Genomic DNA, 113,732 nt, shown 5'->3' with positions numbered 1-113,732 from the left:
GGCGGCGAACAGCTCCAGCGGCAATGTGCCTACAAGATCGCGGGCGGCTTTCCCACCGCCCGGTTCTGGACGCTTTATGCCGCCGACCAGTCGCTTGGCGTGGTCGAGACCGGCAAGCCGAGGCCGGCTGCGCTGCAGTCCTATCAAGTGCTGCGCCAGGCCGACAATTCGGTGGTCATTTCCGTCGGCAGCCGCCCAGCGCCCGGCAACTGGCTGCTGACCAGCGGCGCCGGCAAGATGTACTTGGTGCTTACGTTCTACGACACGCCGATCGCCAGCAGCACCGGTCTCTCGGACGTCACGCTGCCACAAATCCAGAAGGTCGGCTGCAATGCGTAGCCTGCTGCATGCCGTGCTGCTCGGCCTGCTCGGCGCCGGCATCGTGCACATCATCGTGCTGCTGCTCGTCCCCGAGTTCTCCGAACGCGACGCCTGGTCGCGATTGGCCATGGCTTCGGATCTCTACAAGATGACCAGGCTCGACGCGGAAGCCGGCGGCGCGCCGGTGGTGAAATCGGTCGATCCGCTATTTTATGCGGCGGCATGCCGTTTCGATCTTGCCGAGGGGATGGTGCGGGTCAAGGCGCCGGGCAAGGTGCCGTTCTGGTCGATATCGGTCTATGACCGCGGCGGCCACAACATCTACTCGTTCAACGACCACAGCGCGACCGCAGGCATGCTCGACACCGTTGTGCTGACGCCGGCCCAGATGATCGAGGTCCGCAAGGATCTTCCCGAGGAACTGCAAGGGGCCATCTTCGTCGAGGCGCCGATAGAGGAAGGCGTATTCGTCATCCGTTCGTTCGTGCCCGACGACAGCTGGAAGCCGATCGTCTCGCGGTTTCTCGAACAGAGTTCCTGCGAACTGCAGGATTTTTAAGCCGGTTCCGATGCTCAGTGATGCGGTACCGGCAATGTTCCCGAAGGTCCCGGCTTGTCAGGGCCGGCCGGCCGCGTTTCGCCGGTCTGCGGCCGCTGTTCGTAGCGCACCCCGGGAAAGATGATCACTGCCGCCGGCGCGGTTTGTTGTGCTCGATTGGTTGCCGCCGTTCGCGGCACGAAAGACAGTACCATGCCCATGGTTCGCGTATTCCTCTCGGTTGCCCCGGAGCACAACGCAACGCCTCCATAGTCGATTAAGAAGGCAGTAGGTTAACGGAGCGCTAACGGATCGCCGCTAAATTGATCTTTGTTCTTGGGAAACGCGAAACCGGTACAGCCCGGCAGAGCGCTGTCCAGATCGTGTCGAGTGTCGGGCGTATCCTTCGTGTCAGCTTCGGATTTCAGGCAAATCGCAGCAGGAGCTGAATCGGGAAAGGCCGAAAGGCTGTTTCGCGCCGCGGTATCGGCGTTCTGCTCGCTCACCCGCCCTTCGCGCCGGGAGATCGCGCAGCTCGAAGACCTGACGCTGCCGCTTTTCGAGAATGTCTCGGTCGAATCGCGCCGCTACGTCGCGGCAGCCCTTTCCGAATGCGAATATGCACCCGCCGCGCTGGTGCGGCGGCTTTGCCAGGAGCGGGTCGACATCGCCGCTCCGCTGCTCATCCGCTCGCGCGCCCTCAGCGACGTCGACCTGATCGCGCTGATCGGACGTCACGGCCTGCCGCATGCCCGTGCCATTGCCCGCCGCAAGGATCTCAATCAGACGATCGCGGATCTCATCAAAGTGCTCGAAAGGCCGACGCTGGTGCGGTCGCAGCAGCAGCCGGAAACAACCGCCAAAGCCGCGTCCGAAAACGCCGAAGTGGTTGCGGGCGAGGTCAACAGGCAAGAGGCTTCCGATGCCGCTGAAACTGTACGCCGCCGGTTGCGATCCATGATGCGCGCCGAGAGCGGCGCCTCCATCAGTCCGTTCGTCGAGCCACAAACCTATGTCAAGCTGCGCGAGACCGCGCTGACCGGCAATGCGGCATTCTTCCAGACAGCGCTCGCCGATGCGCTCGAAGTCGATTTTTCAACGGCGCGGACGCTCACCGCAAGCCACAATTACACATCGCTGCTGGCCGCCTTGCGCGCGCTCGACCTCAGCGAAGACAAGGCGTTCCTGATCACGGCCGCCATCTATCCGACCGAGTTTCCGCACCCGCAGGCGATCCGCATCTTCCTCGACCGCTACCGCCTGCTGCACCGCGACGCGGCGTTGGACAGGCTCCGCGGCTGGAAGGCCGAGACCGTGTCGAAAATCGTTCGCAAGCCTGGGCGCGTCGCCGCAAATGCCGACCTGCGCAAGCCGAACAGCGCCGATATGACCGCCACCCCAAAGGCGCGTCGCGTCTGAAGGGCTTGCCGTTAAGACGCCTTGACCGAGATAAGCTCCTCGACGCGAATGGCGCCCGCCTCGATCTCGACCACCCAGATATCCGGATCGAATCTCTTCTCGCGCTCCAGCCGCGCGTCGAAGATGGCGGCATCGTCGCCTTCGCCAAGCAGGCTGAAAAAACGGTCGTCCGGCCTGGCTGAATCGTAACTCGTCTGCGGCGCCGGCCCGAACAGCGCCATCTCCCCTTGCCTGCCCCGCGCCAGCACGAAAACCGCGCCGGCTTCCGTCGCGCCGCGCTTGACCACGGCGGCAAAGCCGCCGGCGCTGAAAACCCGGCGCAACAGCGCCGACACCCACAGATCGGTGGTTACCCGCATGGAGAAGTCCTGGACATGCGGCGGTCCTTACAGCATTGGCCGGAAGACCGTAACCGGTCTTTGCGAGGCGATCGGCGAGCGGCCGTTTCGACCCTTAGTTGGTCAGGCCGATCTCGCGCATCTTGACGTAGACGATCTCGTCGGGCTCGCCGGTCTCCGGCAAGCCGAACAGCGCCTGGAATTCCTTGATCGCGGCCTTGGTGCGCGCGCCGACGACGCCATCCAATCGCATGTCGTCATTGCCGAACGCCTTCAGTCCGGCCTGGATCTTGACGATGCGGGGATCAGGTGTTTGCGCCACCGCATTTGCCGGTGCGGACGCTGGAATGGCGGTTGGAACAGCGGCCGTTTCGACCGGCCGCGGCACCGGATGCGGCACCACGGCTGCGGTCGTCGGCGTGGCACCCAGTTGATCCAGCAAAACGCTGTCGATCTCGCCGGAGGCATTTAATCCGACCTTCTGCTGATAGGCCTGGATGGCCTTGCGCGTATTCGGTCCGGGAATCCCGTCGACGGTGCCGGAATAGAAATCGAGATCCTTCAATATGCCCTGGACCTGCTCGACGACCGGGTCGCTCTTCATCGGCGCAGCGGCCGGACGCACGATATTGATGGTGGTTTCGGGCTCGTCGCTGTCCGCCCGGGGAAAGCGCTCGATACTCCTCGTGGCGAAAAACGCGCCGGCATGCGGAAAAGGCTGGTACCAAAGCGCGTTCGCCGAGACGTAGAACAGCGTCACCAGGAACGCGGTGGAGCCGCCGACCACAACAGGATTGCGCGAGATCAGGCTGCCCAGCGCCATCGCTCCGTGCCCGAAGGCATTGCCGCGGCGTTTGACCGCCCTAGGCTGTTTTGCGGAGCGACCCATTGCTCTCCCCTTTGCCACCGTCCGCCTTGGCTTTGACTGCGGACATCGGCACCACGCCGGCCTTCTCCGCCGAGCGGCCCGTCGGGCCGTTCACGGGAAGGCTGATCGTCACCGTGGTGCCCTCGCCAGGCATGCTTTCGATCGACATGGTGCCCTCGTGCAGCGCCACCAGCCCCTTCACCAGCGAAAGCCCGAGGCCTGTGCCTTCGAAACGGCGGGTATAGTCGTTCTGGATCTGCATGAACGGCTTGCCGAGATTGGCGAAATCTTCCTCGGCGATGCCGATGCCGGTGTCCCGGACCCAGAAATGCAGCCGCGAGCCGATGCGCTTGGCGCCGATGACGACATTGCCGCCTTCGGGCGTGAACTTGATCGCGTTGGAGACGAGATTGATCAGGATCTGCTGCACGGCGCGACGGTCGGCATTTATTTCGCCTGCGTCCGGCGCGATCTGGGCCTGCAGATCGATAGCCTTTGCCTCGGCTTGCAGGCGCATCATCGATTGGCACATCTCGACCGCTTCGCGGAAGCGGAACGGTTCCGGTTCGGTCGCGTAAGCGCCCGATTCGATCCGCGATACGTCGAGTATCGAGGTGACGACGGCAAGCAGGTGCTGGCCCGAATCCCTGACCAAGCCGACATATTCCTTCTGGCGAGGATCCTTGAAGCTGCCGAACATCTCGTGCAGCAACATGTCGGAAAAACCGATGATGGCATTGAGCGGGGTGCGCAACTCATGGCTGACGACGGCAAGGAAGCGTCCTTTCGCCACCTCGGCGGAGGCAGCCGCCTCATTGGCAGCGGCAAGCTCCTGGCGCAGTCCGGCCAGTTCGTCGTTCTCGCGCAGAAGAAGCGTGAAGACAGTCTCCTGCCCCGGCGCGCGCATCATCTCGAGCGAGAACGGCCGGTAATTGTCGGCCGTCACGCCGCTGCTCTGCGGCAGCCGGACGCGAAGGTCGAGCCGGTGCGACAGGGCGCCATCGCGCATATCGGCCAGCGCACTGAGATACGGGACGCGGTCGGACAGATGGATGCGATCGAAAAGTCCGGTGCCGAAAAGCAGCTCCGGCGGCAGCCTCAGCATAGTGCGTGCCTTAGCCGAGACGTCCAGAACCTCACCATGCGCAGCGATTCGCAGCACGACGGCGTCGATCAGGTCTTCGAGCCGGTGGCTGCCGGCCGGATCGAGCTGTGCGTTGGCGGCGCCGCGAAGCGGAGCGATACGCGGAATGAGCGTGAGTGCCCAGGCCAGTGGTACCAGCCAGTGCCATGCGGCGATTTCGGTCTGGTGGGCGAGCAAGACTGAACCGGCTAAAGGCTGCAGCAAGACTGCGACAAAGGCCGATATGGCGCCCCAGACCACGGCACGGCGCGATTGGCCGATCCACCACGCTTCAAACGGCAGCGCCACTGCGAGCAAGGCAACCGGCGAGGCCACACCGCCGGCGGCAGCGATAAGGGCACCGAGGGCAACGCTGCCGACGACCAAGGCGAGTTGGCCGGCCAGGGTCATCTTGCCCGAGGCAGCCACCAGCAGGGCGGCGAACCAGCAAAGGCCGAACGCCGCAAAGATCGCAGCCACAGTCACGGCCGCGCCCATTCCCGACGTGACCAGCGTCACCGCTGCACCCGCGCTGAAGAAAGGCGCCGCCAGCATGACGCCAATGAACCGGCTGTGGCGGCGACGATCGCTCTGGCCGAGTACGGACGGATGAACCATCCGTTCGCAACCGGCGGCTATCGCGCCCGGCAACTCGGCGTATCTGGCCTTGATCGCACTCAACTCAACGCACCCGGTCGTGAAAGGCCCTGCTTTGCAGGCGGCTTTTGTCGATCCGAAACTCGCATCCAGCGTTTAAGGAATGGATAAGGCTGGGCTGATCGTCCCCCGGCTGGCTGCAAATATCGGGATACCGGCGGGGAAAAACCGGGGCAATTGTCGCCATAGTAAACGGAGCGTTATCCACACCGCCCGCGCCTGCACCTGCGACCAATGGCATCAACTTGTCGCCGATTAAGAAAATGATCATGAAAAACAATAGGTTGGATAGTTATTATTTGCTGAATAAAATCTGAACCGTTCGAGGCAAATGAACTTCAAAACGCTTCGTTTCGAATCTGCCTAAAATTTGAGGAAAACTGTTGCTTTCGGGACAAGCCGTCCTTTGCGCGTCTGTGTCAGTATCGCGGTACAAGGGTCGTGCGGTTCGGAGGCATGACCGTCATAAAGGACAGACAGATGGGCTTTCTGATAAGAGCTGCTTTCTGGTTTTCGCTGGTGCTTCTGGCGCTGCCGCTGGGTGTCGGCGCCGATGATGCGGGCCGCGAAAGCGTCGGGCCGCTCCAGGCGCTGTTTGCGGCGCGCGAAGCCGTCGGCGATATCGCTGGCATCTGCGAGCGCAAGCCGGACGTGTGCGAGACCGGCAAATCGGCAATGCATACCATCACCGCCCGGGCAAAGGAGACCGCCAAGATCGCGGCTGCCATGCTGGACGACAAGGCCGCTGAACCCGATACAGTGACGACAACCGGCAGCGTGCCCGGGGAAATCGTCTTGCCGGCGAAAGTCGATCTGCCGGCGAAACTGCACTTGCCGGCGAAGAACTGAGACTGTTTCGGCCGAATTCATCGCCGGACCGCAAGGCTCCCCATGCCCGGCGCCTGCGGCGTTTCTCCTCTTTTTCCGTGACGTGACAGCGCTGGATGACTATATCCGGGGGCATGACGACGACGATCCAGACCATCCGTGACGACTTTTCCCTGCTCGACGAGTGGGAAGACCGCTATCGCTATGTGATTGAACTGGGTGAAGCGCTGCCGCCGTTTCCCGATGAGCAACGCATACCGGCAAACAAGGTGCCCGGCTGCGTCAGCCAGGTCTGGTTGACCACCGAACAGGGCGGGGGTGCCGACCCCGTTATCACCTTCAAGGGCGATTCCGACGCCCATATCGTGCGCGGCCTGGTCGCCATCATGCTGGCGCTGTTTTCGGGACGGCCGGCCAGCGAAATCCAGAGGACCGACGCCGAGGCAACGCTAAAGGCACTCGGGCTTGACGAGCACCTGTCGCCGCAGCGCGCCAATGGCCTTCGCTCGATGGTCAAGCGCATCAAGCGTGACGCCGAGGCAGCGCTGAAGCAGACCGCCTGACCGCACGGCAGTTGCCGGCGGCATGAAGAACTGGCGGCCTGAGCTTGGTCTCCCCCCAATGCGAAAACGGCTGCGAAAACGGCGCCCGCAGGCGCCGTTTGAGTATCAAACCGGAAGAGCCGCTTGTCAGCGTCCCTTGCGCTTGCGGCCGAGACCCATCTTCTTGGCGAGCTGCGAACGGGCGGCCGCGTAATTGGGCGCAACCATCGGATAGCTCGGGTCCAGGTTCCACTTTTCGCGATACTGGTCGGGCGTGAGATCATAGTGGGTCATCAAGTGACGCTTGAGCGACTTGAACTTCTTGCCGTCTTCGAGACAGATGATGTAGTCGTCATGCACCGACCGCTTCGGATTTACCGCCGGCTTCTGCTTGTCGGCAGGCGGCTGCTCGGCGGCCCCGCCGACACGCCCGAGAGCGGCATGGACATCGGCGATAAGGTTCGGCAGTTCGCCGACCGGTACGGGATTGTTGCTGACATAGGCAGCCACCACATCGGCGGTGAGCTCGATCAGCGCGTCACTGTTTCTGGAAGGTGTTTCGGTAATATCCATGGCGTTCAGGTCCCAACGAGAATTGTTTCTGTCTACGCCCTATTTTTGGCAGGCAGGGCATCGCGCGAACTTGTGCAGGAAAAAGCCTCCGCGATTCGCGTCGCGGCATCTTAATGAGCCTGAGCGCCAAGTAAGTCAATTCGCTTCTTGCGGTCTATTCAGCGATACAAGTCAAATATTCCTCATTCAGCTTCACTCTTTCGTGCAAAGTGTAACTTTGCCGTTTTTTCTGGTCAGACCAGCATCGACTGACGCCGCGGCAAGCAGCCATTACACAAACGGCAGCAGGTAAATAGAGCTCGATGCTTGACCCTGCCGGCGGCATTACAGCCTGGATGATCGGCGGTTCAGTAAAATCATAGGTTGCGCTGTGTTACTGTTGCTCGTGAGCCGTCGCCGGAGCGGTGCGCTGTGTCATTGAAATGGGGTAGTGTATTTCCCTAGACCCAGCCATATCGGCCACTTGCCAAGCCGCGAAGGCAGTTGCATGAGATTGACCGGCACTGGCAGGGTCATCGCAGCGACCGCGAGAACCGCGGCAGTCCGAGAAGAAATATTCGTTATCCGCTCCTCCAGCCCGTCCTCTCGAGCCACCACGACAATAGATCATAGCCCTTGAACCCGCGCTGCTCGGCGTGTTCATTCGCCATTCAAGTAGCTTCCACAGCGAGACGCAATGACCAGAACCCCAGTGTTTCCGACCGCCACGCCGCCGCAGCCGGAGAGGCGGCCGATCTTCGACACGCATCACGGCATAACACGGACGGACGATTATGCCTGGCTGAGGGCCGCCAATTGGCAAGAGATGTTCAGGGATCCGTCCCTGCTCGACGGCCAAATCCGCGCCCACCTCGAGGCCGAGAATGCTTATCAGGCGGCGCTGATGGCCGATACGGTCCAATTGCAGAAGCAGCTTTTCGCGGAAATGAAGGGACGCATCAAGGAAGACGATTCTTCCGTGCCGATGAAGGACGGACCTTACGCCTACGGCTCCTCCTTCAAGCTTGGCGGCCAGCAGCCGCGTTATTTCCGCACGGCGCGTGACGGCGGCGACAAGCAGATATTGCTCGACGGCGATGCCGAGGCCGAGGGCAAGCCCTATTTCCGCCTGGGCGGCGTCGATCATTCGCACGACCACAGCAAGCTGCTCTGGGCCTTCGACGACAAGGGTTCCGAATTCTACACGCTGCGCATCCGCGATCTGGCCGGCGGCAACGATCTGGCGGACAGGGTCCCGGACACCGGCGGCGGCGGTGTGTGGGATGCCGGCAATGACGGTTTTTTCTACACCCGCCTCGACCCCAACCACCGTCCTTCCAAAGTGCTGTTCCATGCGCTTGGCGACGGTCCTGAAAACGACCGGCTGATCTACGAGGAGACCGATCCCGGCTTTTTCATGGATGTCGGCGGCACGCGCTCCAACGAGTGGATCATGATCGGCATCAACGATCATGAGACCTCGGAATACCGCATCATGAGCGCCAACGATCCGTTCGCAGAGCCGAAGCTGGTTGCGGCGCGCCAGACGGGCCTGCAGTACGAACTCGAGGAAGGCGGCGACATCTTCTTCATCCTCACCAATGCCGACGGCGCCAAGGACTTCAAGATCATGACGGCGCCGGCCCACGATCCGGTGCGCGCCAACTGGCAGGAACTGGTGCCGCACGAAGCGGGCCGGTTGATCCTTTCGGTGATCGGCTTCAAGGACCACATGGTCCGGCTCGAGCGCAAGGAAGGCCTGCCGCGCATCGTCGTACGCGACCGCAAGAGCGGCGAGGAGCACCTGATCTCCTTCGACGAGGAAGCCTTCTCGCTCGGCCTGTCCGGCTCCTACGAATACGACACCGAGATCATGCGCTTTTCCTATTCGTCGATGACGACCCCGGCGCAGGTCTTCGATTACAACATGCGCACCCGCGAGCGGATGCTGCTCAAGACCCAGGAAGTGCCGTCCGGCCACAACCCGGAGCACTACGTCACGCGCCGGCTGATGGCGCCTGCCGCCGACGGCGAACTGGTGCCGATCTCGCTCCTCCATCACCGCGACACGCCGCTCGACGGGTCCGCACCTTGCCTGCTTTACGGCTACGGCTCCTACGGCATCACCGTCCCGTCCGCGTTCAACACCAATCTGTTTTCGCTGGTCGACCGCGGCTTTGTCTACGCGATAGCCCATGTTCGCGGCGGCAAGGACAAGGGCTATGGCTGGTACGACGACGGCAAGCGGGCGAACAAGATGAATACGTTCACCGATTTCATCGCGGTCGCCCAGCATCTCGTCGCCGAGCGCTATACACAGCATGACCGCATTGTCGCGCAAGGCGGTTCCGCCGGCGGCATGCTGATGGGCACGGTCGCCAACATGGCGCCGCAATGCTTCGGCGCCGTCGTCGCCGAGGTTCCCTTCGTCGACGTGCTCTCCACCATGCTCGACGCCAGCTTGCCGCTGACGCCGCCGGAATGGCCGGAATGGGGCAATCCGATCGCTTCGGCGGAGGATTACCGGACCATCGCCGCCTATTCACCCTACGACAATGTCGCCGCGCTCGACTATCCGCCGATTCTGGCACTGGCCGGCCTGACCGACCCGCGCGTCACCTATTGGGAGCCGGCCAAATGGGTGGCGCGGCTGCGCGACCGCAAGACGGGTGAAAATCCGGTGCTGTTCAAGATCAACCTGGATTCAGGCCATGCCGGCGCCTCCGGCCGGTTTTCAAGACTGGAGGAAATCGCCTTCACCTACGCTTTCGCGCTCAAGGTGACGGGCAAGGCCGAGCTTGCGGCGTGAACATCGGCGGATGAGCGGTCATTGCCTTCCGTCCCGCGACGTGGCTTCATTGACGGTGAGAGTTGCGGAGCCCACCAATGATCGATCTCGCCACGTTGATAGCTTATGTCGCGGTTGTGCTTGGCTTTGTCTTCATCCCGGGTCCCGCCACTCTTCTGACGGTGGCGCGGGCAACCAGTTCCGGAACCAGGGTGGGCATTGCGACCGGCGCCGGGATCGCGGCCGGCGACGTGGTTCACACCTTCATGGCGATCGTCGGCATTTCGGCGATCATTGCCACGTCGGCGGCGCTTTTCAGCATCGTGAAGTACATCGGCGCAGCCTACCTCATTTATCTCGGCATTCGCGCGATCATCGAGAAAACGCCGGCCTATCCGGCCGCCGGCGCACTTGCGATCCCCGCTGCCAAAGCATTTCGGCAAGCTGTTTTGACCGAGGTTCTCAATCCCAAGACCGCGCTTTTCTTCCTCGCATTTCTTCCGCAGTTCGTGCGGCCTGAAAACGGATCGGTGATGCTTCAACTGGCGATATTGGGCGTCATCTTTGTTCTGTTGGGCCTCGTCAGCACGGTGGTTTTCGCCGTGGGTGCGGGCGGCCTCGGCGCTTTCCTGCGCCGAAACCCGACGGTGCTGAGATGGCAAGGCAAAGCTGTCGGCGGTATCTATTGCGCCTTAGGCATCCGGCTGGCGCTGCAACAGCGCTAGGGTCTCGACAAACGACGCCGTATGAGGCTTCGGATACTACGCAGGCACAGTTGATTTTCCGCTCGCAATTGCAAAGGCCGCGCGCTACCCAGTGCGCGGCCTTTTCACGGTCGCCGCCAACACTCAATCACGCAGGGATCTGCCATGTTGCTCGTCGATGTCTATCTCGACAAATCGCCCATCCAGGGCATCGGCGTCTTTGCCAAGAACCACATTGCCCGCGGCACGCTGGTCTGGAAGCTCGACCCGAAATACGACCGGCGCATCGAGGTGGCGGCCTACGAGCGGGAAACCGGGCCGGTCAGAACCTATCTCGACCGCTACGCCTATCCGGACCGGCGCGACCCGAATTACATCGTCTTCGAAGCCGACGATGCGCGCTACATGAACCATGCCGACAGCCCGAATTGCGACGTCTCGCAGCCGGAGGAGACCTATGCCTTGCGCGACATTGCGCCCGGCGAGGAAATGACCTGCGACTACAATCACTTCTTCGAAACCGGCTTCGACTTTCTCGGCGACCGCTGACGCAACAGCTGTCAGCTCGCCGGCTTCTTGCGCGCCGGATAGCCGTTGGGATGCGGCGGCACGGCTTTCAGGTAGGCGGCGATCGCCGAGCGGTCCTCCGGGGTCAGCACGGCCATGTTCCGCTGCACGTCGACCATAGCGCCGCCGACCGTATCGAAATCCGGCGTGAAGCCGGTTTCGAGATAGTTGGCGACGTCGGCCTCGGACCAGTCCGCGATGCCGCCCTCGCCCGACGTGATGTTCGGCACGATGCCGCTGCCTTCGGCGGCGGCCGCACCTGCCAGCCATTGGCTCTTGCTGGTGCCGCCGGCAAGATCCCGCGGCGTGTGGCATTCGCCGCAATGGCCGGGGCCTTCGACCAGATAGCGGCCTGTCAACACCGGATCCGGTGTGCCGTCGGGAAAGGAAACGACCGGCTGGTCACTCAAATAGAGCAGCTTCCACAAGCCAAGACCGCGTCGGACGTTGAAGGGAAATGCCAGCGAATTGGCGGGCGCCTTGCCGGCGACCGCGGGTAACGTCTTCAGGAATGCATAGAGATCGGCAATGTCGGCCGGCTTCATGCGCGCGTAGGAAGCATAGGGAAATGCTGGATAGAGATGCTCGCCCGACGGCGACACGCCCTTCAGCATGGCGTTGGCAAGATCCTCGACCGACCAGGCCCCGATGCCGTCCCTGGTATCCTGCGATATGTTCGGCGGCACGAAGCTGCCGAACGGCGTCTTGAGTTCAAGGCCGCCCGCCAACTGAAGACGGGCGTCGCCTTGCGAGCCAGGCTTGGCATGACAGGATGTGCAGCCGCCGGCGTAGAAGATGCGCTTGCCCCTGGCGGCGTCGCCAGGACCAAGCTCAGCCAGCGTTGCGGCATCGAGCCTGACCGGAGCCGACAGGAACCAGCCGGCAATCGCGGCCGCGCCGCCCAGAACGAGGGCGGCGCCGACAAGTTTCTTCAGCAAGCGCATTGCCCGCTATCAGCCTTTTTTCACCCTGTAGTTTTGATGACAGTTGCCGCAGCCGCCGCCGATGGTGTTGAACTGCGCCTTCAACGCGTCGGCATCCGCAGGTGCTGCGGCGACCGCCGCCTTGACGTCGGCGAGGTACTTGCCTTCAGCCGTCTTGAAGCCAGCCATGTCCTGCCAGATTTTTGGGGACGCCGTGGTGTCGCCGGTGTCGCTGCCCGCCGGGAAAAGCGTGTCGACGCCGGCATGGAATTTCTCGGCATTGACCTGCAGTGCCTGCAACGCCGTCAGCACCGAAGCTGCGTCGTAGGGCGTCTCGCCCTTGACCACTTTCGACAAGCCGGCGGCGATCTTGCCACGTTCCTTCATCAGGGCCTGCCGGTCGGCTACCGGGTCGGCAAATGCCGCCGAACCGGCGAAGGCGAGCATCGAGATGGCGAGGATAAGCTTTCTCATTCACTTGGCTCCATGTTGAAGGCAATTCAGGATGCGGCCCCACTCCCATGACAAACGGCAAGGATGGCTTAAAAATTCCGACGCTTCGCCTCACGCTTGCGTGAAATTTTTGCAGCTGTCGTTCTGATGCTGAAAAAGAAAAGCCCCGGTTCTGCCGGGGCTTTCTGGAACGGATCAGGCCTTTTCGTAGAGTTCGAGCACATAGTCCCAGTTGATGAGACTGTCGACGAAGGCTTCGAGGTATTTCGGCCGGGCGTTGCGGTAATCGATGTAATAGGAATGTTCCCAGACATCGACGCCGAGGATCGGCGTCGCGCCATGGACGAGCGGGTTCTCGCCATTCGGCGTCTTTGAGATCGCCAGCTTGCCGTCCTTGACCGAGACCCAGGCCCAGCCCGAACCGAACTGGGTGGTGCCGGCGGCGATGAAGTCGGCCTTGAACTTGTCGTAGCCACCAAGATCGCTGTCGACCGCCTTTTGCAACGCGCCGGGCAGCTTGTTGCCGCCGCCGCCCTTCTTCATCCATTTCCAGAAATGGATGTGATTGTAGTGCTGGGCGGCATTGTTGAAGAGGCCCGCATTCTTGCCGAAGGACTGTTTGACGGCCTCTTCGACCGACAAATCGCCCATGCCCGCCTCGGCGGCCAGCTTGTTGCCGTTGTCGACATAGGCCTTGTGGTGCTTGTCGTGATGATATTCCAGCGTTTCCTTGGACATATAAGGCTGCAAAGCCTCGTAATCATAGGGCAAGGCGGGCAATTCAAAAGCCATCGGTCGTACTCCCTCGTGGAAAAATCCGGTGTCGATACCGGACTAACATAGGACTGGATTGGTCTGGAACAACTCCGGAAACGAAGCGCCGGCCGCTTTTTAGCGGGTCAGCCGGGCGAAGTCGAATGCGCCCATTCCCAATAGAGTTCGCGCGCCTTCTTGGCCACCGGTCCGGGCTGCAGATTGCGATCCTCGATACGGGTGACCGGCACGACTTTCGAGTGGTTTCCCGTCGAGAAGATTTCGTCCGCCTCTAGGAAATCGCGGATCGATAGCGTCTTTTCCGTCGTCGTGAAGCCGTATTCGCCTAGCAGGGCCATGGTGCGCGCGCGGGTAATGCCGGACAGGAAGGTGCCGTTCGGCGCCGGCGTCAGGACATGGCCGTCCTTGACCAGGAAAATATTCGAGGTGCCGGTCTCGGCGACATTGCCCAGCATGTCGAGCACGAGCGCATTGTCGAAGCCGCGCATCTTGGCTTCGAGGATGGCACGGCCGTTGTTGGGATAAAGGCAGCCAGCCTTGGCGTTGGTCGGCATGGTCTCGATGGTCGGGCGCCGGAACGGCGACACCGTCACCGAAAACCCCGCCGGCGAGATCATCGGCGATTCATAGAGGCAAAGGCAAAAACGCGTCGAGGCCGGGTCGGCCGGCACGCCCATATAGCCGCCATGCTCGGCCCAATACATCGGCCTGATGTAGACTGCCGTCTTGCCGTCGAACTTATTCAGCCCGTCCCAGGTCAGCCCGACGATCTTGTCGGTGCTCATCGTCGGCTTCAGGCCGAGCGCGATCGCCGAGGCGTTTACCCTTGCTGCATGGCGATCGAGATCGGGGGCGACGCCCTCGAACCAGCGGGCGCCGTCGAACACACTGGTGCCGAGCCACATGGCGTGGCTGCGCGGCCCTAGAATGGCAACATTGCCCTCGTACCAGTCGCCGTCGACGAAGGTCCATGTCGCGGATTGCGCCGCAGTCGCCAGTGTCATTGCCAGGTTCCGTTCGATGCTTGTTGCGGCGCATTGGAAGATGCTTTGGCGGCCGCCGTCAACCGGCTTGGCTGAGATTTGTTGAGGCCAGCGGGCTGGCGGACTGCAATCAGCGCTTGCGCCTTGCCTTACGCGGCCTCAAAACTGTCGAATGCAGTTCGCGGCTTACGTTTTCGACGCCTATGGCACGCTGTTCGACGTGCATGCGGCCGTACGCCGTCACGCCGACCAGATCGGGCCGGACGGCCAGTTGCTGTCCGATATCTGGCGCGCCAAGCAGCTGGAATATTCCTGGGTCAGGACGCTGATGGGGGCCTATGCCGATTTCTGGCAGCTCACCGAGCAGGCCCTCGACTTCGCCCTGCGCAAGGTTCCATCCGCCGATGCCGGGCTGAGGGCGAAGCTGCTCGAGGCCTATTGGCGGCTGGACTGCTATCCGGAGGTACCGGCCGTGCTCAAGGCGCTCAAGGCATCGGGGGCAAGGCTGGCGATCCTGTCCAACGGTTCGCCTGAGATGCTGGAAGCGGCCGTCAAATCCGCCGCGCTCGACCAGGTCCTGGACGACATCTATTCCGTCGACAGCGTCAAGCGCTTCAAGACCGATCCGTCGGTCTACGACATGGTCACCACGGGCTGGCGCCTCTATCCGGGCGCTGTCTCTTTCCAGTCATCCAACCGCTGGGACGTCGCCGGCGCCACCAAATTCGGCTTCAGGACGGTGTGGATCAACCGCGCCAATCAGCCAGAGGAATACCGGGATTTTCCACCGGCCCTGATCCTGCCGTCCCTTGAAGGTCTGGTCGCCGGGGGGTGACACCGGAATGTTGCGTCGGCGCAACAGTGACGATCCAGTCACAGCTTTGCCTTTGTTTGTCCACCCTGCGGCCAGAATTGGAACCGCCTATCGCGCCGGGCATTGCTCGGGCAACCGCGCGCAACCGGGCGCATTCATGCTTTGTTGCGATTTGAGACTTAAAAAAGGCAATCATGTTCACACCCCCATCGTCCTCTCTGCGCCTGAGCCGTCGCGGTTTCCTCAACGCAGCAGCCCTTGGCGCCGCCTCGGTCGCGGTCTCCAGTTGCACCACGCTGTCGCAACAGCCGGTCGAGCCGCCGCCGCCGACCTATGTCGAGCCGGCGCTTGGCGACTATGTGACGATGTATGGGCCGATGTCGGATGGCGGCTTCGAGCTGCCGGCCATACCGGTCGACAAGATCGACCCGCAGTTCCTGCGCCAGATCGTTGACGATCCGACCGGGCAGCAGCCGGGCACCATCGTCGTCGACACCACCAATCACTTCCTCTATCTGGTGCGCCCGGGCGGCCAGGCGATCCGCTATGGCGTCGGCCTCGGCCGCGCCGGCTTCGAATGGTCGGGCGATGCGGTGGTCCAATGGAAGCAGAAATGGCCGAAATGGACGCCGCCGGACGAAATGATCGCCCGCCAGCCCGAACTAAGACCGTACAGCGCCGACAATGGCGGCATGCCCGGTGGGCTCAAGAACCCGCTTGGCGCGCGGGCGCTCTATCTCTTCCAGGGCAACCAGGACACGCTCTACCGCTTGCACGGTTCGCCGGAATGGCGGTCGATCGGCAAATCGGTGTCGTCGGGCTGTGTTCGCCTGATGAACCAGGACATTATCGATCTCTACGACCGAGTGCCGAACAAGACCCCGGTCGTGGTGACGGCCGATATCGGCCAGCCGATGGTGGCGACAGCAAACCGCAAAGCCATCCCGATCGACGCCGGCGTGCCGGAAGGATCGATCCTGCTCGGCCCGGTCAAGGCGATCACAGACTCGATCTTCTGAGCTGACGGAAGCACAGGCGGGATTGCTCACGGCTCCTGCTGGTTTTGCCGAGCGTCGGCTTGCCCGTGCCGGTGCCCGCCTTTGGATTTGATGCTTACGTTGAGGCGGACTTTGCCGCACCTGTGTGCAGACGCCACCAGTGACAGCTCATGACCCCGGAGCGGACATTTCGCGCTCAGAAGGGATTATCACGGTGATCGGAGGGATACCCCTCCTGTCATCCTGACCGTATTTGTGCTGGATGCGCTCTGACAGGTGCGATGCCGTGGCAGGTTTTTGTAGACCTTGGCGCGAAGGAATGATCCAAAATGTAACCCTGGCCATGCCAATTGCTTCAACGATCGATGCAATCCACTCAGAGCAGGTTGATCGCAATTTGCACGTTGCCGCGCGTCGCTTTCGAGTACGGACAAATGTCGTGCGCCTCGTCGATCAGGGCTCGTGCGGTATTGTACTCCACGCCAGGCAGGCTGACGTTGAGCCGAGTGCTGAGAGAGTAGCCGTCGTCCCCGAGATTTAGATCAACCTCGGCATCGATTCTCACTCCGGCCGGCAGCATAATTTTTTGTTCGTGAGCCACAGACGCAACCGCGCTTGCGAAGCTGGCCGACCAGCCGGCTGCAAGCAGTTGCTCCGGGTTGGTGCCGATGCGCGCCGATCCGGGTATGGAAAGCCTGATGTCCAGAAGGCCATCAGAGCTGCGCGAGGCGCCATTCTCGCGGCCACCTGTGGTTGCGGTCCTGGCCGTGTAAACAACCCTTGCGATCGGGTTCATAGGCATTCTTTTGGTGGTTGTCGTACCTGCCGGAGGGGCGGCGCCGCGAACTCGATCACGCGTCGACCTCGACAACGGCGTCGGCAAAGGCCTGTGGTGCTTCCTGAGGTAGGTTGTGTCCAATGCCGCCCATGACTACCCGGTGGCTATATCTGCCTGAAAACATCTTGGCGTAAGCGCTGGCGTCCGGATGCGGCGCGCCATTGGCGTCGCCCTCGAGCGTCATCGTGGGCACGGAGATGACGGGTGCCTGAGCAAGCCGCTGCTCCAGTGGATCATATTGCACCTCGCCTTCTGCCAGGCCGAGCCGCCAGCGATAATTGTGGATGACGATCGCGACGTGATCCGGATTGTCGAAGGCCGCAGCACTCCGCTCGAACGTGGGCTCATCGAAATTCCATTGCGGCGAGGCGAGCTGCCAAATCAGCCTGGCGAAATCGCGCGTATATTTCTCGTAGCCGACACGGCCGCGATCGGTAGCGAAGTAATATTGGTACCACCATTGCAGCTCGGCCTTCGGCGGCAGCGGCAGTTTGCCGGCTTGCTGGTTGCCGATGAGATAGCCGCTCACCGAGACCATCGCCTTGCAGCGTTCCGGCCACAGGACGGCGATGATGTTCGCCGTCCGAGCGCCCCAGTCGCAGCCGGCAATCGTCGCCTTCTCGATACCCAGCGCATCCATCAGCGCGACGATGTCGGCAGCGATGGCCGACTGCTGACCATTGCGCATCGTCTCGTCCGACAGGAACCGCGTCGTGCCGTATCCGCGCAGGTAGGGCACGATCACGCGGCGGCCTTTCGCCGCCAGAATGGGCGCAACGTCGACATATGTGTGGATGTCGTAAGGCCAGCCATGGAGAAGGATAACGGGCGGACCGTCGGCAGGGCCGGCCTCTGCATAGCCGACATTAAGGACACCGGCATCGATCTGCCTGGGTTCGCCGAACGAGTTCTTTGCCGTGTGCATCGCAGACGCCGTCGTCTGGTCGACTCCAATGGGCGCCGCCTTCGCTGTCGCGGTCATGCCGAGTTCGGCAAGCGTCATGCCCATTGCGGCTGCACCGATCAGGCGACGGCGGCGCTCATCGATTTTGTCGCAAACACTGATCGTGTTCATAGTGATGTCTCTTTGTGATGAGGCAATGTGCTTTGTTCCTGCGTAGTCACGAGACGAGCTGCTGGCCGCCGTCGAGGTCGTATGTCGCGCCCGTCAGCGCCGTGTTGCTCATGATGTGAACGGCGAGCGCGGCGACATCAGCCGGTCCGACGACACGTCGGATTGGCAGCGTCGCGCGCAGTTCATCGCGCCGCTTGTCGAGGTTGTCGCCGAGCAGCGACGCCGACAGTGGCGTGTCGACGAAGCCTGCGGCGATCAGGTTGACGCGTATCGGCGCGAGCTCGAGCGCGAGATTGGCGATGAGCGCGGGGAACGCGACGGTAACCGTCGAGACGATCGCGAGGCCTGGTTTTGGGCGGCGTGCGCCCGTGCCGCCCATGAATATCAGTGAGCCGGCCGACCCGACCTTGCCAGCGGCGCTGCGTGCCACATTGAGCGCGAGCAATAGGTGGTCCGTGAGATCGTGTCGTGCCTCCTCGGGAGGAATTTCGAGGGGAGAGCGATAATGGGGAGCGCCGGCAGTAACCATCACATGGTCGATCAAGTCCGGCAGATCTTGAAAGAACGACTTCAGCTGGGTCGCATCATTGGGGTCGAAGGCGGCGGTGCCCTCAGCGCTAATCTCGCACGCTGCTTGATCGAGGCGGTCGCGATTGCGTCCGGTGAGGATGACGCGGGCGCCTTCGGCGCGGGCACGCCGGGCGGTCTCCAGACCGATGCCGGCGCTACCGCCGATGACGACGACGGTCTGGCCAAGAAGTTCAGGTTCGCGCTGAGTGGGGATGGCTGCGGTACTCATGATTTCCTCCGATAAAGGCCGTCAGGTCGCCACGATCTCCGCAGGCCGCGAACGAATACGGCGCCAGTGTGCCGCCGTCTGGAAGCTCTTCCTACTGCGGCAGTTCCTCGCCAGACTGCTCGGCCACTATGTATTCGGCGTACCAGTCCGGCCAGTTCTCGTCACGCTGGCCGCCGGTCCGCTTCTCGTGCTCTCCGTGGGCGACCGACGCGCGCCGCATTGCGGCGGCCAGGTCGCCCTCGGAGGCGAAGCTCGTCGCCTTCGAGTCGATCCGGCCCGGAAACCGGGTGGTGATCTCCTGGAGCAGCCAACCGTTCCCGTCGGGATCGCTGAACGTTGCAAAGGAGACGTAGCTGCGTCCCTCCGGGTCCCGACCATTGACAGCAGGCTGTCCCGGACCGGCACGGTGGAACACTTCGCTCACATCTGCACCGTGAGCGATGAGCTCGGCGCGCGCCGCTACGATGTCGGACACGATGAGATAGAGACCCTGTGTCGACCCCGGCGCGGCCGAGGTGACAGCCTTGCCGAAGTGGATCGAGCCAGGCGAGCCCGGAGGCGTGAACTGCACAACCCGGAACATGTCGCCGACCGCGAAGTCGGCATCGAGCCGCCAGCCGAGGCCCTCGTAGAACTGCTTGGAGCGGTCGACGTCTGCGACCGGAATAACGACAACCTCGAACTTCAGGTCGACGGGACGTGCGCTTGCGGTGTCGGAGGTCTTTTCGCCCTGACGGGCCGTTGCGATGTCTGACATGGTCGTTTTCTTTCCAGTTGGGTGGGACCTGGTCCTGCCCGATCGTTGCCACGTAATGACCGAGCCTGTTCTGGATCTCTCTGCTGCATGTCGGCCAGAGCCAAGTTCTCTTCGACGTATTTTGACGCGTCGAGCGCACGGAAACGGTCCGCCGGAGTGCAGAGTGAGATGCGCACGGTTGGCCATTCCCTCGCGTGTGAGATCGATCATCACCTACGCCTCGGCGGCCGAGGTCTGGACGGCAGAAATCGAGTCGATGATTTGGTCTGTCGTGACAATCGCGCTGGCGTAGTTCGGCATGTTGATGTCGAGAGCCGCGTGCATCTCCTCATCCGAGTAGTCTGCCGTCGCGTCCCTCACCATGGTTACGTCGTAGCCGAGCTCGGCGGCGAAGCGAACGGTCGCTTCGACGCAGGTGTGTGCGATCAGTCCGATGACAATGAGTTTCTGGATTCCGTGCCTTTTCAGCTGCAGATCCAGATCCGTATTGGCGAACCCACTGGAACACCAATGTTCGGTCGCGACAGTTTCGCCTGGCTTGGGCTCGAACTCGGACCGAATCTCGCCGCCCCAGGTGCCGTATTCAAAGCTCTTGCTCTTCCATGCTCTCTTCTGGACGGGCGCGACGTAAGTCCATGTCTCATAGTCGCCCGGACGGTATCGATGATGCATTGCATAGAAGACGCGAAGCTTAGCTTGACGCGCGGCATTCAGGACTTGCAGCATGTGAGGCACGCAGCCGTTCGCCTCTGCGACAGCCCGGATGCGGGGCCATATCTTGCCCCCATCGGAAATGAAGTCGTTGTACGGATCGATCACCAAAAGTGCGGTGACCTCCCGGTCATGTGCGTGCCTCGTCATTGTGCCTCCTCCATGGAGCGGCTACATCACAAGAAAGATGCTGCCGCTCAGTTCCTGAGCGCGGCTCGTTCGATGCTGGCCGCAAAAAGCGGCGTCTCGCCCTTGTTGTGAGCGATCGACATGGGCTGGCGCTGTGACCGAAGCACCTCGAACGGGATGCCCTGGCGCTCGAAGAAGGCCATGAATTCCTTCGTGGCCCAGGACCGGACGTGGTTGGTAAACTCACATCGGCGACTGTCGATAGCCTTGACGCTCAGCTCCCAACGCACATGGATCGTGGTGCGGCCCGTAAGCGTGAAGAGGTCTGAAACCGACTCCAGGATGAGGTGATCCTTGCGGCCAAGCGTCTCGACATAGTGTTGCACCATCAGGCTGCCGCCGATGATCTCGACATTGATCGACATGCGCTTGCCATCCGGCGCCGTCGTGAAACCCGCCGCTATGTGGGCAGGCGAACACCCCTGATATTCATGTTCGGACAGCGCGAAGCACCAGTTGGGAATGTCAATCTTCTCGATCGGCGCGTTGATGATAGCCGTAAAGCTTGAATCGACGATTTCATGGTCCTCGACGGGGGCTGCCATCTTCGTGATGGGTTCGTGCGATGCGGAAGAGTGCGCGATTGCTGACATGGCGTTCTCCTTTGTCCCGGGTTCAATCGGGTTGCCTTGGACAGTCGAGCAGGTGTGACTGCAAGCGGAACCCTGTGAGGGGTTCAGATTTGCTGGCGCAGCGGACGAAATGCCGTCCGGAGTTCGGCGGTGAAGGCCGCGGGCTGCTCCCAGGCTGCGAAATGGCCGCCCTTGGGGAGCCGGTTGTAATGGATAAGCTTCGGATACGCCTTTTCAGCCCAGGTCTCCGGCGCCTGGTAGATCTCGTCCGGGAAGGCGCTCACAGCGACCGGGATCTTGATGCCCCTGGGGTCGAAGAAGCCTCCCGTCGGGTGGTGCGCGTTGTCCCAGTAAAGACGCGCCGAGGAGATCGCCGTGTTGGTCAGCCAGTACATCGTGACATTGTCCAGGATATCGTCCTTCGTCAGCCCTTCCGGCTGCCCGTCGAAGACGCGTGCGATCAGCTCGTAGCTGCGGATGTCGTGGTCGAGCATCCAGGCTGCGAGACCAACCGGCGAGTCGACGATGCCGTAGAGCGTCTGCGGGCGATTGTTCATCTCGATCGCGTAGCCCAGCCCGTTCTTGTAGAAATCGTCGAGCTGGTCCCAGGCGCGCTTCTCGTCGGGCGAGAGGCCGGCGGGCGCCCGGCCGCCGGCGGCAAGCGCCTTCGAGATGTCGGCGGGCACAGTGGCAGCCATGTTGGTGTGGATGCCAAGCAAGCCCGGAGGCTCTTGCAGCGCCATCGTCTCCGACACGGCGTTGCCCCAGTCGCCGCCCTGCGCGACGTATCTCGTGTAACCGAGGCGTTGCATCAGCATCGCCCACGCTTTGGCGATGCGGACAGGTGTCCATCCCGGTGCGGTCGGCTTGCCTGAGAAGCCGTAACCAGGCAGCGAGGGGATCACCACATGAAATGCGTCCGCTTCGCTCCCGCCGTTGGCGGTTGGATTGGTGAGCGGCTCGATGACCTTCAACTGCTCGATGATCGAGCCAGGCCAGCCATGCGTGATAATTACCGGCAATGCATTCTCATGCCTGGAGCGGACATGGATGAAGTGGATGTCCAGCCCGTCGATCTCGGTGATGAACTGCGGCAGGGCATGGAGCCGGGTCTCCATCTTGCGCCAGTCGTAATCCGTCGCCCAGTACTTCGCGAGCTTCTGCATTGTGGCGAGCTGCACGCCCTGGGTGTCGTCAGCCACATTCTCCTGGTCCGGCCAGCGGGTCGCGGCGACGCGTCGGCTAAGCTCGTCGATTTCCTCCTGAGGAAAGCTGACCTTGAAGGGCCGGATCGCATCGCCCGCGGCTGCGGCGACCGATGGGAGCAGGCTGGCAGTACCTACGGCGGCAATGCCCATTGCGGCCGTGCTCAAAACCAGGCGGCGGTCCTGATCGATTAGTTCGGGAGTCTTGGTCGTATTCATGGGTCTCTCCTGGGGGGTGCTCGGTGCTGCCGAAAACTTACGCCCGCAGGACGAGAATCGCCCGTTATGTGTTGTGAGCCCCCTGTTAGTGGCTGTCAGCGCTGGTGGCTCCGGGCAGCGGGGTCCTGCCACCGTTCGCCTATGGTGCAGGTGTTGTACTTGACTTAGACTATCGGCTTGGTGGCGGGCGGCTCCGAGAGAAGCGCCATGACGATAGTGGCAGGTCAGGCCAAGGACGGACTGTCGTTCGGTCCTTTCCATCTGGTTGCGCGCGAAAGGCTCGTCACAAAAGACGGCGCTCCCTTGGCGCTGGGCTCGCGTGCACTGGACATTCTCATTGCCCTGATCTCCACGCCGAATGAAATCGTCGGCAAAAAGGATCTGATGTCGCGGGTTTGGCCCGATGTCGTAGTCGAGGAAGGCAGCCTGCGGTTTCACATGACCAGGCTCCGCAAGGCGCTGGGTGACGGAAAGGACGGCGCACGATACATCGCGACACTACCAGGGCGGGGTTATTGCTTCATCGCGCCCGTCTCGCAGATCGGCGGTCCGCGCGATGAAGAGCCTGCAGCTGCCGCCAGTTTTCCGCACGCGAATCTTCCGAGCCGCTTGGGCCGAATGGTTGGCCGGGACGACGACGTTCTTCAGCTGTCGGCTCGACTGAATGCGTCGCGCTTCGTCACAATCGTTGGCGCGGGCGGCGTCGGCAAAACCACCGTCGCGATCGCGGTCGGACATCACCTCATTGACGGCTTCGCGGGCGCTGTGCTGTTCGTCGACCTGGGAATGCTCGGCGATCCCGACCTGGTGACGACAGCCGTCGCCTCCATGCTTGGGCTGTCGGTTCAATCGAGTGACGCGACGCCCAGTCTGATCGCCTACCTGCGCAACAAGCGGATGCTTTTGATCCTCGACACCTGCGAGCATCTCGTCGATGCGGTGGCGCCTCTGGCCGCAAGCATCATCGACGCGGCGTCGCAGGTCCACATTCTGGCAACAAGTCGCGAAGCGCTTCGGGTCGAAGGCGAGCATATCTACCGATTGGATGCCCTTGCCTGTCCGCCAGACGACCCAAGGCTTACGGCGGCGGTTGTCCAGACGTTCCCGGCCATTCAACTGTTCGTGGAGCGCGCGGTGGCAAGTGGCGCGCGCTTGGATGTCAGCGATGCGGAGGCCCTGATCGTCGCAAGCATCTGTCGAAAGCTTGGCGGTGTGGCGCTTGCAATCGAGTTGGCGGCCCGGCGGGTCGAGTCTTATGGATTGCAACAAACCGCCGCGCTTCTCGATCAACGTCTGACTTTGCTGTGGCTGGGATCGCGGACCGCGCCACCGCGTCAAAAGACCCTGCAGGCCACGCTGGATTGGAGCTTTGGGCTACTTACCGACCTGGAGCGCGCAGTGCTTCGCAGGCTCGCTGTATTCCTTGGCCATTTCACGCTCGATGCGGTCTTGGAAGTCGTCACAAGCGCTGCCCTCGACAGATCGACGGTTCTTAATGCCATGGATAGTCTTGTTGCCAAGTCGATCATAGCGACGCGCCCGCTCGGAGCGATGATGCGCTATCGGCTCCTGGATACCACGCGCGCCTACGTCCTCGATATCAGCATAGATGACGCCGAGGCCGCCGATCTGGCGGTGCGCCACGCCGCCTACTATCGAAGATGGCTTGAGCAAACAGGTATCGAGTGGCCAGGTCTGGCGACCGGCGAGGAGCGGGCTCCTCACTTCGCCGCCATCAACAATGTGCGGGCCGCTCTGGAATGGTGCTTCGGCGAGGGCGGAAACGCCGATATCGGCATCGGACTTGCCACTGCTGCCGCGCCTGTTTTCCTGGCGATGTCCTTGTTGCCGGAGTGTCATCGCTGGTCAGAACGCGCGATATTCGCTCTCGACGATGCCGCTCTTGGCGGACTTGACGAGATGCATCTCCAGGCAGCCTTGGGTGTGTCCCTGATGTTCATGCGGGGAGGGCGTGATGCGGCGCGCGTCGCCCTGGAGAAAAGCCTGGCGATCGCCGAAGAACGCGGTGATACGTTGGATCAAGTGCGCCTGCTGGGTCCGCTCAACATGTTCCACCTGCGGACAGGCAACTTCGTGACCGCCCTCCAGTTTGCAAAACGCTGTTCAGCCATAGCCGCGACCCTGGAGGATCCGGTCGCGATTGCGTTGGCGCATACCATTCTGGGGATATCGCTTCACCTTCGTGGTGACCTGGCCGAAGCCCGCGCGGAGCTTGAGGCAGCGCTGGATCGTGGGCCACGCTCTCAGCGAACCACAACGGTCTATCTCGGTTTCGAGGGCAAAATCCTGGCCAAGGCTATCCTGGCGAGGAACCTTTGGCTGCAAGGCCATCCGGACCAAGCCATGGAACGTGCTCGACAGGCCGTCGAAGAGGCCGCCGCCATGGACCACTCGCTGACTCTGGCGATCGCCCTGATCTGGGGAATATCGGTGTTCCTGTGGGCCGGGGAACTGGAGAGCGCGGAGGCACACATCGACATGCTGATTTCCCGCGCCGAGTCCCATTCCATGGCCCCTTATCTGCTGGTCGGTCGGGGATTCAAAAGCGAAGTCGCAATCCGGCACGGGGATGCGACAGGTGGGGTCGGGGGCCTCCAGAGTTCTCTCCAAAACCTCCACGCAGCACCTTACGAATTGCTCACGACCGAGCTCAACCTCTCGCTGGTTAGAGGACTATCCGCGATCGGTCGGGTCGACGAAGCAGTCGCGCTGATCGGTGATTCAGTTGGTCAAGTCGAAAAGAACGGTGACCAATTGTACCTTCCGGAGTTGCTGCGGATGAAGGGAGGCCTTCTTCTCCAACAACTGTCGGAACGCAATCGCGACGAGGTCGGCGCATCCCTAATGCAGGCACTGGAGTTGAGCCGGAGTCAAGGCGCGCGGGCATGGGAGCTGCGAACCGCAATTGATATGGCAACGTTGATGGCTGGGCGAGGCGAGATCGACGGCGCTCGCGAGCTCTTGCAATCGGTTGCGGAGCATTTCGTAGAAGGCGCGAGTACGGAAGATTTGAAGGCTGCCGCGCGCCTGTTGGCGACGCTGAACTAGCTACCGCCGATACGCGTTTACACTTTTGCAGACGGTCCGACGGCAGCTATGGGCGCATAGCCGCCGTCCGCTGTCCTTCAGATCTGGCCACCGGCACTTGATGTGCAAGACAGAATTTGCCAACACAGATGCCCGCCCTTCGGTGCGATGCCCCTCACCTGCCCCTGGACAAGCTCCCCAAAATCCCGCGGACGATCGCCCGTCCGACCGACGAGCCGACCGAGCGCACGATGGATTTGATCGCCGCCTCCGCAACGGTCTGACGGTTGGAGGGGCGCGGCGCGCGGCGGCCGCCGGTCGGCTGGGGATCGTCATTGCCGAAGCCGGGAATGGTCCAGCGCGAACGGCCGCTTTCCTGTTGCTGCGCCTGTGCCTCCTGGGCGTCCTTGGCCTTCTTCTGCAGCATCTCGAAGGCCGATTCGCGGTCGATGGTCTGATCGTATTGTCCCGCAACCGGGCTCTCGGTGATCAGCTTGCGGCGCTCGTCGGGCGTGATCGGGCCAAGGCGCGATGACGGCGGGCGGATCAGCGTTCGCTGCACCATGGACGGCACGCCCTTGGCTTCCAGCGTCGAGACAAGCGCCTCGCCGGTGCCGAGCTGCGTGATCACGGTTGCGCAGTCGAAGTCGGGATTAGGCCTGAACGTCTCGGCCGCCGTCCTGACGGCCTTCTGTTCGCGCGGCGTGTAGGCACGGAGTGCGTGCTGCACGCGGTTGCCGAGCTGGGCCAGCACCGTTTCGGGGATATCCAGCGGATTTTGCGTGACGAAATAAACGCCGACGCCCTTCGAGCGGATCAGCCGGACCACCTGCTCGACGCGGTCGACCAACACCTTCGGGGCGTCGTCGAACAGAAGGTGCGCCTCGTCGAAGAAGAAGACCAGCTTCGGCCTGTCCGGGTCGCCGACTTCCGGCAGTTCCTCGAACAGTTCCGACATCAGCCACAGAAGGAACGTCGCATAGAGCCGCGGATTCATCATCAGCTTGTCGGCGGCGAGCACGCTGATGGCGCCGCGTCCATCGCGCGTGGTGCGCATGATGTCGGATATCCGCAATGCCGGCTCGCCGAAGAAATTGGCAGCGCCCTGCTGCTCCAGGACCAGCAGCGTGCGCTGGATCGCGCCGACCGAAGGCTTCGTCACATTGCCGTAGCGGGCGCCGATCTCTTCGGCGCGGTCGGCGATATTGGCCAGCAGTGACTGCAGGTCCTTCAAATCGAGCAGCAGAAGGCCTTCCTCGTCGGCGATGCGGAAGGCGATGTTCATGATGCCTTCCTGCGCCTCGGAAAGGTTCATCAACCGCGACAGAAGCAGCGGCCCCATCTCCGAGATGGTGGCGCGGATCGGGTGGCCCTGCTCGCCGAACAGATCCCAGAAGATGACCGGGAATTCCTGGAATTCATAGGGATCGAGCTTGACCTGCTCGGCCCGCTTGACCAGGAAATCCTGCGCTGTGCCCATCATAGCGATACCCGACAGGTCGCCCTTGATGTCGGCGCAGAATACCGGCACGCCGGCATTTGAGAAACCCTCGGCCAATATCTGCAGGGTCACCGTCTTGCCGGTGCCGGTCGCGCCGGTGACCAGGCCATGACGATTGCCATATTGCAGCAAAAGCTGTTCGGGCCGCTGATAACTGTCGTCCGGCTTGCGGCTGGCCCCTATGAAGATACTGGTATCGTCGGCCATGTGTCCGGTCTCTCCGCAAACCTATAGGGTTGAATGCCCTGATCCCTTGAAGAAAAGGGAGCCCCGCCGCAGGTATAGTGAGGCCATTGCGCAGCGACAATGGGCACCGTCGAAAATGGCTTTTGGAGCTTGCGGAACCTGCCCATGTTTGGCAATCGGTTGACGGTCACCGTCACGGAAGGCGAGTTGCACCGCATGTGTGCTGCATTGTGATATCGGGCCGGGGACCGTAGACTGACATAGTCGGCCGCTGCGGCCGCTAGAACGAGGAGAACCGATGGGCGCCGGTGCCTTGACCCAGGATGCCGAACTTCCGAACGTCGACCGGCAACGATGGCTGGCGCTGGCGGAGAAGGCGCTGGCCGGCGGGTCCTTCGAGGAAAAGCTCGTCTCGCATACGGACGACGCCATCCGCATCGAGCCGCTCTACGAGCGTTCGGTAACCGCCGAGCCTGTCGTGCGCGCCAACCCGGGATCACCGTGGATCGTCAGCCAGCGCATCGACGATCCGGACATAGGCCGCGCCAGTGCGCAGGCGCTGGAAGACGTCGCGCAGGGTGCCACCGGACTGTCGCTTGTCTTCGAGGGTGCGCCGAACGCCTTCGGCTATGGCTTGCCGAGGACGGCGGAGGCGCTGGAGGGCGTGCTCGACGGCGTGCCGCTCAACCGCATCCAGATCCGCATCGACGCCCATCCCTGGAGCCGTGCCGTGGCCGACTGGCTGGTGGCGTTTTTGACCAAGCGCCGCTCCGACCCGGCAAAGCTCAACCTCTCCTTCGGCATCGATCCGGCGGCGATCTTTGCCGGGACCGGCAGGCTGCGCATGTCGATCGAGGCTTTGCAGGCTTCGATGCCGCAATCGCTGGCGCATTTCTTTTCGATGGGTGTGCCCGGCGTGCTGCTGGAGGCCGACGGGCGGGTATTCCACAATGCCGGCGCCACCGAGGCGCAGGAGCTTGGCACCATGCTCGCCTCGGCCGTCTCCTATTTGAGGCTGTTCGAGAAGGCGCGCCAGCCGCTCGTCTACGCGGCGCCGCATATCGGTTTTGCGCTCAGCGTCGACCAGGACCAGTTCGTTTCGACGGCCAAGGTCAGGGCGTTGCGCAGGCTGTGGGCGCGTGTCCAGGAGGCCTGCTCGATACCGCCCTCCACCGCCAGCATCCATGCCGAAACATCCTTCCGGATGATGACGGCGGCCGATCCGGAAACCAACATCCTGCGCACCACCATTGCCGCTTTTGCCGCTGCCGCCGGCGGCGCGGATTCGATCGCCATCCTGCCGCACACGATCGCGCACGGCCTGCCCGCGGGTTTTGCCCGCCGCGTTGCCCGCAACGCGCAACTGATCATGGCCAATGAAAGCAATATCGACCACGTCGCCGATCCGGTTTGCGGTTCGGGGGCCGTCGAAGCGCTGACTGCGGAGCTCTGCGCGGCGGCCTGGCAGGAGTTCCAGCAGATCGAGGCGGAAGGCGGCGTGCTGGCCAGCCTTGAGCAAGGCCACATCCAGAGGCGCGTCCAGGCAGCTTCCGCCCGCCGCAACACAGCCTACCAGGCGGGCGAACGGGCGATCGTCGGCACGACGCTGCACCCGTCGAAGACCGAGCGTCCGGTCGAGACGCTGGCGGCGGAGCGGCGGCCTGCCTTCACCGAAGGCGTTGCGGTGTGCGAGCCGCTATTTCCGATCCGCATCGATCAGTCGATCGGAGCCGTGCCATGATCCCGGATTTCAGCCAGATCGCCTGGTCGCCGCCACGGCGGGCGCCGGTCGAGATCAAAGGCCAGCGGATGACGCCGGAAGGAATCGCCGTCAAGCATCTCTACAACCAGGGCGATCTCAAGGGCTTGCCGCACCTCGATACCTATCCAGGCCTGCCGCCTTTCGTGCGCGGCCCCTATCCGACGATGTATGTCCAGCAACCCTGGACGATCCGGCAATATGCCGGCTTCTCGACGGCCGAAGAGTCCAACGCCTTCTACCGGCGCAACCTTGCCGCCGGCCAGAAAGGCCTGTCGGTCGCCTTCGATCTCGCCACGCACCGCGGCTACGACAGCGACCATCCGCGCGTCGCCGGCGATGTCGGCATGGCCGGCGTCGCCATCGATTCCATTCTCGACATGCGCCAGCTGTTCGACGGCATCCCGCTTAACGAGATGACGGTATCGATGACGATGAACGGCGCGGTGCTGCCGATCATGGCGCTCTATATCGTCGCGGCGGAGGAACAGGGCGTTGCGCAGAAGGACCTCACCGGGACCATTCAGAACGACATCCTGAAAGAGTTCATGGTGCGCAACACCTACATCTATCCGCCAAAACCTTCGATGCGGATCGTGTCGGACATTTTTTCCTACACGTCGAAGCACATGCCGAAGTTCAATTCGATCTCGATCTCCGGCTATCACATGCAGGAGGCGGGAGCGACGGCGGATCTCGAGCTCGCCTACACGATTGCAGACGGTATCGAATATGCCCGCGCCGGCGTCGCGGCCGGCCTCGACATCGACCGTTTCGCGCCGCGCCTTTCCTTCTTCTGGGCGATCGGCATGAATTTCTTCATGGAAGTCGCCAAGCTGAGAGCAGCGCGCGTATTGTGGGCCAGCCTAATGCTGAAGAACTTTTCGCCGAAGGACGAGCGCTCGCTGTCGCTGCGCACCCATTGCCAGACTTCGGGCTGGTCGCTGACGGCGCAGGATCCCTACAACAACATCATCCGCACCATGATCGAGGCGATGGCCGCCACTCAAGGCCATACGCAGTCGCTGCACACCAATTCCTTCGACGAGGCAATGGCGCTGCCGACCGACCATTCGGCCCGCATCGCCCGCAACACACAGCTCATCCTGCAGAAGGAATCCGGCACGACGCGCATTATCGACCCGTGGGGCGGCTCCGCCTATGTCGAACGGCTGACACATGATCTGGCGGCGCGTGCGCTTGCGCATATCGAGGAGGTCGAGAGCCTCGGCGGCATGGCCGCGGCGATCGAAAAGGGCCTACCGAAGCTGCGCATCGAAGAGGCTGCCGCGCGCACCCAGGCGCGCATCGATTCCGGCGAACAGATCGTGGTCGGTGTCAATGCCCACCGTCCCGGCACGGACATCGAAGTCGACGTGCTGAAGATCGACAATGCCGAGGTCAGGGCACGGCAATTGTCGAAGCTGCAGCGGCTGAAAGGTACGCGCGACGTCGCCGCCGTCGAGAGCGCGCTCGATGCGCTGACCCGTGCTGCCGGGAGTAACGGAAACCTGCTGGAATTCGCCATCCGGGCCGCACGCGCCAACGCCACGGTCGGCGAGATTTCGCTGGCGCTGGAAAAGGTTTTCGGCCGCCATGTCGCCTCGGTGCAGACGATCTCCGGCGTCTATCGCAACGCGCTCGGCGACAATCCGGTGGTCGACCGGCTGCAGGACAAGATCGTCGCGTTCGAGGAGAGGTCCGGCGGCAAGCCGCGCATTCTGGTCGCCAAGATGGGGCAAGACGGCCATGATCGCGGCCAGAAAGTGATCGCCACCGCCTTTGCCGACCTAGGCTTCGACGTCACCGTCGGGCCGATGTTCCAGACGCCGGACGAGATCGCCAGACTGGCAGTCGAGCATGACGTGCACATCGTCGGCGCCTCGTCGCTGGCTGCGGGCCATTTGACGCTCATTCCCGAACTCAAGCTTGCACTGAAGAAGTTGGGCCGCGACGACATGCTGATAGTCGCCGGCGGCGTTATCCCGCCGCAGGATTACGACGCAGTCCGGCAGGCAGGCGCCACTGAAATCTTCCCGCCCGGCACGGTCATCCCGGAAGCGGCGGAGCGGCTGATGGACCGGCTGCTGCAGGCCGGCTGACGCCTTGTTATAATGTCTGTTGTAACAAGAAACACACTGCGTTATAATCAGCGTTGCAACAGGATGCCTCACCATGAACACGACCATTCGCAAGATCGGCAATTCCGAAGGCGTGATCCTGCCGAGGGAACTTCTCGATCGTCTGAACCTGAAGGCCGGCGACCAGCTTCAAATCGTTGAAACAGGTGACGGTTTTGCGCTGAGGCCGGTGGACGACAGCTTCGAGCGGCAAATGAAAGCCGCCCGCGAGGTGATGGATAAATACAAGGTCGCGCTTCAGAAGCTCGCCGAATGAGCTGGGAACTTCTGACGAGGCGTGCAGTCGAAGCCATGCACGCGGAGCAGTTGCGCCGACACGGCGGAGCACAAGGCTTGAGGGATGAAAATGCCCTCGAATCGGCGGGCGCTCGCGCCGAAAACAAGGCCAACTACAGAGACCGGTCGGTTGAGGAACTCGCAGCCGCCTATGTCTTCGGCATTGCCAGAAATCATGCCTTTGTCGACGGCAACAAACGCACCGCCATTGTCGCGGCCGGCGCATTTCTGATTGTGAATGGTTATGCCCTGTCGGCCAATGACGGCATGCTTTACGAATTCGTCATGGGCGTCGCCGCCGGCGAAATCGACGAGGCCGGCGCCGCAGCGTTCTTCCGCGATCATGTCGTCAAGCTCGAAGACTAACTGTCGGAGAGCTTGACGATCTCCCATTCCTTGCCATTGACCACGGCAACTTCGCCGACCTTCTTGCCGAACAGCGCCATCGCCATCGGCGACATATGGGAAATTGTCCCCTTGGCGGGATTTGCCTCATCCTCGCCGACGATCTTCCAGTGCACCTTCTTGCCGTCGTGGCTTTCCAGCGTGACGCCCATGCCGAAGCGAACCATGTCGCTGCCCGGTTCCGGCACCGAAAGCTCGGCGCTTTCGCGCCGCGCCGTCCAGTAGCGGAGATCACGCGACACCAGCGCGATGCGCTCGCGGTCGGCCCTCTTCTCGGCTCTGCCCAGTTCGTCGCGCAGAGCGGCCACCTCGGCATCGATCAGCGCCATGCCGCGTTCCGTGACCAGATTGCGGTGATGGCTGATCGGCCGCTCGCCGATGCCGGCAATGGCGTTTTCGCTGTCTTCCTCGCGGGTGAAGGCCCTGCTCATCCGACGAACTTAGGCTTGGAATGGCGACTCCACAAGCCATTGCTGATGAAGAGGCTAATGGTGAAGATCTGGGTTCAGTACCCGAGATTAGACAGCTGCTTGGGGTATAAAGCTGAGCATGCGAATGCCTCAACTTGGCGCACTATCGCGCTTCGCGGGCCGCAAGGCTAAGGTCCGGTTGCGCAACTAGGTAGCGGAGCCCCTTGGTTCCGACGTCGCCTTGCTCAACGATATTGAAGCCGTGCCGGCCGAGATCCGCTGCAACTTTGTCCAAATCGACGTAACCATGCCGGTGGAGCCGAAAGGTGCTCTTCCGGCGCGGCGGTTTTGCAAAATCGACGATAAGCACGCGACCGCCCGCCTTCAGGACGCGGAAGGCTTCTCTGCCGAAATCCTCGCGGCCCTTCTTTGGAAGATGGTGGAACATCAGCGTGCTGAGGACGACATCAAATTCCCCATCCTTGAAAGGCAGTTCCTGAGCGGTGGCGGTCGAGAACCCGACTTGTAGCCCGGCTCGCCGGGCCTTTGCCGTCGCGCGCGCAACCATTTCGGCGGAGGCGTCGACGCCGTGCACGCGCCCCTCCGGCGCCACTTTTTGTCTGGCAAGGAGCGCGGTGGTGCCGGTGCCGCACCCGACATCCAGGACCACTTCTCCCGGTTTCAGCTCCGCAAAGCTTAATATCCTTTCGCGAAAAGCACGTTCGCGACCGAAGGTCAGAAGCCACGCCAGCATATCGTACAGGGCGGCGGAATGAAGCGTGATGCCGACATGCAGCGCCTTCTCCTCGCCGGCGGCCGGTCTGCGGTCCTTGGCGGACAGCCGCCCGTGAGCGCTTTGCCATATCAATAAGCTCGCGACTACGACGAGTGCACCAGCATGAAGCAGGAGGACGGGAACTCCCAAGGAAAAGACCGCATTTGCCTGTCCCAACGAGAAAAATGCCGCGAGCACCACGGCCACTTTGACGAGCGCGACTAACGCATGCCCTCCGACTATTGTTCCGAAAAGACGTTGGTGCATTGCTTTATCTCCGGCCAGCCGGGCATCGCGCCGGGCCTTCCGCAAGAGCATAGGATACTGGACAGTGTGTCCAGTATCAGTTTTACTGGCCACATCGCACCGACGCGCCCAATACTGGACGATTTGGTGTCCTTTGGCCGGAAAAGGATGTTGCCCATGCCAGCCGGACCGATCGACCGTCGGGTCGCCAGGACCCGCAGCCGACTGCAGCAGGCGCTTTTCAGATTGACCGCCGAGAAGGGATATACGGCGATCACGGTCGAGGATATCTGCAGGGAAGCCGATGTCGGCCGCTCGACTTTCTACACACACTATCCCGACAAGGACCGCTTGAGGAAAGCAACGATCGACGACCATCTGAAGACCCTGCAGGCACACGGTGCCGAACGCCATTCGCAGCGAAACGCCAAGGGCTTTTCCTTCAGCGGTCCGGTGTTCGAGCATGCTCATGCCATGCGGGAGATGCACCGTGCGCTGATGGGCGGGAAAAAGCGCGAAATGCCAGAAGAGATCCGCGGCTGGATAAGCAGGCAGGTTCGCCATGAATTGCCGAATATCCAAGGTGATCAAGGCGGAGTCAGACTTGAGATCGCCACACGCTTCATCGTTGGCGCGTTCTTTGAAGTGATGCACTGGTGGCTTGAGAGGGATACGAAGCTGTCTCCGGCGGAGATCGACCAGACATTCCTGCAACTTGCCTTCAACGGGGTAAATGCGGTGATCGCCGAGCCAACGAGGATCGAATAGGGGCCAAGCGTCAGATTTTCACCACGAGTTCGACCGGGCTAGTCTGGCACGAATCCTGCGGCGCGACCGTTGAACGCAAGGAATCTGTGCCGATGTTGAACAGACGAACGCTGCTTGCGCAGACCGCCGGCTTTGCCGTCATGGGGCTTTCGCTCGGCAAGGCAGCGGCGAAAAACCTGCCAAGCATCGAGAAAGCCGCGATGCGTGGCGCGATCAACGCGACCGAGCTCGGCGTCCGGCCCGGTGCGCTTGACGATCAGAGCAAGGCTTTCACCAAGCTGCTGCGCGACGCGCACGACCGCGACATGCCGGTGTTCCTGCCGCCGGGGATCTATATCGTTTCCAACATGTCGCTGCCCGGCCGCGTGCGCCTGTCCGGCGTGCCGGGCGCATCGCGGATCGTCTATGGCGGCAATGGCCATCTCATCATGGCCGAACGGGCCGAGCACATCGAACTCAGTGGGCTGGTGTTCGATGGCCGCAAACGCTGGATGGGCGACTACACGCAAGGCCTGCTCGATCTGCGCCGCATCGCCCATCTGGTCGTCGACAATTGCCAGCTTACCGGCAGCGGCAAGAACGGTCTGGCGCTCGAGCACGCCTCGGGCCGCATCGAGCGCTTGGAGATTTCCGGTGCGGCCGATGCCGGCATCTATTCGGTCGAGGCCGATGGCCTGGAAATATCAGGCAATAGCGTCTCCGACTGCGCCAATGGCGGCATTCTCGTGCACCGCTGGCAGGCGGCTGAAGACGGCACCATCGTCAGCGGCAACCGGATCGAGCGCATCCAGGCGCGCAGCGGCGGAACCGGCCAGAACGGCAACGGCATCAATGCGTTCCGCGCCGGCAACGTCATCATCTCCGGCAATATTGTCTCGGACTGCGCGTTCTCGGCGATCCGCGCCAACAGTTCCAGCAATTTGCAGATCACCGGCAACACCTGCTCGCGTTCGGGCGAGACGGCCGTGTATTCCGAATTCTCGTTCGAAGGCGCCGTCATCGGCAACAACATCGTCGATGGCGCCGCGAACGGTATTTCGATCGTCAATTTCAATGAGGGCGGCCGCATGGGCGTGTGCTCCGGCAACATCGTCCGCAATCTGTCGACCAGCGGCCCCTACCCTGCCGACGCGCCCGGCTTCGGCGTCGGCATCAGCGTCGAGGCCGACACCACCGTTTCCGGCAACGTCATCGAGAATGCGCCGCTCTACGGCATGCAGATCGGCTGGGGACCGTTCATGCGCAATGTGGTCGCCACGGGAAACATCGTCCGCAAGGCCGGAACCGGCATCGCCGTCAGCGTGGTTGAAGGTGCCGGAACGGCAATCATCTCCGACAATGTCATCGACGGAGTCCAGAACGGCGCGATCGTCGGCCAACGCTGGGCCGAGCGAGTGACCGGTGACCTCGCCGCATCAGGCAATGCCGGCTACGCGCATTTGACCGTCGAGCGCAACCACGTCAGTTGAGGGTGGCCGTCGGCCGGAGCGCACCGACTTTGGCACCGATCCGGCTCTCGATAGGCGGATTTGCCTGTTCGGTCAGTTTCGCAGCGAGCGCCTGGTCGGCGTGCAGCAGCTTAGCCAGCACGGCCGCGACCATCACTTCAGCGGCGCGGCCGGCGCCATCGTCGCACTTCAGCGCGATGCCAAGGCCAAGCTCCGGAAGGGTTGCACAAAAAACACCTTCGGCGCCTCCCTTGACGAAAATCCGGCCCGGCGCGGCCTCCATCATCGCGACATCGGACCTGCCCGTGCCGGCGACGAAAAACGGCTCGGCCATGCAGGCGGAAAGCAGCCGCTTCGCCGCCCGGGCGCGCATCGGCTCGAACCCGGCACCTGTCGCCATGCGGGCAAAGCCAAGGGCAAAGCTGCGCAGGGGCACGGCATAGGTCGGAATCGAGCAGCCGTCGGTGCCGCGGTGATCGGCGTCATGGGCAGCACCGGTCACCGCCTGCATCGCTTCGCGCACCATCTCCTGCGAGGCGTGGCCAGCCTTGACGTAACCACGATGGGCGATGCCGCTGTGAACGCAGGTGCAGAGAAAGCCCGAGTGCTTGCCGGAACAATTGTTGTGCAGCGCGTTCGGCACGCTGCCGGCGCGGGCAAGTGCCAGGGTCGCTCCATGGCTCGAAGGCCAATGCGCGCCGCATTCGAGTGCCGTCTCGTCCAAGCCGGCCTTCGCCAGCATGGCGCGCGCCAGCTCGACATGTGGCGGCTCGCCGGAATGCGAGGCGCAGGCCAGCGCCAGCTCCCGATCACCGAAGCCGTAGGCATCGGCAGCGCCGCTCTCGACCAGCGGCAGCGCCTGGATCGCCTTGACCGCCGAACGCGGGAACACCGGTTGTGCCGTGTCGCCGATCTCCCAGACAGGCTTGCCGTCGGCGTCGAAGACGGCAACAGCGCCGCGATGAGCACTCTCGACGATTGCGCCGCGCAAGACTTCGACCAGAACCGGATTTGCCATGTCACCTCCCGCGAATGCGGGCGGGTTTATCTGATCCGGTCGAGAATGGAAACGTAGTTGGCGACCGCGGCACCGCCCATGTTGAAGATGCCGCCGAGTTTTGCTCCCGGCACCTGGATGCCGCCCGCCTCGCCGACAAGCTGCATGGCGCTCAGCACATGCATCGATACGCCGGTGGCACCGATCGGGTGGCCCTTGGCCTTCAGTCCACCGGACGGATTGACCGGCAGCCTTCCATTTTTCGCCGTCTCGCCATCCAGGGCCAGCTTGGCGCCCTCGCCCGGCTTTGCCAGGCCCATCGCCTCATACTCGATCAGTTCGGCGATGGTGAAACAGTCATGCGTCTCGACGAAGGACAGGTCGCCGAGCGTCACGCCCGCCTGCTTCAGCGCCTGGTTCCAGGCCTGCTCGCAGCCTTCGAAGGCGAGAATGTCGCGCTTCGACATCGGCAGGAAATCCTGCACATGCTCGTTGGCGCGGAAGGCGACGGCGCGGCGCATCTTCAGCGCCGTGGCCGTGTCGGCAAGGACAAGCGCGGCGGCACCGTCCGACACCAGCGAGCAGTCTGTGCGCTTCAGCGGACCGGCGACGAAGGGGTTTTTTTCGCTTTCCTGCCGGCAGAACTCGTAGCCGAAATCCTTGCGCATCTGCGCGTAGGGATTGTCGACGCCGTTCTTGTGGTTTTTGGCGGCGATCATCGCCAGCGCATCCGACTGGTCGCCGTAGCGCTGGAAATAGGCTTGGGCGATCTTGCCGAAGACGCCGGCGAAACCTGCCGGCGTGTTGCCGTCCTCCGGCAGATACGAGGCCTTGAGCAGGTTCTTGCCGATCTCGGGACCGGGCGTCGTCGTCATCTGCTCGGCGCCGACCACCAGCACGATACGGGCGGCATTGGCGTCGATGGCGCGGATGCCTTGCCTGACCGCCGCCGAGCCGGTGGCGCAGGCGTTCTCGACGCGGGTCGCAGGCTTGAAGCGCAGCCGGTCGTCTGCCTGGAGGACCAGGCTCGCGGTGAAATCCTGGGCGGAAAACCCGGCGTTGAAGTGGCCGAGCACGATCTCGTCGACGTCATCCGGACCGATGCCGGCATGATCGAGCGCCTCGACTGCCACCTTGGTGATCAGGCCCTCCAGCGTCTCGCCTTCGAGCTTGCCGAAGCGCGAATGCGCCCAACCGACGATGCATGCTGTCATGGCGATCTCCATCCTGTGGACCCGGGCTACGCGATACTTGCAGCGCGCCTCAGCATTGTTCAAGCATGAACCGTTCCGCCGGCTTCGTGAAGGGGCCAGAACCGCACAATCGCTTGATCTTGATCATCTGGTCATAGTGCCTGGCTTTTGCCAGCAAATCAGGCCGGATTTTTGTTGATTGATGCGTCAATAAAAAATAATCTTGCCCCAACAGGCCGGAGCAAGAATGCCGAAACTCGGAATGGAGCCGTTGCGCCGCAGGGCGCTAATCGATGCAACGATCTCGGCGATCGGCGAGCGCGGTTCGCTTGATGTGACGATGTCGGAAATCGCCGGGCGCGCCGGCGTGTCCTCGGCGCTTGCCCACCATTATTTCGGGGTCAAGGACGAATTGCTGTTGGCGACGATGCGGCACATCCTGAGCGAGCTCACCGCCGATACGCGCCGTGCACTTCGCGCGGCCGGCACGGCGCGCCAGCGCGTCTCGGCGGTGGTCGCGGTCAATTTCTCCGACATCCAGTTCCAGCCCGAAACGATCGCCGCCTGGCTCGCCTTCTATGTCGAGGCGCAGAAATCGGCAGCGCTTCGACGGCTGCTCAAGGTCTATGCGCGGCGGCTGCATTCCAATCTGCTCAGCGGGCTGGCCGGGATCCTGCCGAGAAGCGAGGCCGACCGGGTCGCCGAAGCGACGGCGGCGCTGATCGACGGGCTCTATATCAGGCGCGCGCTGAAAGACGGTGTTCCCGATGCCGCGACCGCGATCGCACTGGTCGAGGACTATCTCGAAACGAAGCTCAGCGGACGGCAGAAGCAGTGACATCCAAGCGACCCAACATCCTGATCGTCATGGTCGATCAGCTCAACGGAACGCTGTTTCCGGATGGGCCGGCGGACTTCCTGCACGCGCCGCATCTGAAGGCGCTCGCCGCGCGTTCGGCGCGTTTTTGCAACAATTACACGGCCTCGCCGCTCTGCGCGCCGGGCCGCGCCGCATTCATGAGCGGCCAGTTGCCGTCACGCACCGGGGTCTATGACAACGCCGCCGAATTCGCGTCTTCGATCCCGACCTTTGCCCATCATCTGCGCGCCGCCGGTTATCACACCTGCCTCTCCGGCAAGATGCATTTCGTCGGGCCGGACCAATTGCACGGTTTCGAGGAGCGGCTGACCACCGACATCTATCCGGCCGATTTCGGCTGGACGCCCGACTATCGCAAACCCGGCGAGCGCATCGACTGGTGGTATCACAATCTCGGCTCCGTCAGCGGCGCCGGTACTGCTGAGATCACCAACCAGCTGGAATATGACGACGAGGTCGCCTTCCATGCCGTGCAGAAGCTTTATGATTTTGCCCGCGTCTCCGACGATGCCGCACATCGGCCCTGGTGCTTGACGGTTTCTTTCACCCATCCGCACGATCCTTACGTCGCACGGCGGCAATACTGGGACCTCTACGAGGATTGCCCGGCGCTCGAGCCTGAGGTCGGCTTCATTCCTTACGACAGGCAGGACCCGCATTCGCAGCGGCTCTACCGCGCCAGCGACTATGACAGGTTCGACATCACCGCTGAGCAGATACGCCGCGCACGGCGCGGCTATTTCGCCAACATCTCATATCTCGACGACAAGCTCGGCGAGCTGCTGTCGGTGCTCGAGCGCACGCGCATGCTCGACGACACGATCATCCTGTTCTGCTCGGATCACGGCGACATGCTCGGCGAGCGCGGCCTGTGGTTCAAGATGTGCTTCTTCGAAGGTTCGGCGCGGGTGCCGCTGATGATCGCCGGCAAAGGCATCGCCGCCGGGCTGATCGACACGCCGGTCTCCAACCTCGACGTGACGCCGACGCTTTGCGACCTCGCCGGCATCGACATCAGCGCGATTGCGCCGTGGACCGACGGCCAGTCGCTGCTGCCGCTGCTGAATGGAAAGAAGCGCTCCGCGCCGGTGCTGATGGAATATGCCGCCGAAGGCTCGAACGCGCCGATGGTGGCGCTGCGCGAGGGCCGTTACAAATTCATCCATTGCGAGATCGATCCGCCGCAACTGTTTGATCTTGAATCGGATCCGCTGGAATCGACCAACCTCGCCGCCGATCCGGCCAATGCGGCTTTGGTGACCGCTTTCTCCGACAAGGTGCGGGCGCGCTGGGACATGGCGGCGTTCGATGCAGCGGTGCGTGCCAGCCAGGCACGCCGCTGGGTGGTCTACCCGGCGCTGCGCAACGGCACCCATTATCCCTGGGAATTCCAGCCGCTGCAGAAGGCATCGGAGCGCTACATGCGCAACCACATGAACCTCGACCTGCTCGAAGAGCAGAAGCGCTTTCCGCGAGGCGAATGATGGCAGATAGTCTCGTCCCCTCGCTCGACCATCTCAGGCAGGCCTATGCCGTCACCTCCAAGGCGACGCAGGTCACGCCGCTCCTGGAATCGGCGGCACTTGCCCGCGAGACCGGCGCCGCCCGCGTCTTCGTCAAGGCCGAATCGCTGCAATGGGCAGGATCGTTCAAGGTGCGCGGCGCCTACTGGCGGCTGAAGAAGCTCTCGCCTGACGAAACCAAAAAGGGCGTCGTCGCCTACTCCTCCGGCAATTTTGCGCAGGGGCTAGCGGCGGCTGGCCAAGCCCTTGGCATTCCCGTCACCATCGTCATGCCGATCGACGCGCCGGCCGCCAAACGCGATGCCACGTCAGGGTATGGCGCGCGCGTGGTGCTGACTGACCATGGCGAACGCGCGCGTGAGGAAGTCGCCGCCGCCAGAGCGCGTGAGATCGCCGCGAGCGATGGCTTGGCGCTGCTGCACCCGTTCGACGATCCGGAGATCGTCGCCGGCCAGGCCGGCGCCGGACTGGAGGCACTCGACCAGCTCGCCGCCAGGCAAGTGGAGGCCGATGGCTTGTTCTGTTCGGTCGGCGGTGGCGGGCTGATCGGTGGCGTTTCGCTGGCCTTCCACTATCTGTCGCCCGCCACGGAGATCATCGGCGTCGAGCCGGAAGGTTTTGACGGCATGGGCTCGTCGCTCGCGCATGGCGCCATCGAAACCATGCCGATCGGACCGAAATCGATCTGCGACGGGCTGATGTCGCGGCGGCCCGGCGACGCGCCGTTCGCAGCGGTGAAGGCCGCCGGCGTTCGCGGCGTCACCGTCGACGATGCTTCGGTGCGGCGCGCCATGCGCCTCGCCTTCGAGCGGCTGAAGCTGGTGCTCGAGCCATCCGGCGCTGCCTCGCTGGCGGCGGTGCTCGGCGGCAAGGTCGACATAACCGGCAAGACCGTTCTGGTGATGGCAACCGGCGGCAACGTCTCGCTGGCCGATTTCATTGCGCATATGAACCACGGGCGCGCATGAACCATGCTTGAAGCGGATTTCGTCATCATCGGCTCCGGCTCGGCCGGCTCGGCCATGGCCTACCGGCTGTCGGAGGACGGCAAGCATTCGGTGATCGTCATCGAATATGGCGGCAGCGATATCGGGCCGCTGATCCAGATGCCGTCGGCGCTGTCGATCCCGCTCAATATGAGCCTTTACGACTGGGGCTTCGCCAGCGAGCCGGAGCCGCATCTCGGCGGCCGCGTGCTGGCGACGCCGCGCGGCAAAGTCATCGGAGGCTCATCCTCGATTAACGGCATGGTCTATGTGCGCGGCCATGCCCGCGACTTCGACCATTGGGCCGAACAGGGCGCGACCGGCTGGGGCTTTGCCGATGTGCTCCCGTACTTCAAGCGCATGGAGGACAGCAATGGCGGCGAGAATGGCTGGCGCGGCCACGGCGGCCCGCTGACTGTGCAGCGCGGCTCGAGGACGAACCCACTCTACGGCGCCTTCGTCGAGGCAGGCCGTCAGGCCGGTTTCGAGCTGACCGACGACTATAACGGCGCGAAGCAGGAAGGCTTTGGGCCGATGGAGCAGACCATCCGCGGCGGCCGTCGCTGGTCGGCCGCGAGCGCCTATCTGAGGCCGGCGCTGAGGCGGAAAAATGTCAGCCTGGTCAAGGGTTTCGCCCGGCGGGTAATTATCGAGAATCAACGCGCCACCGGCGTCGAGATCGAAGTGCGCAAACGGATTCAGATGGTCAGAGCGCGGCGCGAGGTGATCGTTGCCGCGTCCTCGATCAACTCGCCCAAGATCCTGATGCTGTCCGGCATCGGCCCCGGCCAGCACCTTAGGGAGAACGGCATCCCGGTGATCGCCGACCGGCCCGGAGTCGGCCGCAATCTGCAGGACCATATGGAACTTTACATCCAGCAGGAATCGACAAAGCCGATCACGCTGAACTCCGTCTTGAACCCGTTCTCGAAGGCGCTGATCGGGGCACAATGGCTGTTCTTCAAGTCCGGCCTCGGCGCCACCAATCATTTCGAGGCGGCCGCCTTCGTACGCTCGCGCGCCGGCGTCGACTATCCCGATATCCAGTATCATTTCATCCCGGCCGCGGTCCGCTATGACGGCAAGGCGGCGGCCAAGGCGCACGGCTTCCAGGCGCATGTCGGGCCGATGCGGTCGAAGTCGCGCGGTTCGGTCACGCTGCGCTCGCCCGATCCCAAATCGAAGCCGGTGATCCGCTTCAACTACATGTCGCATCCGGACGACTGGACGGAGTTCCGCCACTGCATCCGGCTGACCCGCGAGATCTTCGGGCAGGCGGCCTTCGATTCGTACCGCGGCAAGGAACTGTCGCCAGGTTCACATGTGCAATCGGATGAGGAGCTCGACGCCTTCATCCGCGACCACGTCGAAAGCGCCTATCACCCGTGCGGCACCTGCAAGATGGGCCGTGCCGACGATGCGATGAGCGTCGTCGATCCAGAATGCCGCGTCATTGGCGTCGAAGGGCTTCGGGTCGCCGATTCCTCGATCTTCCCGCGCGTCACCAATGGCAATCTCAACGCTCCGTCGATCATGACCGGCGAGAAGGCCGCCGACCACATTCTCGGGCGTACGCCGCTGCCACCTTCCAACCAGGAACCATGGATCAATCCGCGCTGGCAGGTGTCGGACAGATAGGCCATGATCCGGCGGACGCATATTCCGCATGCCGCGACAAGACGATTTGGAGAACAGTCATGCGCGCCCAGCCAACGGCATCGCATTATGTCAACGGCCGCTATATCGACGACGAGCGCGGCTCAGCGCTGCCGGTTATCTATCCGGCAACCGGCGAGACCATCGCCATGCTGCGCTCGGCGACGCCGAACGTGCTGGAGCTCGCGATCGAGGCGGCGCGTGCAGCACAACCGGCCTGGGCGCGGCTGAAGGCGGTCGAACGCGGCCGCATCCTGCGCCGCGCCGCCGACATTTTGCGCGCGCGCAATGCCGATCTGGCGCGCATCGAGACGCTGGATACCGGTAAGCCTATCCAGGAGACGCTGGTTGCGGACGCCCCGTCGGCGGCCGACTGCCTGGAATATTTCGGCGGCGCGGTCGCCGCCTTTAATGGCGAGGCCGTGGATCTCGGCGGACCCTTTGCCTATACCAGGCGCGAGGCGCTCGGCGTTTGCGTCGGCATCGGCGCCTGGAACTATCCGATCCAGATCGCCGGCTGGAAATCCGCACCCGCCCTCGCCATGGGCAATGCGATGGTTTTCAAACCATCGGAAAACACGCCGCTATCAGCGCTGGCGCTCGCCGAAATCTATACCGAGGCCGGGCTGCCCGACGGGCTGTTCAACGTGGTGCAGGGTTTTGGCGATGTCGGCGCCGGCCTTGTCGGCCACAATGTCGTCGCCAAGGTCTCGGTGACCGGCTCGGTGCCAACCGGCCGCAAAGTGCTGTCGCTCGCCGGCTCAAAGATGAAGCACGCGACGATGGAGCTCGGCGGCAAGTCGCCGCTGATCGTCTTCGAAGACGCCGACCTCGAAAATGCCATCGGCGGCGCGATGCTCGGCAATTTCTATTCGACCGGCCAGATCTGCTCCAACGGCACGCGGGTCTTCGTGCAGAGCGGCATCCATGACCGTTTCGTCGAGAGGCTGACCGAACGGACGAAGAAAATCCGCATCGGCGATCCGCTCGATCCGGACACGCAGATGGGGCCGCTGGTCTCGAAGGCGCAACACGACAAGGTCGTCTCATACATAGAGGCCGGCAAGCAGGATGGCGCGGTGCTCGCCTGCGGCGGCAATGTGCCTTCGCTGCAGGGTTTCCAGGATGGCTTCTTCGTCGAGCCGACGGTGTTCACCGGTGTCACCGACACGATGCGCATCGCCCGCGAGGAGATTTTCGGGCCGGTTATGAGCGTGCTGAAGTTTGACAGCGAGGACGAGGTGATCGAGCGCGCCAACGACACCGAATTCGGCCTCGCCGCAGGCGTGTTCACGCGAGACCTGGCGCGCGCCCATCGTGTCATCGCCGAACTGCAGGCCGGCACCTGCTGGATCAACGCCTACAATCTGACGCCGGTCGAAATCCCCTTCGGCGGCTTCAAGCAATCCGGCATCGGCCGCGAGAATTCGCTCGCGGCACTGGCGCTCTATTCGCAACTGAAGTCGGTCTATGTCGAGACCGGGGATGTCGCCAGCCCGTACTGATCCTTGGGCGCCGTGCCGTCCAGATACTGCGTCAGCGCGCAGACGAGATGATAGAAGATGCTGGCCGGCACCTCGCTCGCCAAGGAGCGGCCACGCTCGTCGATGCGGTCGATCCACAGGCCGAGCGGCGCCGGATTGATGTGCCAGCGGAACAGCCGGCCGACCCGTGCTTCGATCTCCGGCTTCAGGTCGGGACCGCCCGAACCGTCCAGCGCGATCGCCGCCTTGATCGCTTCGGCCTGCGGCCAGCTGCGCGAGACGCGGTCGAGCGGCAGGCCTTGCCGCGAGACGGCGCCGTAGGCGAGGCCCGTGGCGCGGTTCAGGCCATTGGCGATCGCCGACGCGTAGAGCTTCCGCGCAAGGCCGGTCAAGCCGCTCTGGCCGCTGCGGCCGGCGAAGTCGACCAGCAGCGAGGCCCATTCGAAATGATGGCCGGGTTCGGTCCACGTGCCCTTCTCACCAGGGGTCGGCCGCCATTCATGGTCGAAATACTCACCCAGCGTCCAGCTTTCCGGGTCGAAGAAATGGCTGCGAAACAGATCGACGATGCGCGCGGCGCGACGAAGATGGGCGCGCTCGCCGGTCGCCTGATGCCAGGCCAGGAATGCCTCGAGCAGATGCATGTGCGGGTTGGAGCGGCGCTCGCCCTCGCCGCTCGAGGTCTCGCGGAAGCCGGTCAGGCGTTCGTCCTCGAGATGCGCGTCGATGAACGCAAAGGTCTCCTGGCCAAGTCGCAACGCATCGGGATTGCCGCACATATGGGCATGTGCCAGCGCCAGGAGCACGCAGGAATGGTCATAGGCATCCTCGGCGGCGTCGGCGACGGTGCCGTCGACGTTGAGCGTGCGTACCCAGCCGCCATTGTCGGTACGTCCGTGCCTGGCCATGAATTCGAGGCCGTGGCTGATCAGCCGATCGGCCGGGCCGTTCCAGCCGCGCGCCTTGGCGACGGCGAAGGCGTAGATCTGCCTGGCCTGCGTGCGCATGCGCTTGGGTTTCATCAGAGGGGCGGCATCGAAGCCGAGCGCCTCGTGGAACCCGCCGTGGCGCTCATCGACGCCGACCGTCGACCACAACGGCACCGTCTCCTCGAACAGCCAATGGTGCACGCGGCGCTGCCAGGCGCCGCTTTCGATGACGCGGTCGTCGGCGGGCGTGAACCTGGTCTCAAGGCGGCCGCTTTTTTCGAGCTGCTCGACGATCTTCTTGACGTTCTGGCTGTGGCTGACCGGGGCGACGAAAGTGGCGTCGGCGGTCGACACGATGGCGACGTCCTTCAGGCCTATGGCCGACAGCAGGCGGCCGTCGCTGCGGATATAGGAGTTCTCGCAATCGATGGCGACGACATCGCCGACGATGACATTGCCCTGCGTGTCGGAGGGGCCGACGTCGAGCAGCGATTGCCAGGAGCCGAGATCGTTCCAGCGAAAGCCGGCCGGCACCATGGCGATGCCGCTGGCGCGCTCCATGATCGCATAGTCGATCGATGTCGATGGGATGGCGGCATAGAGATCCAGAGGCATGTAGAGGCCGGAAAGATCCGATGTCGCAGCCTGGTAGGCAGCCTCTGTGGCGCTCCAGATGTCGGGCTGGAAGGCCATGAACGCGTCGCGCATGGCACTTGCGCGAAACAGGAAGATGCCGGTGTTCCAGTAGAAATTGCCAGCCTTGAGATAGCTCTGCGCCGTGGCGAGATCGGGTTTTTCGACGAAACGCGAGACATCGCAGATGCCATCGCGCTCGCCGGCCACCTCGATGTAGCCGTAACCGGTCTCGGGTTGGGCCGGCTTGATGCCGAACACCACCAGCCTGCCTTGGCGCGCGGCCGCCGTGCCGGCCTCGATGCTCCGCCAGAATTGCTGTGGCGTCGCGATCTCATGATCGGACGGCACCACCAGCACCAGGCTATCGCCGAATTCCGACAGCGTGCGCAGGCTTGCCAAAGCGACGGCCGCGGCAGTATTGCGTCCGGTCGGCTCGAACAGCGGGCCGCCGCCGGAAAGCTCGTGACCGGCAATGTCGGCATGAACGCGGTCGGCATGCCTTTCCGAGGCAATCAGGAAAACCGGCGTTTCGCCTTCCGGCCGCGCGGTTAGCCGGCGCAGCGTCTTGGCCAGCATTGAGCCGTCGCCCGAGAAATCATGGAACTGCTTGGGATTGTCCTCGCGCGACAACGGCCACAGCCGCGAGCCGACGCCGCCGCTCATCACAAAACTGACGATCCGTTCGATCATGAAAACAAGCCCCGCGTTCAAAAAGTCTGATTGTAGGCGCCGACTTCGGGGCTGCGGCGCAGCACCGCATCGACGGCTTCGAACATCTGCCGCCGCCGCTCGGACGATACCGGGCTCTCCACCACCACCACAAGCTCCGGCTTGTTCGATGATGCGCGCACCAACCCCCATGTACCATCCTCCGCCACGACCCTGACGCCGTTGACGGTGATCAGTTCGCCTATCTTCTGGCCGGCGAAGACCGTGCCCTCGTCCTTCATCTTGCGAAAGTCGCCTACGACGCGCTCGACGACGCCGTATTTGAGCTCGTCGGCGCAGTGTGGCGACATGGTCGGCGTGCCAAAGGTCAGCGGCAGATCGCGATAGAGGTCAGCCATGCTGCTTTGCGGGCTGCGATCCAGCATCTGGCAGATGGCGATGGCCGTGACCAGGCCATCGTCATAGCCGCGGCCGATCGGAGGATTGAAGAAGAAGTGGCCCGATTTCTCAAAACCAGCAACGGCGCCGAGTTCGGCCACCCGCCGCTTGATATAGGAGTGACCGGTCTTCCAATAGTCGGTGACCGCGCCATTCTCCTGCAGCACCTTGTCAGTCATGAACAATCCGGTCGACTTGACGTCGACGACGAAAGTCGAGCCGGGATAGAGGTGCGAAATGTCGCGCGCCAGCATGACGCCGACCTTGTCGGCGAAGATCTCGTTGCCTTCATTGTCGACCACGCCGCAGCGATCGCCGTCGCCGTCGAAGCCTAGCCCGACATCGGCGCCCGTTTCCAGCACCTTGTCGCGAATGGCGTGCAGCATCTGCATGTCTTCGGGGTTGGGATTGTAATTGGGAAACGTATGATCGAGCTCGACGTCGAGCGGGATGACCTCGCAGCCGATACTTTCCAGTGCCTCGGGAGCGAAAGCCCCGGCGGTGCCGTTGCCGCAGGCGGCCACCACCTTGAGCTTCCTGGAGATACGCTTTCCCGCGGTCAGATCGTCAAGGTAGGTTTTGCGGAAATCCGCAACGAAGGCGTAGGAGCCACCACCGACAAGGTCGAAATCGCCTGACAGCACGATCGCCTTCAGCGCGCTCATCTCCTCCGGACCGAAGGTCAGCGGACGCGCCGCGCCCATCTTGACGCCGGTCCAGCCATTCTCGTTGTGTGAGGCAGTGACCATGGCGACGGACGGCGTGTCGAGCGCGAACTGGGCGAAATAGGCCATCGGCGACAGGGCAAGCCCGACATCCTTGACCCGTGCGCCGGCCGCCATCAGCCCGGAAACCAGCGCCAGCTTGATGGCAAGCGAATAGGAGCGGAAATCGTGACCGGTGACGATGTCGGGTCCGGCACCCAGGCGACGGATCAGCGTGCCGAGCCCCATGCCGAGCGCCTGGACGCCGATTAGATTGAGTTCCGGCGTTTCGTTCGAGCCGGGATGGCCGAACCACCAGCGCGCATCATATTCGCGAAACCCGGACGGCATGATGAGCGCCGAGGTTTCGAACTCGAATGTGTTTGGTCTGGCATCGCTAACGATCTTCATCGACAAGGCTGCAAACTCCAGGCGGCTGAATCAGGTGCTTCGAGGCAAGTGGACGGTTACCCAGATGCCCTTTAAGCCGTGTTTGTGCGACAGGAAACTGAAACCTGTATGACGTGGCGGCGAAAGCGAAAGAAATGCGACAGAAGCGCTGCCATTGGCGCTTGCAGTAACCAAACTCGGCGGCTATAAGCCCGCGGTCTGGTCACGGAGTGTAGCGCAGCCTGGTAGCGCACATCGTTCGGGACGATGGGGTCGCAGGTTCAAATCCTGCCACTCCGACCAGAAAAAACATTGTCCAACCCGGGAGGCAATGGCTCAGGGCTCGTAGGGGCTCTTCCAAGTTGCGCCTGTACATTCGACAAAAAGAGGTTTGGCCGAGGAGAGGCTACGCGGTGCCCGCAGTGGCATCGGATCGCGGCTATTGCTAACGCATGTTCCTCACCGAAAAAAGCGAGATTTCCAAGGCACCGGAAACCTCCCCCGCTTCGAAACGCCAAATCGTCCCGTGAAGGCCGGCGTGAGATTTACACCTCAGTTGCAACCGGAACATGGGATAACCCGAGCCACCATTTTGATGCGGCTGTCAGCTACCCTCCGGGAATGCACCAAGACTCGTCGTCCGGCGGGAAAGCCAAGCCGGCGCGATTCTGCGCCGCCTTTCGCAAGTCTTTGCATCTCACGGCACTATCGCCCATTTTGCTTGTTGCAAAGCCGGTCTTGTCGCCTCTTCTAGTGATCCCCGTCCGCAGGACGAACAACTTCGGAGCAAAAAAGGGGACCATTGTGACGACCCATCATCATGCCCGCACGGGAGCGGTGTCTAGCGCTTCAGGTATGCTGCGCCCTCAACTCGGGCCTGCCGCCGCAGGCAAATATCAGCGCCCGATCTCCAGGGCCGATGCCCGCCGCCTGACTGTCGGTGACATCCTCGCCGCCTATACCGAAGCACGCCAGGCCAAGATTGCCGGTCGCAAGGAATTTCTCGCCAGGATGCGTTTTCTGAACGAATTCTTCGGCACCGAGCCGGTCGCCAACATCAATGGAGATCGCTGCCGCGCCTATGTCGAGCACCGTTCGCGCGAGCGCAATCGGGTAGAGCGTGAGCGAATCGCCAAGCTCAACGCTGCGGCGATGGAGACCCGCCGTGCGTTACTCCCGGCGTGGCGAGACAAGGACTTTACATCAGGCCCGCGTCGCGATCTTGAGGACCTCCGCTCGGCGATCAACTTTTGGGCCAAGGAATACGGTCTCGATCCGAAGCCGTCCGTCACCTTACCAGACAAACCAGCAGCGCGCGAGCGCTGGCTGACGCGGGAGGAAGCAGCGGGACTGCTGCGCGCGGCATTGCGGCTGCGCCGGAAGCACGGTCAGTACGCTCATCTCTGCCGCTTTATCATTGTGGGGCTCTACACTGGCTGCCGACATCGTTCAATCCTGCAACTCAATTGGGATGGCGAGGCCGCAGAAGCTTGGCCGGACCTAGGCCGCGGCGTGCTCTATTGCAAAGATCAGCACGCGAAAAAAAGCAAGAAATGGCGTCCGCCGACGCGACTGCCGTCACGGCTGATCGCCCATATGCGCCGCTGGAAGCGTATTGATTGCGACTGCGGGCCGGTCGTCCATGACAGCCTGGGCGAACCGACAAAGCGCATCGAGAAGGCGTTCCGCACCTGCCGCGTGGAAGCCGGGCTCGGCGACGATGTCACCCCGAATGTGCTTCGCTATACCCGCGCCATGTGGCCTGTGCTGTGCGACGTCGACATGTGGCGGATCGCCAGCAAGGCTATGCGCTCAGGCGAAATCGCGTGACATCGATGGCCGCGGCCATCAGTGTCTGTGTGTAGGTTGCCAGCGGATTGCTGAAGATCGCCTCGGCCGGCCCCTCCTCGACGATCTTGCCCTGTTTCATGACGATGATGTAGTCGGCCATGGCGCGCACAACGGCGAGATCGTGGCTGATGAACAGATAGGACAGTTCGTGGTCGGCCTGCAGCTTGCGTAGCAATTCGACGATCTGCTTCTGCACGGAGCGGTCCAGCGCCGAGGTCGGCTCGTCCAGCACCACCACTTTCGGCTTGAGGATCATGGCGCGCGCAATGGCGATGCGCTGCCGCTGACCGCCGGAGAATTCATGCGGATAGCGGTTGCGCGTGTTCGGGTCGAGCCCGACTTCGAGCAAGGCATCGACCGCGCGGAGATCGCGCTGCCTGCCCGACAGATTGGGCTCATGGACCAGGAGCCCCTCGGTGATGATCTGGCCGACGGTCATGCGTGGCGACAGCGAGCCGAACGGATCCTGGAAAACCAGCTGCAATTCGCGCCGCAGCGGCCTCATCGCCTGGCGGTCGGCGTGGGAAATGTCGCGGTCACCAAGCCGGATGATACCGTCGCTGGGCAGGAGCCGCAGCAAGGCGCGGCCGAGCGTCGATTTTCCCGAGCCGGATTCGCCGACGATGCCGATCGTCTGGTTGCGCTTCAGCCGTATCGAAATGCGATCGACGGCGCGCAGCAGCAGCGGCTCGCCGCCAAGAAATCCGCCGCCGATCTTGAAGGTCACCTCGACGTTCCTGCCTTCAAGCAGGACAGGGGCATTCGGAGGCGGCGGCGCCTTGGTGCCGGTCGGCTCGGCGGCAAGTAGCATCTTGGTGTAGCCGTGCTGCGGGTTGGCGAAGATCGCTTCCGCCTCGCCCTCCTCGACCACCTCGCCATAGCGCATCACATAGACCCGATCGGCAAAGCGCCGGACGATGCCGAGATCGTGGGTGATGAAGACGATCGCCATGCCGAGCTTGCGCTGCAATTCGGCGAGCAGCATGAGGATCTGCGCCTGGATGGTGACGTCGAGCGCGGTCGTCGGCTCGTCGGCGATCAGTATGTCGGGGTCGTTGGCCAGCGCCATGGCGATCATGACGCGCTGGCGCTGACCGCCCGACAACTCGTGCGGATAGGATTTCATCCGCCGCTCCGGATCGGGAATATGGACCAGCCGCAGCAGCTTGAGCGCCTCCTCGCGCGCCGCGGCGGCGCCAAGTCCGCGATGCTTGCGGATCGGCTCGATCAGCTGGTTGCCGATCGAATAGAGCGGGTCTAGCGACGTCATCGGCTCCTGGAAGATCATGCTGATCTTGCGGCCGCGGATCTTGTTGAGCTCGGGTTTGCTCAAGGTCAAAAGATTGCGGCCGCGATAATCGACTGTGCCGCTGGCTTCGCCGTTCGAGGCGAGCAGGCTCATCGCCGCCATCATCGTCTGGCTCTTGCCGGAACCGGATTCGCCGACGACGGCGACGGTTTCGCCTGATTTGACGTGGATATTGATGCCCTTCACCGCCTCCACCACACCGTCGAGGGTGCGGAAGCGGACGCGAAGGTCCTTGACGCTGAGGATGGTATCGGAAGCAGCCATCTCAACGATCCTTCGGGTCGAGCGCGTCACGCAGCCCATCTCCGACGAAATTCAGCGCGAACAGCGTGGAGACGAGAAAGAAGGCCGGGAACAGAAGCAGCCAGTTGGCCGAGCCGATGTTCTGGGCGCCAACCGAGATCAGCACGCCCCAGCTGGTCATCGGCTCCTGGACGCCGAGCCCGAGGAACGACAAAAAACTCTCCAGGATAATGACCTGCGGCACCAGCAGCGTCATGTAGATCACCACCGGCCCGAGCAAATTGGGGATCACATGGCGCAGCAGAATGCCGCGCTGGCCGACGCCCATCGCCTCCGCCGCCTGGACATATTCCTGCCGGCGGATCGACAGCGCTTGTCCGCGCACAATGCGCGCCATGTCGAGCCACAGCACCGCGCCGACCGCCAGGAACATCAGCACGAAATTCCTGCCGAAAAACACCACCAGCATGATGACGAAGAAGATGAACGGCAAAGAATAAAGCACATCGACGACACGCATCATCACCTCATCGACCCTGCCACCGGCAAGGCCGGCGGTGGCGCCGTAGAGCACGCCGATAACCACGGCCACAATGCCGGCAAGCAGGCCGATGGCTAGCGATATGCGCCCGGCCATCAACGTTCTGGACAGGAGATCGCGGCCGGTATTGTCGGTGCCGAACAGGAAATATTGCTGCTTGATTGAGGCACTCATCACCATTTCGAGACCGTCCGGCGATTTGCTCTCGATCTTTGTGTCATCAAAGGTATCGGAACGATCAAGGTAGCGAATGTTGCGGTCGTCGATCGGCTTGGACGATTTGACGGTAACGAACACACGGCTGCCCTCCTGCCGCCACTCCTTGATGTCGACGCGCATACGCCTGATCGCCTCATCGAGAGCGCCTTCGATCATGTCGGCCTTCGGATAGGCGGAGAAGCTCGGCGGCGTACGGACATAGTCGGCATAGATGGTGGTGTATTGGTGCGGCACGAGATAGGGCCCAAACACGCTGATGACGGCGATGAAGGCAAGATAATAGAGGCTGAACATGGCCGCGCGATTGGCCTTGAGGCGCGCCCAGGCGTCACCCCAAAGGGACCGGCCGACGACCGGTGCGGCAACTGCGATATCAGTCATAGCGCACCCTCGGATCGACGACCCCGTAGAGGACGTCGACGATCAGGTTGAAGACAATGGTGAAGAGCGCGATGACCACCACCGTCCCCATCACCAATGTGTAGTCGCGGTTGAGTGCAGCAACGACAAAATGGCGGCCGATGCCCGGGATAGAGAAGATGGTCTCGACGATGACCGAGCCGGTGAGAAGGGCTGCGGCTGCCGGACCGGTGAAGGAGACGATCGGCAGGATGGCGCCGCGCAGCGCATGCTTGACGACGACCGACCAGTCGGACAGGCCGAGAGCGCGCGCGGTGCGGATGTGATGCGAGTGCAGCGATTCGATCATCGAGCCGCGCATCAGGCGGGCAACGATGGCGATCTGCGGCAGAGCGAGCGTCAGTACCGGGCCGACCTTGTTGATGAGGGCTCCATCGCCCCAGCCGCCGATCGGCAGCAGCTTCCAGGTCAATCCGAATACAAGCTGGATTATCGGGGCGATGACGAAGGTTGGTATGGTGCTGCCGGCGGTCGCCAGCGCGATCACCGAATAGTCGGCAAGCTTGTTCTGGTTGAGCGCGGCAACAGTGCCGAGCACGCTGCCGAGGAGCAGCGCCAGAACGAGCGCCGAAGCGCCAAGTTGGATCGAGATCGGCAGGCCTTCCCTGAACAACTCGCCGACGGTGAAATCCGGCATGTTGTAGCTGGGGCCGAAATTGCCGCGCAGAAGATTGCCTAAATAATGGAGGTACTGCAGCCAGAGCGGGTCGTTGAGCCCGAACTGGGCTTCGAGATTGGCCCTGATCTCGGGGCTCAGGCCCCGCTCCTGGTTGAACGGGCCGCCCGGCGCGACGCGTATCAGGAAGAACGCTATAGTCACGATGACGAACAGCGTCGGGATGGCGGTCAGGAGCCGCCGGAAAACGAATCGCAGCATCGATGCCCCGCTCGATCCAGAGCAGCGCGCGTCCGGCTGGACGATTGCGCTCTAGCCTTCAAATCTTCGCACCGACATTGTCGAAAATCGAATCCGGTTCCCGGGCCGATGCGATGGCAAACCGGCGCCGCCGCGCATTGAGTCGCGCGGCGGCCTGGCTAAGGTATCAGTCCTTGCTGATGAAGCGGGACGGATGGATGTCCATCACATTGTCGTCGAAGCCGTGCAGCTTCGAGGAAACGATGTCGTGGTAGCTGTAGTAGAGAAGCGGGATCTCGCCGACGTCGTCGACGAGGATGCGCTCGGCCTCGGCGAGTTCCTTCATGCGCTGGTCGGGCTTGCCGCCGGCGGCGGCAGCCTTGTCCATGGCCGCCTCGAATTTCGGACTGTTATAGCTCGAATAATTGTTGCCGCTGGCCTTGCGAGATATGCCGAGGAAGGTTTCCGGGTCCTTGTAATCGGCGATCCAGGCGGCACGCGCCACATCGTAGTCGCCCTTCTGCTCGAGGAAGGAGTAGTGGGTCTTGGTGTCGGTGTTGAGCAGCGTGACCTCGACGCCAAGCGGCTTCAACTGTTCCTGGATGGCGACAGCGGTGTTCTTGTGGTTTTCCGAGGTGTTGTAGCGGATCTGCATCTTCAACGGATGCTCGGGTGTATAGCCGAGTTTCTCGAGGATCTTCTTGGCAGCGTCCTCGCGGTCGATCTGCGGCATGTCGGCGTATTTGGCCAGTGCCGGCGTGTAGCCCTGGATACCCGGAGGGACCATCGAATAGCCGGGCAGCATCGAATTCTGCCAGACTTTTTCAGCGAGGAAGTCGCGATCGATCGCCATCGAGATAGCGTTGCGCAGTTCGACGTTGTCCCAAGGCGCCTTGTCGGTCTTGATCGCGTAATAGTAGATGCCGAGATATGGCCCGACACGGACCTGGTCGCCGAATTTGGTCTTGAGATCGGCGAGCTGTTCGGTCGGCAGGTCACCGTAACTGTCGAATTCGCCGGCCTCGAAGCGCTTCATCGCGGACGAGCGATCCTCGGTCGGGATGTAGTTGACCACGTCGAACTTGACGCTCGCGGCATCCCAGAATTTCGGATTCTTGACCAGCTTCAGATGGTCGTTGGGAACCCACTCTGCCGCTGTAAAGGCCCCGTTGGAGACCAGCTTGCCTGCCTTGATCCAGTCGGCGCCAAGCTTTTCGATCGACGCCTTGTTAACCGGATAGGTCGCCTGATGGGTCAGCATCTCCAGGAAGTAAGGCGTTGGCGCCTTGAGCGTGACTTCGAGGGTATTTGCGTCAATCGCCTTGACGCCCATATCCTCCGGCTTGCCCTTCTTGGTGTTGACTTCCTCGGCACCCTTCACTGGATAGAGCATGGAAGCGTATTCCGCAGCGGTGGCCGGATCTTCCAGCCGACGGAACGAATAAACGAAGTCATCCGCCGTCACCGGGCTGCCATCCGACCAGAGGCCGTCCTTGCGCAGCTTGAAGGTGTAGACAGTGCCGTCGTCGGACACCGTCCAGCTTTCGGCGGCGCCCGGAATGAGATTCGTCTTCTGGTCATGCATGACGAGGCCCTGGAACAGGTCGCGTATGATATCGGCTTCGTAGACCGTCGAGGTCTTGTGCGGATCGAGCGTCTCCGCTTCGGCGGCGGCTCCGCGGTTGTAGACGGTCTCGGCGAAAGCCGGCGTGTAGAACGTACCGGCGGCCAAGACCATGGTCGTGGCGAGTACCGTCGCCTTCAGCACATGTTTCAACATGGAGTTCTCCCTAATGACGTCGCCCTTCGGCCACGTCTCTAAGTGTTGACGCCCCGAAACCGATTGGTTGGTTCCTTTTGAGCGCGCAGCCGGTTCCCTCTCCGGCAGCTGGTGGCCAAACAGTAACGTGGAGATTTTTTATTTCAACAGACTCTCGGGGTCACCCAAAGTAAGGGGGCCGGGGCAGTCGTTTTGCGGGCGGCCAATCAATGGTCGAAACCATGAGTTTGACTGGGTTTCCTGGCCAGAACGCCGATCTGGGAAATAATCTGGCCGATCATTTCAGTTTACCGGAATGTATTAATTGGTTCTTAGGCAACCAAGGGTTACAAATTTCGATGGAATCGGCACATCGACCTTGGGTTCCAACGGGCAAGGGCAATGAACAAGATAGACAGTAATACTGTCGCATTGAAGCGTAAAATATTGCGCCACATACGGACGAATCTACGCAAAATTGGAGAAGAGTCCGGAACTTCCGCGGTCGAGTTCGCCCTGCTTTCCCCAATCTTTATCCTTCTTTTGCTCGGAATGGTTGCATATGGTATCTATTTTGGTGCAAGCAACTCCTTGCAGCAAATCGCCGCCGATGCCGCCCGCACCGCAATTGCCGGATTGAATCAAACCGAGCGCCAGGCGCTGGTGGCGAGTTTCGTCAAAAACAATGCCAGTGGATACCCGTTCGTCGATTCCGGCAAGCTGACCTATCAGGCGACGGACAGCACGGCCGACGGAAATCAGTTCGTCGTGTCGATCCAGTACGATGCCAGCAACCTGCCGATCTGGAACCTGTTACCAAGCCTTGCGATGCCGCAAACCACGATGTCGCGCAGATCTACCATCAGGATTGGAGGCATTTGAAATGTCGCAGTTCTTGCTGAGGAGCATCGGGTGGATCGCTCGCTCGATGGTTGGCGACAAGAAGGCGAACTTTGCCGTCATGACGGCGCTGACAGCGCCATTCGCGCTGGGGCTGGCTGCCTTCGCTGTCGACGAAGGTTCGATCTACACGGAGCGCAGGGAAGCCCAGGCGATGACCGATCTGGCGGCGATCACCGCGGCGTCGAACATCAATAATATGGAAGCCGCGGCGGTAACCACGCTCAGTGACAACCGAATGCCCGGCATCATTGTTCAAAAGGCAGGTCAGACAATCGTTCCCACGGTTGGCAAAACCGTCGTGTCGGTCACCGGCGGCCGATACTCAGCGGCGTCCTCCGTTGGCGTCGACAAGCGCTTCGAAGCCGGTAAAACGCCTTACAACGCCGTTCGCGTCACCCTGCAAAAAATCCCCGCCCGGTATTTTGCCAGTTCGCTCATCCCTACTCCGGTTGTCGGCACCGAAGCCATTGCCAGCGTGACCCCGCAAGCGATGTTCTCGGTCGGGTCCAGGCTCCTCAGCGTCAATGGCGGCATCCTCAACGCGCTTCTCAGCAAGTTGCTGGGCGCCAACATTTCGCTCAGCGTCATGGACTACAACGCGCTGATCTCGGCCGATGTAAACGTGCTTTCGTTCGTCGATGCCCTTGCCGTACAGTTGCAACTGACAGGTGTCAGCTATTCCGACGTGCTGGCGTCAAAAGCGACGGTAGGCCAGATCGCGACCGCCATGGCCAATGCGTCCGGGTCGGGCAGCGCCAGCAAACTTGTGCTGCAGACGATCGCGTCGAGGGCCACCAACACGGTCAAGATACCCCTCAGTCATCTTATCGATCTTGGCTCGATCGGCAGGCTCGGCCTCGGACAAAAGTCTCCCGGCTTTTCCGTCGACGCAAGCGCGATGGGCATGCTGGGTGCCGCCGCCTCGCTGGCCAATGGCTCAAACCAGGTCCAGGTCGATCTCGGCGCCACTATTCCGGGACTTACCTCCACCACGCTCGCCATCGCCATCGGTGAACCGATGCAATACTCACCCTGGCTGGCCGTCGGGGAAAAAGGCACCGTGGTGCGCACCGCGCAGACGCGCATCAAGCTGGTCACCACAGTGAGCATCGGCAATTCCAATCTCGGCGGCGGCATCAGCCTGCTGTCCGTCAACCTGCCTCTGCATGTCGAAGTCGCCTATGCGGAAGCCAAGCTAACCGACATCAGCTGCCCGACGGGCCGGCCGGATAGCATCAAGGTCTCGATCGCCGCGCAGCCTGGCGTGGCCTCGCTGCACCTTGCCACCAGCGACGCCGACAACAACCCATCGGCCTTCGCCGATTTCAGCAATCCGCAATCGTTCTCCGATGCCACGATTGCCCAGGTGAGCGTGAAGCTTCTGCTGCTTACCCTCAATCTGCTCGATGTGAAGGGTTCTTCATCACTTGCCATCACCAACAACGATCCGACCACATTGACGTTCGACAGCACCGATATCGCCAACAAGACGATTAAAACTGTCACCACAAAAAACCTGACGCAATCACTCACGACATCGCTGGTCAGCGGCCTCTCGCTCTCGGTCAATGCACTGGGCCTCGGGCTGGACGTGACGGCCCTGCTCGGAACGGTTAAGCCGGCGGTGGTAACGGTTCTGAACGGCGTGACGGCGCCGGTCGACGAACTGGTCTATAACGTGCTTGCAGCTGTCGGCGTGCATGTCGGCGAGGCCGATGTGCGGGTTGTCGGCGCGACTTGCGGGCGCTCCGTGCTCGTTCAATGAGATAATGAAATAGAGCTCAGCCAATCCGGCCGAGGAAGCAGCCCAGCGGCGGCAGCGACAGCGTTCTTTCCTGCAAGACGCCGGCAGCACCGCCAAGGTCTATCGGCTCTATCGCTTCCAGATCCGGTGGCAATTGCCAGCCGGCCGGCTCGTCGGCGAAATTGAAGACACTGAGCAGCTTTTCGTCACCGCCTTCGCGAATGAAAGCAAGGACGTCGCCTTCGGCATCGAGGAACCGGATCGAGCCTCGAACCAGCGCCGGATGCTGCTTGCGCAAGGCCAGCATCGCACGGTAGCTCGCCAGGACGGAGGTTTGCTCGCCATCCTGGACGTCGACCGCCTGGGCGCGATGGCTTGCCGGGACCGGAAGCCACGGCTTGCCCGTCGAAAAGCCGGCATTGTCGGCGCCAGCCTCCCAGACCATCGGCGTTCGGCACCCATCCCGCCCCTTGATCCCCGGCCAGAAGCGGATGCCGAAAGGATCGCGCAAATCCTCGAACGCCAGTTCGGCCTCCTCCAGCCCGAGTTCTTCGCCTTGGTAGAGGCAGATCGATCCGCGCAGGCAGGAAAGCAGCACGATCGAGAATTTCGCCACCCTGTCCGGATCGCCGCCCGGCCTTTTCCATCGACTGACATGGCGCACGACATCGTGGTTGGAGAACGCCCAGCAAACCCAGCCGTCGAATACCTTACTCTCGAAGGCCTCGACACAGCCACGCACATGCGACGCCGAGAATTGCGGGCCGAGCAGGTCGAACGTGTAGGACATTTGGAGCTTGTCGCCACCGCCGGTATAGGCGGCGAGTGTCTGCAAGGAACGCGTTTCGTCGCCAATCTCGCCGACAGCGGCGCGGCCTTCATATTCGTCAAGCAAGGCCCGGAAGCGCCTGAGGAAAGCAAGGTTTTCCGGCTGGCTCTTGTCGAACAGATGCTCCTGATAGAGATAGGGGCTGGTTGCCGTATTGGTGCCGGCGACGCTTTCCGCCAAAGGCGGGTTGCTGCGCAGCCAGCGGTCGTGGACGTAATAGTTGACCGTATCCAGCCGGAAACCGTCGACGCCGCGCTCGAGCCAGAACCGCACCGTTTCCAGCAAGGCGTCCTGCACCTTTGGGTTGTGGAAATTCAGGTCCGGCTGCGAGGCGAGGAAATTGTGCAGGTAATATTGCCTGCGCGTTGCGTCCCATTCCCAGGCCGGGCCGCCGAAAAGCGACAGCCAGTTGTTGGGGGCGGTGCCGTCGGGCTTCGCATCGGCCCAGACGTACCAGTCGGCCTTGGGGTTGTCATGGCTCGTGCGGCTTTCGACGAACCATTCGTGCCGATCCGACGAATGCGACAAGACCTGATCGATGATCACCTTCAGGCCGAGCCGGTGCGCCTCTGCAATCAGTGCGTCGAAATCCTCTAATGTGCCGAACATCGGATCGACGGCGCAGTAATCCGAAACGTCGTAACCCATATCGGCCATTGGCGACTTGAAAAAAGGCGACAGCCAAACGGCGTCGGCACCGAGCGATGCGACATGGGCCAGCCTCGAGGTGATGCCGCTGAGATCGCCGCTGCCGTCGCCTGTCGTGTCCTGGAAGGAGCGCGGGTAGATCTGGTAGATGACGCAGCCGCGCCACCATTCGGCATTGTCAGCCATCATGGCTCTCCCCTGCGCCCGCACACGCTGTCCTGCTTTCGATCATGAACAGGACTGTTCGCCCAGGCACCGGCCGCGAGATATCGCTACTATCCGGTTCGATAGCTGGGCGCCAATGAAAACCCGCCCGTTCCGGCAGCGTGAACATGCAGGCCCGGCGGTCGCCATTGATGACCACCGCAAGGCGACTGTTCTCACCGCTACCGAGAACCATGACCAGCCGGTGCCGCCTGGCATCGTCCCAGGCTGCCTCGTCGAACGGCACGCCGGTTTCCGTCAGCCAGGCTACGTCTGGGATTTCCGAACCCGCAGGCTGTTCTCCGGTCAGGAATGCTGTGTCCAAGAGCGCCGGCACGGCGCGACGCATCCTGGCGAGCAGAGCCGTATGATGCTCGAGCGCCAGGTCGCGCCCGGCCCAGTCGAGCCAGGTGATGTCATTGTCCTGCGCGTAGGCGTTGTTGTTGCCGCGCTGCGTGCGGCCGAACTCGTCGCCGGCCGTCAGCATGATCGTGCCGCGCGAGGCAAAGAGCGTCGCCAGCAGCGCGCGCTGGTCATCGAAACGGGCCGTAACGATTGACTGGTCGCTGGTCTCGCCCTCGACGCCATCGTTCCAGGACAGGTTGTCGTCGTGACCATCGCGGTTCAGTTCGCCATTGGCCTCGTTGTGCTTGTGCCCATAAGCGACGATATCGGCCAGCGTCATGCCGTCATGCGCGGCGATGAAGTTGATGCTGCGGCTCGTTGTCTGGCCTGCTTTGGCAAAGACGTCGGACGAACCGGCAAGCCGCGTCGCCAGGGCACCGATCATGCCGCCGTCGCCGCGCCAGAAGCGGCGGATATCGTCGCGGTATTTGTCGTTCCATTCGAGGAAGGGCGGCGGAAAATTGCCGAGCTGATAGCCATCCGGTCCGATATCCCAAGGCTCGGCGATCAGCACCCGGTCGCCAAGAACAGGGTCGTTGCGAATGGCGTTCAGCAGCGGCGCATCGGCGTCGAAAACGCCGTCGACGCGGCCGAGGATCGGCGCCAGGTCGAAGCGGAATCCGTCGACACCGGCGCGCTGGACAAAGTGGCGAAGCGTGTGGAGGACCATTTCCCGGACGACCGGATGCTCGCAGGCGAGCGTATTGCCGGTTCCGGTGTCATTGACCAGAGCGCCGTCCGGCTCGTGCCGATAATAGGCGCGGCTGTCGAGCCCGCGCAGCGACAATGTCGGGCCGAGCCGGTCGCTTTCGCCGGTGTGGTTGAACACCAGGTCGAGAATGGTGCCGATGCCGGCCTCGCGCAGCGCGGCGACCGTTCCGCGCAACTCGGCCAGACCGCCGGGCGCCAGTCGCGGATCGAGCGCCATGAAGGTCACGGGATTATAACCCCAGGCGTTGCGCAGACCGAGCGGCGGTAAATGCCGTTCGTCGATCGATGCAGTCACCGGCATCAACTCAATGGCTGCCACGCCGAGTTTTTGCAGATGCTCGACAACGAGGGGGTGAGCGAGCGCTGCAATGGTGCCGCGTTGCTTCTCGGGAATGTCGGGATGCAGCTTTGTGAAGGCGCGTACCGGCACTTCGTAGATAAGGCCGCCGGGCCGAAACAGCGGCGGCAAGGCGGGCAAGGGTTCCGGCAAGGCGCCGGCGATGGCTTTCGGCATCAGCGGCGCAGTGTCGGCCCCCTCGCCTCGGCGCGCGGCGAGCCGGCCGTCATAGGCATAGGGCCTGTCGATCTCGACGGCATAGGGATCGGCCAGCAGCTTGTCGGGATCGAACCAGAGACCGTGTTCCGGCGCGTAGTCGCCATCGGCGCGGAACCCGTATCGGGTCCCGGCGGCGAGACCGGCAACAAAAAGTGCATGGACGCCCTCGTCTTCCGACTGGAGTTCCAGCCGGTCGACTTCGCGGTTGCCGTGTTCGTCGAAAATCGAAACCCAGATGCGCCGAGCCGACGAGGACCATGCGGCGAAGCGGATACCGCCCTCCCCGGCAAGCCCGCCAAATCGCGGACGATAGCCGGCGGATAGTCCCGACGACATCAGGTGATGACGCTCGGCTTGGCGCGGCCGGTATGGCTGCGAATCCCGGCAATGTCGTCGGCCGCCGCGATCAGATCGGCAAGCGCCTCCTGGGTGTCGAGATCGTGGCGGTTCTTGTCCGGCTCGTAGCGCTCGACATAAAGCCGCAGCGTCGCGCCCGAGGTGCCGGTGCCGGACAGGCGGAAGACGACGCGTGAGCCGCCTTCGAACAGCACCCTGATGCCCTGGTTCTCGCTGACCGAGCCGTCGACCGGATCGTGATAGGCGAAATCATCAGCGCTGGCGATCGTCATGCCGCGGACGCGGGTGCCAGGCAGCGAGCCGAGCTTGGCGCGCAACTCGCCAACAAGCGCGTTGGCACGATCGGTCTCGACCTCCTCGTAGTCGTGGCGCGAATAATAGTTACGGCCATAGGCCGTCCAATGCTGGGTGACGATCTGCTTGGCGCTTTCGCCGCGAACGGCAAGGATGTTGAGCCATAAAAGCACAGCCCACAGGCCGTCCTTTTCGCGGACATGGTTGGAGCCGGTCCCCGCACTCTCCTCGCCACAGATCGTTGCCATGCCGGCATCGAGCAGATTGCCGAAAAATTTCCAGCCGGTCGGCGTCTCGTAGATGCCGATGCCGAGCTTTTCGGCGACCCGGTCGGCAGCACCGCTGGTCGGCATCGAGCGGGCGATGCCTTTCAGCCCCGCCTTGTAGCCCGGCGCCAGATGGGCGTTGGCGGCGAGCATCGCCACCGAATCCGACGGGGTGATGAAAATTCCCTTGCCGATAATCAGGTTGCGGTCGCCGTCGCCATCCGAGGCGGCGCCAAAGTCTGGCGCATCCGGCCCCATCATCTCGTCGTAGAGGTGTTTTGCGTGCACCAGATTGGGATCGGGATGATGGCCGCCGAAATCCGGCAGCGGAATGAAATTGCGGGCGGTGCCGTTGGGCGCGCCGAGCCGGTTTTCGAGGATCTCCTTGGCGTAGGGGCCGGTCACCGCATGCATGGCGTCGAAGCGCATGCGGAAGCCCGACCTGAACAGCGCCCGCAATGCGTCGAAATCGAACAGGCTTTCCATCAGTTCGGCATAGTCGGCGACAGGATCGATGATTTCGACGGTCATGTCCCCCGTCTTGACCGTGCCGATCGTGTCGATGTCGACCTGCCCGATATCGGCGATCTTGAAGCTTGAAATCGCCTTGGTTTTTTCGAAGATCGCATCGGTCAGCTTTTCCGGCGCCGGGCCGCCATTGCCGGCATTGTACTTGATGCCGAAATCCTCATGCGGGCCACCCGGATTGTGGCTGGCCGACAGGATGATGCCGCCAAAGGTCTTGTATTTGCGGATGACATGCGAAGCGGCCGGCGTCGACAAGATGCCGCCCTGCCCGACCATCACCTTGCCGAAGCCGTTTGCCGCGGCCATGGCGATGGCCTTCTGGATGACCTCGCGGTTATAGAAGCGGCCGTCGCCGCCGATCACCAGGGTTTTGCCCTCGAACCCGTCCAGCGCGTCGAAGATCGACTGGATGAAGTTCTCGGCATAGTGCTCCTGCTGGAACACCGGGACCTTTTTACGCAGCCCGGAGGTGCCGGGCTTCTGGTCGGGATAGGGTTTGGTGGCGACGGTGCGGATCATCAGTCAGGCAGCCCTTTTCGAAAGCAGCAAGCGATAATGTTGGACATATTTTTCGGCGCTTTTGTCCCACGAAACGTCGGCCTTCATGCCTTGCCGCTGCATCGACGTCCACACTGCGGGATTGGCATGCGCCTCGACAAGGCGGCGGACGGCGTGCAGCAAGGCGCCGGCATTGGCGGGCGCAAACTGGAAACCGGTCGCCACGCCGGCAGAGATGGCGGCTTCGTTGGCATCGATGATCGTGTCGGCAAGGCCGCCGGTGCGCGCGACGACCGGCACGCAGCCATAGCGCAGGCCGTAAAGCTGTGTCAGCCCGCAAGGTTCGAAGCGCGATGGGATAATGATTGCGTCGCAGCCGCCCTGCATGGTGTGGGAGAGTCCCTCGTCATAGCCGACGACGACGCCGATGCGGCCGCGATGGCGGGCTGCGGCGGCAAGCAACGCGCCTTCCAGCCCAGCGTCGCCGGAGCCGAGGATCGCCAGCCGTGCACCTCTTGCAACGATGCCGTCGATGGCCGCAGCCAGTATGTCCATGCCCTTTTGCCAGGTCAGCCGGCTGACGACGCAGACGATCGGGCTATCATCGCGATCGAGGCTGAAACGGTCCTCGACCGCGGCCTTGTTGGGCATTCGCGCCTTGAGCGTCTTTGCGGTGTAGTTGGAGACCAGATGCTTGTCGGTTTCCGGGTTCCAGATCTCGGTATCGATGCCGTTGACGATGCCATGGAGATCGACGGAGCGCATGTTGATCAGGCCGTCGAGGCCCATGCCGAATTCGGGCAAGCGGATTTCCTGCGCATAGGTCGGGCTGACCGTGGTGATCGCCCACGCCGCCTGCAGGCCGGCCTTGAGGAAGCCGACGCCGCCGTAATATTCGACGCCGTCGAGCGCCATCGCCGCCGCCGGCAGGCCAAGCTCGCCAAAGATGCCGGCGCCGAACTGGCCTTGGAAGGCTAGGTTGTGCACGGTGATCATCGACGGCGTGCCGACCGCCTTGCCGTAGCGCATGTAGGCAAGCGTCATTGCCGACTGCCAGTCATGGGCATGGACGATATCGGGCAGGTAGCCCGAGATCGCGCCGCCGGCAATATCACCGCCTACCTGGCTCAAGGCCGCGAACCGCCGCCAATTGTCCGGCCAGTCGGCGCCTGTCGCGTTGCCGTATGGGCCGCCGGAACGGTCGAAAAGATGCGGCGCGTCAAGCACGAACAGGTCGAGCCCGGCGATCTGGGCGGCATACACCGAAGCCTTGCCGCCCTGCAGCAATGGATATTGCTGAACCGGCTTCTTTTTCCTGAAGGCGCCCATCACCTGAGGATAGCCGGGGACGAGCGTGCGCATGGTGACGCCCTTGCCGGCCAATGCCACGGGCAAGGCGCCGGTCACGTCGGCGAGCCCGCCCGTCTTGACCAGCGGAAAGATCTCGGGCGCCACCGACAGAACCTGCATGCACTACGATCCCAGCCTGTTGATCATGTCCTGCGTGACCAGGCAGATGCCTTTTTCCGAAACGCGGAAACGCTTGGCGTCGAGGACGGGATCCTCGCCGACCACCAGACCCTCCGGAATCCTGACGCCGTGATCGATGACCACGCGCTTCAGCCTGGCGCTGCGGCCGACATGGACGTCCGGCAGCATGACGACCTCCTCCAGCGTCGAATAGGAATTTATGCGCGCGCCGGTGAAGATCAGGCTTCGCTTCAGCGAAGCGCCCGAAACGATGCAATCGCCCGACACGAGAGACGACACGGCCGACCCGCGGCGGCCATCCTCGTCATGCACGAACTTTGCCGGCGGCTTCAACTCGGCATAGGTCCAGATCGGCCAATCGCGGTCGTAAAGGTCGAGTTCCGGCGTGATGTCGGTCAGGTCGATATTGGCCTCCCAATAGGCGTCGACCGTGCCGACGTCGCGCCAATAGGCCTCGTTCTCGGCGGTCGAGCGCACGCAGGATTTGGCAAAACGATGGGCGATCGCCTTTCCGTGCTCGACGATGTAGGGGATGATGTCCTTGCCGAAGTCCCGGCTCGAGCCGGGCTCCGCCGCATCGCGACGCAATTGCTCCATCAGGAATTTGGTCTTGAACACATAGATGCCCATCGAGGCCAGCGCGAAATCCGGTTTGTCGGGAATGCCCGGCGGATCGGCGGGCTTTTCGATGAAGGAGATGATGGTGTCCTTGGGATCGACATGCATGACGCCGAAGCCCGTGGCTTCCATGCGTGGCACTTCGAGGCAGCCGACGGTGACGTCGGCGCCGGCCTCGACATGCTGGCGCAGCATCATTTCGTAGTCCATCTTGTAGATGTGGTCGCCGGCCAGGATGACCATGTATTCCGGCCCGTAGGCCTCGATGATGTCGATGTTCTGGTACACGGCGTCGGCGGTGCCCTCATACCATTGCGTTTCCGACACACGCTGACTGGCCGGCAGGATGTCGAAACTCTCGTTGCGCTCGGGCCGCAGGAAGTTCCAGCCGCGCTGCAGATGGCGGATCAGCGAATGCGCCTTGTACTGGGTGGCGACGCCGAGGCGGCGGATACCGGAATTGAGCGCATTGGACAGCGCGAAATCGATGATGCGGGTCTTGCCGCCAAAATAGACCGCCGGCTTGGCGCGGCGGTCGGTCAGTTCCTTGAGCCGGCTGCCACGGCCGCCTGCCAGCACATAAGCCATGGCGTCGCGTGCCAGCGGCTGTGTTCGTTTTATTTCAGCCATTCCTATCCTCCCAGGTTAGATGCTCCAGACATAGCTCAGTCCGGGACGAATTCGAGCATGATCGTCGACAGCGGCGGCAAAAGCATCGTCGCCGAAATCCCTCCCCCTTCCGCCCGAGCCTCGACGACGCCGCTATTGCCCTTGCCGGAACCGCCATAATCCGTGGCATCGGTGTTGATGATCTCGCGCCATTTTCCGGCCTGCGGCAACGGCACGCGGTAATTGTCGCGCGGCACCGGCGTGAAGTTGGAAATGACGGCGACCGGGTTGCCGCCCGGCGCGCTGCGCAGCCAGGCAAAGACCGAGTTCGCGCTGTCGTCGACGATCAGCCAGGAAAAGCCCTCCGGCTCGCAGTCGCGGGCATGCAGCGCGGGGCGCGAGCGGTAGAGATAGTTGAGATCGCGCACCGTCTGCCAGACGCCACGGTGGAACCGGAAATCGAGCAGGTTCCAGTCGAGCGCGCGCGCCTCGCTCCACTCGCGGCGCTGTGCGAACTCCTGGCCCATGAACAACAGCTTCTTGCCAGGATAACCCCACATGAAGGCGTAGTAGGCCCGCAGCGTCGCGAATTTCTGCCAGTCGTCGCCGGCCATCTTGTTGAGCAGCGTGCCTTTGCCGTGCACCACCTCGTCATGGGACAGCGGCAGCACAAAATTCTCGCTGAAAGCGTAGACCAGGCCGAAGGTGATGTCGTTGTGGTGATGCTTGCGGAAGATCGGCTCCTTGGAGAAATACTCCAAAGTGTCATGCATGAAACCCATGTTCCACTTGAAACCGAAGCCCAGTCCGCCTTCATGCACCGGCTGCGAGACTTTCGGCCACGAGGTCGATTCCTCGGCGATGGTCATCACACCTGGATGGTGGCCGTAGACCTCCTTGTTCATCCGCTGCAGGAAGCTGACCGCTTCGAGGTTCTCTCGCCCGCCCTTCTCGTTGGGAATCCATTCACCGGCCTTGCGCGAATAATCGAGATAAAGCATCGAGGCGACCGCATCGACGCGCAGTCCGTCGACGTGATATTTCTCGGCCCAGAACAGCGCATTGTTGACCAGGAACGAAATCACTTCGCGACGGCCGAAATTGTAGATCGCTGTGTTCCAGTCGGGATGGAAGCCCTTGCGCGGATCGGCATGTTCGTAGAGCGCGGTACCGTCGAACTTTGCCAGACCGTGTTCGTCAACCGGGAAATGCGCCGGCACCCAGTCAAGGATGACGCCGATGCCTGCACGGTGGGCGCCGTCGACGAAGCGGGCAAAACCGTCCGGATCGCCAAAGCGGGCAGTCGGCGCATAAAGACCCGTCGTCTGGTAGCCCCAGGACGGGTCATAAGGGTGTTCGGAGATCGGCATGAATTCGATGTGGGTAAAACCGGTCTCGACCACGTAAGGGATCAGCCTGTCGGCGAGCTCATCCCACGACAGGAAGCTGCCGTCGTCGTGAAGCCGCCATGACCCGGCATGGACCTCGTAGATCGATACGGCTTCGCGCCTGTGGTCGGCATTGCGCCAGTAGTTCCGGTGCGCCTCGTCACCCCATTCATGCGCCGGCGGCAGTGCCGTAACCGAGGCGGTGGCCGGGCGCAGTTCGGACTTGAAGGCAAACGGATCGGCTTTGAGCGGCAATCTCACGCCATCCGGCCCGATGATTTCATACTTATACGGGCGGCCAGCGCCGATGTCGGGAATGAACAGCTCCCAGATGCCGGTGTCGCGGCGGATGCGCATGGTATGCCTGCGGCCGTCCCACTCGTTGAAGTCGCCGACCACCGAGACACGCCTTGCATTGGGCGCCCACACCGCAAAATGCACACCCGATGCACCTTCATGGTCGATGAGATGGGCGCCGAGCTTGTCGAACAGCCTGAGATGCGACCCTTCGGCGATGTAATAATCGTCCAGCGGGCCGAGCACGGGACCGAAGGAATATGGATCCGTCAGCCACCAGTCACCGCCGGAATTCCTGGCGTGATAGCGCAGCGGCTGACGTTTGCGCAGCGACAGTTTGCCTTCGAAGAAACCGCGGTCGTCGTGTCTCGACAGCTCGCCGGCCTTCTTGCCGGTCAGCGTATAGGCGGTGACGAACTCGGCATGAGGGACGAAGCAGCGGGCGACAAAGCCCTTCCCCGCCTCATGCACGCCAAGCACGGCAAACGGATCGCCGTGCGTGCCGGCGACAATCGCCGCGACATCGTCGGCTGGCGCCAGTCCGTCCGGCCCGCTTGTCGCAACGGTCGCGCGCGGCTTGCTCATCAGGCAGTGACCCTCCCCGGGCACCAAGTGTATGTTTCTAGTGAAGTTTTGAGTTCGACAGTCGCCATGCCGCCTTACCCTCCAAGGGATGCGAGGGTCAAATCACTCCACTAGGGCCACATTGTTCCTGGTCTCATGCAATCACATCAGGCGGGCACGTGCCAGATGTCTTTCGCATATTGGCGAATCGTTCGATCGGACGAGAACCAGCCGACGCGCGCGACATTGCGGATCGCTCTGGCGTACCAGTCCGGGCTGTTGCGCCAGACGGCATCGACGTCGCGCTGGGTGGCGGCGTAGGCATCGAAATCCGCGGCGACCATGAACCAGTCGCTCTGGTAAAGGCCGTTGATCAGGTCGCGATAACGGTCCGGATCATCAGGTGAAAAAACCCCGGACGAAACCGCGGCAAGCGCCTGCGCCAATTCAGGCGATCCCTCGATCACAGCGCGCGGATCGTAACCATTGTTGCGCCGCTCGGCGACTTCCTCTGTGGTCAGCCCGAAGATGAAGATGTTGTTGTCGCCCACACATTCCTTGATCTCGACATTGGCGCCGTCGAGCGTGCCGATGGTCAGCGCGCCGTTCAGCGCGAACTTCATGTTGCCGGTGCCGGACGCTTCCATGCCGGCGGTCGATATCTGCTCCGACAGATCGGCGGCCGGCATCATGATCTCGGCCAGGCTGACATTGTAGTTCGGCACGAATACCACTTTCAGCAAGCCGCGTACCGCCGGGTCGCGGTTGATGACTCGGGCGACGTCATTGGCAAGTTTGATGATCAGCTTGGCGTTGTGATAGCTGGGCGCCGCCTTGCCGCCAAAGAATTTGACGCGAGGCATCCAGTCGCGCTCCGGATGCGAGCGGATCTGGTCGTAAAGCGCGACCGCTTCGAGAATGTTCAAGAGCTGGCGCTTGTATTCGTGGATGCGCTTGACCTGGATGTCGAACAGCGCCGACGGGTCGACCTTGATGCCGAGCCGGTCTGCAACGAGATTGGCAAGCCTCGTCTTGTTCGCCCGTTTGACGGCGGCGAACTTGTCGCGGAAGGCGGCGTCCTCGGCAAGAGGATCAAGCCGGTTTATCTCGTCGATGTCGTCGAGGAAGCCATCGCCAATCGCCTCTCGGGTGAGTGCAGTGAGGCCGGGATTGCACTGTATCAGCCAGCGCCGCGGTGTGATCCCGTTGGTCTTGTTGTTGATGCGATCCGGGTAGAGCCTGTGGAGGTCGGCAAACACCGTCTCCTTCATCAATTCCGTATGCAGTGCCGAGACGCCGTTGATCGAGTGCGAGCCGACAAAGGCCAGATTGCCCATACGCACGCGGCGATCGCCATTTTCCTGGATCAGCGAGATGCGGCTGATCTGCTCGTCCGAGAACTGGTCGGAGGCGCGCGCCTCGAGCAGCACCTCGGCGTTGATGGCGTAGACGATCTGCATGTGGCGCGGCAACAGCCGCTCGAACAGCGGCACGGGCCAGCTTTCCAACGCTTCGGGAAGGAGCGTGTGGTTGGTGTAGCCGAAGGTGCGCTTGGTGATGCTCCAGGCCTGGTCGAAATCCATGCCGTGGACATCCATCAACAGGCGCATCAACTCGGGGACGGCGATGGCCGGATGGGTGTCGTTAAGATGGATCGCCGCCTTGTCGGGCAGCGATTGCAGGTCGCCATACTGGCTGAGATGACGCTGGACGATGTCCTGCAGCGAGGCGGTGGAGAAGAAATACTCCTGCCTGAGCCGCAACTCCTGGCCGGCCTTGTGGGAATCGGCCGGGTAAAGGACGCGCGACAACGCATCGGCCTTGTTGCTTTCGGCGAGCGCACCGATGTGATCGCCGGCATTGAACTTGTCGAGCAGGATCGGGTCGACCGGCATGCCGGACCACAGACGCAGCGTGTTGACGCGGTTGGCCCGCCAGCCAACCACTGGCGTATCGTAGGCAACGGCCAGAACATGTTCGGTCGGCTTCCAGACGTGCCGCTCGAGCCGGCCGTCCTTCGAGGTGATCGATTCCACCGAGCCGCCGAAACCGACCTCGAAGGAGCGTTCGCGGCGCTCGAACTCCCAGGGATTGCCGTGATCGAGCCACGTCTCGGGCAGCTCCACCTGCCAGCCGTCATGGACCTCCTGCCGGAACATGCCGTTGGCGTAGCGGATGCCGTAGCCATGCGCGGGTATATTGACGGTCGCCATGCTTTCCATGAAGCAGGCGGCGAGCCGGCCAAGCCCGCCATTACCAAGGGCAGCGTCCGGTTCGAGCGCTGCAATGATGTCGAGGTCGACGCCAAGCGACGAAAGCGCCTCGCGCATATTGTCCATCAGGCCGAGATTGGAGAAGGCATCGCGCATCAGGCGGCCGATGAGGAATTCCAGCGACAGGTAATAGACGCGCTTTTCCTGCTGGGCGTAGGCCTCTTGGGTCGCCTGCATCCAGTGATCGACTATGCGGTCGCGTACAACCTTGATCGAGGCGGTGAGCCAATCGTACTGGGTTGCAACGTTGGTGCCCTTGCCGAGCCTGTATTTGAGGGCTTGCAAGACTTCCTCGGCGAGCGTCTTGGGATCCGGGTTTTTGAGCGTGGGCAGAGGAGCTTCGGTTGTCATCGCGCGCGTCATGCTGCCTCTCGTGACGTTGCCAGGATCATGCGGCTTTCACCATCTCTGCCAATGCTAGTGCATCCCACCGGATGTTCAATCGATTCAGGTGATCGCAAGCCGGGTTGCCCTGCGGCAATTTGGCATTTGGAAACAGCGCATTTGGGACCCTTGGCGATGGGCCTCAAGTTCTTGCTCAAGCCGCCAGCGCCGCTTCCGGCGGCACCTTGGCGCCCGTCATGAAGGCGACCGCGTCGGACATCGTATACTGCTTCGGATCGATGACGCACAGGCGACGGCCGAGCCGGTGAATGTGGATGCGGTCCGCCACCTCGAAGACATGCGGCATGTTGTGTGAAATCAGCACGATCGGCAGGCCTCGCTTCTTCACGTCGAGGATCAGTTCGAGGACGCGGCGGCTCTCTTTGACGCCAAGCGCCGCCGTCGGCTCATCCATGATCACCACCCGGCTGCCAAAGGCGGCGGCGCGCGCCACCGCCACGCCCTGACGCTGGCCGCCGGAAAGCGTTTCCACGGCCTGGCTGATGTTCTGGATGGTCATCAGGCCAAGCTCCGTGAGCTTGTCGCGGGCGCGCTTTTCCATCGCCGGGCGGTCGAGCATGCGCAGCCATTCGCCGAGGAACCCCGGCTTGCGGATCTCCCGGCCGAGGAACATGTTGTCGGCGATGGACAGCGCCGGCGACAGAGCCAGGTTCTGATAGACTGTTTCGATGCCGGCCTCCCGTGCCTCCATCGGCGACTTGAACGCAACGGGCTTGCCTTCAAGTCGTATCTCACCTTCGTCGGGCACGACCGCGCCGGAAATCGCCTTGATAAGCGACGACTTGCCGGCGCCGTTGTCGCCAATGACGGCAAGGATTTCGCCCGGATAGAGGTCGAAATCGGCGTTGTCGAGGGCGGTGACGCGGCCATAGCGCTTGACCAGACCGCGCGCGATGAGGATGGGTTCCTGGGTCATGGCTATGCCGAAACCTTTCTGATCCATTGATCGATCGCCACGGCGCCGATGATCAGCACGCCGGTGAGCAGCACCTTCCACTGCGGATCGGCGCCCAGCATGTTGAGGCCCATCGAGACGACGCCGACGATCATGGCGCCGAACAGCGTGCCGAGGATCGAGCCGCGCCCGCCGAACAGAGAAATACCGCCGATCACCGTCGCGGTGATGGCCTGAAGATTGTAGTCGGTGACAGCGGCGGAAGGAGAGATCGAGCCATTGCGGCCGATGGAGACCCAAGCTGCGAAGGCGGCGATCAGCCCGGCAAGGGCATAGACGGTCATCAGCACCTTCTTCGTCTGGATGCCCGACAGTTTCGCAGCCTCCTGATCGTCGCCGACCGCGTAGACATGGCGGCCCCATGCGGTGTGGTTGAGCACGTACCAGAGGACCAACACGAGAACGACCATGGCAATGACGCCAAGCGTCAGCACGGCCGTGCCGACCTTAAAGCTCAGGGCAAACAGGTGCAGCAGAGGCGCCTGGACGTCGACGTCGGTGTCGCGGATCGTCTCATTGGCCGAATAGATGAAGTTGGTGGCCATGACAATGTTCCAGGTGCCGAGCGTCACGATGAAGGGCGGCAGCTTCATGTAGGCGACCAGCACACCGTTGAGCAGGCCGCACGCGCCACCGGCGAGAAGCCCGATCGCCACCGCGAGCACGGCCGGCATACCGTAGCTGACCGCGCAATTGCCCATGATCACAGCCGAAATCACCATGATCACGCCAATCGACAGGTCGATGCCGGCAGTCAGGATCACCAGCGTCTGTGCGGCGCCCAGAATGCCGACAATGGCGATCTGCTGAAGGATCAGCGTCAGCGTATAGGATGAAAAAAAACGCCCGCCGATGGTGATACCAAAAATAATGATAGCCAGAACCAACACGATAAGCGGCACCGCTGCCGGCGTGGAATGCAGGAAATGCTGGGCACGCTTGACGGCCGATTTATGGTCGTCGAACGCGGCGACGCTTGTGTCGCTGCTCGATAGAACTTTTTCGAATTCTTGTGCTTGAGCCATGTTTCCTCCCCTGGGCTTCGGCCAACCGCCGACGCCATCCACGCCTTCCGGTCTGCCGCCGGCACTATTTGCGTTTAGATCGGCACATCGTCCACCCGGAGCGGCCGGGGATCAAGCCCCGGCCGATCGCGATCTGTTGCCGGTCAGGCCAGGCTCAACCCCAGCACTTGGCGAGGCCTTCCTTGGTGTCGATGGACTTCACACCGTTGGCGGGCTTGTCGGTGACAAGATTGACGCCGGTATCGAAGAAGTTCTTGCCTTCGGTCGGCTTCGGCTTCGTCCCGTCCTTGGCGAAAGTGGCGATCGCCTCGATGCCGAGCGCCGCCATTTGCAGCGGATATTGCTGCGAGGTAGCGCCGATCACGCCTTCGGTCACCGATTTCACGCCGGGGCAGCCACCGTCGACCGAGACGATCAGCACCTGGCTTTCGAGACCGACGGCCTTCAGCGCCTGGTAGGCGCCGACAGCTGCGGGCTCGTTGATGGTGTGGATGACGTTGATGGTGTTATCCTTCTGCAGAAGGTTCTCCATCGCCTTGCGACCACCCTCTTCATTGCCGTTCGTCACGTCGTGGCCAACGATGCGCGGATCGTCCTCGTCGCCGATCTTGTTGGGGTCCTTCACGTCTATGCCGTAGCCCATCATGAAACCCTGGTCGCGCAGCACATCCACCGTGGGCTGCGACGGCGTCAGGTCGAGGAAGCCGATCTTGGCATCCTTGGCCTTATCGCCAAGCGTCGCGGCGGCCCATGCGCCGATCAGCTTGCCGGCTTCCAGATTGTCGGTCGCGAAGGTCGCGTCAGCCGCATCGATCGGATCAAGCGGGGTGTCGAGCGCGATCACCAACAGCCCGGCGTCCCGCGCTTTCTTCACGGTCGGCACGATACCCTTGGTGTCGGACGCGGTGATGAGGATACCCTTGGCCCCGTCGGCGATACAGCTCTCGATTGCAGCCACCTGGCTCTCGCTGTCGCCGTCGATCTTGCCGGCGTAAGTCTTGAGATCGACGCCAAGCTCCTTGGCCTTGGCCGCCGCACCTTCCTTCATCTTGACGAAGAAGGGATTGGTGTCGGTCTTGGTGATCAAGCAGGCGCCGACCCCGGCGGCCGATGCCGTCGACGCAAAGGCCATCAGGCTCAGTCCGGCCGCGGCAAACACGGTGGATTTCAACAGTTTTGACGTGGTCACGATTTTCCTCCCATGGAACCATTTAGGATGCCGGCCAACCGGCATCTGCAGCGCGTCCGACGAAATCTCCCAGTGTCGGCGCCGACCTCAAGAGACACCAGTCCGGCAGCACTGTCAATAATTAAATCACTCTTATTTATTATTGACAACGCAGGATTGTTCACTCACTCTAGACCAAAAGCATTGAGGGGAAACGACGGGAGGAACAGGGTGGAGACCGGCATTACGAGGCACGGCTCGCCCGATGCGGCCGAAAGCCGCCTGCACCGCGGCACCAATCAAAGCGGCATGCGGGACCACAATGAGCGGCTGGTGCTGTCGCTGGTGCGCCAGCACGGCAGCCTGGCCAAATCCGACATCGCACGTATGACCGGCCTTTCGGCGCAGACAGTGTCGGTCATCATGCGCGAGCTGGAGGAGGACGACCTGCTCGTCCGCCAGGCGCCGTTGCGCGGCAAGATCGGCCAGCCCTCGATACCCATGGCGCTCAATCCCGACGGCGCCTATTTCATCGGCCTGAAGATCGGCCGCCGCAGCGCCGAATTGGTGCTGATCGATTTCCTCGGCAGTGTGCGCTCGATGCTGCAGCATTCCTACCGCTATCCGGCGCCGCGCGAAACGGTGGAATTCGTCACAAGCGGCATGAAGAAGATGCGCGGCGAACTCACCCCGGCGCAGGATAAACGCATTGCCGGGCTTGGCATCGCCATGCCGTTCGAATTGTGGAACTGGGCCGACACCGCCGGCGCGCCGCGTGAAATCATGGACGAATGGCGCCATCGCGACATCCGCGCCGATATCCAGGCGCAATGCGAATTTCCAGTCTATCTGCAGAACGACGCCACCTCGGCCTGCGGCGCCGAGCTCGTGTTCGGCCACGCGGCGGGTGCGGCACGCGATTTCGTCTATTTCTATATCGGTGCCTTTGCCGGCGGCGGCATCGTGCTGAACGGCCGGTTGTTTGGTGGCCCAACCGGCAATGCCGGCGCGCTGGGCTCGATGCCGGTGCCAGGGCCGGACGGCAAGCCGACGCAGTTGATCGACGTGGCGTCGATCGCCATGCTGGAAAAGGCGCTCAACGCGCGCGGCATCGAGGCCTCGCATCTGTGGACATCACCGGGGGACTGGGGCGAGATCGGCGCCGAGCTTGACGACTGGATCGCCAGCGCCTCGCAGGCGCTTGCCTATGCCATCGTTTCGGCCTCCTCCGTCATTGACTTCGATGCCGCGGTGATCGACGGATGGATGCCGCTTGCCGTGCGCAGGCGGCTTGTCGATGCCGTTATCCAGGCCATCGGCCGGATCGACGGCGAAGGCCTGAGGCTGCCGGCCGTTCGCGAGGGAACCGTCGGCATCCATGCGCGGGCGCTGGGTGGCGCCAGCCTGCCGCTGTCGGAGCGCTTCCTCATCGGCTCGACCACGATTTCCCGGAGCTTCTGAGCATGCTGATCGGCATCCCGGCGCTGCTCGGCCCCGAGCTTCTGGCGATATTGCGCGCCATGGGCCATGGCGACGAGATCGCCTTGGTCGACGGCAACTACCCGGCCGAGCAGCAGGCACAGCGGCTGGTCCGCGCCGACGGTCATCATCTCGTCCCCGTGCTCGATGCGGTATTGAGCGTATTGCCGGTCGACGACGCCGTGCCGCAGGCGCTGTTTCGCGCCTCGGCCAAAGGCGATCCCCTGCTCGCCGATCCGGTTCACTATGAGATGGAAGCGATCTGCACCAGGCGTGCGCCGGGCCGCAAGGTGGTTGCGCTTGCCGGTGCCGACTTCTATGCACGGGTCAAGGCCGCGCACGCGATCGTCGCGACTAGCGAGCCGCGGCTTTATGCCAACATCATCATTCGCAAGGGCGTGATCTATCCGCCGGAAAGCAAGACTTCATGATCCTCTGCTGCGGCGAAGCCCTGATCGACATGCTGCCGCGGACCACGACGGAGGGCGAGCCGGCCTTTGCCCCCTATGTCGGCGGTGCCGTCTTCAACTCGGCCATTGCGCTAGGCCGGCTCGGCGCGCCCGCTGCCTTTTTCTCCGGCCTGTCGTCGGATCTGTTCGGCGGGCAGTTCAGGGAGGCGCTGGGGAACAGCAAGGTCAGCTCGACCTATGCGCACACTTCGCCGCGGCCGACCACGCTCGCCTTCGTGCGGCTCACCAACGGCCAAGCGACCTACACCTTCTATGACGAGAACACCGCCGGGCGCATGCTGACCATCGAGGACCTGCCGGAACTCGGCAGCGAGATCGAGGCCATGCTGTTCGGCGCCATCAGCCTGATCTCGGAGCCGGCCGGATCGGCCTATGAGGAGTTCATGCGGCGCGAACATGAGCGCCGCGTGATGATGCTCGACCCCAACATCCGGCCAAACTTCATTCCCGACAAGGCCAAGCACCTCAGGCGCATCCGCGGCATGATGGCGATGGCCGACATCGTGAAACTGTCGGACGAGGATTTGAACTGGTTCGGCGAAGCCGGCTCGCATGAAGACGTCGTCCGTAACTGGCTGGATCGCGGCCCAAAGCTGATCGTGGTCACCCACGGCAGCGAAGGCGCGGTCGGTTACAGCAGCCAGCACCGGGTCACCGTCGTGCCGGACAAGGTCGAGGTGGTCGATACGGTCGGAGCCGGCGACACATTCAATGCCGGCATTCTTGCCTCCTTGCATGAACAGGGTCTGCTGTCGAAGACGGCAATCGCCAGTTTGCCGGAAGACGCCATCCACAAGGCGCTGACGCTTGGCGCCAAGGCCGCGGCGGTGACGGTATCGCGGGCCGGCGCCAACCCGCCATGGCGGCATGAAATCGCCTGACCGGCTGGTGCGCAGCCCATGGACTGCTCACCGGCGATCACTTTATGTTTCGTCCAGCCTGGCGGGCGGGGTGCGAAGCCTGTAACAGGCCGGCCGAAGCCCGGATTTCCACGCCTTTAAGAGGCCAGATCGGAAATCAGAGGTAACAGGCTGCGACACTTGAGCAATTCAGGGTTTTTGCCCTGCGGCTTTCTCGGCCGTACCAAGTCTGCTACCAGCGGCCGGTTATCTGACTAAAACCGTTTGAGGCCGACATGCAGTTCATCGATCTTGGCGCGCAGCGCGAACGCATCCGCGACAGGCTGAAAGCGGCAATCGACCGGGTTGTCGACGAAGGCCGCTATATTCTCGGACCGCAGGTCACCGAATTCGAAAACAAGCTCGCCGCCTATATCGGCATCAAGCACGTGGTCGCTTGCGCCAACGGCACCGATGCGCTGCTGCTGCCGCTGTTTGCCGCCGGCATCGGCCCGGGCGACGCGGTGTTCGTGCCGAGCTTCACCTTCGCCGCCACGGCCGAAGTGGTGGCGCTGACCAAGGCCGAACCGGTGTTCGTCGATGTCGATGCCGACAGCTACAATATCGACATCGCCAGCCTCGAGGCGGCAATTGCCATGATCAAGGCGGAGGGCCGGCTGAGGCCGAAGGCAATCATTCCCGTCGACCTGTTCGGCCTCGCCGCCGATTACGAGGCGATCATGGCCATCGCCGATCGCGAAGGCCTGATGGTCATCGAGGATGCGGCGCAGGCGACCGGCGGCTCGGCTGACGGCAAGATGTGCGGCTCGTTCGGCACCGTCGGCTCGACCAGCTTCTATCCGGCAAAGCCGCTCGGCTGCTATGGCGACGGCGGTGCGATGTTCACCAATGACGATGCGCTGGCCGAACAGCTGCGCTCGTTCGCCTTTCACGGAAAGGGCGAAACGCAATATGACAATGTCCGCGTCGGCATCAATTCACGGCTCGACACGCTTCAGGCGGCGATCCTGATAGAGAAGCTGGCCATCCTCGAGGACGAGATGGTGGCGCGGCAAGCGGTCGCCAATCGCTATGCCGAAGGTCTCGGCGATATCGTCAAGGCGGCGCGCAATCTGGGCGGCGGCCGCTCGGCCTGGGCGCAATACGCCATCGAAACGCCGAAACGGGACGGGCTCAAGGCACATCTCGGTGAAAAGGGCATTCCGTCGGTCATCTACTATGTGAAACCGCTGCACAGCCAGATTGCCTATCGCGATTATCCGCGCACGCCGACCGGCCTTGCCGTTTCGGAAGAGCTGCCGAAGCGCATCCTGTGCCTGCCAATGCATCCCTATCTGAGCGAGGCTGACCAGGACCGGATCATCGAAACGATCCGAAACTATATCGGCTCGAATTCGGCGCATGTAGCGGCGGCATAAATTCGAAAGCTTCGAAGCATGGTCGCGGAATACATCGACGAGTTCATCATGTTCTGCGCCGGGTTGTGGATGGCTGGCATCGGCTTCGGATTTCTCGCGGACCCGTTCCAAGCTCGCCCCGGCCAGCAGCAAGCATGGTGGACCAACTTTGGGACTCGCTTCAAATGGATGGGACCGCTGTTGATCCTCATCGCGATAGCGCTCGCATTCGCGGCACCTTCCTAGGCTGGCGTCCGACGGCAGCTCGGCACGGTCGGCCATCGTTGATCAACAACCGCCGATTCAAGCTTTGCGCGTCAAGGCAGGCGGTCATCGGCACCGATTTTGCGATGCTTTGCTGCGCGCCGCAGCATAGTCTGCACCTGGCTCCCCTTTAGGCTGGTTCTCATGAAGAAGATTGGTTTCCTCTCGTTCGGGCACTGGACGCCCTCGCCGCAATCGCAGACGCGGACGGCATCCGACGCGCTTTTGCAGTCCGTCGAGTTGGCGGTCGCGGCCGAGGAGCTGGGTGCGGACGGCGCGTATTTCCGCGTGCATCACTTCGCCCGCCAGCTCGCCTCGCCCTTCCCGCTGCTGGCGGCGGTCGGCGCAAAGACCAGCCGAATCGAGATCGGCACGGCGGTGATCGACATGCGCTATGAGAACCCGCTCTACATGGCCGAGGACGCCGGCGCCGCCGACCTAATCGCCGGAGGGCGTCTGCAGCTGGGCATCAGCCGAGGCTCGCCGGAGCAGGTGATCGAGGGATGGCGCTACTTCGGCTACGCTCCGCAAGAGGGCGAGAGCGATGCCGACATGGCCCGTAGACACACCGGAGTGCTGCTCGAAGTGTTGCTGGGCAAAGGCTTTGCGCAGCCCAACCCGCGGCCGATGTTTCCCAACCCGCCTGGCCTGCTTCGCGTCGAGCCGCACTCGGAGGGCCTGCGCGAGCGCATCTGGTGGGGCGCCGCCACAAACGCCACCGCCGAATGGGCGGCGAAACTGGGGATGAACCTGCAGAGCTCCACGCTCAAATTCGATGAAGGCGGAAAGCCGTTTCACGTCCAGCAGGCCGAACAGATCCGGGCTTTTCGTGAGGCCTGGAAGGCGGCCGGACACACGCGCGAGCCGCGGGTGTCGGTGAGCCGGAGCATTTTTGCGCTGGTCGACGATCGCGACCGAGCCTATTTCGGCGGCAACCAGAGCGGAGATCATTTCGGTTACATCGAGGCAGACAGACGCGCGGTGTTCGGCCGCTCCTATGCCGCCGAACCGGACGTCCTGATCGAGCAGCTAAAGGGCGACGAAGCCATCGCCGAGGCCGATACGCTGCTGCTTACCGTCCCCAACCAGCTCGGCGTCGAGTACAATGTCCATGCCATCGAGGCGATCCTGACCCATGTCGCTCCAGGCTTGAGTTGGCGCTGACGGGTTGTGTTAAGTAGGAACCTGCCTCTCTGCCCGGCTCAGGAGCCAAACAGGCGGCTATCCCAGTATACGGGTTGATGCAGGCTGGCCGTGATCAGGGAAAACTCCGGATGTGCCGGATTGATCAACACGTTGTTGTCGGGGCGAGCCACGACGCTTGGCACGATCAGGATCGCGCTGCGGCGCTCGACACACCATGTCTCACCGAATTCCTTGCTCACCGTTGCCGGCATCATATCCCATCCGGGCAACGACGGCTGAGAAAAGAGTTCGTAGCTCAGCCCGCGCGGAAGCATGATCTGGACGTAAGGCTGGTTGGGCGGCAGTCTGCCGCTGCCGTGCACCAGCTTTTCCAGCAAGGCCGTTGAATAATGCTCGCTGGTGTAGATCAACGGGCTGCCGGGCGTGTTCCAGCGGCCAGGCGCTATCGTCGAGCCCGTCGCGTCGAAGATCGGATATGTGCCGGCTGGATCGCCGATCCTGAAGCACTGCAGCATGCGATCGAGTATCTGTGCCGTCAAGCAGCGGTGCCGTACTTCAGGCCTGCAAGGATATCGAGCACCAGTTCGGCGCCGATCTCGCTTTGAATGACCACGTCGATCGGGCGTCGGTCTTCCAGCATGGGATGAGACCGAAACAGAAAGTCACGAGCCTCACCTTCGATCTGCCAAACGTCGAGGGCCAGGTTCCATAGGCGCGCCACCCGCGCCACCCGCATGCCCTCTTCCGAAGAGAGTCGGAGAGCACCTCTCTTGCGGCGCTCATAAGTTGCCTTTGGGACGAGGCGATATTTGAATTGCGTATCGGCCGGTGCCAGCAATTGTGAGACGCGTTCAAGCGCACCCAACGGCAATCCGTCTTCGATTCGAGCCATCAGCCCGAATGGCGACCGTGCAGCCGTCTCCTTGGGCGGCAGCCCCAGCACATCGGCTATATTTCCAAATGCCAACATCGCCGCTCTCCATTCATGTGAAGCATTGCATAGCCTCAGGTGAGGCCAAGTGCAAGCATCCCCGTAGTCTCACGGCTGCTTCCCGTCGGCTCGTTTCAGCATCGCAAATGCGCGACTGATCCGTTGCAGGGCTGTGGCGTTGGCCAGCACTGCGTACAGCGCGAACCCGCCCGCCAGAATCCAGGGCGAAGCCGCGCCCATGGCGGTCGCGACTCCGTCGGCGGCGAGCAGCACGCAAATGAACACCAGACGTTCCATCCGCTCGAAGAAATCCGGCCAACCATGGTTTTTCACAGGGATTTCCAGCGCCGTCCGCGCCTTGGCGTAACTGGTCAGGATCCCGCCGGCGAACGCGAACATTGCGATCGCCCACAGATCGGCGACCCAGCCGATAGCCGCAAAGACGGCCAATTCCTGATAGCGGTCGACGACGGCGTCGAAATAGCCACCGGCCTTGGTGCTCATATTTGTCCGGCGGGCGACCGCACCGTCCAGCGCATCGAAGGTGAAGGCAAACGCCAGGCAAAGGCCAAAGGCAAGGCTTGAATGGTGGTAGACGTAGGCCGCCGAGGACAAAGCGACGAGCACCAGCCCGCTGGCCGTAACCTGGTTCGGCGTCATGCCGATCCCGATCAGCGGAGAAGCGGCCTGCTCCCACAGTGGGTCGATGCGACTTTTCATGAGACCGGCGATCATGGCGGCTCCTCTGATAATGTCGTTTCACCGAGCTTTACCAGCAATTTGCGGGTTTGTTCCACCGTCGCCACCGTTTCGGTTGGCCAATGCGGGCCGAGACCGGGCTCAGCAACGTTCTCAACTTGCCGCAAAAATGATCTCGTTTGGCGAATGGGGCCGGCGGATTAAGGTACTCGCCGAGCTGGCGGCGAAACAGAACTTTCAGTCGCTGCGACAGCTGCCCGACAGCATTTTCACGGTTTGGGCGATGCCCTTGTGAGGTGGTGCAAATCGAACAGCAGTCTGGCGGCAGCACCCGAACGATGTGACTATGATCGCTTGCGATCCGTGGGAAGCCGGCCGAAAATCGATGCATAAGTTTCCACCCAAGTTCGCCTACCTGCTCGCGACCTCTGTCGGCGCGGGATTATCTCCAATATGGCCGGGCACGGCCGGCGCAATGGTTGGAGTGGCTGTTGCCGCGGCTCTGATACCCGCATCACCTTGGCTGACGGTGCTTGCCTACGTGGCCCTGTTCGCCGTCGGCGTATGGGCGTCATCGTATGTTATCTCCCGTACCGGGACGGAGGATCCGCAGATCGTCGTCATTGATGAGACCTTCGGCGCGGCCCTAACCCTTTCCATGCTGCCCCTCGATCCGCTCTGGTGGGCAGCAGGCTTCCTTGCTTTCCGGTTTTTCGACGTCGTCAAGCCTTGGCCCATCCGTATCGCACATGACAAGGTAAGGGGTGGGGCCGGTATCATGGTGGACGATGCGGCTGCGGCTGTGGCCGCCGGGGTGCTGCTGCTCCTGCTGAACGGATTGATTGACCATTTGCCGTAATGGCGGCATTCGGCCTCACGGCCAAAGGCCAGCACGATGGTCCATGCTAGTTTAGCGCCACAAGGGGAGGACTGGACTAATGCGAAGCTATAGGATCGCGGCCATTCCAGGCGATGGGATCGGCAAGGAAGTCGTAGCGGCCGGCCTTCGTGCGCTGGCCGCCTGCGCCACGCGCGACGGCGGTTTCAGTCTCGAGGTGCAGCATTTCGACTGGGGCTCGGACTACTACAAGTTCAACGGCGTGATGATGCCCAAGGACGGCACCGAGCGGCTGAAGGCCTTCGATGCGATCTATTTCGGCGCTGTCGGCGCGCCAGACGTGCCCGACCATCTGACGCTTTGGGGGTTGCGGCTCGCGATCTGCCAGCCCTTCGACCAGTACGCCAATGTCCGCCCGACCCGCATCCTGCCCGGTATCGAGAGCCCGCTTCGCGGCGTCACGGCAGGGGATCTCGACTGGGTCATCGTTCGGGAGAATTCGGAAGGCGAATACGCCGGCCAGGGCGGGCGCTCGCATCTCGGCCTGCCTGAGGAAATCGCGACCGAGGTCTCGATCTTCACCCGCGCCGGCGTGACGCGCATCATGCGCTTCGCCTTCGAGATGGCGCGGTCGCGGCCGCGAAAGCTGTTGACCGTGGTCACCAAGTCGAACGCCCAGCGTCACGGCATGGTGCTCTGGGACGACATCGCCCGTGAGGTCGCGGCCGATTTTCCTGATGTCGCATGGGACAAAATGCTGGTCGACGCGATGACAGTGCGCATGACGCTCAATCCGCGCTCGCTCGACACAATCGTCGCGACCAATCTTCACGCCGATATCCTGTCGGATCTTGCGGCCGCACTTGCCGGATCAATCGGCATTGCGCCGACTGCGAACCTCAACCCCGCGCGGCGGTTTCCGTCGATGTTCGAGCCGATCCACGGCTCGGCCTTCGACATCACCGGCAAGGGCATCGCCAATCCGGTCGGCACGTTCTGGTCGGCGGTGATGATGCTGGAGCATCTTGGCGAGCCGGCTGCCGCGGCGCGCCTGATGCGCGCCATCGAGCGCGTGACGGCGGACGCCTCACTGCACACGCCCGATCTCGGCGGAAGTGCCACCACCGATAAGGTCACCGAAGCGGTGTGCGCGGCCCTACTCGGCGACAACGAGTAGGAAAGGAGCAAGCGCCTGGCATCGTTGTCATTCCCAGTGATGGCATCGGCAAGGAAGTCATGCCCGAAGGCGGGAGGCATCCGCACTCGCCGCCGCTCACCGATGATGTTCGTGCGCCTCCGTGCGGAAACCGAGCCCATCAAGTGTTTCGATCAGCACCTGTACAGGATCAGGCACACCGTGCGTTGACCGCCACGCGACAAATCCGTCCGGTCTGACCAAGGCGGAACCGCCGCTTTTAACCCCGAGCACGGAAGGCCACCGATGGTCCAAGTCAAGCAGATCCCCATTCGCACCCAACGAGTGGCACGTCAGCGGCATCCCGAGGCGCTGGCTTACGGAGTCAGCGGCCTGACACCATGCTTCGTCCGCGCAGAGGAGAAGAAGATCGCGGTCGCACAAATCGAGACTCGAAATCCGCTGGCCGGCACGTCCGACCGCGAAATGCGGCAAACGCGTGCCGGGGCGGCCCGACAGCTCCGTGGATTTTTGGAATGGGTGATCGTCCGGTGTGGATGCCAGAGCCACGATGCCTGCAGCGTAGCGTTGGCCAAATACCACGTCGTAATCCTCGACGATCGCAACAGGAGGAGGCAACCGCTTCGACGGATCGTCGAACCATTTCTGTAGGCGGGCGAGCGCTTGCGCCAACGTAGCCTCGATGACCGGCCGGCGCTCCATGTCATAGCTATCCAGCAACGAGGGATCGGCATGCCCGCGTGCTACCATCGCAAGCTTCCAGGCAAGGTTATGGGCGTCGTGGATACCTGAATTGCCACCGAAAGCGCCTGTTGGGGGCATCACATGTGCGGCATCCCCCACAAGAAACGCGCGGCCTCGGCGGAATTGGCGCGCTGTGAGGGCGGCCACTTCCCAGGAGCGCGCATCGACAAGCCTCGTCGTGATGTCCGGCCGGCCCGCACCTCGTATGATCAGTTCCCTGCACTTGGCTTCATCAAAATCCTGTGGTTTCTCGCCCTTTTCGGGAAAGTACTGGAGCGCCAGAAGCCATCGTCCACCCTCCCTGGGCGTGAAGGTCCCGTTGAGGTCCGTCACGAAGCACGACGTGAAGCGCTTGCCGCCTATCGTCGGAGGCATGTCCGTGTCAAAGACGACATTCATCCAGTGCTGAAGGCCGCCTGCCCCGCTGCGGCTGATCTCCAGCCTCTCTCGCAGGGAACCGTTCGCACCGTCCGCGACGATCAGATAGTCGGCCGAGATGACCTCCTTTGCGCAGGTCGCGATATCGCGAATTTCCGCGCGGACGACGGTCTCGTCCTGATCGAAAGTCACCAGCTCCGTGCTGAAACGCACGTCTGCACCGTTCCGCTCGGCGTAGCGGCGCAGAATCGGTTCCAGGACGTGCTGATCACACGTCGCTGGTTGCGTGGGGCTGAGGGCACTTGCATCCGGCCACGCCGGTCCGCCCCATTGAATCTCCGGATCGGCGAGATTCCTGGCGCGCGCAATAGCGCCTGCCTGCTGGTCCCCCGTCCGATTTGTACGAATCTCCTCCTCGAGGCCGAGGCTTCGGAATATCTCCATGCTGCGCGGGGAGATGCCGGCAAACTTGTACTGGATTGACGTGTCGGGATGACGCTCGACGAGGACACACGCAATGTCGTTGTGAGCCAAAAGGGCGGCCGCCGTCAGACCGTTCAGGCCGCCTCCGACGACGAGAACCGTGGTATTGGTCATCTCGGATCTCCTCTCATTGCTTTGACCACAAAAACATTTTGATTGATCAAATCATATGATTGGTCCAAGTATGTGTCAAGACACGAAGGAGCGTGGAATGAGACCGAGCCAAGATCGCTTGCAGCACGCCACCGAGGCATGGCGCCTGATGTTTGATTTCCTGATGCGGTCCGCGCCGGACCGGTTGGCGATCCAGCAGAAATTGGGCCTGACGCCCAACGACTCCCGCGCCCTCTTCACGCTCGACAAAGATGCGGGCAAGCCGATCGGCGCATTGGCTGCTCAATGGCAGTGCGATCCATCGACGGCGACCTGGCTGGTCGACCGGCTTGAGCAGGCGGGGCTCGCCGAACGGATTCCGTCGCCAGGCGATCGCCGTGTGAAGCTTGTCAAGCTCACACCCAAAGGTGCCGCAACCATCAAGGAATTGATGAAGGAATATCACAAACCCCCGCCCGAGATACTTGCGCTTCCACGCGCTGATCTGGATCAGTTGATCGGCCTCGTAAGAAAGTTACAGGCTGGCAAATCCGTGAGTTGATCCTATCCCGGAAAGGCACTGGCTAGGATCGGGTAGCGCCGCGTCACACTTTCCATGCTGCCGCTCGAGCCGCTCTGGTGGTCGGCAGGTTCCTTGCTTTCCGGTTTTTTTGACGTGGTCAAACCTTGGCCCATCCTATCGCGCATGAGAAGGTAAGGGGTGGGTTCGGCATCATCTGGACGACGCAGCGGCGGCCGTGGCCGCCTGGATGCTGCTGCTGCTGAAGAAGACCATTTGAGCGTTGTTGCAATCGCGACATCAGTCTCGTTGCGTCTCTACTTTCAGCATCACGCCTCTTCCAGTCTGCGTACACGAGCCCTGACCCCATTGCCGATGGCATCAGCGACTTCCGCAGGAAAATCCTTTGGGAGCGATGCAGAAACCAGTTCGACCGCCGCTAGCGCCTGTTGGCGCAGCTCATCAAAGATCGCCCTGACGGGTTTCGGACCGATCCCTGCTTTGGCGGCGGTCTGGATAAAATGGCGTGGCATGACGCTGTCGACGAGGTAGTGGCGTGTGTCGCCAATAGCCATCGCCAGTTTCATTTTGTTGCGCTTGATCTGTCCCGCATCAAGGCTGGGCTGCGCTGAAATCACATCATAGAGCGGCGTTATGCGGAACCGGCCGCCGGGGGAAAGAAAGACGCTAAAATTCTTGGCGTGCCCATCTGTGGCGCCGAGAAGCCAAAAGGCAACCACGGCCTTTAAAACCGCAGCCTGGTCTACCTCCGGTTGGTCGCTTCCCTTCATCAAATTGAGGATAGCCGGAACGCCAGGCCCGCCGTCGGATTCGTATTTCAGTGACGGCGGCACAGAAAGGGCCTGGCAGCAGTCTTCCTGGGGCAAACGCAGGAGACGATTGTCACTGGTCCATCGGCGATCGAACCGCTCGACCGCGAGCACGCGATTGCCTTCGAACTCCTCGATTGCGACGACGGCGCTCGGGAGCCCTAGGGCGGTTGTCAGCTTGAGGCAGAAAAATTCGTTCTCGACGCTGAAGGAAAGATCGATGCCATTTGGCAACCGTCCAATCTGTGGTTTGAGGATGTGCGTCGTGGCAGTCGTCGCCAGCGGCTTGTACCAACGTCCTTTCCAGAACAAGAGCGCAGTCTTTTCCTGAGCGCCAGCGATCGAGATCCGGAAGTCCTCGTCCTCGCCAAGCCCAAGGGGAGCCGATGCCAGATCGAGGAGAAGACGAGCAATCTCGGTATCGTCAACGGGTTTGCCGTTGACAATACCGGCGGGGCCTGGCTCGACACCATCCGGCAGGAATTGCAATGCGCCGACACAATCGCGCCCGACAGCGGCAAGCAGGTCGTAAGCGTCTATTCCTTGAGCATGAACACGCTCCGCCATACGGCGGCGAATGGGGACGTTGTCGGGCAGGAGATTGTCGAAGACGGCGATGACGGGCGCACCGATATAACGATCTTCACGCAGAGGCAGTGATAGCGAGACGGGCAGCGCGTGCTCCCAAGCAAGCCAGGACGGATCGTACTGAAAATCGATCGCGCCGCTGGATTGTCTATTCAGCCGCCCGACGAGACGGCTGTTCAAGAAGACATTTAGCGGGATGTGCTGCCGCGGACGAGCCATCAGAAGATGTCCTCGATCTCAGCCGGCTTTGCCTTGGTACGAGGGCGGACGACGAATTCGAGGTCGAGCGCTGCGAGAATATCGCAAAGCGTTCCGAGCTGGGTCCCAGGCGCGCCACTCTCGACGGCCGAGATGGTCGCCTGACGCAGCATCGTTTGGTCCCCGACATTGGTCTGGTTGAGGCGGAGCTTGCGACGCTGCCGGCGGACGGCATCTCCAATTTGCTTGGGTGTTCGGGCGATTTGGTCCACAGCATACCTCTCTAGCCATGGTATTATACGCTCGCGCAGATAAATTTCAATATACGCTTTTCCGTATCGAATTTTGTATACTTTGAAGCGTATAAGCAGCAATATGGTCGGCGTATGATCTTCGATCCGCATGGACCGTCACCGCCATGCTTTCAGCTTGTCCGGCCGCCGCCGGCCAATGTGACCGAAGCGAATAGCCGGCATGCTCATAAAGCTCCAAGGCAAAGTGAGGTCAGTCCTAGCAGACTGCGGCAACGGATCGGTTTTTCAAACGGATCTTGCGGCACTCACCCAATCGAGGCGTGCGGCAGGGACAAGGCCATAATTGTAAAAATTGATGCCGTCGACATCCGGCGCCATCGCAGCTTTGACCTTGGCGGTGAGGATGTCGGGGCCGGCCATTTCCGGATAGAACAGCCGGTAGCCGGCGCCGAGGAACTTTTTCACGCCAAGGGCTGCGCGTCCGGCCGCCATCAGGCTGGCGACATCGCCGGGCTGCATGTCGTAGGCACACAGGATTGCCCCGTCACAGACCTTGCCGAGCGCCGCGAGATCGCAGCCGCCAAGCCAACCGTCTTTCAAATCGATGATGACAACGCGGGTCGCCGGATTGGCCACCTCGCGCAGTTCGGCGACCAGGCTGGTCACCGGTTCGAACCGCCACAGCAGGTAGCCATGGAGTTCCGGCCATGGCAAAAAAGTGTCGAGGCCGCTCCCCGGAAAGTCTGGAAAGCGCCGTTCGGGCACGGCGCGCTCGCAGGTCTCGACGATCCATTGCCCGACGAGCTTGCGCGCTACTTCGCCGTCGACGCCGGCCTCGGCCGCGCGCGCAAGGCAGGACGGGCAGAAACATATCGACAACAGAAAATCGTCTTCCGGCATCAGCCCGACACCGTCTTTCTCATGATGGTATTCGTGGGCGAAGCCCATGAATGACGGGCTTTCAAGCTCGATCCGGTCCGGCCTGTAGCTGTGCGAGATATCGGCGATCAGCGCGCGGACATAAGCGCGCGCTTCCGGATGTGATGGGCAGAGATTGTAGTAGTTGGCATCGCCGAAGGCGTTGCGGGTTACGGCCTGCGGATGAAGCATGCCGAGCCGGGTGTTGTGCAAGCAGACCGTCCAACACGAAACGCCCAGCCCGCCCACCTCGCGCCGGCGGACAAGGTCGCCAAGCACATCGCCGCCTTCCATGATCACCTTCGCCACCTTGGGCTGGATGGCTAGGTCGGCCCAGTGTGCCGCATCTGGCTTGAAATAGATGGTTCCGTCTTCCGGAAAATAGGCTTTCCGGCGCGGGCTGCGCGGCTGCAGAAACCGGCCAGCGTGATACGAAGTCGCCAGACTGATCATGTTGAGCCCGGCACGCTCGACAAGATCGCGCTCGACCATCTCCAAGCCCAGATCCTGGACATCCCAAGGATAGGTCCACATCGACAGTTGCATCCGGTTATCCTCAGTCTTGATCCTGATATGGGCGTATGGTCGGGAGGGCTTCTTATCAGTCGACCGGCTCGGCGACCTGCATGAGGCAGTCTCCCGCCTCGCACATCGTGTGCAGCCGGCGCGAAAGCACAATGCCGCTTTCGAGGAAGTGCAGGGCTTGCTCGGCGAGGTCGAGTCGTTCGAGGTCGTGGTACCAGCCCGCCAGTTGGCCTGAAGTCACGCTGTCGCCCAGCCTGACTGCCGGCTCGAACCAACCACGGCTTGTGGCATAAAGGCCCTGACTGTGCCGAGACAACGAAAGAAGCCGCGTCGGCGCCGAAGGTCCGGTTGCCGGTGCAAGAACCGGCGCCTCAACCACTCCCAAGGCGGCCATCAGGGCGTCGAGTGCGCGGGCGGTAATCTCCATCGTATCGACCGTGACAGTGCCACCGCCGCCGAACTCTCCGCTGACGCCGATGGCGCCGGCCCGGCGCGCCGCACCCATGGAGGTCGGTGAGGCCTGGCCGTTGTCGGCCACGAACCCATAGGGCATGCTGAGCGTCCGCATTAGCTCCACACCGCGCCGGTGCCGGTCGGGATCGGTATTGTGCTCGACAAGCGCGGTCGGCAGATGCTCCATCGAGGTGCCGCCAGAATGAATGTCGAAGATGACGTCGTGGCGGGGAAACAGTTCCATCTCCAGGAAATTGGCAAGCCGGCTTGTTGGCGTGCCTGACGGGTCGCCCGGAAAGGCGCGGTTGAGATTGCCGCCGTCGAGTGGCGAGCAGCGCTTTGCGGCGATCACCGCCGGCACGTTCGCCATCGGCAGGATGGTGACGCGACCCTTGATCTGCTTGGGATCGAGCCGGCGCACCAGCTTTGCCAACGACAGCTCGCCTTCATATTCGTCGCCGTGATTGCCGGCCATCAGAAGCACCGACGGGCCTTCGCCGTTGCGGACAAGGCAGATCGGGACCTTGACCTGGAAATAGGGCGAACGGTCGATCGAAAACGGAATGCTGAGATGGCCGAGTGTCTTGCCGTCCCGGTCGAAGTCGAGCGTATGGCTGAGGCCGGTGTGCATGGCGGCGGCTCAGATAGCTGCGATCGCAGTGACCTCTATGCGGAGATCGGGATCGGCGAGACGCGCCTCGACACAGGCGCGCGCCGGCAGGCGCGCAGGATCCACCCAGGCATCGTAGATGCTGTTCATGGCATCGAAGTCGGCGATCTGCGGCAGGAAGATGTTGATCGCCACTAGCCTCGACTTGCTGCTGCCGGCCTCAACAAGGAGCGTCTCGACCTTGGAGAGCACGTCGCTCGTCTGACCCTCGATGCCGGCCTTGCGGTCGTCTGCCACCTGGCCTGCGATGTGCACGAGGCCGCCATAGACGACCGCCTGAGACATGCGGGAGCCGGACTGGAAGTACTTGATCATATCAGATCCTTTCGAGGTTCTCTTTTTTGGAAGTGGCCGCGATATCTGCTCAGCCGAAATAGGTAGGAAAGGCGTGGCGGACATACCCGGCCGCGTCGGCGCCGAAGATCACGCGATAGCGATCGAGGCAGGTGCAGGGGTGCGAGATGCCGAATTCAACGACGTCACCAACGGCAATATCGTCGCCCGACGCAATTGTCAGGAAGGCGTGCTGGTCGTTGAGCTTAAAGACCTCGGCACGCGCTTTCGGCAGCTGCTTGCCGGCACGAAAGATGGTCACGACCTTCGGAAAACCCTGGTCGAACGACACGTCGCGCATGCCCATACCGCAGATAGCAAGGCCGGGCTCCGGCCGCGACAGTACCTCGGCCCACAGACGTAAAGCCGGATGGAAGGAATTTCGTGCGGAAGCACTGACGCCGCCGATCGCAAAACCGTCGCGGGCATCGAGTGCGCCGAGCGACCTGTCGTAGACGCCATGGTCGTGAAAGAAGATGGCGCCGCTGCGCAGCACCAACGTGGCATTGCCGTCCCTGGAGACGAGGGGCGAAAGCGCTGCGACCACCTTGTCGAAGTACACCGAGCCGCCGGCGGTGACGATCAGCGGGGTGTCGCCGCCGACGCGGGCGCGGAGCCGCAGGAACATATCGGCTGTCATTGCCAACAGCGCGGATATCGCCTCATCGGTACGGCCAGGATCGGCTTGCGCCGCGGCACCTTCGTAGGCTGCGACGCCGGCGATCAGCAGCCGCCCTCCGGCAGCTACAACCGCGTCGGCGATCGCCTCGGCTTCGCCGGTGGTCCGGGCGCCTGCCCTCCCCGCACCAAGTTCGACGAGCACGCGCAATGGCGGCAGCGTCGCATTGGCGCGCCAAGCTTCAGCAAGCGCATTCACGGCGTCGAAAGAGTCGGCAAAAACGTAGAACTCGGCGCTTGGCCAGGCGCCGACAAGGACAGCAAGTCGGTTCGCACCACCTGGTCCGCCGACCTCATTGGCGATGATCAGCCGAGAGAGCCCGGATCTGAGCATCACGGTGGCCTGCCTTATGTCGGCGACGGTCGTGCCCCATGCTCCGGCCTCGACCAGGGACCGGGCAAGGTCCGGCGCCATCGGGGTCTTGGCATGCGGGGCGATCACGGCGCCCTGTTCTCGCGCATACCCCAAGAACAGGTCACGATTGGCGATGAAGGCCTCCTCGTCGAGGGTCAACACCGGCAACGACATACGTCCATGCGCTGGATGCCAGCGCTCAGATGCGACAAAGCTGCTGTCCAGGCCGAGGGTGCCAGGCGGAACGCCGCGGATACGATCGTCGAGCAGGAAATTTTCACGGGTCGCGAGCGACAGTACGGGTGAGTTTTCGGTCATCCGATGCTAGTCCTTTCGCTTTCGCAGGATGAAGTCCGGATCGATTTCCGATGCCGGCCACACCATGAGAGAGATGCGTGCCAAAGCGTTACTGCGGACCGATCATCGATGCCCACCATCACCTGTGGGATCTCGGCCTCGGCCGCCATCCCTGGCTCGCGCCCACGGCTGGCGAACGCGGCGGTCTGGGCGAGCTTGGCCCCTTGCGGCGAAACTACCTTCCTGAAGATTATTTGCGCGACGCCGGCCAGCACAGTGTCGTCGCCACCGTCCATATTGAAGCCGGTTGGGCCGGGGATGACTGCGTGGGTGAAACGCGGTGGCTTGAAACCCTCGACAAGTCGCGCGGCGTGGCCGCCCGTTACGTCGTTCACGTACCTCTGGCGAACCGCCAAGCGCCGGCGCTGGTCCAGGCGCAGGCGGCATTCGACCGTGTCGTCGGCGTACGCGACATACTGAGCTGGGATCCTGATCCCGCCCGTCGTTTTGCCGCCCGCGACGGCATCATGGACGATCCGGCCTGGCGTGCCGGCCTGTCCCTGCTTGGGCGCCGCCGGCTGGTTTTCGACCTGATGGTGTTTCCGCGCCAGCTCACCGGCGCGGCGCGCCTCGCAGCGGCATTTCCAGACCAGCTCTTTGTTCTCAACCATTGCGGCAGCCCGATCGATCGCGATGCGGACGGAATGCGGGTGTGGCGCGAGGGGCTGCGGCTTTTGTCGGAGCGCGAGAACGTCGCCATCAAGATATCGGATCTGGTCGCCTACGATCATGATTGGACGCTCGACAGCCTAAGGTCGGTTGTCATGCATTGCATCGACTGTTTCGGTACGCGGCGCGCGATGTTCGGCAGCGACTTTCCGGTCGCCGGCCTGCATGCATCGTTCGATGCGGTGTATGACAGCTTCAAGGCCATTGCAGGAGAGCTTTCCGCGGACGAGCAGACGGCACTGTTCTACGGCAATGCACGGCGCATTTATCGGCTGGACGATATGTCATCGGCGGGCCTGCTCTCTGCCTGAGAGAAGCAGCAGCCCCAGGATCAGCGACCCGAACAGGATACTGCGCCAGCCAGGCGATGCGTTGACCACGGTGATCAGCGCCGTGATCGTAACCAGCAGGATGGCGCCGGGGATGGTGCGGGCATAGGTGCCAAGCCCGCCGAGGATCGAGGTGCCGCCAAGCACCACGGCGGCAATCGAGGCGAGCAGATAAGGATCGCCGATACCGACATAGCCTTGTCCGTTCATGCCGAGGACCAACACACCGGCAAGTCCCGCACAGAAGCCGCTGATGCCGTAGACCGCCAGCGTGGTCGAGGCGACGGGAACCCCGGACAGCGCCGCGGCGAGCGGATTGGCGCCCATCGCGAATATCCGGGCGCCAAGGGATGTCGCATGCATCGTGGTCAGAACGATCACTGAAATGACCACCCACAAAAGCACGCCTGCCGGAATACCGACCGGCCGCGCATTGCCGAGCCAGCGGACCAGCGGGTTCTCGGCGGTCACGGCACTGCCGCCGGCGATGATGATCAGCAGACCTTGCAGGAATGTCGCCATCGCCAGCGTCATGATCATTGGATGAACGCGCAACAGCGCCACGCCCAGCCCGTTCACCAGACCGATTGCGCTCGTCAACGTGAGAACTGCAAGAACGGCGGTGAGCCCTGTCGGATCCGCCTGCCATGAAAGCAGCGGCAGGCTGACAGCGCTAACCGTGACGATCGCCGCGACGGAAAGGTCGATTCCGCCGGCAATCACCACGAAAGTTTGGCCCGCCGCGACCAGGCCGACCACCGCGCCCAATTCAACCAAATAGCGCAAATGCCCATAAGCGCCGAAGCCAGGTGAAGCGAAGCTCGCCGCGATCCATACCGCCGCAACTATAGCGATCGTAAGGAAGGGCCGGCTGCGCAAAATCGTCACGGCGCGCCTGCCGCTCACACTGACTTTCCGTGCTGTCATTGCTGCACCTTGCGGAATTGCGGGATGGCGACCGCCCCGATGATGATGAGGCCCTGGGCGACATATTGGGCGACCGGCGTGAAGCCGAGGAAGAACATGACACTGATCATCAGGCTGAGCAGCAGGCTGCCCGCAAGAGCGCCGCGCATGGTACCTTGGCCGCCAAGGAAACCGATGCCGCCGAGCACTGCGGCGGCTATGGAATTCAGCGTGAACGCCGTGCCGATGACTGGATCGCCCGAACCCGTTTGCGCGGCGATGAACAGGCCGGCGCCTGTGCAAAGCAGGCCGCTAATCGCGTAGGCGGCGATCCGGGCACCGTCGACCGGCACGCTGGAGCGGTAGGCGCCGACGGGATTTTCGCCTGCAGCATAGATGCTCAAACCAAGCGGCGTGGCGAGATAGAGTTTCCACAAAACCACGATGAGTACCAGCAGCACGAATGCCGCCGGCGTGTTGCCGGCAAGCAGGTCCGACAGCCACTCGGGTATGGCGCCCCCCGGCCTCGGCAGGATGAGCAGGGCAGCGCCGCCGATAATGAAGGAGCCAGCCAGCGTCACCACGATCGCCGGCAACCGAAGTTTCACGACGATGAACCCGATCGCGGCACCGATGCCGAGACCGGTCAGCGCCACCGCAGCGGCACCGCCGGCTACGCCCAGCGGTCCAGTCATCGTCGTCGCAGCGATCACTGCGCCCAGGCTGACCATGGCGCCGATGGCCAGGCTTATGCCGCCGGTGAGCATGAGGATCGCCTGGGCCATGGCGACCAGCGCCAGCGGAAACCAGCTCTGGGTGAATTTGGCGAAACCGGACGCTGTCAAGAGGCCGGGAAACAGGAAACCGTAAGCAATGACGAACGCCAGGACCACAGCGAACAGGCTGCGCACGCCGACATTGCGGCGCAGCTGAACCGGCCAGTAGAGCGCGCCGGCTTGGCTTGAGGATGCGACCGCGCTCATGCCGCAACTTTCTGCTGTTCGGCGCCCATTGCGGCGGAAACGATGGCTTCCTCGCTCAGTGCCTCGCGCTCGAGCATGGCCACGATGCGGCCTTCGCGGACCACGCCGACGCGGTCGCAAAGATGCACCAGTTCGGGTGTGTCGGAACTGAGCAGCACGATCGCCTTGCCGGCGGCGGCGAGTTTGCGAAGCATCATGTAGATCTCACGCTTGGTCTCGACATCGACGCCGCGCGTCGGGTCGTTGAGGAGAAGCACAAGCGGCTCGTGTGGCATCCATTTCGCCAGCGCGACCTTCTGCTGGTTGCCACCTGAGAGTGCCTGTGCCGGGCGGTCGAGGTCGCCCTTGATGGCAAGCTGGGCGGCGAGACCCCTTGCCATATCGCGCTCGGCACGCCGACTGCGCAGCTTCAGCGCCGGCAGCCTTGCGAAGGCGGGCAGCATCATATTGGTGATGATGGGATGGATCAGGTGCAGGCCTTCGCGCTTGCGGTCAGCCGGGACATAAGCGAGGCCGAGCGCATTGGCGTTCGGCACGCCGCCGGGCAAACCCGAAACACCGTTTACGGTCGCGGATACCGTCCTGGCGGGGATCGCGCCGTAGAGGCCAAGCAGCAGATCTTCCTGCCCCTGCCCGACCAGGCCGCCAATGCCAAGCACCTCGCCCGTCCTGATGTCGAGATCGACGTCGCGCATCAGGCCGGCCGAAAATTTACGAACCGAGATGGCGTCGGCCGGCGATGGCGAAGGCCGCCATCGTGGAAAGAGATCGCCGGGGTCGCGTCCTACCATCAGCCGTACCAGCCCGGCGGCATCGGTTCCTTCCAGCGAGCAGTCCGCCGTGCAGGTCCCGTCCTTGAGCACGGTGACATGCTTGCACAGCGCCATCACCTCGTTCAGTCGGTGTGAGATGTAGAGAATAGCGACGCCCTCGCCCCGAAGCCTCTCCAGCAGGTCGGTGAGGATTTTTGTCTCAGTTGCCGATAGCGATGAGGTGGGTTCGTCGAGAATGAGCACGCGCGGCCGGCGGTAAAGCGCCTTGGCGATCTCCACCATCTGCCGGCGGCCGAGGGACAGGTGCCCCACCGGCGCAGACAGCGGTTCGTAAAGCCCGACAAGATCGCATGCGGCCCTGGCCCGGACGGCAAGCTCGTTGTAGTCGATCAAGCCGAACCGCTTGGGATAGGCACCGAGCCCGATGTTTTCGGCAATGGACAAGCTGGTCGTCAGGCTGAGTTCCTGCTGGACAACGGCGATCCCGGCCTGTCGCGCATTAGCGGGGGTCATGCGCGAGACCGGGCGCCCATCGACCTCGATCGCCCCGCCGTCCGGGCGCAAGGCGCCGGACAAAAGGTTGATCAGTGTCGACTTACCTGCGCCGTTCTCGCCCAGCAGTGCATGCACGCGGCCGGGCTGGAGAGCGATTGAAACGTTGCGCAGAACGGGGTTGCCGAAAAAGGACTTCGACACCCCCTGCGCGGCGAGAAGCGGAGCCGTGGTTGTCAATGCTACAACCCTTCAGGCTTATTTTTGGGCCAGCAGCTTCTTGAATAGATCCTCATCGTACGGCGAATAGATGTAACCGTCAGCCGGGAAATCCTTCGCCCGGGCGAGGTATTCGTCGATGTTGGAATTGTCGATCACCGGCAACGGGATCTTGACGAAAGCCGGCACATCCTCGCCCTCCAGTGCCTGGACGGCGGTGTAGGTGGCGAAGGCGCCGAGCCAGTTCGGCTGCATCGTCGCCCAGCTCTTCAGGCCCTTTTCCTTCCACAGTTCGAGAAACTGGCGCGCATTCTCGCCGGTGATCGGCACCTGGTCGCGGCCCTGCTTGTCGAGCGCGAGCACGGCGCCCGCCGACAACGCGCCGCCCAGCGACAGGATGCCGTCGATTTCGGGGTTGGCGAAAAGCAGGCTGGTGACGGCCTCCTGGGCGGGCGCGACATTGTAGGGCGTGTTCGTCTCGGCAAGCACCTTCACATCGGGATGGGCCTTAAGCTCGGCATCGGCGCCTTTGCGCCGGTCGTCGCTGACCGAAACGCCGGCTGGGCCATTGAGGATGAGGATCTTGCCCTTGCCGCCGATGGCGTCGATCAGGAACTTGGCCGCCTGATCGCCCCACTGTGAGGAATCGGTGTTGACCTTGGCGGTCACCTGGTCGGTATCGACGAGGCTGTCGAAGTTGATGATGGCGATGCCTTTGGCGCAGGCGTCCGCCAGCACGCGCGCCGGCGCGGTCGACGAACCAGCGATCAAGATGATGGCATCGACATCGGAATCGATCATCGACTGGATCTGCTGAATCTGGACGTTGGCGTCGCCCTGGGCATCGGTCACGACGAGTTTGTCGACCAAGCCTTGCTTCTTCAAAGTCTCGACTTCGGCTTCGATCGTGCCCTGTGTCTGCTTCATCCAGGTCGGCACTGAATAGATATTGGCCCAGCCGATCGTATATGGCGCTTTGCGATCGCCCTTGATGCATTTAGCGGCGGCGTTGGCCTGCGAACCGGCGCCGAGGCTGAGGAGGAGGCCGAGGCAAAGGGCACTGGCGGACGCGAAAAACGATGATTTCGTCATGATTGTTCCCTTCTGAAGTTATGCCTGGACGTGCGGGATCGGGACGAGAGAACCCGCCGGTTGCCGTATCGGAAACCGCCCGTTTTTCTCGTCAGGACTTTCTGCGCCTGGCTCGTTATTGTCCGATATTTCAGACAACAGGCCTGTATATCGGACAAACGGGATGCTAGACTGAGCCTTGACATCTTTCAAGCGTCTTGAGACGAGGGCCGAATGATTTTTGCGCGGGTGCGGCCTACATGAGCGATGGCGTCACTGGTCTAATTGAAACGGAAACCGGCGCCGAGCCGCGCAATGGCGAACGGCGTCGCGGGATCGACCGCGTCATCATGCTACTGGAGGCCCTTCTGCGGCACCGCGCGCCGATGCGCGTCGGCGACATCGCCAAGATGATCGGCGCGCCGCGTTCAACCACTTATGAAATCGTCAACAGCCTGCTGGAAGCCGAAATGCTCGAAAATGTCGGGACGGAAGGCTACGTCTATTTCGGAAAGGCGATGCATCTGTTCGGCTGGGCCTACTCACATCATAATGCCCATTACCGGCGCATCATCGAAACCCTGGACAGACTTGGCGCGGAGACGGGCGAGACCGTCCAACTGTGCGGCCTGCGCGGGACCAAATATGTCGTCCTTGATTGCCGGGACTCGCCTGGCCCGTTCCGGATTTCAAGCGATGTAGGCGTCGAGGTGCCGATACCGTGGACGGCGTCCGGTAGGCTGCTGCTCGGCCGTATGAGCGAGCAGGAAATACGGGACTTCATTCCGCCTGGCGACTACACGCTTCCCGACGGCCGCGTCATTGCGCCAGCCGAGTTCTTCGACGATGTCGCTCTGGCGCGCCAGCAAGGTTTCAGCGAGACCGCCGCTCTGGCCGACCGCTTCACCTGGTGCATGGCCGCGCCGATCCGCGACGGCAACGGAGCCATCAACAAGACGCTTTGTTTCGTGTTGCCCGTCGACACGCCAGAAGCGCGGCGCAGCGAATTGCTTGCCCTGTTATGCGAGCGCGCCAGTGGGTTGTCGCTCGCGGGAAGCTAGTAGAAAATCGGCGCGCGAAGGTCCGGGGTAGGCTCCGTTCGTTCAGCCGCAGCAGCGAAACCCGAAACTGGTACTCCGGTGAGTATGGCAAAGGCGGCAGCGCGCTCCTGCTACCAGATCATCGGATATTCGATCGGAAAGATCGGCGGTCGGCTTCGGCCTGGTTCAGACCTGCCTACGGAGTGTCGCCGACCATGCCTGAGAACAGCACCGAACCGCGCTGGTCGAGAAGAGAAAGCGAAGTGAAGTCCAGTATCGAGAGCCCTCCGTCGGCGATCAGGGTTTGGCCTGTGACGAACGAAGCTTCATCACTCGCGAGGAACGCCACCGCCGCAGCGATTTCGGCCGGCGTTCCCATTCGGTATGTGCGAGGCGATATGAACGTCGGTTCATATGATTACGCTGGCATCAGCGGTTTGACGCGGTCGATAATGGCGGCGACCGCTTCCTTCGGGCTCTTGCGACCGAGGACAGCGAGTTGAACCTCCTCGAGAAACGTCGACTGAGCGCGAGCGGCTTCGGGAAAAGCCGGAAATGCCGGTCGCGCTTTGGCGAGCGCGGCAGCCTCGACCTTCGCCTGCGGCAGCGACCCGGCGAACGACGGCTCGGCATAGGTCGAGGTGCGGACGGGGCCATTGCCGTTGCGCGCCATGTCGAGTGTGGCGGCCTTGCTCGCTACGAAGCGGATGTAGCTCCAGGAGAGCTTCTTGTCCGTCGAATTGGCGGGAATGGCCATCGCCCAGGATTCAACGACCGGATGCATTTCGTGACCGCTGCCGAGGGTTTTGGAGCCGGGGAACTCGATCGCCTTGATCTTTCCCGGTGCGGTCGACTGTTCCTTGTTGTTGAGCTGCGCGTAGCGGGCGAAAGGCAGCACCGCGAAGGCCGCGCGCCCCTGCTGCATCCACGTCACCATGTCGTCGTTGCGCGTTGTGGCATAGCTGCGGGGGAGCGCGCCGGCCTTGAAGAGGTCGGCAAGCGCGGACAGGCCTTTTTCCATCGCCTCCGGATCGGGGACCACCTTGAACTGCTTGTCGATGAAATCGCCGCCGAAGGCGCGGGCGAACATGACCGGGAAGACGGCGAGGTCGCTCGCAAGGATCATGCCGACGACGGGCGTGCCGGACCTGGAGGTGAAGGTCAGCTTCTTCGCCTGGTCGACCAGCTCCTCCAGCGTGTTCGGTGGCGCCGAAATGCCGGCCTCCTGAAGCAGCTCCTCGTTGTAGAAAAGCCCCTGCGTGGCATGGCGCACCGGAACGCCGACGAGCTTGCCGCCGACGGTCATCGAGTGGCGCAGGCCCTCGGCGATATCGTCGAAATCCTCGATCGGCTCGGCTTTCCGGAGATCGTCTAGCGGCTCGAATAGCGAGGCGATCTGCGACGTCATGCGGTTGTCGATGACATAGCCGATGTTGAAATCGGTCTCGCTCAGGCTCGCCTCTCGGAACAGCCGGTCCTGGAGCGGATTGCTGTCAAGCGTGGTCCAGGATATCTGGGCATTGTTCTTGTCCTCCCAGGGCTTGATGACATTGCCGGCGGCGCCGGTCGTCAGGTTGGCTTGGTGGACGCGATGGCAAAGCACATTCAGCGTCTTTACCTGGGCATGGGCCAACCGACCCAAGGCACCCGTCGCGCCGGCGGCCATCGCCGTCGTCAGCAGGGCTCTGCGTGTCATGTGCAAAGGCATTGTCTTCCTCCCTTTCTCGGTGACGTCGTCACCCCTTGGTCGCGCCGGCGGTCAATCCGGCGACGAGAAACCGGTTCATCAGGACCACGAAGACGAGAACCGGCAGCAATTGGACGGTAGAGGCAGCAAAGAGGACGCCCCAGTCGACGCCATCGATCGAACTGATCATCTCCGAAAGGACCAGAGGCGCGGTCTTGGCGTGGTTGGCGGTGAAGATATAGGCGAACAGAAACTCGTTCCACGCGAAGACGACCACGAAGACGGCGACGGCGAGCATGCCGGGCGTTACGAGCGGCAAGATGATCTTCACAAGGATCGTCAGCGGCCGCGCGCCGTCGAGGACGGCCGCCTCGTCGAGTTCGCGCGGTACCTGGTCGATGAACGTGCGCATCAGGAGCGTGCCGAGCGAGACGAAGAAGGTCGCGTAGAGCAGGATCAGCACCAGATGGGTGTCGTTGAGCCCGAGCCGATTGACGACCGGGAACAGTGGCAGCGTTACGACGATCGGCGGGATCAGCCGCGATCCGATCAGAAACATCACCGATCCCTCCAGGAAACGGACGCCTCGATAGCGCGAGTAGGCAAAACCGGCGAGCAGACTTGCCATGACGGCAAGCGCCGTCGCCCCGGTGGTGATGATCAGGCTGTTGACGAGCCCGTCGAAAAAGGCCGGCCAGCGCTGCCACAGCGAGGCGTAGTGCTCGAAGGTCGGTTCGAAGAAGAGCTCCGGTGGAACCGCGAAAATCTCGCGACCGGGTTTGAACGACGAGAGCACGATGAAGCCGATCGGAAACAGTGACCAGACGACGATTGCCGCAACGGCGAGCGTCTTTCCGGCACCGATGGCGAGACGCCTAGAACGCATTGGCCATGGATTCCTTGCGCAGCCGCCAGACATAGCCAGTCGCAAGCAGCAGCGAGATGACGACCATCATCCATGCCGTCGCGGCCGCCGTGCCGAACGAGTTGTAGCGGAAGCCTTCCTGATAAAGATAAACGGAAACGACCTCGGTCGTGCGTGCCGGGCCGCCCTGGGTCAGGAGCCAGACCTCGGAAAAGAGACGGAAGGCGAAGATGTAGCGGAAGAGCAGCGCGATCAGCATCGCTGGCGCCAGAAGCGGCAGCGTGATGTTGCGGAAGAGCTGGAACGCATTGGCTCCGTCGGTGCGCCCAGCCTCATAGAGCTCCTTCGGAACCGCGAGCCGTGCCGCATAGAGGATGATGAATGTGAATGGCAGGTGCAGCCAGATCGTGAGCAGGCCGACGAGGATGAGGCCGTGAGAAGGGATGAACGTCCAGTCGAGCGTCGGCAGACCGGTGTATCGCAGCATCAGCGTGATCGGGCCGACGTCTGGATCGAACAGGAAGCGCCACATTGCGACCGCCGTCACCTCGCTGATGGCGTAGGGAGCGAGCACCACGACGAGCATGACGCGCTGGAGGGGAAGCCCGGAGGCGAAAAGCAGGGCCAGGCCAAGGCCGAGCAGCAGTTCGATATGAACCGCCACGGCGACGACGAGGACCGTGTTCCAGACCGAACCCCAAAAATAGGGATCGGTGAGGACGCGGATATAGTTATCGAAGCCAACGAAGGTTGCCGATTGGCCGAATGACGAGGCTTCGAAACTCAGCCACAGGACGAAGATCGCGGGGAGCACGATGATCCCAAGCACCAGGAGGTGCACGGGCGTCGCATAGAGGTAGGCAGGCGAAAACGCGAAGCGCCGCCTCTTGGTCTCGCCAGCCGCTTCCGCCGCCCCTTCCCCCCTATGGCCGACGGACGCCTCGGAACCAAATGCCATTGCTCCTCCCTGAGCGGTTGCGCGTCAGCCGTCCCTGGCGGCAAGTGGAACGGTGCCCTCCACCGTTGTTCTGTACATCACCCGGCGATATCCGGGATAATCGTTGATGGCGGTGTGCAGGACATGGGGATTGTTCCACATACCGAGCGTCTTCGGTTCCCAACGCAGCCTGCAGTTGAACTCGGGCCGGACAGCCCGCGCCATCAGGAAGTCGATCATCGGCTTGCTTTCTTCCTCCGTCATCCCCTTGAAATTGGTCATCACGCTGCTGACGAAGACATAGCGCCGGCCAGTCTCGGGGTGGCGACAGATCACAGGATGCTCGACGACGGCATTCTCGATCGTCTGGACATCGGCCTTGACGCCGAGCCGGCTGTGGGCCGCGTTGATGGCGAAGACCCCGCGGCCGCTATGGACGCCCGTCAGGCCTTGCAGGATCTCGACCAGCCGCGGCGAAAGCGAGTCATATGCCTTCTCGAGGCTGGAGAAGCAGGTGTCGCCGCCAACCGGCGGCACCTCCTCACCGTAGAGAATCGTAATGCCCGGTGGCTTCGGTAGCCAGGCGAGGTCCATGTGCCAGTCCTCGCCGATCACTTTGCCCGTGTCGTCCGGCTCGCGCACGAAGCGCACGATATCGTCAAAGCCGTCGATCGGCGTGTGCACCGGATTGCCGCTAAATGGTCCGAACCGGCGGGCGACCTTGTGGACGCCAGCGGCGTCAAGCTCCTGATCGCGCACGGCGAGCGCATGATATTTGTAGAGCGCGCGGCGAACGTCCTGGAAGGCATCCTCGCTCGCGCTCGCCAGATCGATCCCGCGAATTTCCGCACCGAGTGCACCAGTGAAGGGGCTGACCTCGAAACGGGTGAATGCATCATCGCGCAGCACGTGATCCTCCCTAATACGCGCCTCGTCGCCATCATGGGCTGACTTACCTGCAAGTAAGTAACTTGAAAGCCAAAGGCTGTCAACTCACCCTCGCTTTGTTCCACCGGATATCTAGCCTCGATCCGAGCCCTTCCCCGCATCCTGCCAAGCGGCGCGGATGATCGCGGCGAGCGCTGCGAAAGTCCTGGCGACCTCGTCGAAGCTTCCGGTGTCCTGCGTCATCGGTGGACAGGACAGAAGGGTAATGCGCAGCATGTGCACGAGCTCGTCGCTGAGTGTGTCGGAGGAAAGCTCTCCGTCCTTCACCGCCTGGTCCACCGCATGACGCAGGCTCTGATCATAGACCCGGTTGACGCGCTCCAGGGCACGTTCCGCTGGTTCGCCGAGAACCGGGAGGTCGTGGCGAAGGCGCGAAAGCGGGCTCCACATATTGCGGGCTCCCTTCTCAGCGTTGAAACGTTCGTAGAAGCGGCGCAGATCCTCGAGCTGCATATCGAGACGGTCGAAGAACCGGATATCGGGGGTCGTCCAGAAGCGCTTGATGCGGGCCTCGGCGTTGGCGGCGAAGTCCGCGATCAATTCCTCCATCAGCTGACGCTTGTTGCCGAAGTGATGATGGATGTTGGCGCGCGTCGTGCCGATTGCCGTCGCTATATCGCCGAAGCTGAAACCATCGTGGCCGCGCAGGACATAGAACTCGGCCGCGACCTCTTTGATTCTGCTGCGGGTAGAGTGCGCCTCATCGCCGGGAGATCCTGAAGTGTTGGCTCTCATATCCCTTCCGAAATTCATGCCGCCGTTGGACGATCAGTATACGGGAGCGAGCTGCACCCCCCGTTTCATACATGGATATTCTTCTACGCACGAGTGGAAGTAATTTGCGCCAGGGGCAGACATTCGCGAAGCATCTTGGCGGCAGCGATTAGCTCGGTGCGGCGGGTGAGTAGATACGGGATGCGTGTAGCGAACTTCAATCGGGTTCGCGCCCTTGACTAGAATTCCGGGTCAAGCAGGGCAGTCAGCTTGGCGGGGGCACGCCGCAACTCAGGCAGTGGATAGCGGCCGCGCATCCGCTGCGCCAACCACTTCCCGCATTGTCACGATGGTGCGGAACGCCCTCACGTTCGAATTGGCGTGGAAGACTTCCCGCGCGAAGACATCGTACGCCTCCATCCCCGGCAATTGCAGGAGGAGCACGAAATCGGCTTCACCGGTGACATACCAGGCCTGACGAACCTCCGAGCGCCCGCGGAGCTTGCCGATGAAGGCGTCCAACTCGACAGCGCTCTCCCGTTCCAGCGAAACGAGCACATGGATGGTTAGCGGCAGGCCCACGGCCGCCGGACGAATGACGGCAATATCCGCCGCGATCACGCCATCCTTCCGCAGCCGGCGCAGGCGGCGCAGGACCGCACTCTGGGAAAGCCCGACCTGCTCGGCGAGACGCCGCGCCGGGATCTGGTTGTCGCGCTGAACCAGCGACAGCAGCACATGGTCGAAGCGATCGAGGGCAGCGGTTTTCGTCATTTGGACAGGCATCTATGACGAAATCAGGCAGCTGGGCAACGATAATAGGCGCCAAGCGCCATCGTTTCGGGAATAGAATTTCGCCTCATGACCACAGACACACAGCCGGGCCTTGGCCCTGATCTCATTGCGGCGCTGTTACAGCGCCTGTCGCCGTTTTATGCACCGACACCGCTGCTCGACCTGCCAAGCCTGGCTGCGAGCCTGGATGTGACCCAGGTGCTTGCCAAGAACGAGGGCCACCGTGCCCTGGGCAGCTTCAAGTCCCTCGGCGGCACCTATGCCGGTCTGTGCGCTCTCGCTCGCGCTACCGGGATGGATATCGATGAACTGCTCGATCCAGAGCGGGCCCAGACGCCGCTGCCGGCGCTAATCACGGCCAGCGCCGGCAATCACGGACTTGCCGTCGCCGCGGCGGCGAAGTTTGCCGGCGGGAGGGCAAGGATATACCTCCATACGGGCGTCCCTGCGGGCCGGGTGCGGCGTATCGATTCCCAAGGCGCCGAAATCGTGTGGGTCGACGGCACCTATGACGATGCCGTCGATCGGGCCTCTGCGGCAGCCCGCGCCGGGGAAGGCATTTTGGTGGCCGATACCTCGAGCGACCCGGATGATCCAGCGGTCGCTGATGTCGTCGCTGGCTATGGCGTGATTGCCGCGGAAATCCGTCGCCAAGTCGACGAGATTGGCCATCTGAGGCCAACCCACCTTTTCGTGCAGGCCGGTGTCGGTGGACTTGCCGCCGCCCTGACGACTGGGCTGAAGGACTGGCTGATGCCTCCGGCCATGATCGTCGTGGTAGAACCAGAGGCCGCAGCCTGCGTCGCGGCCGCGCTGTCGCAAGCACGCTCAGTTCGGATATCCGGCGATCTCAAGACGTCGGCAGACATGCTCGCCTGTGGCGAAGCAGCAGCATCGGCGCTCGACGTACTGCGCCAAGGCAACGCTCGGGTCATAACCGTGTCCGAAGCGGCGCTTGCCGACGCGAAGAGCCGGCTTCGTGAGGCAAACGGTCCAGACACAACCCCGTCGGGTGCCGCCGGCCTCGCCGGCCTCGCCACCGCCGTCGCGGCTTACGGCCTGTCGCAGGAGCTTGCGCTCGACGAATCGAGCCGGGTGCTGATCATCGTGACCGAGGCCGAACTGGAGAAGGACGCATGACGATGGCACCGGACCCGGGATCATTGAACGGAAGAGCGGCTGGGCCGCGGACTGCTCGATATGCCCGCCAGACCCAGCGCAGAACGGGTCCATGAAACTCATCTACCAGACCCACTCCCCCTACGCGCGCAAGGTTCTGGTCTTTGCCCACGAGTCGGGCCTTGCCGGACGTCTGCGCGTCATTCATCAGGAGACGAGCCCCATCAATCGCAACGATGATGTGTTTGCGATCAATCCGCTTGGCAAGGTGCCCGTTCTCGTTGTCGACGACGGCTATGCTCTCTTCGATTCGGGCGTAATCTGCGACTATCTCGACAACCTCGAAAGCAGTCGTCGGCTCATCCCCGAAACAGGGCGGGCCAAATGGTCCGCCCTGCGCCTCCAGGCGCTTGCCGGCGGCATGTGCGACGCAGGCATTTCCATTCGGTGGGAAAACGAGCGCCGCCCTGAACATCTGCGTTATCCCGCCTTGGGTGCAGGCATGACGATGAAGCTTATCGAATCCTATGACTTCGTGGAAAGCGAGGTCGAATTCGACGCGCCGCTCCATGTCGGCCACATCGCGCTCGCCACTTGTCTAAGCTGGCTGGAATTCCGCGGACTGCCCGACTTCCTGCAGGGAAGGCCACGACTGGCACAATGGTATAGCTCCTTCGTGGAACGCCCTTCAATGCGTGCCACGCCCTACGGCGGCGACACGCGAGATTGATATCGATCGCCAGGCTTTCGAGTTCCAGCATGTGTCCCTCATCAGCCAGGCATTCTCGCGGCCATTTGCTGGTCGGCCTCGATAATAGAGCGCGAAACCGGTAATCTTGCCCGGGCTCGCGACCACGGCCGGCAGCTTCTGACGCAGGATTGCGCCGAAGTCGTTCAGGATTTCCTGTGCTGAAACCGGAGCAAAGCCGCCAGCCGAGAGCATCAAAATTCCTGCGACCAAGCCAATGCACAGTCGCTTCCTGGAAATGTAAGAAATGATTGGTTCTCCCGCCCGACCGCCCTGGCGCTGCCGCGCGACTTGTCCCAGGCGCAAGAACTGACATTCACGCCGATTGTTTCACCGGTTCGAAAAAATGTTGATGGCGGGCGGAACTGCGAGGATGTGGCGTTGCGGAGCCATTGAAATTTGGTCGAAACTCTCCAAAATTTTCAGCTGGTGGAAATCGCGACAGCCACCACAGACGACGTCAACAGAGGAGACTATTCAAAGCGGAGGACTATCGATGGAAGGAGCCATTTCGACGAGTTTTCCCCCAATCGGGCCCGAGGGCCCTGATGTTTTTCTTGACCGGTTGCTCCATCCGGCACGGCATTTCGAGCGACCTGAGAACGTGCTGACCGACGTGACGCTGGACTTCCAGGAGAAGCGTGCAATCCTTTCGTCATGGGCATCGGATGCCTGTGCAGTGGAATCGGTGCCGGCGCTGCGCATGCCGCCGGGCGCAACCGAACCGGTCAGCTTCGATGCCATCATGGACGCGTTGCGCCAATTGGATCAATTGGAGAAGCTTCCCGGCGCCGGTCGCGGTCGTGAAATCGAAAGTATCGCGGTCACCGGTTTTACAGCATCCGTCGATCGACTTTGAGTTGAACGCGGCCACTCTCTGTATCCGAGGCATCCGCCCGCCGGCGAGGAACTCCCCGGCGGGCGAGGACTGGCGCGTTCTCTCCGCGTCCATTCATGTAGGGTTCCATAGGTCCGGCTCTCGCCTGAGTGTTGAACCCTTGCGATGCGGAAAAGCGGCCGCATGCCGGCGCAGATGTTGTCTGGATGTTGGCATTGCTGCAGAGCAGCGACCGCCGCCGTGTCGCAGGTGCTTGCCTGCGAGTGCAATGCGGCCGTCAGCCATGATTTCAACGACGTTTTGAAGGGGGTCTATCCGGCGGAGGAAAACGGCATGCCGGGCATGCCGCGCAGGAAAGGACAATGCAGACCCAGTATCGTCGCCGGCTGGTCTGGGCTTCCCACTTTTTTGCGCCGTACCTGGCCTGCACCGATGCCGCGCGGGCTTGGCGACCTATATCCGGTTCCCTGTGGAGGCCGCCATGGACATGAGCAACAGAAAGACGCGGTTCAATATCTGGTACTGGGTCGCGGCGTTCGTGGGCGTGATGGTCGTCCAGTATATCTATGCCACGACGCAGCACGTCGCCGAGATACCATACAGCCAGTTCGAGACCTTGCTGAACGCCGGCAAAATCGCCGAGGTGCAGGTTTCGGACCGCTTCATCCAGGGCCGCTTCAAGGAGCCGCAAGATGGCAGGCCGCTATTCATCACCACACGCGTCGAGCCGAACCTCGCCCGTGACCTGCAGGAGCACGGTGTCACTGTGACCGGCCAGGTCGAAAGCACCTTCCTGAGCGACCTGCTTTCCTGGGTTGTGCCGGTGCTCGTCTTCTTTGGCCTGTGGATGCTGCTTCTAAGACGCATGGACGGCGGCGTCGGAGGTTTGATGCAAATTGGCAGGAGCAAGGCCAGAGTCTATGTCGAAGCCAATACCGGCGTGACGTTCGACGATGTGGCGGGGGTCGATGAAGCCAAGGCCGAGCTGCAGGAGATTGTGGATTTTCTGAAGAACCCGGGCGAATACGGCCGCCTCGGAGGCCGCATGCCAAAAGGCGTGCTGCTGGTCGGACCGCCGGGCACGGGCAAGACTCTGCTCGCCAAGGCCGTCGCCGGCGAAGCCAAGGTCCCGTTCTTCTCGATCTCCGGTTCGGAGTTCGTCGAGATGTTCGTGGGGGTCGGGGCCGCGCGCGTGCGCGATCTTTTCGAGCAGGCGCGGTCCAAGGCTCCCGCAATCATATTCATCGACGAGCTCGACGCTCTTGGCCGCGCCCGCGGGACCATGGTCGGCGGCCACGACGAAAAGGAGCAGACGCTCAACCAGCTTCTGGTCGAACTCGACGGTTTCGATCCACAGATCGGCGTCGTGCTGCTGGCCGCGACGAACCGTCCTGAGATCCTTGATCCGGCACTTCTGCGCGCCGGCCGTTTCGACCGCCAGGTATTGGTCGACCGGCCCGACAAGCAGGGTCGCATCAAGATCCTGCAGGTTCACATGAGCAAGGCCAAGCTGGCGACGGATGTCGACGCGGAAAAAGTGGCGGCGCTGACGCCCGGTTTCACCGGTGCTGACCTGGCCAATCTCGTGAACGAGGCGACGTTGCTCGCCACGCGCCGCAAGGCGGATGCGGTAATGATGGGAGATTTCAACGATGCGGTGGAGCGCATCGTCGCGGGACTGGAGAAACGCAACCGGCTCCTGAACCCGAAGGAGCGCGAGATCGTCGCCTACCATGAAATGGGTCATGCGCTGGTAGCCATGGCCCTGCCTGGCGTCGACCCGGTGCACAAGGTGTCGATCATACCACGCGGCGTCGGCGCGCTCGGCTACACTATCCAACGTCCGACCGAGGATCGCTTCCTGATGACACGCGAGGAGCTGGACAACAAAATGGCAGTGCTGCTCGGCGGCAGGGCGGCAGAATGGATCGTATTCGGCCATCTGTCCACCGGAGCCGCCGATGATCTCGCCAAGGTAACCGACATAGCGCGCGCCATGGTGACGCGTTACGGCATGTCGGCAAAACTCGGGCACGTGGCGCTGGAAAAGGACCCACGCTCCTTCCTGAGCCCCAACCCGCTCGCCGGCGGACCGCGCGAGCACGATTACGGCGAAGCCGCCGCCGATGCCATCGACGCGGAGGTGCGCGACATTGTGGAGGCCGCGTTCGAACGAACCGTCAACCTGCTCACCGAGCGGCGCGACGTGCTGGAAAGGGCGGCACGCAGGCTGCTCGAGACCGAGACGCTCGATGAGACTGAACTTGCGGCGCTGGTCGGAGACGTCTCGACGGCGGATCATGCTGCGCAGTATAGTTCCAGTCCGTCTTCGCATAAGAAGAAGGCTGTGCTGCAGCCGGCCAGGACCGCGGCTGCAATCCCCACGCGCGGATCGGGGAAATTTCGGACGCAATAATGATGTTTCGGACTGCTCCCGCCGGCATAGATCGCTCGTGGAAAGCCGTGCCGCACGCTACGACGGTGACACGCAAAAGCGACATCGATCTCTAGGCTTTCGAAATCCAGTATGCGTTGGTCACCAACCAAGCGTTCTCGATGCCATTTTTCGGTCGCCCTCGGTGATATTGCGCGAGACGGGTGACCTTGCCTCGCGCAGCCTTGAGGGCGACCATCAAGGCCTTTTCTTCGTCACTGCGCCTGGCTCCGCTGCAGGGGTAAAATCCGCATGGCACAAGTGATCGTACGGGAAACGTATCGCCAGCCCTTTCCAGAAGCATCATGAAACCTCGTCGGTCTTCACCCGTGAACGGCAATGCCATCCGGCCAGCGTCGGACAAATTTGAAAGCCACCGTTCCGGCACGTGCGTCACTCCGGCAAAGGCGATCACGACATCGAGGTCTGGCAGATCAATTGCCTGCGTTGCATCACCGCACGTCACTTCGACGTGCGCATAATGAGCAAGATTGCCTTGCGCGCGACGAGCTAGTTCTTCGTCGATCTCATATGCAATCACGCGTCCTTCAGAACCCGTCAGTTCAGCGAGGATGGCGGTGAAATAGCCGACACCGGCGCCCACCTGAAGGACGGTCTGGCCGGGAGTGATGTTCAGATGGTCGAAAACCAATGCCCAAAGCGACGGCAAGCCGCTGTTCAGTCCGCGTTTTTCGTCAAGCAAGACCAGAACGTCGTGGTAGATCTCATGAAGTGCGGCTGAAGGGCTGGTATGGACCGCCCCGATTTGCAGTCTCGAATGGATACGCCATGGCCCGTCGCCAAGGTAGTGTTCGCGCGGAACCCTTGCAAAGGCCTCGATGACCGCAGGATTGTGCAAGACAGGTGATGCGACACGCAGGTCTTCGGCAAACCATCGGCGCGCTACACTAGCATCGATTTCTGTTGGCATAGAGTATCGGCTCCCGGATTGCGCGTACTCCATCATGCTCTCAGAAAACCGAGTGACGGCAAAGGGCGCCTATCCTCGTATGGACGGGGCGACGCGCGCTGTCCGTTTGCGACCGAGCGCGGTCTCGCCGAGCGCCCTCCGCGAGACTGTAAACCATGGCGATATGGAAGAACACTCTGCCCGACGATCATATCGTCCGGCTGGCGAGCAGCCTTGTGAGCCAATCCGGATCCATTTCCGGCACGGAGGACAGAAGCCGTTCGGTATAGGGGGCATGCGGCGGCGTGAGAATTTCGCTCTTTAATCCCTGCTCAACGACTTTACCCTGGTGCATGACCACAATTTCGTCGGCGATCGCCCGCACGGTGGCAATGTCATGGGTGATGAAAATGTAGGTCATGCCGAGCTCGCGCTGAAGCCGGATCAAGAGCTTCAGGATTTCCTCTTGCACAATCTGGTCGAGCGCGGACGTGATTTCGTCGCAGATTATCAGCTCCGGATCGGCGGCCAACGCCCGGGCGATGCAAACGCGCTGCTTCTGGCCTCCCGACAGTTCGGCCGGCAGACGATCCAGGTAAGTTTCGCTCATCTCGACCATGTGCATGAGTTCGCCGATCCGCCGATCCCGTTGTGCACCCTTGAGGCCAAGGTAGAATTCAAGCGGACGAGCTATAACTTCTTCGACCGTCTGGCGCGGATTTAGAGCGTTGTCGGGCATTTGATAAATCATCTGTATGCGTCGCAGGATCTCTTTTGGGCGCAACTTCACGGTCTTGGAAAGGGCCTGGCCGGCAAAGGAAATCGACCCCGAAAGCGGGGGCAGCAGGCCGGTAACGACGCGAGCGAGCGTCGATTTCCCGGAACCGGACTCGCCGACCACAGCCACTGTTCTTCCGCGTGGAACTTTGATCGAGACATCCTGGAGCACCTTAACCGCCCGGCCGTAGGCCGCGGTGACGTTGTCTATCGTAAGCAAATATTCATCGGCCGGAACTTCGGGCTTGGCGAGCTTGCGCACGGCCCAGAGCGTCTTGGTATATTCCTGGGTGGGCGAGGCGAGCATCTGGCGCGTTTCTGCCTCCTCCACGGTTAGTCCATGGCGCAAAACCATGATGCGGTCCGCCATTTGCGCCACCACCGCCAGATCATGCGTCACATAGATTGCAGCGGTGTTGAACTCCTCCACGATGTTGCGAATGGAGGCGAGAACTTCGACCTGCGTTGTCACATCGAGCGCCGTCGTTGGCTCGTCGAAGACGATGAGGTCCGGACGGCAAGCCATCGCCATCGCGGTCATCGCCCGTTGCAACTGTCCGCCGGAAACCTGGTGAGGATAGCGAAAGCCAATGGTCTCCGGATCTGGAAGCTGAAGACGCCGATAAAGATCGACCGCACTCCGGTTCGCTTTCTCTCGGCTGGCAATCCCATGCGCCACCACGGTTTCGACAGTCTGATCGAGGAGTCGATGGGCCGGATTGAAAGAGGCCGCCGCGCTTTGCGCGACATAGGCGATACGGGAGCCTCTGAGGCGACGCCGCCCTGTTTCGCTTAGTGCCAGAAGATTGATCCCGTCGAACAGGATCGAGCCCTGTGTAATACGGCAGCCCGGCTTGGCGTAACCCATCGCCGCGAGGCCAATGGTGGATTTGCCGGCGCCTGACTCGCCGATCAGGCCAAGAACGTCCCCCCGCTTCAGCGCCAGATCGACCCCGCGGACAATAGGATACCACCGCTCGTCCGAGAAACCCTCCACATGCAGATTGCGGATCTGAAGCAGATCCTTGCCTTTTTCGCGCAATCCGGGAGCGCTATTTTTCATCCCGCAACCCGCTTGTTGCATGCAGGAACCAGTCCACGACGAAATTCACAGAGACCGTGAGGAGGGCAATCGCGCCGGCCGGCAGCAGCGGCGTGACATCGCCGTAGGTGATCAGGGTCGCATTCTCGCGCACCATCGATCCCCAATCGGCAGTCGGTGGCTGAATACCGACCCCCAGGAAGGACAGTGCCGCGATCGTGAGGAATACGAAGCAAAATCGCAAGCCGAACTCCGCGACCAGCGGCGGCATCACGTTGGGAAGGATTTCCTTGGCGATGATCCATTTCGGGCCTTCGCCGCGCAATCGCGCCACTTCAACATAGTCCATTACCGCCACGTTAAGCCCGACGGCGCGTGCGAGCCGAAAGACACGGGTAGAATCGAGCAGCGCAATGATGATTATCAGGCTTGTGATCGACGAGCCGAAGATCGAAAGCAGCACCAGGGCGAAGATAAGGCTTGGGATCGACATCAAGACGTCCACCGCACGCGACAGTATCTGGTCGAGCCATCCTCTGTACAACGCGGCAAGAAGGCCTAGCGAGACGCCGACTGCGAAGGACAGCAATGTAGTCGCGACGGCTATACCGATGGTGTTGCGCGCACCGTAAATCAAGCGTGTGAGCATATCGCGGCCGAGCTGGTCGGTACCCAATTTGAACTGCTGGTTCCACGGTGCGAAGGCCTCGCTGAAGACCTGTGTTTCGCCATATGGGGCGATCCAGTGCGCGAAGACCGCAACGACGACATAGCCAACGATCACGAGGATGCCGAACCAGGCACTGAAGGGTGCCTTCTTCAGCGCCGTTTTGGCCCGGGTGGCGCGCGAGCGCCTCAGCCTGTGAACCTGCGCGATGGGTTCGTAGCTGGTCATCGTGGATGCAAGAGCCTGGGATTGGTGGCGATGGAAATGATGTCGGCGGTCAGATTAAGGAGGATATAGGTTGCCGCGAAAATCAAGGCGCAAGCTTGGACAACCGGAACATCCCTTGATTTGACCGCGTCGACCATCAGCTGACCGATGCCGGGATAGACGAACACCACTTCGACGACGACCACTCCGACGACGAGATAAGCAAGATTGAAGGCCACCACCGTGACGATCGGAGCCCATGCGTTGGGCAAGGCATGCCTGAGTACGATGGCCATCGGCGAGACTCCTTTGAGACGCGCCATGTCGATATAGGGGCTTGCAAGCATGTTGATGATCGCCGCTCGTGTCATGCGCATCATGTGTGCGACGATGACGAGCGTAAGCGTGGTCGCCGGCAAGGCTACTCTCCAGACCTGATCCCAGAACGGCGTCTGGTCGTTCACGTTCGACAATGTCGGGAACTTGGGAACTGCGTTAAGTATCCAGTTCAGTGACGCTGCAAGCCAGTGCGGCAGGGATTGTGCGAACTCGGAGCCGATGAATGTGTCGCGCGAGATGACCAGGTAGGCAAGCATATAGGCGACGAAGAACTCCGGGAACGAAATGGTTGTCAGCGTCACTGCGTTCACCACCCGGTCGAACCAGCCATTGCGGTGGAGCGCAGCGAGGATGCCCAGTCCCAGGGCGAGCGGAACTGCGATCAGCGCGGTCATCGATGCGAGGAACATCGTATTGTAAAGGCGCGGCGCGATGATCTCGGCGACGGTGCGCCGATATCCGGTGCGGCTTGCGAACGAAGAGCCAAAATCTCCGTGGAGCATCTGCCCGACCCAGACGAAATACCGCTCGACAGGCGGACGGTCGATGCCAATTTCTCGCTGGAAGGCGGCGACCGTTTCGGGTGTCGCGGATTGTCCGAGCATCGCCTTGGCGAAGTCGCCCGGCAGCATTGCAATCGCAGAGAAGATAATGATGGAGACGATGAAC

At 62.3% G+C, this 113,732-nt stretch carries 101 protein-coding genes, 1 tRNA gene and 1 pseudogene (2 of these 103 cut by a window edge); 41 read left to right on the top strand and 62 right to left on the bottom strand.

Annotated features, from left to right (window positions below; genetic code table 11):
• Both NKJ81_RS13790 and NKJ81_RS13785 read left to right on the top strand, forming a co-directional pair.
• Positions 1-339, top strand: the 3' portion of a protein-coding gene (locus tag NKJ81_RS13790; protein WP_352471001.1) for a DUF1214 domain-containing protein. The gene continues 246 nt to the left of window position 1, outside the view; 339 of the gene's 585 nt are visible here — the last part of the coding sequence; the start codon falls outside the window, past its left edge; its stop codon occupies positions 337-339.
• The gene (locus NKJ81_RS13785) at positions 332-880 is read left to right on the top strand and encodes a DUF1254 domain-containing protein (protein WP_352471000.1); all 549 of its coding nucleotides are present in this window, start codon (positions 332-334) and stop codon (positions 878-880) included. The genes NKJ81_RS13790 and NKJ81_RS13785 overlap by 8 nt, the downstream gene beginning before the upstream one ends.
• A gap of 14 nt (positions 881-894) precedes the next feature.
• Here NKJ81_RS13785 and NKJ81_RS13780 read toward each other — a convergent pair whose 3' ends face one another.
• Positions 895-1,080, bottom strand: coding sequence for a hypothetical protein (locus tag NKJ81_RS13780; RefSeq protein WP_352540743.1), 186 nt, complete (start codon positions 1,078-1,080; stop codon positions 895-897).
• 187 nt (positions 1,081-1,267) lie between these two features.
• Here NKJ81_RS13780 and NKJ81_RS13775 point away from each other — a divergent pair, with 187 nt between their 5' ends.
• Positions 1,268-2,278 carry a DUF2336 domain-containing protein gene (locus NKJ81_RS13775; RefSeq protein ID WP_352470999.1) on the top strand — a complete coding sequence of 337 codons (1,011 nt, stop codon included), beginning with the start codon at positions 1,268-1,270 and terminating at the stop codon, positions 2,276-2,278.
• 11 nt (positions 2,279-2,289) lie between these two features.
• Here NKJ81_RS13775 and NKJ81_RS13770 read toward each other — a convergent pair whose 3' ends face one another.
• From NKJ81_RS13770 to NKJ81_RS13760, 3 genes are all read right to left on the bottom strand, one after another.
• Positions 2,290-2,637 (bottom strand): DUF1491 family protein, encoded by a 348-nt coding sequence (locus tag NKJ81_RS13770; protein ID WP_352501779.1) that lies wholly within the window; start codon positions 2,635-2,637, stop codon positions 2,290-2,292.
• Positions 2,638-2,731: 94 nt separating this feature from the next.
• Entirely contained in the window at positions 2,732-3,505 is a 774-nt protein-coding gene (locus tag NKJ81_RS13765) for a peptidoglycan-binding domain-containing protein (protein ID WP_352501778.1), read from the bottom strand.
• Positions 3,480-5,225: an ATP-binding protein gene (locus tag NKJ81_RS13760; RefSeq protein ID WP_352471108.1), complete on the bottom strand. Its 1,746-nt coding sequence runs from the start codon at positions 5,223-5,225 to the stop codon at positions 3,480-3,482. Before NKJ81_RS13760 ends, NKJ81_RS13765 begins: the two co-directional genes overlap by 26 nt.
• Before the next feature lie 519 nt (positions 5,226-5,744).
• On the opposite strand from NKJ81_RS13760, the gene NKJ81_RS13755 reads away from it, so the two are divergent.
• Together NKJ81_RS13755 and NKJ81_RS13750 are read left to right on the top strand one after the other, a co-directional pair.
• Positions 5,745-6,113 (top strand): DUF5330 domain-containing protein, encoded by a 369-nt coding sequence (locus NKJ81_RS13755; RefSeq protein ID WP_352470996.1) that lies wholly within the window; start codon positions 5,745-5,747, stop codon positions 6,111-6,113.
• Positions 6,114-6,226: 113 nt separating this feature from the next.
• On the top strand, positions 6,227-6,655 hold the full coding sequence (locus tag NKJ81_RS13750) for a SufE family protein (RefSeq protein WP_352471107.1): 429 nt from the start codon (positions 6,227-6,229) through the stop codon (positions 6,653-6,655).
• Positions 6,656-6,781: 126 nt separating this feature from the next.
• Here NKJ81_RS13750 and NKJ81_RS13745 read toward each other — a convergent pair whose 3' ends face one another.
• Positions 6,782-7,207, bottom strand: a complete 426-nt coding sequence (locus NKJ81_RS13745; RefSeq protein ID WP_023677844.1) for a Ros/MucR family transcriptional regulator — start codon at positions 7,205-7,207, stop codon at positions 6,782-6,784.
• 676 nt (positions 7,208-7,883) lie between these two features.
• Between NKJ81_RS13745 and NKJ81_RS13740 the strand changes: the two genes are divergently transcribed.
• From NKJ81_RS13740 to NKJ81_RS13730, 3 genes are all read left to right on the top strand, one after another.
• Positions 7,884-9,995 carry a S9 family peptidase gene (locus NKJ81_RS13740; RefSeq protein WP_352540742.1) on the top strand — a complete coding sequence of 704 codons (2,112 nt, stop codon included), beginning with the start codon at positions 7,884-7,886 and terminating at the stop codon, positions 9,993-9,995.
• A gap of 77 nt (positions 9,996-10,072) precedes the next feature.
• A complete protein-coding gene (locus tag NKJ81_RS13735; RefSeq protein WP_352501776.1) occupies positions 10,073-10,699 on the top strand; it encodes a LysE family translocator in 627 nt (208 codons plus the stop codon).
• A gap of 144 nt (positions 10,700-10,843) precedes the next feature.
• Positions 10,844-11,227 carry an SET domain-containing protein gene (locus NKJ81_RS13730; protein WP_352449057.1) on the top strand — a complete coding sequence of 128 codons (384 nt, stop codon included), beginning with the start codon at positions 10,844-10,846 and terminating at the stop codon, positions 11,225-11,227.
• An 11-nt stretch (positions 11,228-11,238) separates the two neighbouring features.
• On the opposite strand, the gene NKJ81_RS13725 is transcribed toward NKJ81_RS13730, so the two are convergent.
• The 4 genes from NKJ81_RS13725 to NKJ81_RS13710 form a co-directional block, all read right to left on the bottom strand.
• The gene (locus tag NKJ81_RS13725) at positions 11,239-12,189 is read right to left on the bottom strand and encodes a cytochrome c (protein ID WP_352540741.1); all 951 of its coding nucleotides are present in this window, start codon (positions 12,187-12,189) and stop codon (positions 11,239-11,241) included.
• A gap of 9 nt (positions 12,190-12,198) precedes the next feature.
• Positions 12,199-12,642 (bottom strand): c-type cytochrome, encoded by a 444-nt coding sequence (locus NKJ81_RS13720; protein WP_352449059.1) that lies wholly within the window; start codon positions 12,640-12,642, stop codon positions 12,199-12,201.
• A 174-nt stretch (positions 12,643-12,816) separates the two neighbouring features.
• Positions 12,817-13,413 carry a superoxide dismutase gene (locus tag NKJ81_RS13715; RefSeq protein ID WP_023677850.1) on the bottom strand — a complete coding sequence of 199 codons (597 nt, stop codon included), beginning with the start codon at positions 13,411-13,413 and terminating at the stop codon, positions 12,817-12,819.
• 107 nt (positions 13,414-13,520) lie between these two features.
• A complete protein-coding gene (locus NKJ81_RS13710) occupies positions 13,521-14,399 on the bottom strand; it encodes a branched-chain amino acid aminotransferase (protein ID WP_352540740.1) in 879 nt (292 codons plus the stop codon).
• Between the two features lie 151 nt (positions 14,400-14,550).
• Between NKJ81_RS13710 and NKJ81_RS13705 the strand changes: the two genes are divergently transcribed.
• The gene (locus tag NKJ81_RS13705; RefSeq protein ID WP_352470989.1) at positions 14,551-15,213 is read left to right on the top strand and encodes a haloacid dehalogenase type II; all 663 of its coding nucleotides are present in this window, start codon (positions 14,551-14,553) and stop codon (positions 15,211-15,213) included.
• Between the two features lie 173 nt (positions 15,214-15,386).
• Positions 15,387-16,211, top strand: a complete 825-nt coding sequence (locus NKJ81_RS13700) for a L,D-transpeptidase (protein WP_352540739.1) — start codon at positions 15,387-15,389, stop codon at positions 16,209-16,211.
• A gap of 355 nt (positions 16,212-16,566) precedes the next feature.
• Here the strand turns inward: NKJ81_RS13700 and NKJ81_RS13695 are convergent, their stop codons facing one another.
• The 7 genes from NKJ81_RS13695 to NKJ81_RS13665 all read right to left on the bottom strand — a co-directional run bounded on the left by NKJ81_RS13695 (position 16,567) and on the right by NKJ81_RS13665 (position 22,555).
• Entirely contained in the window at positions 16,567-16,986 is a 420-nt protein-coding gene (locus NKJ81_RS13695) for an Ohr family peroxiredoxin (RefSeq protein WP_352470987.1), read from the bottom strand.
• Between the two features lie 55 nt (positions 16,987-17,041).
• Positions 17,042-18,103, bottom strand: coding sequence for an alpha/beta fold hydrolase (locus NKJ81_RS13690; protein ID WP_352470986.1), 1,062 nt, complete (start codon positions 18,101-18,103; stop codon positions 17,042-17,044).
• Positions 18,104-18,149: 46 nt separating this feature from the next.
• Positions 18,150-18,902, bottom strand: coding sequence for an SDR family oxidoreductase (locus NKJ81_RS13685; protein ID WP_352540738.1), 753 nt, complete (start codon positions 18,900-18,902; stop codon positions 18,150-18,152).
• Between the two features lie 91 nt (positions 18,903-18,993).
• Positions 18,994-19,650: a VOC family protein gene (locus NKJ81_RS13680; RefSeq protein ID WP_502896488.1), complete on the bottom strand. Its 657-nt coding sequence runs from the start codon at positions 19,648-19,650 to the stop codon at positions 18,994-18,996.
• A 222-nt stretch (positions 19,651-19,872) separates the two neighbouring features.
• Entirely contained in the window at positions 19,873-20,520 is a 648-nt protein-coding gene (locus tag NKJ81_RS13675; protein ID WP_352501766.1) for a cysteine hydrolase family protein, read from the bottom strand.
• A 47-nt stretch (positions 20,521-20,567) separates the two neighbouring features.
• Positions 20,568-21,104 (bottom strand): hypothetical protein, encoded by a 537-nt coding sequence (locus NKJ81_RS13670; protein ID WP_352540802.1) that lies wholly within the window; start codon positions 21,102-21,104, stop codon positions 20,568-20,570.
• Positions 21,105-21,235: 131 nt separating this feature from the next.
• Positions 21,236-22,555: an epoxide hydrolase family protein gene (locus NKJ81_RS13665; RefSeq protein ID WP_502904286.1), complete on the bottom strand. Its 1,320-nt coding sequence runs from the start codon at positions 22,553-22,555 to the stop codon at positions 21,236-21,238.
• A gap of 207 nt (positions 22,556-22,762) precedes the next feature.
• Between NKJ81_RS13665 and NKJ81_RS13660 the strand changes: the two genes are divergently transcribed.
• A complete protein-coding gene (locus NKJ81_RS13660) occupies positions 22,763-25,624 on the top strand; it encodes an ATP-binding protein (protein ID WP_352540737.1) in 2,862 nt (953 codons plus the stop codon).
• Positions 25,625-25,778: 154 nt separating this feature from the next.
• On the opposite strand, the gene NKJ81_RS13655 is transcribed toward NKJ81_RS13660, so the two are convergent.
• Positions 25,779-27,311 (bottom strand): helicase HerA-like C-terminal domain-containing protein, encoded by a 1,533-nt coding sequence (locus tag NKJ81_RS13655; protein ID WP_352540736.1) that lies wholly within the window; start codon positions 27,309-27,311, stop codon positions 25,779-25,781.
• Between the two features lie 277 nt (positions 27,312-27,588).
• On the opposite strand from NKJ81_RS13655, the gene NKJ81_RS13650 reads away from it, so the two are divergent.
• The 4 genes from NKJ81_RS13650 (at position 27,589) to NKJ81_RS13635 (ending at position 31,832) form a co-directional block, all read left to right on the top strand.
• Positions 27,589-29,031 carry a methylmalonyl-CoA mutase subunit beta gene (locus NKJ81_RS13650; RefSeq protein WP_352540735.1) on the top strand — a complete coding sequence of 481 codons (1,443 nt, stop codon included), beginning with the start codon at positions 27,589-27,591 and terminating at the stop codon, positions 29,029-29,031.
• On the top strand, positions 29,028-31,151 hold the full coding sequence (gene scpA, locus NKJ81_RS13645; protein ID WP_352540734.1) for a methylmalonyl-CoA mutase: 2,124 nt from the start codon (positions 29,028-29,030) through the stop codon (positions 31,149-31,151). Before NKJ81_RS13650 ends, scpA begins: the two co-directional genes overlap by 4 nt.
• A gap of 73 nt (positions 31,152-31,224) precedes the next feature.
• Positions 31,225-31,446: an AbrB/MazE/SpoVT family DNA-binding domain-containing protein gene (locus tag NKJ81_RS13640; RefSeq protein WP_352470978.1), complete on the top strand. Its 222-nt coding sequence runs from the start codon at positions 31,225-31,227 to the stop codon at positions 31,444-31,446.
• A complete protein-coding gene (locus NKJ81_RS13635; RefSeq protein WP_352540733.1) occupies positions 31,443-31,832 on the top strand; it encodes a type II toxin-antitoxin system death-on-curing family toxin in 390 nt (129 codons plus the stop codon). The genes NKJ81_RS13640 and NKJ81_RS13635 overlap by 4 nt, the downstream gene beginning before the upstream one ends.
• Here the strand turns inward: NKJ81_RS13635 and NKJ81_RS13630 are convergent.
• Positions 31,829-32,302, bottom strand: a complete 474-nt coding sequence (locus tag NKJ81_RS13630) for a GreA/GreB family elongation factor (protein WP_352490814.1) — start codon at positions 32,300-32,302, stop codon at positions 31,829-31,831. The genes NKJ81_RS13635 and NKJ81_RS13630 overlap by 4 nt on opposite strands.
• A 142-nt stretch (positions 32,303-32,444) precedes the next feature.
• Positions 32,445-33,323 carry a class I SAM-dependent methyltransferase gene (locus tag NKJ81_RS13625; RefSeq protein WP_352540732.1) on the bottom strand — a complete coding sequence of 293 codons (879 nt, stop codon included), beginning with the start codon at positions 33,321-33,323 and terminating at the stop codon, positions 32,445-32,447.
• Here NKJ81_RS13625 and NKJ81_RS13620 point away from each other — a divergent pair.
• Positions 33,285-34,070 (top strand): TetR/AcrR family transcriptional regulator, encoded by a 786-nt coding sequence (locus NKJ81_RS13620; RefSeq protein ID WP_352470974.1) that lies wholly within the window; start codon positions 33,285-33,287, stop codon positions 34,068-34,070. The two genes, NKJ81_RS13625 and NKJ81_RS13620, sit on opposite strands and share 39 nt — an antisense overlap.
• 92 nt (positions 34,071-34,162) lie before the next feature.
• Complete coding sequence (locus tag NKJ81_RS13615; RefSeq protein ID WP_352470973.1) at positions 34,163-35,539, top strand: TIGR03808 family TAT-translocated repetitive protein; 1,377 nt, start codon at positions 34,163-34,165, stop codon at positions 35,537-35,539.
• Here NKJ81_RS13615 and NKJ81_RS13610 read toward each other — a convergent pair.
• Positions 35,532-36,536, bottom strand: coding sequence for an asparaginase (locus NKJ81_RS13610; protein WP_352470972.1), 1,005 nt, complete (start codon positions 36,534-36,536; stop codon positions 35,532-35,534). The genes NKJ81_RS13615 and NKJ81_RS13610 overlap by 8 nt on opposite strands.
• A gap of 26 nt (positions 36,537-36,562) precedes the next feature.
• Positions 36,563-37,729, bottom strand: a complete 1,167-nt coding sequence (locus NKJ81_RS13605; protein ID WP_352540731.1) for an acetyl-CoA acetyltransferase — start codon at positions 37,727-37,729, stop codon at positions 36,563-36,565.
• A 226-nt stretch (positions 37,730-37,955) separates the two neighbouring features.
• Here NKJ81_RS13605 and betI point away from each other — a divergent pair, with 226 nt between their 5' ends.
• Genes betI through betB form a run of 5 tightly spaced genes read left to right on the top strand, consistent with a single transcriptional unit; the run spans position 37,956 to position 44,258 of the window.
• Entirely contained in the window at positions 37,956-38,546 is a 591-nt protein-coding gene (betI, locus tag NKJ81_RS13600) for a transcriptional regulator BetI (RefSeq protein ID WP_352454288.1), read from the top strand.
• Positions 38,543-40,072, top strand: a complete 1,530-nt coding sequence (gene betC / locus NKJ81_RS13595; RefSeq protein ID WP_352470970.1) for a choline-sulfatase — start codon at positions 38,543-38,545, stop codon at positions 40,070-40,072. Before betI ends, betC begins: the two co-directional genes overlap by 4 nt.
• Entirely contained in the window at positions 40,072-41,079 is a 1,008-nt protein-coding gene (locus NKJ81_RS13590; RefSeq protein WP_502901210.1) for a threonine/serine dehydratase family protein, read from the top strand. Before betC ends, NKJ81_RS13590 begins: the two co-directional genes overlap by 1 nt.
• A 3-nt stretch (positions 41,080-41,082) precedes the next feature.
• On the top strand, positions 41,083-42,735 hold the full coding sequence (gene betA / locus NKJ81_RS13585; protein ID WP_352470968.1) for a choline dehydrogenase: 1,653 nt from the start codon (positions 41,083-41,085) through the stop codon (positions 42,733-42,735).
• 59 nt (positions 42,736-42,794) lie between these two features.
• Complete coding sequence (gene betB / locus NKJ81_RS13580; protein ID WP_352540730.1) at positions 42,795-44,258, top strand: betaine-aldehyde dehydrogenase; 1,464 nt, start codon at positions 42,795-42,797, stop codon at positions 44,256-44,258.
• Here the strand turns inward: betB and NKJ81_RS13575 are convergent.
• Positions 44,222-46,492, bottom strand: coding sequence for an AGE family epimerase/isomerase (locus NKJ81_RS13575; RefSeq protein WP_352540729.1), 2,271 nt, complete (start codon positions 46,490-46,492; stop codon positions 44,222-44,224). The two genes, betB and NKJ81_RS13575, sit on opposite strands and share 37 nt — an antisense overlap.
• A 17-nt stretch (positions 46,493-46,509) precedes the next feature.
• Positions 46,510-48,024, bottom strand: coding sequence for a phosphomannomutase/phosphoglucomutase (locus tag NKJ81_RS13570; protein WP_502901209.1), 1,515 nt, complete (start codon positions 48,022-48,024; stop codon positions 46,510-46,512).
• 205 nt (positions 48,025-48,229) lie between these two features.
• Between NKJ81_RS13570 and NKJ81_RS13565 the strand changes: the two genes are divergently transcribed.
• Both NKJ81_RS13565 and NKJ81_RS13560 read left to right on the top strand, forming a co-directional pair.
• Positions 48,230-48,306 (top strand) — tRNA-Pro (locus tag NKJ81_RS13565).
• 318 nt (positions 48,307-48,624) lie between these two features.
• Positions 48,625-49,833, top strand: a complete 1,209-nt coding sequence (locus NKJ81_RS13560) for a site-specific integrase (RefSeq protein ID WP_352540728.1) — start codon at positions 48,625-48,627, stop codon at positions 49,831-49,833.
• On the opposite strand, the gene NKJ81_RS13555 is transcribed toward NKJ81_RS13560, so the two are convergent.
• The 4 genes from NKJ81_RS13555 to NKJ81_RS13540 all read right to left on the bottom strand — a co-directional run bounded on the left by NKJ81_RS13555 (position 49,808) and on the right by NKJ81_RS13540 (position 55,222).
• Positions 49,808-51,427, bottom strand: a complete 1,620-nt coding sequence (locus NKJ81_RS13555) for an ABC transporter ATP-binding protein (RefSeq protein ID WP_352470963.1) — start codon at positions 51,425-51,427, stop codon at positions 49,808-49,810. The genes NKJ81_RS13560 and NKJ81_RS13555 overlap by 26 nt on opposite strands.
• Before the next feature lies 1 nt (position 51,428).
• Entirely contained in the window at positions 51,429-52,547 is a 1,119-nt protein-coding gene (locus tag NKJ81_RS13550) for an ABC transporter permease (RefSeq protein WP_352449089.1), read from the bottom strand.
• Positions 52,540-53,463 carry an ABC transporter permease subunit gene (locus NKJ81_RS13545; RefSeq protein ID WP_352470962.1) on the bottom strand — a complete coding sequence of 308 codons (924 nt, stop codon included), beginning with the start codon at positions 53,461-53,463 and terminating at the stop codon, positions 52,540-52,542. The genes NKJ81_RS13550 and NKJ81_RS13545 overlap by 8 nt, the downstream gene beginning before the upstream one ends.
• 166 nt (positions 53,464-53,629) lie before the next feature.
• A complete protein-coding gene (locus tag NKJ81_RS13540) occupies positions 53,630-55,222 on the bottom strand; it encodes a peptide ABC transporter substrate-binding protein (RefSeq protein WP_352540727.1) in 1,593 nt (530 codons plus the stop codon).
• Positions 55,223-55,603: 381 nt separating this feature from the next.
• Between NKJ81_RS13540 and NKJ81_RS13535 the strand changes: the two genes are divergently transcribed.
• On the top strand, positions 55,604-56,083 hold the full coding sequence (locus NKJ81_RS13535) for a TadE family protein (protein WP_084641571.1): 480 nt from the start codon (positions 55,604-55,606) through the stop codon (positions 56,081-56,083).
• Positions 56,084-56,129: 46 nt separating this feature from the next.
• Positions 56,130-57,869 carry a pilus assembly protein TadG-related protein gene (locus NKJ81_RS13530; RefSeq protein ID WP_352540800.1) on the top strand — a complete coding sequence of 580 codons (1,740 nt, stop codon included), beginning with the start codon at positions 56,130-56,132 and terminating at the stop codon, positions 57,867-57,869.
• 16 nt (positions 57,870-57,885) lie between these two features.
• Here NKJ81_RS13530 and bglA read toward each other — a convergent pair whose 3' ends face one another.
• The 10 genes from bglA to NKJ81_RS13480 form a co-directional block, all read right to left on the bottom strand.
• Complete coding sequence (bglA, locus tag NKJ81_RS13525; RefSeq protein ID WP_352540726.1) at positions 57,886-59,514, bottom strand: beta-galactosidase BglA; 1,629 nt, start codon at positions 59,512-59,514, stop codon at positions 57,886-57,888.
• Positions 59,504-61,537 (bottom strand): glycogen debranching protein GlgX, encoded by a 2,034-nt coding sequence (gene glgX, locus NKJ81_RS13520; RefSeq protein WP_352540725.1) that lies wholly within the window; start codon positions 61,535-61,537, stop codon positions 59,504-59,506. Before glgX ends, bglA begins: the two co-directional genes overlap by 11 nt.
• Positions 61,537-63,165 (bottom strand): alpha-D-glucose phosphate-specific phosphoglucomutase, encoded by a 1,629-nt coding sequence (locus NKJ81_RS13515; RefSeq protein WP_352490796.1) that lies wholly within the window; start codon positions 63,163-63,165, stop codon positions 61,537-61,539. Before NKJ81_RS13515 ends, glgX begins: the two co-directional genes overlap by 1 nt.
• A gap of 3 nt (positions 63,166-63,168) precedes the next feature.
• Positions 63,169-64,614, bottom strand: a complete 1,446-nt coding sequence (glgA, locus tag NKJ81_RS13510; RefSeq protein ID WP_352540724.1) for a glycogen synthase GlgA — start codon at positions 64,612-64,614, stop codon at positions 63,169-63,171.
• A gap of 3 nt (positions 64,615-64,617) precedes the next feature.
• Positions 64,618-65,883, bottom strand: coding sequence for a glucose-1-phosphate adenylyltransferase (gene glgC / locus NKJ81_RS13505; RefSeq protein WP_352470955.1), 1,266 nt, complete (start codon positions 65,881-65,883; stop codon positions 64,618-64,620).
• A gap of 35 nt (positions 65,884-65,918) precedes the next feature.
• Positions 65,919-68,132: a 1,4-alpha-glucan branching protein GlgB gene (glgB, locus tag NKJ81_RS13500; protein WP_352470954.1), complete on the bottom strand. Its 2,214-nt coding sequence runs from the start codon at positions 68,130-68,132 to the stop codon at positions 65,919-65,921.
• Between the two features lie 146 nt (positions 68,133-68,278).
• Positions 68,279-70,747 carry a glycogen/starch/alpha-glucan phosphorylase gene (locus NKJ81_RS13495; RefSeq protein WP_352470953.1) on the bottom strand — a complete coding sequence of 823 codons (2,469 nt, stop codon included), beginning with the start codon at positions 70,745-70,747 and terminating at the stop codon, positions 68,279-68,281.
• Positions 70,748-70,922: 175 nt separating this feature from the next.
• Positions 70,923-71,705, bottom strand: coding sequence for an ATP-binding cassette domain-containing protein (locus NKJ81_RS13490; protein WP_352470952.1), 783 nt, complete (start codon positions 71,703-71,705; stop codon positions 70,923-70,925).
• A gap of 2 nt (positions 71,706-71,707) precedes the next feature.
• Complete coding sequence (locus tag NKJ81_RS13485) at positions 71,708-72,769, bottom strand: ABC transporter permease (protein ID WP_352503463.1); 1,062 nt, start codon at positions 72,767-72,769, stop codon at positions 71,708-71,710.
• 154 nt (positions 72,770-72,923) lie between these two features.
• Positions 72,924-73,901: a sugar ABC transporter substrate-binding protein gene (locus tag NKJ81_RS13480; protein ID WP_502893787.1), complete on the bottom strand. Its 978-nt coding sequence runs from the start codon at positions 73,899-73,901 to the stop codon at positions 72,924-72,926.
• Between the two features lie 267 nt (positions 73,902-74,168).
• Between NKJ81_RS13480 and NKJ81_RS13475 the strand changes: the two genes are divergently transcribed.
• The 6 genes from NKJ81_RS13475 to NKJ81_RS13450 all read left to right on the top strand — a co-directional run bounded on the left by NKJ81_RS13475 (position 74,169) and on the right by NKJ81_RS13450 (position 79,571).
• A complete protein-coding gene (locus NKJ81_RS13475; RefSeq protein ID WP_352470950.1) occupies positions 74,169-75,398 on the top strand; it encodes an ROK family transcriptional regulator in 1,230 nt (409 codons plus the stop codon).
• 2 nt (positions 75,399-75,400) lie between these two features.
• A complete protein-coding gene (locus NKJ81_RS13470) occupies positions 75,401-75,847 on the top strand; it encodes an RbsD/FucU family protein (protein WP_352540723.1) in 447 nt (148 codons plus the stop codon).
• The gene (locus NKJ81_RS13465; RefSeq protein ID WP_352470948.1) at positions 75,844-76,767 is read left to right on the top strand and encodes a carbohydrate kinase family protein; all 924 of its coding nucleotides are present in this window, start codon (positions 75,844-75,846) and stop codon (positions 76,765-76,767) included. Before NKJ81_RS13470 ends, NKJ81_RS13465 begins: the two co-directional genes overlap by 4 nt.
• Positions 76,768-77,021: 254 nt before the next feature.
• On the top strand, positions 77,022-78,164 hold the full coding sequence (locus NKJ81_RS13460) for a DegT/DnrJ/EryC1/StrS family aminotransferase (RefSeq protein WP_352540722.1): 1,143 nt from the start codon (positions 77,022-77,024) through the stop codon (positions 78,162-78,164).
• A gap of 18 nt (positions 78,165-78,182) precedes the next feature.
• The gene (locus NKJ81_RS13455; RefSeq protein WP_352470946.1) at positions 78,183-78,389 is read left to right on the top strand and encodes a hypothetical protein; all 207 of its coding nucleotides are present in this window, start codon (positions 78,183-78,185) and stop codon (positions 78,387-78,389) included.
• Positions 78,390-78,551: 162 nt separating this feature from the next.
• A complete protein-coding gene (locus NKJ81_RS13450; protein WP_352470945.1) occupies positions 78,552-79,571 on the top strand; it encodes an LLM class flavin-dependent oxidoreductase in 1,020 nt (339 codons plus the stop codon).
• A gap of 38 nt (positions 79,572-79,609) precedes the next feature.
• Here NKJ81_RS13450 and NKJ81_RS13445 read toward each other — a convergent pair whose 3' ends face one another.
• From NKJ81_RS13445 to NKJ81_RS13435, 3 genes are all read right to left on the bottom strand, one after another.
• Positions 79,610-80,092, bottom strand: a complete 483-nt coding sequence (locus NKJ81_RS13445; protein ID WP_352470944.1) for an RES family NAD+ phosphorylase — start codon at positions 80,090-80,092, stop codon at positions 79,610-79,612.
• On the bottom strand, positions 80,089-80,523 hold the full coding sequence (locus NKJ81_RS13440; RefSeq protein WP_352470943.1) for an antitoxin Xre-like helix-turn-helix domain-containing protein: 435 nt from the start codon (positions 80,521-80,523) through the stop codon (positions 80,089-80,091). Before NKJ81_RS13440 ends, NKJ81_RS13445 begins: the two co-directional genes overlap by 4 nt.
• A gap of 69 nt (positions 80,524-80,592) precedes the next feature.
• Entirely contained in the window at positions 80,593-81,219 is a 627-nt protein-coding gene (locus tag NKJ81_RS13435; protein WP_352490785.1) for a CDP-alcohol phosphatidyltransferase family protein, read from the bottom strand.
• A 310-nt stretch (positions 81,220-81,529) separates the two neighbouring features.
• On the opposite strand from NKJ81_RS13435, the gene NKJ81_RS13430 reads away from it, so the two are divergent.
• Together NKJ81_RS13430 and NKJ81_RS13425 are read left to right on the top strand one after the other, a co-directional pair.
• A complete protein-coding gene (locus NKJ81_RS13430; RefSeq protein WP_352470940.1) occupies positions 81,530-82,042 on the top strand; it encodes a phosphatidylglycerophosphatase A family protein in 513 nt (170 codons plus the stop codon).
• Positions 82,043-82,121: 79 nt separating this feature from the next.
• Positions 82,122-83,198, top strand: coding sequence for a tartrate dehydrogenase (locus NKJ81_RS13425; RefSeq protein WP_352470939.1), 1,077 nt, complete (start codon positions 82,122-82,124; stop codon positions 83,196-83,198).
• A 96-nt stretch (positions 83,199-83,294) separates the two neighbouring features.
• Here the strand turns inward: NKJ81_RS13425 and NKJ81_RS13420 are convergent, their stop codons facing one another.
• On the bottom strand, positions 83,295-84,896 hold the full coding sequence (locus tag NKJ81_RS13420) for an FAD-dependent monooxygenase (RefSeq protein ID WP_352540721.1): 1,602 nt from the start codon (positions 84,894-84,896) through the stop codon (positions 83,295-83,297).
• Positions 84,897-84,993: 97 nt separating this feature from the next.
• Here NKJ81_RS13420 and NKJ81_RS13415 point away from each other — a divergent pair, with 97 nt between their 5' ends.
• Positions 84,994-85,437 (top strand): MarR family winged helix-turn-helix transcriptional regulator, encoded by a 444-nt coding sequence (locus tag NKJ81_RS13415; RefSeq protein WP_352470937.1) that lies wholly within the window; start codon positions 84,994-84,996, stop codon positions 85,435-85,437.
• Between the two features lie 287 nt (positions 85,438-85,724).
• Here NKJ81_RS13415 and NKJ81_RS13410 read toward each other — a convergent pair whose 3' ends face one another.
• The 6 genes from NKJ81_RS13410 to NKJ81_RS13385 form a co-directional block, all read right to left on the bottom strand.
• Positions 85,725-87,032, bottom strand: a complete 1,308-nt coding sequence (locus NKJ81_RS13410) for a type II toxin-antitoxin system HipA family toxin (RefSeq protein WP_352540720.1) — start codon at positions 87,030-87,032, stop codon at positions 85,725-85,727.
• Positions 87,032-87,415: a helix-turn-helix domain-containing protein gene (locus NKJ81_RS13405; protein ID WP_502899609.1), complete on the bottom strand. Its 384-nt coding sequence runs from the start codon at positions 87,413-87,415 to the stop codon at positions 87,032-87,034. Before NKJ81_RS13405 ends, NKJ81_RS13410 begins: the two co-directional genes overlap by 1 nt.
• Positions 87,416-87,550: 135 nt before the next feature.
• A complete protein-coding gene (locus NKJ81_RS13400) occupies positions 87,551-88,729 on the bottom strand; it encodes a hypothetical protein (RefSeq protein WP_352470935.1) in 1,179 nt (392 codons plus the stop codon).
• A gap of 55 nt (positions 88,730-88,784) precedes the next feature.
• A complete protein-coding gene (locus tag NKJ81_RS13395) occupies positions 88,785-89,792 on the bottom strand; it encodes a succinylglutamate desuccinylase/aspartoacylase family protein (RefSeq protein ID WP_352470934.1) in 1,008 nt (335 codons plus the stop codon).
• 9 nt (positions 89,793-89,801) lie between these two features.
• Entirely contained in the window at positions 89,802-90,146 is a 345-nt protein-coding gene (locus NKJ81_RS13390) for a RidA family protein (protein WP_352540719.1), read from the bottom strand.
• A gap of 49 nt (positions 90,147-90,195) precedes the next feature.
• Complete coding sequence (locus tag NKJ81_RS13385) at positions 90,196-91,515, bottom strand: type III PLP-dependent enzyme domain-containing protein (RefSeq protein WP_352540718.1); 1,320 nt, start codon at positions 91,513-91,515, stop codon at positions 90,196-90,198.
• A gap of 77 nt (positions 91,516-91,592) precedes the next feature.
• Here NKJ81_RS13385 and NKJ81_RS13380 point away from each other — a divergent pair, with 77 nt between their 5' ends.
• Positions 91,593-92,534 carry an amidohydrolase family protein gene (locus NKJ81_RS13380; protein ID WP_352503470.1) on the top strand — a complete coding sequence of 314 codons (942 nt, stop codon included), beginning with the start codon at positions 91,593-91,595 and terminating at the stop codon, positions 92,532-92,534.
• On the opposite strand, the gene NKJ81_RS13375 is transcribed toward NKJ81_RS13380, so the two are convergent.
• The 4 genes from NKJ81_RS13375 to NKJ81_RS13360 are packed head-to-tail and all read right to left on the bottom strand — an operon-like array spanning position 92,508 to position 97,017.
• Positions 92,508-93,479, bottom strand: coding sequence for an ABC transporter permease (locus NKJ81_RS13375; protein WP_352540717.1), 972 nt, complete (start codon positions 93,477-93,479; stop codon positions 92,508-92,510). The two genes, NKJ81_RS13380 and NKJ81_RS13375, sit on opposite strands and share 27 nt — an antisense overlap.
• On the bottom strand, positions 93,476-94,441 hold the full coding sequence (locus NKJ81_RS13370) for an ABC transporter permease (RefSeq protein WP_352503472.1): 966 nt from the start codon (positions 94,439-94,441) through the stop codon (positions 93,476-93,478). The genes NKJ81_RS13375 and NKJ81_RS13370 overlap by 4 nt, the downstream gene beginning before the upstream one ends.
• Positions 94,438-95,946 (bottom strand): sugar ABC transporter ATP-binding protein, encoded by a 1,509-nt coding sequence (locus tag NKJ81_RS13365; protein ID WP_352540716.1) that lies wholly within the window; start codon positions 95,944-95,946, stop codon positions 94,438-94,440. Before NKJ81_RS13365 ends, NKJ81_RS13370 begins: the two co-directional genes overlap by 4 nt.
• 18 nt (positions 95,947-95,964) lie before the next feature.
• On the bottom strand, positions 95,965-97,017 hold the full coding sequence (locus tag NKJ81_RS13360) for an ABC transporter substrate-binding protein (RefSeq protein WP_352470927.1): 1,053 nt from the start codon (positions 97,015-97,017) through the stop codon (positions 95,965-95,967).
• A gap of 239 nt (positions 97,018-97,256) precedes the next feature.
• Here NKJ81_RS13360 and NKJ81_RS13355 point away from each other — a divergent pair, with 239 nt between their 5' ends.
• The gene (locus NKJ81_RS13355) at positions 97,257-98,057 is read left to right on the top strand and encodes an IclR family transcriptional regulator (RefSeq protein WP_352540715.1); all 801 of its coding nucleotides are present in this window, start codon (positions 97,257-97,259) and stop codon (positions 98,055-98,057) included.
• Between the two features lie 175 nt (positions 98,058-98,232).
• Here NKJ81_RS13355 and NKJ81_RS13350 read toward each other — a convergent pair.
• The 7 genes and pseudogenes from NKJ81_RS13350 to NKJ81_RS13320 all read right to left on the bottom strand — a co-directional run.
• Positions 98,233-98,418: pseudogene (locus tag NKJ81_RS13350) on the bottom strand (SDR family oxidoreductase); the annotation flags it as partial.
• A 36-nt stretch (positions 98,419-98,454) separates the two neighbouring features.
• A complete protein-coding gene (locus NKJ81_RS13345) occupies positions 98,455-99,744 on the bottom strand; it encodes an ABC transporter substrate-binding protein (protein WP_352540714.1) in 1,290 nt (429 codons plus the stop codon).
• A gap of 28 nt (positions 99,745-99,772) precedes the next feature.
• The gene (locus tag NKJ81_RS13340; RefSeq protein ID WP_352540713.1) at positions 99,773-100,609 is read right to left on the bottom strand and encodes a carbohydrate ABC transporter permease; all 837 of its coding nucleotides are present in this window, start codon (positions 100,607-100,609) and stop codon (positions 99,773-99,775) included.
• Complete coding sequence (locus tag NKJ81_RS13335) at positions 100,599-101,546, bottom strand: carbohydrate ABC transporter permease (RefSeq protein ID WP_084641568.1); 948 nt, start codon at positions 101,544-101,546, stop codon at positions 100,599-100,601. Before NKJ81_RS13335 ends, NKJ81_RS13340 begins: the two co-directional genes overlap by 11 nt.
• A 24-nt stretch (positions 101,547-101,570) precedes the next feature.
• Positions 101,571-102,434, bottom strand: a complete 864-nt coding sequence (locus NKJ81_RS13330; RefSeq protein WP_352503733.1) for a TauD/TfdA dioxygenase family protein — start codon at positions 102,432-102,434, stop codon at positions 101,571-101,573.
• A gap of 111 nt (positions 102,435-102,545) precedes the next feature.
• A complete protein-coding gene (locus tag NKJ81_RS13325; protein WP_352503732.1) occupies positions 102,546-103,208 on the bottom strand; it encodes a TetR/AcrR family transcriptional regulator in 663 nt (220 codons plus the stop codon).
• Between the two features lie 270 nt (positions 103,209-103,478).
• On the bottom strand, positions 103,479-103,961 hold the full coding sequence (locus NKJ81_RS13320) for an Lrp/AsnC family transcriptional regulator (RefSeq protein ID WP_352540712.1): 483 nt from the start codon (positions 103,959-103,961) through the stop codon (positions 103,479-103,481).
• Positions 103,962-104,048: 87 nt separating this feature from the next.
• Here NKJ81_RS13320 and NKJ81_RS13315 point away from each other — a divergent pair, with 87 nt between their 5' ends.
• The 4 genes from NKJ81_RS13315 to ftsH all read left to right on the top strand — a co-directional run bounded on the left by NKJ81_RS13315 (position 104,049) and on the right by ftsH (position 109,103).
• A complete protein-coding gene (locus NKJ81_RS13315) occupies positions 104,049-105,122 on the top strand; it encodes a pyridoxal-phosphate dependent enzyme (protein ID WP_352540711.1) in 1,074 nt (357 codons plus the stop codon).
• A gap of 91 nt (positions 105,123-105,213) precedes the next feature.
• Complete coding sequence (locus tag NKJ81_RS13310; protein ID WP_352540710.1) at positions 105,214-105,831, top strand: glutathione S-transferase family protein; 618 nt, start codon at positions 105,214-105,216, stop codon at positions 105,829-105,831.
• A gap of 514 nt (positions 105,832-106,345) precedes the next feature.
• On the top strand, positions 106,346-106,708 hold the full coding sequence (locus tag NKJ81_RS13305) for a hypothetical protein (RefSeq protein ID WP_352503729.1): 363 nt from the start codon (positions 106,346-106,348) through the stop codon (positions 106,706-106,708).
• Between the two features lie 460 nt (positions 106,709-107,168).
• On the top strand, positions 107,169-109,103 hold the full coding sequence (ftsH, locus tag NKJ81_RS13300) for an ATP-dependent zinc metalloprotease FtsH (protein WP_352474454.1): 1,935 nt from the start codon (positions 107,169-107,171) through the stop codon (positions 109,101-109,103).
• 91 nt (positions 109,104-109,194) lie between these two features.
• Here the strand turns inward: ftsH and NKJ81_RS13295 are convergent, their stop codons facing one another.
• The 4 genes from NKJ81_RS13295 to NKJ81_RS13280 form a co-directional block, all read right to left on the bottom strand.
• Complete coding sequence (locus NKJ81_RS13295) at positions 109,195-110,052, bottom strand: protein-L-isoaspartate O-methyltransferase family protein (protein WP_352540709.1); 858 nt, start codon at positions 110,050-110,052, stop codon at positions 109,195-109,197.
• 187 nt (positions 110,053-110,239) lie between these two features.
• Positions 110,240-111,871, bottom strand: coding sequence for an ABC transporter ATP-binding protein (locus tag NKJ81_RS13290; RefSeq protein ID WP_352503726.1), 1,632 nt, complete (start codon positions 111,869-111,871; stop codon positions 110,240-110,242).
• Complete coding sequence (locus tag NKJ81_RS13285) at positions 111,861-112,745, bottom strand: ABC transporter permease (RefSeq protein ID WP_352540708.1); 885 nt, start codon at positions 112,743-112,745, stop codon at positions 111,861-111,863. Before NKJ81_RS13285 ends, NKJ81_RS13290 begins: the two co-directional genes overlap by 11 nt.
• Positions 112,742-113,732, bottom strand: partial view of an ABC transporter permease gene (locus tag NKJ81_RS13280; RefSeq protein WP_352540707.1) — the 3' portion only. The gene runs 56 nt beyond the window's last position; 991 of the gene's 1,047 nt are visible here — the last part of the coding sequence; its start codon lies off the right edge, out of view; the stop codon is at positions 112,742-112,744. Before NKJ81_RS13280 ends, NKJ81_RS13285 begins: the two co-directional genes overlap by 4 nt.

The sequence above is a fragment of the Mesorhizobium sp. M0018 genome, from assembly GCF_040323955.1.
GTDB lineage: Bacteria > Pseudomonadota > Alphaproteobacteria > Rhizobiales > Rhizobiaceae > Mesorhizobium.
The sequence above is the reverse complement of the archived record's forward strand: the minus strand, read 5'-3'. Positions and strand labels throughout refer to the sequence as shown.

What these genes read in the sequence shown, in the direction of transcription:
- NKJ81_RS13400 (WP_352470935.1), bottom strand. Translation starts at nt 88,729, where the DNA reads ATGCAACTGTCGATGTGGACCTATCCTTGGGATGTCCAGGATCTGGGC.
- NKJ81_RS13770 (WP_352501779.1), bottom strand. Translation starts at nt 2,637, where the DNA reads ATGCGGGTAACCACCGATCTGTGGGTGTCGGCGCTGTTGCGCCGGGTT.
- NKJ81_RS13690 (WP_352470986.1), bottom strand. Translation starts at nt 18,103, where the DNA reads ATGAACACGATCAGTGTTTGCGACAAAATCGATGAGCGCCGCCGTCGC.
- NKJ81_RS13540 (WP_352540727.1), bottom strand. Translation starts at nt 55,222, where the DNA reads ATGTTGAAACATGTGCTGAAGGCGACGGTACTCGCCACGACCATGGTC.
- NKJ81_RS13740 (WP_352540742.1), top strand. Translation starts at nt 7,884, where the DNA reads ATGACCAGAACCCCAGTGTTTCCGACCGCCACGCCGCCGCAGCCGGAG.
- NKJ81_RS13480 (WP_502893787.1), bottom strand. Translation starts at nt 73,901, where the DNA reads ATGGCCTTTGCGTCGACGGCATCGGCCGCCGGGGTCGGCGCCTGCTTG.
- NKJ81_RS13635 (WP_352540733.1), top strand. Translation starts at nt 31,443, where the DNA reads ATGAGCTGGGAACTTCTGACGAGGCGTGCAGTCGAAGCCATGCACGCG.
- NKJ81_RS13735 (WP_352501776.1), top strand. Translation starts at nt 10,073, where the DNA reads ATGATCGATCTCGCCACGTTGATAGCTTATGTCGCGGTTGTGCTTGGC.
- NKJ81_RS13590 (WP_502901210.1), top strand. Translation starts at nt 40,072, where the DNA reads ATGGCAGATAGTCTCGTCCCCTCGCTCGACCATCTCAGGCAGGCCTAT.
- NKJ81_RS13670 (WP_352540802.1), bottom strand. Translation starts at nt 21,104, where the DNA reads ATGGCAGCCCCCGTCGAGGACCATGAAATCGTCGATTCAAGCTTTACG.
- NKJ81_RS13305 (WP_352503729.1), top strand. Translation starts at nt 106,346, where the DNA reads ATGGAAGGAGCCATTTCGACGAGTTTTCCCCCAATCGGGCCCGAGGGC.
- NKJ81_RS13755 (WP_352470996.1), top strand. Translation starts at nt 5,745, where the DNA reads ATGGGCTTTCTGATAAGAGCTGCTTTCTGGTTTTCGCTGGTGCTTCTG.
- NKJ81_RS13750 (WP_352471107.1), top strand. Translation starts at nt 6,227, where the DNA reads ATGACGACGACGATCCAGACCATCCGTGACGACTTTTCCCTGCTCGAC.
- NKJ81_RS13640 (WP_352470978.1), top strand. Translation starts at nt 31,225, where the DNA reads ATGAACACGACCATTCGCAAGATCGGCAATTCCGAAGGCGTGATCCTG.
- NKJ81_RS13410 (WP_352540720.1), bottom strand. Translation starts at nt 87,032, where the DNA reads ATGGCTCGTCCGCGGCAGCACATCCCGCTAAATGTCTTCTTGAACAGC.
- NKJ81_RS13700 (WP_352540739.1), top strand. Translation starts at nt 15,387, where the DNA reads ATGTTCACACCCCCATCGTCCTCTCTGCGCCTGAGCCGTCGCGGTTTC.
- NKJ81_RS13460 (WP_352540722.1), top strand. Translation starts at nt 77,022, where the DNA reads ATGCAGTTCATCGATCTTGGCGCGCAGCGCGAACGCATCCGCGACAGG.
- NKJ81_RS13655 (WP_352540736.1), bottom strand. Translation starts at nt 27,311, where the DNA reads ATGGCCGACGATACCAGTATCTTCATAGGGGCCAGCCGCAAGCCGGAC.
- NKJ81_RS13550 (WP_352449089.1), bottom strand. Translation starts at nt 52,547, where the DNA reads ATGACTGATATCGCAGTTGCCGCACCGGTCGTCGGCCGGTCCCTTTGG.
- NKJ81_RS13725 (WP_352540741.1), bottom strand. Translation starts at nt 12,189, where the DNA reads ATGCGCTTGCTGAAGAAACTTGTCGGCGCCGCCCTCGTTCTGGGCGGC.
- glgX (WP_352540725.1), bottom strand. Translation starts at nt 61,537, where the DNA reads ATGTCGTCGGGACTATCCGCCGGCTATCGTCCGCGATTTGGCGGGCTT.
- NKJ81_RS13310 (WP_352540710.1), top strand. Translation starts at nt 105,214, where the DNA reads ATGAAACTCATCTACCAGACCCACTCCCCCTACGCGCGCAAGGTTCTG.
- NKJ81_RS13465 (WP_352470948.1), top strand. Translation starts at nt 75,844, where the DNA reads ATGATCCTCTGCTGCGGCGAAGCCCTGATCGACATGCTGCCGCGGACC.
- NKJ81_RS13415 (WP_352470937.1), top strand. Translation starts at nt 84,994, where the DNA reads ATGAGACCGAGCCAAGATCGCTTGCAGCACGCCACCGAGGCATGGCGC.
- NKJ81_RS13295 (WP_352540709.1), bottom strand. Translation starts at nt 110,052, where the DNA reads ATGCCAACAGAAATCGATGCTAGTGTAGCGCGCCGATGGTTTGCCGAA.
- NKJ81_RS13320 (WP_352540712.1), bottom strand. Translation starts at nt 103,961, where the DNA reads ATGACGAAAACCGCTGCCCTCGATCGCTTCGACCATGTGCTGCTGTCG.
- NKJ81_RS13495 (WP_352470953.1), bottom strand. Translation starts at nt 70,747, where the DNA reads ATGACGCGCGCGATGACAACCGAAGCTCCTCTGCCCACGCTCAAAAAC.
- NKJ81_RS13695 (WP_352470987.1), bottom strand. Translation starts at nt 16,986, where the DNA reads ATGAACCCGATCGCAAGGGTTGTTTACACGGCCAGGACCGCAACCACA.
- NKJ81_RS13355 (WP_352540715.1), top strand. Translation starts at nt 97,257, where the DNA reads ATGAGCGATGGCGTCACTGGTCTAATTGAAACGGAAACCGGCGCCGAG.
- scpA (WP_352540734.1), top strand. Translation starts at nt 29,028, where the DNA reads ATGATCCCGGATTTCAGCCAGATCGCCTGGTCGCCGCCACGGCGGGCG.
- NKJ81_RS13650 (WP_352540735.1), top strand. Translation starts at nt 27,589, where the DNA reads ATGGGCGCCGGTGCCTTGACCCAGGATGCCGAACTTCCGAACGTCGAC.
- NKJ81_RS13610 (WP_352470972.1), bottom strand. Translation starts at nt 36,536, where the DNA reads ATGGCAAATCCGGTTCTGGTCGAAGTCTTGCGCGGCGCAATCGTCGAG.
- glgA (WP_352540724.1), bottom strand. Translation starts at nt 64,614, where the DNA reads ATGCAGGTTCTGTCGGTGGCGCCCGAGATCTTTCCGCTGGTCAAGACG.
- NKJ81_RS13630 (WP_352490814.1), bottom strand. Translation starts at nt 32,302, where the DNA reads ATGAGCAGGGCCTTCACCCGCGAGGAAGACAGCGAAAACGCCATTGCC.
- NKJ81_RS13485 (WP_352503463.1), bottom strand. Translation starts at nt 72,769, where the DNA reads ATGGCTCAAGCACAAGAATTCGAAAAAGTTCTATCGAGCAGCGACACA.
- bglA (WP_352540726.1), bottom strand. Translation starts at nt 59,514, where the DNA reads ATGATGGCTGACAATGCCGAATGGTGGCGCGGCTGCGTCATCTACCAG.
- NKJ81_RS13715 (WP_023677850.1), bottom strand. Translation starts at nt 13,413, where the DNA reads ATGGCTTTTGAATTGCCCGCCTTGCCCTATGATTACGAGGCTTTGCAG.
- NKJ81_RS13285 (WP_352540708.1), bottom strand. Translation starts at nt 112,745, where the DNA reads ATGACCAGCTACGAACCCATCGCGCAGGTTCACAGGCTGAGGCGCTCG.
- NKJ81_RS13545 (WP_352470962.1), bottom strand. Translation starts at nt 53,463, where the DNA reads ATGCTGCGATTCGTTTTCCGGCGGCTCCTGACCGCCATCCCGACGCTG.
- NKJ81_RS13660 (WP_352540737.1), top strand. Translation starts at nt 22,763, where the DNA reads ATGACGATAGTGGCAGGTCAGGCCAAGGACGGACTGTCGTTCGGTCCT.
- NKJ81_RS13625 (WP_352540732.1), bottom strand. Translation starts at nt 33,323, where the DNA reads ATGCACCAACGTCTTTTCGGAACAATAGTCGGAGGGCATGCGTTAGTC.
- NKJ81_RS13315 (WP_352540711.1), top strand. Translation starts at nt 104,049, where the DNA reads ATGACCACAGACACACAGCCGGGCCTTGGCCCTGATCTCATTGCGGCG.
- NKJ81_RS13730 (WP_352449057.1), top strand. Translation starts at nt 10,844, where the DNA reads ATGTTGCTCGTCGATGTCTATCTCGACAAATCGCCCATCCAGGGCATC.
- NKJ81_RS13780 (WP_352540743.1), bottom strand. Translation starts at nt 1,080, where the DNA reads ATGGGCATGGTACTGTCTTTCGTGCCGCGAACGGCGGCAACCAATCGA.
- ftsH (WP_352474454.1), top strand. Translation starts at nt 107,169, where the DNA reads ATGGACATGAGCAACAGAAAGACGCGGTTCAATATCTGGTACTGGGTC.
- NKJ81_RS13335 (WP_084641568.1), bottom strand. Translation starts at nt 101,546, where the DNA reads ATGGCATTTGGTTCCGAGGCGTCCGTCGGCCATAGGGGGGAAGGGGCG.
- NKJ81_RS13515 (WP_352490796.1), bottom strand. Translation starts at nt 63,165, where the DNA reads ATGATCCGCACCGTCGCCACCAAACCCTATCCCGACCAGAAGCCCGGC.
- glgC (WP_352470955.1), bottom strand. Translation starts at nt 65,883, where the DNA reads ATGGCTGAAATAAAACGAACACAGCCGCTGGCACGCGACGCCATGGCT.
- NKJ81_RS13720 (WP_352449059.1), bottom strand. Translation starts at nt 12,642, where the DNA reads ATGAGAAAGCTTATCCTCGCCATCTCGATGCTCGCCTTCGCCGGTTCG.
- NKJ81_RS13530 (WP_352540800.1), top strand. Translation starts at nt 56,130, where the DNA reads ATGGTTGGCGACAAGAAGGCGAACTTTGCCGTCATGACGGCGCTGACA.
- NKJ81_RS13395 (WP_352470934.1), bottom strand. Translation starts at nt 89,792, where the DNA reads ATGCACACCGGCCTCAGCCATACGCTCGACTTCGACCGGGACGGCAAG.
- NKJ81_RS13575 (WP_352540729.1), bottom strand. Translation starts at nt 46,492, where the DNA reads ATGATCGAACGGATCGTCAGTTTTGTGATGAGCGGCGGCGTCGGCTCG.
- NKJ81_RS13570 (WP_502901209.1), bottom strand. Translation starts at nt 48,024, where the DNA reads ATGAAGATCGTTAGCGATGCCAGACCAAACACATTCGAGTTCGAAACC.
- NKJ81_RS13705 (WP_352470989.1), top strand. Translation starts at nt 14,551, where the DNA reads ATGCAGTTCGCGGCTTACGTTTTCGACGCCTATGGCACGCTGTTCGAC.
- NKJ81_RS13615 (WP_352470973.1), top strand. Translation starts at nt 34,163, where the DNA reads ATGTTGAACAGACGAACGCTGCTTGCGCAGACCGCCGGCTTTGCCGTC.
- NKJ81_RS13360 (WP_352470927.1), bottom strand. Translation starts at nt 97,017, where the DNA reads ATGACGAAATCATCGTTTTTCGCGTCCGCCAGTGCCCTTTGCCTCGGC.
- betA (WP_352470968.1), top strand. Translation starts at nt 41,083, where the DNA reads ATGCTTGAAGCGGATTTCGTCATCATCGGCTCCGGCTCGGCCGGCTCG.
- NKJ81_RS13340 (WP_352540713.1), bottom strand. Translation starts at nt 100,609, where the DNA reads ATGCGTTCTAGGCGTCTCGCCATCGGTGCCGGAAAGACGCTCGCCGTT.
- betI (WP_352454288.1), top strand. Translation starts at nt 37,956, where the DNA reads ATGCCGAAACTCGGAATGGAGCCGTTGCGCCGCAGGGCGCTAATCGAT.
- NKJ81_RS13605 (WP_352540731.1), bottom strand. Translation starts at nt 37,729, where the DNA reads ATGACAGCATGCATCGTCGGTTGGGCGCATTCGCGCTTCGGCAAGCTC.
- NKJ81_RS13745 (WP_023677844.1), bottom strand. Translation starts at nt 7,207, where the DNA reads ATGGATATTACCGAAACACCTTCCAGAAACAGTGACGCGCTGATCGAG.
- NKJ81_RS13385 (WP_352540718.1), bottom strand. Translation starts at nt 91,515, where the DNA reads ATGACCGAAAACTCACCCGTACTGTCGCTCGCGACCCGTGAAAATTTC.
- NKJ81_RS13325 (WP_352503732.1), bottom strand. Translation starts at nt 103,208, where the DNA reads ATGAGAGCCAACACTTCAGGATCTCCCGGCGATGAGGCGCACTCTACC.
- NKJ81_RS13490 (WP_352470952.1), bottom strand. Translation starts at nt 71,705, where the DNA reads ATGACCCAGGAACCCATCCTCATCGCGCGCGGTCTGGTCAAGCGCTAT.
- NKJ81_RS13455 (WP_352470946.1), top strand. Translation starts at nt 78,183, where the DNA reads ATGGTCGCGGAATACATCGACGAGTTCATCATGTTCTGCGCCGGGTTG.
- glgB (WP_352470954.1), bottom strand. Translation starts at nt 68,132, where the DNA reads ATGAGCAAGCCGCGCGCGACCGTTGCGACAAGCGGGCCGGACGGACTG.
- NKJ81_RS13665 (WP_502904286.1), bottom strand. Translation starts at nt 22,555, where the DNA reads ATGAATACGACCAAGACTCCCGAACTAATCGATCAGGACCGCCGCCTG.
- NKJ81_RS13345 (WP_352540714.1), bottom strand. Translation starts at nt 99,744, where the DNA reads ATGCCTTTGCACATGACACGCAGAGCCCTGCTGACGACGGCGATGGCC.
- NKJ81_RS13535 (WP_084641571.1), top strand. Translation starts at nt 55,604, where the DNA reads ATGAACAAGATAGACAGTAATACTGTCGCATTGAAGCGTAAAATATTG.
- NKJ81_RS13440 (WP_352470943.1), bottom strand. Translation starts at nt 80,523, where the DNA reads ATGTTGGCATTTGGAAATATAGCCGATGTGCTGGGGCTGCCGCCCAAG.
- NKJ81_RS13760 (WP_352471108.1), bottom strand. Translation starts at nt 5,225, where the DNA reads ATGGTTCATCCGTCCGTACTCGGCCAGAGCGATCGTCGCCGCCACAGC.
- NKJ81_RS13425 (WP_352470939.1), top strand. Translation starts at nt 82,122, where the DNA reads ATGCGAAGCTATAGGATCGCGGCCATTCCAGGCGATGGGATCGGCAAG.
- NKJ81_RS13675 (WP_352501766.1), bottom strand. Translation starts at nt 20,520, where the DNA reads ATGACGAGGCACGCACATGACCGGGAGGTCACCGCACTTTTGGTGATC.
- NKJ81_RS13620 (WP_352470974.1), top strand. Translation starts at nt 33,285, where the DNA reads ATGCCCTCCGACTATTGTTCCGAAAAGACGTTGGTGCATTGCTTTATC.
- NKJ81_RS13435 (WP_352490785.1), bottom strand. Translation starts at nt 81,219, where the DNA reads ATGATCGCCGGTCTCATGAAAAGTCGCATCGACCCACTGTGGGAGCAG.
- NKJ81_RS13420 (WP_352540721.1), bottom strand. Translation starts at nt 84,896, where the DNA reads ATGACCAATACCACGGTTCTCGTCGTCGGAGGCGGCCTGAACGGTCTG.
- NKJ81_RS13785 (WP_352471000.1), top strand. Translation starts at nt 332, where the DNA reads ATGCGTAGCCTGCTGCATGCCGTGCTGCTCGGCCTGCTCGGCGCCGGC.
- NKJ81_RS13710 (WP_352540740.1), bottom strand. Translation starts at nt 14,399, where the DNA reads ATGACACTGGCGACTGCGGCGCAATCCGCGACATGGACCTTCGTCGAC.
- NKJ81_RS13430 (WP_352470940.1), top strand. Translation starts at nt 81,530, where the DNA reads ATGATCGCTTGCGATCCGTGGGAAGCCGGCCGAAAATCGATGCATAAG.
- NKJ81_RS13375 (WP_352540717.1), bottom strand. Translation starts at nt 93,479, where the DNA reads ATGACAGCACGGAAAGTCAGTGTGAGCGGCAGGCGCGCCGTGACGATT.
- NKJ81_RS13450 (WP_352470945.1), top strand. Translation starts at nt 78,552, where the DNA reads ATGAAGAAGATTGGTTTCCTCTCGTTCGGGCACTGGACGCCCTCGCCG.
- NKJ81_RS13470 (WP_352540723.1), top strand. Translation starts at nt 75,401, where the DNA reads ATGCTGATCGGCATCCCGGCGCTGCTCGGCCCCGAGCTTCTGGCGATA.
- NKJ81_RS13390 (WP_352540719.1), bottom strand. Translation starts at nt 90,146, where the DNA reads ATGATCAAGTACTTCCAGTCCGGCTCCCGCATGTCTCAGGCGGTCGTC.
- NKJ81_RS13405 (WP_502899609.1), bottom strand. Translation starts at nt 87,415, where the DNA reads ATGCGGATCGAAGATCATACGCCGACCATATTGCTGCTTATACGCTTC.
- NKJ81_RS13560 (WP_352540728.1), top strand. Translation starts at nt 48,625, where the DNA reads ATGCACCAAGACTCGTCGTCCGGCGGGAAAGCCAAGCCGGCGCGATTC.
- NKJ81_RS13555 (WP_352470963.1), bottom strand. Translation starts at nt 51,427, where the DNA reads ATGGCTGCTTCCGATACCATCCTCAGCGTCAAGGACCTTCGCGTCCGC.
- NKJ81_RS13685 (WP_352540738.1), bottom strand. Translation starts at nt 18,902, where the DNA reads ATGAGTACCGCAGCCATCCCCACTCAGCGCGAACCTGAACTTCTTGGC.
- betB (WP_352540730.1), top strand. Translation starts at nt 42,795, where the DNA reads ATGCGCGCCCAGCCAACGGCATCGCATTATGTCAACGGCCGCTATATC.
- NKJ81_RS13765 (WP_352501778.1), bottom strand. Translation starts at nt 3,505, where the DNA reads ATGGGTCGCTCCGCAAAACAGCCTAGGGCGGTCAAACGCCGCGGCAAT.
- NKJ81_RS13370 (WP_352503472.1), bottom strand. Translation starts at nt 94,441, where the DNA reads ATGAGCGCGGTCGCATCCTCAAGCCAAGCCGGCGCGCTCTACTGGCCG.
- NKJ81_RS13290 (WP_352503726.1), bottom strand. Translation starts at nt 111,871, where the DNA reads ATGAAAAATAGCGCTCCCGGATTGCGCGAAAAAGGCAAGGATCTGCTT.